100 protein-coding genes and 1 other annotated feature (2 of these 101 cut by a window edge) are annotated in these 115,343 nt (G+C 27.4%); of the genes, 83 read left to right on the top strand and 17 right to left on the bottom strand.

From position 1 onward, the window contains the following. Nucleotides 1-595, bottom strand: the 5' portion of a protein-coding gene (locus LW893_RS00700; protein WP_233055318.1) for an aminoglycoside 6-adenylyltransferase. 236 nt of this gene lie to the left of the window's left edge; only the first 595 of its 831 coding nucleotides appear in the window; the start codon lies at nt 593-595; its stop codon lies beyond the left edge, outside the window. A 12-nt stretch (nt 596-607) separates the two neighbouring features. Next, nucleotides 608-1,474: a YitT family protein gene (locus tag LW893_RS00705; protein WP_233055319.1), complete on the bottom strand. Its 867-nt coding sequence runs from the start codon at nt 1,472-1,474 to the stop codon at nt 608-610. 150 nt (nt 1,475-1,624) lie between these two features. Here LW893_RS00705 and LW893_RS00710 point away from each other — a divergent pair, with 150 nt between their 5' ends. The 5 genes from LW893_RS00710 to LW893_RS00730 all read left to right on the top strand — a co-directional run bounded on the left by LW893_RS00710 (nt 1,625) and on the right by LW893_RS00730 (nt 5,886). Further along, entirely contained in the window at nt 1,625-2,521 is an 897-nt protein-coding gene (locus tag LW893_RS00710; protein ID WP_233055320.1) for a glycerophosphodiester phosphodiesterase, read from the top strand. Between the two features lie 292 nt (nt 2,522-2,813). Then, the gene (gene cysS / locus LW893_RS00715; protein WP_233055321.1) at nt 2,814-4,199 is read left to right on the top strand and encodes a cysteine--tRNA ligase; all 1,386 of its coding nucleotides are present in this window, start codon (nt 2,814-2,816) and stop codon (nt 4,197-4,199) included. A gap of 1 nt (nt 4,200) precedes the next feature. Next, a complete protein-coding gene (rlmB, locus tag LW893_RS00720; RefSeq protein ID WP_233055322.1) occupies nt 4,201-4,938 on the top strand; it encodes a 23S rRNA (guanosine(2251)-2'-O)-methyltransferase RlmB in 738 nt (245 codons plus the stop codon). Beyond that, complete coding sequence (locus LW893_RS00725; protein WP_233055323.1) at nt 4,928-5,449, top strand: NYN domain-containing protein; 522 nt, start codon at nt 4,928-4,930, stop codon at nt 5,447-5,449. Before rlmB ends, LW893_RS00725 begins: the two co-directional genes overlap by 11 nt. Before the next feature lie 8 nt (nt 5,450-5,457). After that, nucleotides 5,458-5,886: a deoxycytidylate deaminase gene (locus tag LW893_RS00730; RefSeq protein WP_233055324.1), complete on the top strand. Its 429-nt coding sequence runs from the start codon at nt 5,458-5,460 to the stop codon at nt 5,884-5,886. Nucleotides 5,887-5,912: 26 nt separating this feature from the next. On the opposite strand, the gene asnA is transcribed toward LW893_RS00730, so the two are convergent. The 4 genes from asnA to LW893_RS00750 all read right to left on the bottom strand — a co-directional run bounded on the left by asnA (nt 5,913) and on the right by LW893_RS00750 (nt 11,112). Then, nucleotides 5,913-6,926, bottom strand: a complete 1,014-nt coding sequence (gene asnA, locus LW893_RS00735; protein WP_233055325.1) for an aspartate--ammonia ligase — start codon at nt 6,924-6,926, stop codon at nt 5,913-5,915. Between the two features lie 131 nt (nt 6,927-7,057). Then, nucleotides 7,058-7,939, bottom strand: coding sequence for a PSP1 domain-containing protein (locus tag LW893_RS00740; protein WP_233055326.1), 882 nt, complete (start codon nt 7,937-7,939; stop codon nt 7,058-7,060). Nucleotides 7,940-8,102: 163 nt separating this feature from the next. Then, complete coding sequence (locus tag LW893_RS00745) at nt 8,103-10,412, bottom strand: FtsX-like permease family protein (protein ID WP_233055327.1); 2,310 nt, start codon at nt 10,410-10,412, stop codon at nt 8,103-8,105. Between the two features lies 1 nt (nt 10,413). Continuing rightward, nucleotides 10,414-11,112 (bottom strand): ABC transporter ATP-binding protein, encoded by a 699-nt coding sequence (locus LW893_RS00750; protein ID WP_233055328.1) that lies wholly within the window; start codon nt 11,110-11,112, stop codon nt 10,414-10,416. Nucleotides 11,113-11,320: 208 nt separating this feature from the next. On the opposite strand from LW893_RS00750, the gene uvrB reads away from it, so the two are divergent. The 35 genes from uvrB (at nt 11,321) to LW893_RS00925 (ending at nt 47,206) form a co-directional block, all read left to right on the top strand. Beyond that, the gene (gene uvrB, locus LW893_RS00755) at nt 11,321-13,294 is read left to right on the top strand and encodes an excinuclease ABC subunit UvrB (protein ID WP_233055329.1); all 1,974 of its coding nucleotides are present in this window, start codon (nt 11,321-11,323) and stop codon (nt 13,292-13,294) included. Then, nucleotides 13,287-16,115 (top strand): excinuclease ABC subunit UvrA, encoded by a 2,829-nt coding sequence (gene uvrA, locus LW893_RS00760; protein WP_233055330.1) that lies wholly within the window; start codon nt 13,287-13,289, stop codon nt 16,113-16,115. Before uvrB ends, uvrA begins: the two co-directional genes overlap by 8 nt. A gap of 1 nt (nt 16,116) precedes the next feature. Beyond that, nucleotides 16,117-16,707, top strand: coding sequence for a DJ-1 family glyoxalase III (locus LW893_RS00765; protein ID WP_233055331.1), 591 nt, complete (start codon nt 16,117-16,119; stop codon nt 16,705-16,707). Beyond that, complete coding sequence (rlmN, locus tag LW893_RS00770) at nt 16,697-17,743, top strand: 23S rRNA (adenine(2503)-C(2))-methyltransferase RlmN (protein ID WP_233055332.1); 1,047 nt, start codon at nt 16,697-16,699, stop codon at nt 17,741-17,743. The genes LW893_RS00765 and rlmN overlap by 11 nt, the downstream gene beginning before the upstream one ends. Nucleotides 17,744-18,124: 381 nt before the next feature. Next, nucleotides 18,125-19,252, top strand: a complete 1,128-nt coding sequence (locus LW893_RS00775; protein ID WP_233055333.1) for an acyl-CoA dehydrogenase family protein — start codon at nt 18,125-18,127, stop codon at nt 19,250-19,252. 55 nt (nt 19,253-19,307) lie between these two features. After that, entirely contained in the window at nt 19,308-20,129 is an 822-nt protein-coding gene (locus LW893_RS00780; RefSeq protein WP_233055334.1) for a phosphate/phosphite/phosphonate ABC transporter substrate-binding protein, read from the top strand. Nucleotides 20,130-20,136: 7 nt separating this feature from the next. Next, the gene (locus tag LW893_RS00785; RefSeq protein WP_233055335.1) at nt 20,137-21,318 is read left to right on the top strand and encodes a cobalamin-independent methionine synthase II family protein; all 1,182 of its coding nucleotides are present in this window, start codon (nt 20,137-20,139) and stop codon (nt 21,316-21,318) included. Further along, on the top strand, nt 21,311-21,778 hold the full coding sequence (locus LW893_RS00790) for an OsmC family protein (RefSeq protein ID WP_233055336.1): 468 nt from the start codon (nt 21,311-21,313) through the stop codon (nt 21,776-21,778). The genes LW893_RS00785 and LW893_RS00790 overlap by 8 nt, the downstream gene beginning before the upstream one ends. 306 nt (nt 21,779-22,084) lie before the next feature. Continuing rightward, entirely contained in the window at nt 22,085-22,345 is a 261-nt protein-coding gene (locus tag LW893_RS00795; RefSeq protein WP_233055337.1) for an HPr family phosphocarrier protein, read from the top strand. Nucleotides 22,346-22,391: 46 nt separating this feature from the next. Next, nucleotides 22,392-24,056, top strand: coding sequence for a phosphoenolpyruvate--protein phosphotransferase (gene ptsP, locus LW893_RS00800; protein ID WP_233055338.1), 1,665 nt, complete (start codon nt 22,392-22,394; stop codon nt 24,054-24,056). 136 nt (nt 24,057-24,192) lie between these two features. Further along, nucleotides 24,193-24,882 (top strand): cell division ATP-binding protein FtsE, encoded by a 690-nt coding sequence (ftsE, locus tag LW893_RS00805; protein ID WP_233055339.1) that lies wholly within the window; start codon nt 24,193-24,195, stop codon nt 24,880-24,882. After that, nucleotides 24,869-25,765: a permease-like cell division protein FtsX gene (gene ftsX, locus LW893_RS00810; RefSeq protein WP_233055340.1), complete on the top strand. Its 897-nt coding sequence runs from the start codon at nt 24,869-24,871 to the stop codon at nt 25,763-25,765. The genes ftsE and ftsX overlap by 14 nt, the downstream gene beginning before the upstream one ends. 10 nt (nt 25,766-25,775) lie before the next feature. Beyond that, on the top strand, nt 25,776-26,972 hold the full coding sequence (locus tag LW893_RS00815; RefSeq protein ID WP_233055341.1) for a murein hydrolase activator EnvC family protein: 1,197 nt from the start codon (nt 25,776-25,778) through the stop codon (nt 26,970-26,972). Nucleotides 26,973-26,984: 12 nt separating this feature from the next. Next, a complete protein-coding gene (locus LW893_RS00820; RefSeq protein WP_233055342.1) occupies nt 26,985-28,193 on the top strand; it encodes a S41 family peptidase in 1,209 nt (402 codons plus the stop codon). Between the two features lie 229 nt (nt 28,194-28,422). Beyond that, nucleotides 28,423-29,175 (top strand): PP2C family protein-serine/threonine phosphatase, encoded by a 753-nt coding sequence (locus tag LW893_RS00825; protein WP_233055343.1) that lies wholly within the window; start codon nt 28,423-28,425, stop codon nt 29,173-29,175. Further along, nucleotides 29,169-31,109 carry a Stk1 family PASTA domain-containing Ser/Thr kinase gene (gene pknB / locus LW893_RS00830; protein WP_233055344.1) on the top strand — a complete coding sequence of 647 codons (1,941 nt, stop codon included), beginning with the start codon at nt 29,169-29,171 and terminating at the stop codon, nt 31,107-31,109. Before LW893_RS00825 ends, pknB begins: the two co-directional genes overlap by 7 nt. Before the next feature lies 1 nt (nt 31,110). Next, nucleotides 31,111-31,986, top strand: coding sequence for a ribosome small subunit-dependent GTPase A (rsgA, locus tag LW893_RS00835; RefSeq protein WP_233055345.1), 876 nt, complete (start codon nt 31,111-31,113; stop codon nt 31,984-31,986). After that, nucleotides 31,987-32,646, top strand: coding sequence for a ribulose-phosphate 3-epimerase (rpe, locus tag LW893_RS00840; RefSeq protein WP_233055346.1), 660 nt, complete (start codon nt 31,987-31,989; stop codon nt 32,644-32,646). Between the two features lie 73 nt (nt 32,647-32,719). Then, entirely contained in the window at nt 32,720-33,985 is a 1,266-nt protein-coding gene (gene obgE / locus LW893_RS00845) for a GTPase ObgE (protein ID WP_233055347.1), read from the top strand. A gap of 12 nt (nt 33,986-33,997) precedes the next feature. Further along, nucleotides 33,998-34,291 (top strand): ribosome assembly RNA-binding protein YhbY, encoded by a 294-nt coding sequence (gene yhbY, locus LW893_RS00850; protein WP_233055348.1) that lies wholly within the window; start codon nt 33,998-34,000, stop codon nt 34,289-34,291. 2 nt (nt 34,292-34,293) lie between these two features. After that, nucleotides 34,294-35,439: a nicotinate-nucleotide adenylyltransferase gene (gene nadD, locus LW893_RS00855; RefSeq protein WP_233055349.1), complete on the top strand. Its 1,146-nt coding sequence runs from the start codon at nt 34,294-34,296 to the stop codon at nt 35,437-35,439. 4 nt (nt 35,440-35,443) lie between these two features. Next, nucleotides 35,444-35,752, top strand: coding sequence for a ribosome silencing factor (gene rsfS / locus LW893_RS00860; protein WP_233055350.1), 309 nt, complete (start codon nt 35,444-35,446; stop codon nt 35,750-35,752). Nucleotides 35,753-35,769: 17 nt separating this feature from the next. Then, a complete protein-coding gene (locus LW893_RS00865; protein WP_233055351.1) occupies nt 35,770-36,141 on the top strand; it encodes a RidA family protein in 372 nt (123 codons plus the stop codon). A 326-nt stretch (nt 36,142-36,467) separates the two neighbouring features. Beyond that, complete coding sequence (gene dltA, locus LW893_RS00870) at nt 36,468-37,982, top strand: D-alanine--poly(phosphoribitol) ligase subunit DltA (RefSeq protein WP_233055352.1); 1,515 nt, start codon at nt 36,468-36,470, stop codon at nt 37,980-37,982. 9 nt (nt 37,983-37,991) lie between these two features. Next, on the top strand, nt 37,992-38,219 hold the full coding sequence (gene dltC / locus LW893_RS00875) for a D-alanine--poly(phosphoribitol) ligase subunit DltC (RefSeq protein WP_233055353.1): 228 nt from the start codon (nt 37,992-37,994) through the stop codon (nt 38,217-38,219). A gap of 2 nt (nt 38,220-38,221) precedes the next feature. Further along, the gene (dltB, locus tag LW893_RS00880; protein ID WP_233055354.1) at nt 38,222-39,394 is read left to right on the top strand and encodes a D-alanyl-lipoteichoic acid biosynthesis protein DltB; all 1,173 of its coding nucleotides are present in this window, start codon (nt 38,222-38,224) and stop codon (nt 39,392-39,394) included. A 133-nt stretch (nt 39,395-39,527) separates the two neighbouring features. Beyond that, on the top strand, nt 39,528-40,682 hold the full coding sequence (gene dltD / locus LW893_RS00885) for a D-alanyl-lipoteichoic acid biosynthesis protein DltD (RefSeq protein WP_233055355.1): 1,155 nt from the start codon (nt 39,528-39,530) through the stop codon (nt 40,680-40,682). 77 nt (nt 40,683-40,759) lie between these two features. Further along, nucleotides 40,760-41,278: an adenine phosphoribosyltransferase gene (locus LW893_RS00890; protein ID WP_233055356.1), complete on the top strand. Its 519-nt coding sequence runs from the start codon at nt 40,760-40,762 to the stop codon at nt 41,276-41,278. After that, nucleotides 41,278-41,517, top strand: a complete 240-nt coding sequence (locus tag LW893_RS00895; protein WP_233055357.1) for an RNA-binding S4 domain-containing protein — start codon at nt 41,278-41,280, stop codon at nt 41,515-41,517. Before LW893_RS00890 ends, LW893_RS00895 begins: the two co-directional genes overlap by 1 nt. Before the next feature lie 59 nt (nt 41,518-41,576). Continuing rightward, on the top strand, nt 41,577-41,864 hold the full coding sequence (locus tag LW893_RS00900; RefSeq protein ID WP_233055358.1) for an FtsB family cell division protein: 288 nt from the start codon (nt 41,577-41,579) through the stop codon (nt 41,862-41,864). A 50-nt stretch (nt 41,865-41,914) separates the two neighbouring features. Then, a complete protein-coding gene (gene tilS, locus LW893_RS00905) occupies nt 41,915-43,288 on the top strand; it encodes a tRNA lysidine(34) synthetase TilS (RefSeq protein WP_233055359.1) in 1,374 nt (457 codons plus the stop codon). Further along, nucleotides 43,276-43,836, top strand: coding sequence for a hypoxanthine phosphoribosyltransferase (gene hpt / locus LW893_RS00910; RefSeq protein WP_233055360.1), 561 nt, complete (start codon nt 43,276-43,278; stop codon nt 43,834-43,836). Before tilS ends, hpt begins: the two co-directional genes overlap by 13 nt. Before the next feature lie 18 nt (nt 43,837-43,854). Beyond that, complete coding sequence (gene ftsH / locus LW893_RS00915) at nt 43,855-45,810, top strand: ATP-dependent zinc metalloprotease FtsH (RefSeq protein WP_233055361.1); 1,956 nt, start codon at nt 43,855-43,857, stop codon at nt 45,808-45,810. Nucleotides 45,811-45,854: 44 nt separating this feature from the next. Next, entirely contained in the window at nt 45,855-46,331 is a 477-nt protein-coding gene (locus LW893_RS00920; protein WP_233055362.1) for a hypothetical protein, read from the top strand. Further along, nucleotides 46,331-47,206, top strand: coding sequence for a DNA-3-methyladenine glycosylase family protein (locus tag LW893_RS00925; RefSeq protein ID WP_233055363.1), 876 nt, complete (start codon nt 46,331-46,333; stop codon nt 47,204-47,206). Before LW893_RS00920 ends, LW893_RS00925 begins: the two co-directional genes overlap by 1 nt. 62 nt (nt 47,207-47,268) lie before the next feature. On the opposite strand, the gene LW893_RS00930 is transcribed toward LW893_RS00925, so the two are convergent. Next, nucleotides 47,269-53,475: a S8 family serine peptidase gene (locus LW893_RS00930; RefSeq protein ID WP_233055364.1), complete on the bottom strand. Its 6,207-nt coding sequence runs from the start codon at nt 53,473-53,475 to the stop codon at nt 47,269-47,271. 361 nt (nt 53,476-53,836) lie between these two features. Between LW893_RS00930 and LW893_RS00935 the strand changes: the two genes are divergently transcribed. The 5 genes from LW893_RS00935 to LW893_RS00955 are packed head-to-tail and all read left to right on the top strand — an operon-like array spanning nt 53,837 to nt 58,059. Further along, complete coding sequence (locus LW893_RS00935; RefSeq protein WP_233055365.1) at nt 53,837-54,379, top strand: helix-turn-helix domain-containing protein; 543 nt, start codon at nt 53,837-53,839, stop codon at nt 54,377-54,379. A gap of 9 nt (nt 54,380-54,388) precedes the next feature. Further along, complete coding sequence (potA, locus tag LW893_RS00940) at nt 54,389-55,438, top strand: spermidine/putrescine ABC transporter ATP-binding protein (protein ID WP_233055366.1); 1,050 nt, start codon at nt 54,389-54,391, stop codon at nt 55,436-55,438. Further along, nucleotides 55,439-56,266, top strand: coding sequence for an ABC transporter permease (locus tag LW893_RS00945; protein WP_233055367.1), 828 nt, complete (start codon nt 55,439-55,441; stop codon nt 56,264-56,266). Continuing rightward, nucleotides 56,256-57,032, top strand: coding sequence for an ABC transporter permease (locus LW893_RS00950; RefSeq protein ID WP_233055368.1), 777 nt, complete (start codon nt 56,256-56,258; stop codon nt 57,030-57,032). The genes LW893_RS00945 and LW893_RS00950 overlap by 11 nt, the downstream gene beginning before the upstream one ends. Then, a complete protein-coding gene (locus LW893_RS00955) occupies nt 57,025-58,059 on the top strand; it encodes an ABC transporter substrate-binding protein (RefSeq protein ID WP_233055369.1) in 1,035 nt (344 codons plus the stop codon). Before LW893_RS00950 ends, LW893_RS00955 begins: the two co-directional genes overlap by 8 nt. A gap of 42 nt (nt 58,060-58,101) precedes the next feature. Here the strand turns inward: LW893_RS00955 and LW893_RS00960 are convergent, their stop codons facing one another. Continuing rightward, nucleotides 58,102-59,127: a M42 family metallopeptidase gene (locus tag LW893_RS00960; RefSeq protein WP_233055370.1), complete on the bottom strand. Its 1,026-nt coding sequence runs from the start codon at nt 59,125-59,127 to the stop codon at nt 58,102-58,104. A gap of 129 nt (nt 59,128-59,256) precedes the next feature. Here LW893_RS00960 and LW893_RS00965 point away from each other — a divergent pair, with 129 nt between their 5' ends. Beyond that, nucleotides 59,257-59,484, top strand: coding sequence for a hypothetical protein (locus tag LW893_RS00965; protein WP_233055371.1), 228 nt, complete (start codon nt 59,257-59,259; stop codon nt 59,482-59,484). A gap of 23 nt (nt 59,485-59,507) precedes the next feature. Here LW893_RS00965 and LW893_RS00970 read toward each other — a convergent pair whose 3' ends face one another. Both LW893_RS00970 and LW893_RS00975 read right to left on the bottom strand, forming a co-directional pair. Beyond that, the gene (locus tag LW893_RS00970; protein ID WP_233055372.1) at nt 59,508-61,007 is read right to left on the bottom strand and encodes a C69 family dipeptidase; all 1,500 of its coding nucleotides are present in this window, start codon (nt 61,005-61,007) and stop codon (nt 59,508-59,510) included. 119 nt (nt 61,008-61,126) lie between these two features. Beyond that, on the bottom strand, nt 61,127-61,756 hold the full coding sequence (locus LW893_RS00975; protein WP_233055373.1) for a thiamine diphosphokinase: 630 nt from the start codon (nt 61,754-61,756) through the stop codon (nt 61,127-61,129). A 153-nt stretch (nt 61,757-61,909) separates the two neighbouring features. Between LW893_RS00975 and LW893_RS00980 the strand changes: the two genes are divergently transcribed. Further along, entirely contained in the window at nt 61,910-63,664 is a 1,755-nt protein-coding gene (locus LW893_RS00980; protein WP_233055374.1) for a 1-deoxy-D-xylulose-5-phosphate synthase, read from the top strand. A 19-nt stretch (nt 63,665-63,683) separates the two neighbouring features. Continuing rightward, complete coding sequence (locus LW893_RS00985; protein ID WP_233055375.1) at nt 63,684-64,157, top strand: flavodoxin; 474 nt, start codon at nt 63,684-63,686, stop codon at nt 64,155-64,157. Between the two features lie 77 nt (nt 64,158-64,234). Here the strand turns inward: LW893_RS00985 and LW893_RS00990 are convergent, their stop codons facing one another. Beyond that, nucleotides 64,235-64,879: a superoxide dismutase gene (locus LW893_RS00990; RefSeq protein ID WP_233055376.1), complete on the bottom strand. Its 645-nt coding sequence runs from the start codon at nt 64,877-64,879 to the stop codon at nt 64,235-64,237. A 181-nt stretch (nt 64,880-65,060) separates the two neighbouring features. Here LW893_RS00990 and trkA point away from each other — a divergent pair, with 181 nt between their 5' ends. The 8 genes from trkA to LW893_RS01030 all read left to right on the top strand — a co-directional run bounded on the left by trkA (nt 65,061) and on the right by LW893_RS01030 (nt 75,870). Further along, nucleotides 65,061-66,416, top strand: coding sequence for a Trk system potassium transporter TrkA (gene trkA, locus LW893_RS00995; RefSeq protein WP_233055377.1), 1,356 nt, complete (start codon nt 65,061-65,063; stop codon nt 66,414-66,416). 7 nt (nt 66,417-66,423) lie between these two features. After that, a complete protein-coding gene (locus LW893_RS01000; protein ID WP_233055378.1) occupies nt 66,424-67,869 on the top strand; it encodes a TrkH family potassium uptake protein in 1,446 nt (481 codons plus the stop codon). Nucleotides 67,870-67,881: 12 nt separating this feature from the next. Continuing rightward, nucleotides 67,882-68,502 (top strand): viroplasmin family protein, encoded by a 621-nt coding sequence (locus tag LW893_RS01005; RefSeq protein WP_233055379.1) that lies wholly within the window; start codon nt 67,882-67,884, stop codon nt 68,500-68,502. 3 nt (nt 68,503-68,505) lie between these two features. Beyond that, nucleotides 68,506-69,531 carry an L-threonylcarbamoyladenylate synthase gene (locus LW893_RS01010; protein WP_233055380.1) on the top strand — a complete coding sequence of 342 codons (1,026 nt, stop codon included), beginning with the start codon at nt 68,506-68,508 and terminating at the stop codon, nt 69,529-69,531. Between the two features lie 26 nt (nt 69,532-69,557). Next, nucleotides 69,558-70,031 carry a GNAT family N-acetyltransferase gene (locus LW893_RS01015; RefSeq protein WP_233055381.1) on the top strand — a complete coding sequence of 158 codons (474 nt, stop codon included), beginning with the start codon at nt 69,558-69,560 and terminating at the stop codon, nt 70,029-70,031. 103 nt (nt 70,032-70,134) lie between these two features. Next, complete coding sequence (locus tag LW893_RS01020; RefSeq protein ID WP_233055382.1) at nt 70,135-72,510, top strand: DNA internalization-related competence protein ComEC/Rec2; 2,376 nt, start codon at nt 70,135-70,137, stop codon at nt 72,508-72,510. Beyond that, complete coding sequence (holA, locus tag LW893_RS01025; RefSeq protein ID WP_233055383.1) at nt 72,507-73,562, top strand: DNA polymerase III subunit delta; 1,056 nt, start codon at nt 72,507-72,509, stop codon at nt 73,560-73,562. Before LW893_RS01020 ends, holA begins: the two co-directional genes overlap by 4 nt. Next, complete coding sequence (locus tag LW893_RS01030; RefSeq protein WP_233055384.1) at nt 73,546-75,870, top strand: heavy metal translocating P-type ATPase; 2,325 nt, start codon at nt 73,546-73,548, stop codon at nt 75,868-75,870. The genes holA and LW893_RS01030 overlap by 17 nt, the downstream gene beginning before the upstream one ends. Nucleotides 75,871-75,914: 44 nt before the next feature. Here the strand turns inward: LW893_RS01030 and LW893_RS01035 are convergent, their stop codons facing one another. Together LW893_RS01035 and LW893_RS01040 are read right to left on the bottom strand one after the other, a co-directional pair. Then, nucleotides 75,915-77,357: a leucyl aminopeptidase gene (locus tag LW893_RS01035; RefSeq protein WP_233055385.1), complete on the bottom strand. Its 1,443-nt coding sequence runs from the start codon at nt 77,355-77,357 to the stop codon at nt 75,915-75,917. Nucleotides 77,358-77,456: 99 nt separating this feature from the next. After that, nucleotides 77,457-77,912 (bottom strand): COG2426 family protein, encoded by a 456-nt coding sequence (locus tag LW893_RS01040; protein WP_233055386.1) that lies wholly within the window; start codon nt 77,910-77,912, stop codon nt 77,457-77,459. A 119-nt stretch (nt 77,913-78,031) separates the two neighbouring features. Continuing rightward, nucleotides 78,032-78,150, top strand: a sequence feature (ribosomal protein L10 leader region). A 20-nt stretch (nt 78,151-78,170) separates the two neighbouring features. Between LW893_RS01040 and rplJ the strand changes: the two genes are divergently transcribed. The 6 genes from rplJ (at nt 78,171) to LW893_RS01070 (ending at nt 85,728) form a co-directional block, all read left to right on the top strand. After that, nucleotides 78,171-78,671: a 50S ribosomal protein L10 gene (gene rplJ / locus LW893_RS01045; RefSeq protein WP_233055387.1), complete on the top strand. Its 501-nt coding sequence runs from the start codon at nt 78,171-78,173 to the stop codon at nt 78,669-78,671. A gap of 29 nt (nt 78,672-78,700) precedes the next feature. Beyond that, nucleotides 78,701-79,072, top strand: coding sequence for a 50S ribosomal protein L7/L12 (rplL, locus tag LW893_RS01050; RefSeq protein ID WP_269836873.1), 372 nt, complete (start codon nt 78,701-78,703; stop codon nt 79,070-79,072). Nucleotides 79,073-79,303: 231 nt separating this feature from the next. Further along, nucleotides 79,304-79,642: a type II toxin-antitoxin system PemK/MazF family toxin gene (locus LW893_RS01055; RefSeq protein WP_233055388.1), complete on the top strand. Its 339-nt coding sequence runs from the start codon at nt 79,304-79,306 to the stop codon at nt 79,640-79,642. Nucleotides 79,643-79,658: 16 nt separating this feature from the next. Then, the gene (locus tag LW893_RS01060) at nt 79,659-80,531 is read left to right on the top strand and encodes a hypothetical protein (RefSeq protein ID WP_233055389.1); all 873 of its coding nucleotides are present in this window, start codon (nt 79,659-79,661) and stop codon (nt 80,529-80,531) included. Nucleotides 80,532-80,555: 24 nt separating this feature from the next. Further along, a complete protein-coding gene (locus tag LW893_RS01065) occupies nt 80,556-81,665 on the top strand; it encodes an FAD:protein FMN transferase (protein ID WP_233055390.1) in 1,110 nt (369 codons plus the stop codon). 262 nt (nt 81,666-81,927) lie between these two features. Further along, a complete protein-coding gene (locus LW893_RS01070; protein ID WP_233055391.1) occupies nt 81,928-85,728 on the top strand; it encodes a leucine-rich repeat domain-containing protein in 3,801 nt (1,266 codons plus the stop codon). A gap of 52 nt (nt 85,729-85,780) precedes the next feature. On the opposite strand, the gene LW893_RS01075 is transcribed toward LW893_RS01070, so the two are convergent. After that, entirely contained in the window at nt 85,781-86,170 is a 390-nt protein-coding gene (locus LW893_RS01075; RefSeq protein ID WP_233055392.1) for a hypothetical protein, read from the bottom strand. Nucleotides 86,171-86,308: 138 nt separating this feature from the next. On the opposite strand from LW893_RS01075, the gene LW893_RS01080 reads away from it, so the two are divergent. From LW893_RS01080 to LW893_RS01105, 6 genes are all read left to right on the top strand, one after another. After that, on the top strand, nt 86,309-87,526 hold the full coding sequence (locus LW893_RS01080) for a hypothetical protein (protein WP_233055393.1): 1,218 nt from the start codon (nt 86,309-86,311) through the stop codon (nt 87,524-87,526). 14 nt (nt 87,527-87,540) lie between these two features. Next, nucleotides 87,541-88,182, top strand: coding sequence for a GntR family transcriptional regulator (locus tag LW893_RS01085; protein WP_233055394.1), 642 nt, complete (start codon nt 87,541-87,543; stop codon nt 88,180-88,182). 405 nt (nt 88,183-88,587) lie between these two features. Beyond that, nucleotides 88,588-88,974: a GrdX family protein gene (locus LW893_RS01090; RefSeq protein ID WP_233055395.1), complete on the top strand. Its 387-nt coding sequence runs from the start codon at nt 88,588-88,590 to the stop codon at nt 88,972-88,974. 14 nt (nt 88,975-88,988) lie between these two features. Beyond that, on the top strand, nt 88,989-90,275 hold the full coding sequence (locus LW893_RS01095; protein WP_233055396.1) for a glycine/sarcosine/betaine reductase component B subunit: 1,287 nt from the start codon (nt 88,989-88,991) through the stop codon (nt 90,273-90,275). 14 nt (nt 90,276-90,289) lie between these two features. Then, nucleotides 90,290-91,585, top strand: coding sequence for a glycine/betaine/sarcosine/D-proline family reductase selenoprotein B (locus LW893_RS01100; RefSeq protein WP_269836875.1), 1,296 nt, complete (start codon nt 90,290-90,292; stop codon nt 91,583-91,585). 85 nt (nt 91,586-91,670) lie between these two features. Continuing rightward, the gene (locus LW893_RS01105) at nt 91,671-93,014 is read left to right on the top strand and encodes a sodium-dependent transporter (RefSeq protein ID WP_233055397.1); all 1,344 of its coding nucleotides are present in this window, start codon (nt 91,671-91,673) and stop codon (nt 93,012-93,014) included. A 108-nt stretch (nt 93,015-93,122) separates the two neighbouring features. Here LW893_RS01105 and LW893_RS01110 read toward each other — a convergent pair whose 3' ends face one another. Continuing rightward, nucleotides 93,123-94,124 carry an asparaginase gene (locus tag LW893_RS01110; protein WP_233055398.1) on the bottom strand — a complete coding sequence of 334 codons (1,002 nt, stop codon included), beginning with the start codon at nt 94,122-94,124 and terminating at the stop codon, nt 93,123-93,125. A 63-nt stretch (nt 94,125-94,187) separates the two neighbouring features. Then, the gene (locus LW893_RS01115) at nt 94,188-95,630 is read right to left on the bottom strand and encodes a peptide ABC transporter substrate-binding protein (RefSeq protein ID WP_233055399.1); all 1,443 of its coding nucleotides are present in this window, start codon (nt 95,628-95,630) and stop codon (nt 94,188-94,190) included. Nucleotides 95,631-95,866: 236 nt separating this feature from the next. Here LW893_RS01115 and LW893_RS01120 point away from each other — a divergent pair, with 236 nt between their 5' ends. The 14 genes from LW893_RS01120 to LW893_RS01185 all read left to right on the top strand — a co-directional run bounded on the left by LW893_RS01120 (nt 95,867) and on the right by LW893_RS01185 (nt 113,164). After that, on the top strand, nt 95,867-96,841 hold the full coding sequence (locus LW893_RS01120) for a thiamine pyrophosphate-dependent dehydrogenase E1 component subunit alpha (protein ID WP_233055400.1): 975 nt from the start codon (nt 95,867-95,869) through the stop codon (nt 96,839-96,841). Nucleotides 96,842-96,863: 22 nt separating this feature from the next. Then, nucleotides 96,864-97,853: an alpha-ketoacid dehydrogenase subunit beta gene (locus LW893_RS01125; protein WP_233055401.1), complete on the top strand. Its 990-nt coding sequence runs from the start codon at nt 96,864-96,866 to the stop codon at nt 97,851-97,853. A 9-nt stretch (nt 97,854-97,862) separates the two neighbouring features. Continuing rightward, nucleotides 97,863-98,900, top strand: a complete 1,038-nt coding sequence (locus LW893_RS01130) for a dihydrolipoamide acetyltransferase (protein WP_233055402.1) — start codon at nt 97,863-97,865, stop codon at nt 98,898-98,900. Between the two features lie 15 nt (nt 98,901-98,915). Next, entirely contained in the window at nt 98,916-100,643 is a 1,728-nt protein-coding gene (lpdA, locus tag LW893_RS01135; protein ID WP_233055403.1) for a dihydrolipoyl dehydrogenase, read from the top strand. A 96-nt stretch (nt 100,644-100,739) separates the two neighbouring features. Beyond that, nucleotides 100,740-101,666 carry a lipoate--protein ligase family protein gene (locus tag LW893_RS01140; protein WP_233055404.1) on the top strand — a complete coding sequence of 309 codons (927 nt, stop codon included), beginning with the start codon at nt 100,740-100,742 and terminating at the stop codon, nt 101,664-101,666. Nucleotides 101,667-101,837: 171 nt separating this feature from the next. Beyond that, a complete protein-coding gene (gene typA, locus LW893_RS01145; protein ID WP_233055405.1) occupies nt 101,838-103,667 on the top strand; it encodes a translational GTPase TypA in 1,830 nt (609 codons plus the stop codon). Between the two features lie 131 nt (nt 103,668-103,798). Continuing rightward, nucleotides 103,799-105,061: a UDP-N-acetylglucosamine 1-carboxyvinyltransferase gene (murA, locus tag LW893_RS01150; protein ID WP_233055406.1), complete on the top strand. Its 1,263-nt coding sequence runs from the start codon at nt 103,799-103,801 to the stop codon at nt 105,059-105,061. 51 nt (nt 105,062-105,112) lie between these two features. Continuing rightward, nucleotides 105,113-107,332: an ATP-dependent RecD-like DNA helicase gene (locus LW893_RS01155; protein ID WP_233055407.1), complete on the top strand. Its 2,220-nt coding sequence runs from the start codon at nt 105,113-105,115 to the stop codon at nt 107,330-107,332. Next, a complete protein-coding gene (locus LW893_RS01160; RefSeq protein ID WP_233055408.1) occupies nt 107,332-107,973 on the top strand; it encodes a ComF family protein in 642 nt (213 codons plus the stop codon). The genes LW893_RS01155 and LW893_RS01160 overlap by 1 nt, the downstream gene beginning before the upstream one ends. Before the next feature lie 158 nt (nt 107,974-108,131). Further along, complete coding sequence (locus tag LW893_RS01165) at nt 108,132-109,184, top strand: phosphate/phosphite/phosphonate ABC transporter substrate-binding protein (protein WP_233055409.1); 1,053 nt, start codon at nt 108,132-108,134, stop codon at nt 109,182-109,184. A gap of 78 nt (nt 109,185-109,262) precedes the next feature. Further along, nucleotides 109,263-110,018: a phosphonate ABC transporter ATP-binding protein gene (gene phnC / locus LW893_RS01170; RefSeq protein ID WP_233055410.1), complete on the top strand. Its 756-nt coding sequence runs from the start codon at nt 109,263-109,265 to the stop codon at nt 110,016-110,018. A gap of 1 nt (nt 110,019) precedes the next feature. Beyond that, nucleotides 110,020-110,841, top strand: coding sequence for a phosphonate ABC transporter, permease protein PhnE (gene phnE / locus LW893_RS01175; RefSeq protein WP_233055411.1), 822 nt, complete (start codon nt 110,020-110,022; stop codon nt 110,839-110,841). A gap of 5 nt (nt 110,842-110,846) precedes the next feature. Further along, on the top strand, nt 110,847-111,662 hold the full coding sequence (phnE, locus tag LW893_RS01180) for a phosphonate ABC transporter, permease protein PhnE (RefSeq protein ID WP_233055412.1): 816 nt from the start codon (nt 110,847-110,849) through the stop codon (nt 111,660-111,662). Next, on the top strand, nt 111,662-113,164 hold the full coding sequence (locus LW893_RS01185) for a bifunctional metallophosphatase/5'-nucleotidase (RefSeq protein WP_233055413.1): 1,503 nt from the start codon (nt 111,662-111,664) through the stop codon (nt 113,162-113,164). The genes phnE (LW893_RS01180) and LW893_RS01185 overlap by 1 nt, the downstream gene beginning before the upstream one ends. A 46-nt stretch (nt 113,165-113,210) precedes the next feature. Here the strand turns inward: LW893_RS01185 and LW893_RS01190 are convergent, their stop codons facing one another. Then, nucleotides 113,211-113,963: an exodeoxyribonuclease III gene (locus LW893_RS01190; protein WP_233055414.1), complete on the bottom strand. Its 753-nt coding sequence runs from the start codon at nt 113,961-113,963 to the stop codon at nt 113,211-113,213. A 157-nt stretch (nt 113,964-114,120) separates the two neighbouring features. On the opposite strand from LW893_RS01190, the gene LW893_RS01195 reads away from it, so the two are divergent. Continuing rightward, nucleotides 114,121-115,343, top strand: partial view of a phospho-sugar mutase gene (locus LW893_RS01195; RefSeq protein ID WP_233055795.1) — the 5' portion only. Its footprint extends 472 nt past the window's final position; only the first 1,223 of its 1,695 coding nucleotides appear in the window; it begins with the start codon at nt 114,121-114,123; its stop codon lies off the right edge, out of view.

Genomic DNA, 115,343 nt, shown 5'->3' on the forward strand with positions numbered 1-115,343 from the left:
TTCCTAACTCTAATAGGTATTTATTTTCAGATAAAACATAGTGTTTTAAATGTTCATCTAAAAGTTCTAAAACTTTTCTATATTCTTCAGATATATTTAAGAATTCTTTAGTATATAGTTTGTTTCCAAATTTTAAGATATACCAGAAGAAGTTACAAGTATTTACTAAGAATTCATCTTCAGTAAGTTTATGAACTTTTCTTTCAATATAAACTCCACCTTTTTTTTCTTCTTCTTTATTAAGTACACAAATGTATTTTTCTTGAAGTTCTTCTAAAACTTCAATAGATTTTTTTGAAACAATTCTAAAAATACCTTGTGTAAAATTTTCGTAAATTATTCTATATTCTATTATGTTTTCATTTTCAGTATTTTCATACATAGTTAGTATATCGCCAAAATGTTCAATAAATTCAAAAGAAGTATCATCAAAAGATAAATCTTTTACTAAATATAGAACATTAAAAAAGTTAACATCACTGGACATGCTTTGAGTTTCAAGTTGTTCGATATACAGTTTTTCAACTCTATCATCATCCATTGCAATTTTTTTAGCTATTTCTTTAAGTTCATTGAAAGTTAAAATATTATTCATAACAAACCCCTCCTAAATTTCTTGTACCTTAAAGCCACGACCTTTAACTTCATAAGCCTCAGATATGATTAAAAATGCCGCTGGATCAACTTCATCCAGTATTCTCTTTATGTTTACTACTTCTCTTGTTCTTACAATACAGAATATAACATTTTGTGCTTTATGTGTATAAGCTCCTTCTCCATGAAGAAGAGTGACACCTCTATTAAGATCAGATAAAATTCTATCAGTAACTTCTCTTTGATTTGAAGTTACAATCATAATTTTCTTCGTATCTCCAAATCCCATTTGGATTTTATCTAGCATTCTGTATGCGACATACATTGAAACGATTGTTAAAAGTCCTCTTTCAAGACTAAAAATATAAGAAGCAACTCCAATTATCATTGCGTTTATCATCATAAGAGATGAACCGATATTCATATTTAATTTGGTTTTAAATATAGTTGCTATTATATCAAGTCCTCCTTGACAAGCTCCATGTCTAAATAGAACACCCATTCCAACTCCATTTATAAAACCACCAAAAATAGCAAATAGCATATTATTATCAAGTTTAAAATCAATTGGAATTTTACGCATTGCTATCAAGATGAATGAATAGATAAATGTTGATAAAAATGCATAAGTCATGAATTTCTTATTCAAGAAAAATGCTCCAATTAGCATCATAGGTAAATTTAATACAAATACTGAAACTCCTGTTGGAATACCAGATAAATATTCAATCATAAGTCCAATACCTCCAAGACCACCTGATAATAGTCCTGCTGGTACTAAAAATTTAACTACTGCAAATGAGCATATTAAATCACCAAGTATTATATAAAATAATGTTCTAAAAAAATAACTTTTATCCCCAAAAAAAGATTCTAACATAAACACCAACCTCTTCAATTTTATTTAACAATATATAATCAGTATAATTATATCATAATTTTTATTTATATGATATAATTATACTGTTATTATCGTATTTTTCTTTAAAAAAATTCGATTTTTTTAATAAAAATTCAAGGAGTCGTATTAATGAGGTTATTTTTATTCGTTTTAATTGTAGTAATTTATGTTTTATTCCAATTTTCATGTTTTAAAAAAGAGAAAAAAGCAAGAAAGATTTATAGGAATGGAGATTTTCCATTAGTTTTTGCACATAGAGGATCAAGTCATTTATATCCAGAAAACACAGAGTTAGCTTTTATAAAGTCTTTTGAAATGGGTGTTGATGCTTTTGAAACTGATATCAGACTAACTAAAGACGGAAAAATCATCACTCAACATAATGAAGATATCGATGAAACTACTAATGGAACAGGGAAAGTTATTGATTATACTTTTGATGAAATTAAAGAATTTAATTTTGGATACAGATTTAAAGACTTAAATGGTAATTTACCATATGCAGATAATAGAGTAAGTGGTTTATATCCAATGGAAGTTTCTTCACTTTTTGAAAAATTTGGAGATTCTGTTATATATAGTATTGATGTTAAAGATAATGGAGAAAATGGTTTAAAGTCAGCTGAACTTTTATATAATTGTGTAAAAGAATATAGATTAGAAAAAAATGTTATTTTTTCAAGTTTTAATGAGGATAATCTGAAGTTTTTAAGAAAGATAAGTAAGGGTGAAATAATTATTTCTGGCTCATTGAAAAAAACTACAGAAGTTGTATTATCTTCATATTTAGGATTTGATAGTTTTAAAAAATATAATACTAATGCAATGATGATTCCAAGATTTGAAAAATTACCATTAGATACAAAATATTTAATTTACAAATTCCATAAACATAATATGGCAGTTTGTTATTGGACTATAAATACGGAAAAAGAAATGAAAAAACTAATTGGTAAAAAGGTAGATGGAATAATAACTGATAGGGTTGATTTGCTTTTAAAGTTAAAAAAAGAATTGAATAAATAGATTAGGTTTTTAAGGGTAAATTATTGACTTTTTCTTAATAATTTAGTATCCTATTATAAATGAATATTTACGTTGAAAAGGAAAAGAAACAACGAATTTTAGAGAGATGTTGTGTGGTGAAAAACATCAATGTTGAAGGTGCGTCCTTGGAGTATTGTTTGCTACTTTATAGCAATTTAAGTGGAGTTTTCAATTAGAGTGGAACCGCGGAATTTTTTCGTCTCTTGTTTTTTTTTCAAGAGGCGTTTTGTTTTATATAAAAATAAAATATTTCAAAATAGAGAGGTGTATTATGAAGATTTATAACACATTAACAAGAAAGAAAGAAGAATTTATACCTATACAACCGGGTAAGGCATTAATTTATGTTTGTGGACCAACTGTATATAATTATATTCATATTGGTAATTCAAGACCTATGATTGTATATGATACATTGAGAAGATATCTTTTATACATAGGATATGATGTAAAATTTGTAAGTAATTTTACTGATATTGATGATAAGATTATAAATAGAGCTAAAGAAGAAAATGTACCTTTTACAGATATTACTAAAAAATATATTGAAGCATATTTAGAAGATAGTTATGCATTAAATCTTTTTGAAAGTCATACAATTCATCCAAAAGCTACTGAATGTATTGATGAGATGATTGAATTTGTAAAGATTTTAGAAGAAAAGGGCATTGCTTACAATGTTGATGGTAATGTTTATTTTGATATTACTAAAGCAAAAGATTATGGTAAATTATCAAGAAAAAATATTGAGGATTTAAGAGCTGGAGCAAGAATTGATATTTCTGACGAAAAGAAAAATCCTCTTGATTTTGCTCTTTGGAAAAAAAGAAAAGATGAAACTGAACCTGCTTGGGAAAGTCCATGGGGAATGGGTAGACCAGGTTGGCATTTGGAATGTTCAGTAATGGCTAAAAAACTTTTAGGAGAGACAATTGATATTCATGCTGGTGGAGAAGATTTACAATTCCCACACCATGAAAATGAAATTGCTCAATCCGAATGTTGTAATGACAAAATTTTTGCTAACTACTGGATGCATAATGGAATGATTAATGTTGATAACGAAAAAATGAGTAAGTCAAAAGGTAATTTCTTTACAGTTAAAGATATTCAAAAAGAATATGACTTAGAAGTTGTTAGACTTTGGATTTTATCTACTCATTATAGAAATCCATTAAATTTCAGTAGAGAAGTTATGGAACAAACAAAAAATGGTCTTGAAAGAATGTATAATGGCAAAGAACATTTAGAAAGACTTTTAGAAATTTGTGAAGAAAAAGAAGATGGAGATATTTCTAAATTAGTTGAGCTTAAAAAAGAATTCTTAGAATCTATGGATGATGACTTAAATACTGCAGATGCAATTTCTAAGATTTATGAGCTTATTCGTTATACTAATTCATTTGATGAAAATACTGATTTAAAAGTTGTTAAAGGAGCAGTTAAATTATTGGATGACTTTGCTTCTGTTTTAGGTCTTCTTTACAAAGAAGAAGATGATAATTTGGACGAAAAAGTTGAAAAATTAATTGAAGAAAGAGAAGAAGCTAGAAAGAATAAAGATTTCAAGAGAGCAGATGAAATTCGTGATATCTTAAAAGAAATGAATATAGAATTGAAAGACACTAGAAATGGTGTTATTTGGAAAAGGGTGTAATATGAGCGACTATATATTTGGTAGAAATGCTGTTTTAGAGGCTTTAGAAAGTGATAGAAAAGTAGAAAAAATCTACATTTTAAAAGGTGATTTAAAAGGCTCAATAAATAAAATAATTGGAAAGGCTAAAGCTAATGGTATTTTAATTTCTGAAATTGATAAACATAAATTAGAAAATATGGCAGAAGGTGTTGTACATCAAGGTGTTTGTGCTTTGGTTTCTAGTTTTGACTATTCAACAGTTGAGGAAATTATTAATAGTGCAAAATTAAAAAATGAAGATTTGTTTTTAGTTATTTTAGATGAAATTGAAGATCCACATAATTTCGGAGCTATCATTCGTACTTGTGAAGCTGTTGGTGTTCATGGAATAATTGTTTCAAAAAGAAATCAAGCACCAGTAACATCAATTGTTCAAAAGTCTTCAGCTGGAGCAGTAAATCATATTAAAATAGCAAAAGTTGCTAATATTGCAGATACTATTTTGAAATTACAAAAAGAAAATGTATGGGTTTATGGAGCATGTGGAGAGGCAGAAAAAATTTATACGGATATGGATTTTAAAGGGAATATTGCAATAGTAATTGGAAACGAAGGAAAAGGAATAGGTCAACTTATTAGAAAGAGATGCGACTTCTTAACTAAACTTCCAATGAAAGGTAAAGTTTCAAGTCTTAACGCATCAAATGCCTGTGCTATTTTAGTTTATGAGGCATTAAGACAAAGAGATGAAAACTAAAAAATTAATAATTATAGATGGATACAATATTTTAAATGCTTGGGAAAAATACAAACCATTTTTAAAGTTGAGTTTTGAAAATGCTAGACAAGAGTTGATTTACGATATGGGAGAGTATTCAAAACTTGTAGGAATAGATTTGCTATTAGTTTTTGATGCTTACAAGATTAATTTTAAAGGAAGCTCTGAGATTATAAAAGGTATAGAGGTTGTATATACGAAACAAAATGAAACTGCTGACCAATACATCGAAAAAAAATTAGATGAAATGGGAAGAAAAATCTTAGTTTCAGTAGGAACTGATGATAATCTAATTCAAAAACTTGTTACGCAAAGAGGTGGAAATGTCTTAACTGCAAAAGAATTATTGTATCGTTACGAGAATTTAAAAAATAAAAGTAACCGTTATGAAATAAAAAATAGAATTTCTAACAAAAGCTATTTCAACACACTAGATGAAAAAACATTAAATCAACTAGATGAAATAGAAGAAAAATTATTTGGAAAGTAGGGGGAATTATGAGAAAACCTTGGGAAGAATATTTTATGGATTTAGCTAAAATGGTTGCAACTAGAGGTACTTGCGATAGAGCTTATGTTGGTTGTGTTTTAGTTAATAAAGATAATAGAATTGTTTCAACTGGATATAATGGTTCAATTTCAGGAAATCCTCAATGTGATGAAATAGGTCATACAATGAGAGATGGTCATTGTATCGCAACAATTCATGCTGAACAAAATGCACTTTTATATTGTGCAAGAGAAGGAATAAAAGTAAAGGGATGCACTTGTTATGTAACTCATTTTCCATGTTTGAATTGTACTAAGGCGTTAATTCAAGCTGGAATTTCAAAAATATACTATGATAATAGTTATAGAATGGATGAGTATGCAATTGAGTTGCTCGAGAAAAATAATATCGAGTTTATAAAACTGGGAGATAATTAAAAAGGATATGATAATCATATCCTTTTTTATAGTAAATTTATTTTGTTTTCTTTGCAAATTTTCAACATTTCATCTGGCCAAAAACTTGATTGAACTTCTCCAATATGTGCTTTTTGAAGGAAAAACATACAAATTCTAGATTGTCCAATTCCACCACCAATAGTAAATGGTAATTCATCATTAAGTAACATTTTGTGGTAGTTTAATGTTTTTCTATCTTCGTTACCACTTAATTTTAATTGATTTAATAGTATTTCTTTATTAACTCTAATTCCCATTGATGAGAGTTCTAATGATGAATTTAGAATAGGATTCCAGAAAATTAAGTCTCCATTTAAATTCCAGTCATCATAGTCCGGACTTCTTGTATCATGTTTATTTCCACTATTTAAAACATTTCCTATTTTTGTTATAAATACTGCTTTTTTTGCTCTTGCTATCTTATGTTCTCTTTCTTTTGGAGTATCGTTAGGGAACATATCTTCAAGTTCTTGAGTAGATATAAAAAATACTTTTTCTGGTAAAGATTTTTTATAGTTTAAAAATCGTCTAGATAGGTATTCATCAGTTCTTTTAAATACATTAAAGATTTTCTTAACTATATCTGTCAAAAATTTCTCATTTCTATCTTCGTTCTTTATAACTCTTTCCCAATCCCATTGATCAACATAGATAGAGTGAATATTATCCAATGTTTCACAAGGTCTTATGGCATTCATATCTGTGTATATTCCTTCTCCAACTGAGATTCCATAATTTTTTAGAGCAATTCTCTTCCATTTTGCTAGAGATTGAACTATTTCTAGTTGTTCAAAATTTTCTGTTTCACTTAAAGAAAAGCTAACAGGGGATTCAGTTCCACTTAGATTATCATTTATTCCAGTGTTCTTTTTAACAAATAAAGGCGCAGAAACTCTTGTTAGATTTAGTTCATTTGCTAAATTTGTTTCAAAAAAATCCTTAATTTCTTTAATTGCTTTTTGTGTTTCTATTATGTTTAAATCTGAAGAATATCCTTCGGGAATAACAATATTATTCATAAGATCACTCCTTAACAATTTACTAAAATATAGAATTAATGATACTATATTCTTCAAATATTGTCAATAGTTTAGAGAGATAAAATATTAGATTAAAAAATAGAGTTGTCACCAACTCTATTTAATATATACTACAATAATTGCTCGATGTATTCAAATTGAATATCTTCATCTTTTTTAGCATAAGCCATATCTCTTTCTTTTGTAATAGCAATATTATCTACAAAAAATGGTTTAATAGTCTCTGTGTTATTGTCCTCATTAACTAATTTTACCTTTACTATTTCAGATAGAGTATAGCTATCAACTACTACACCTTTTCCTTCATCAGTAATAACAAATGTTCCACAAGGTGGTATTTTTTTTAACTTTTCTTCGTAGACATTTTGTTCGTATTTTAAACAACACATAAGTCTACCACATGTTCCTGAAATTTTATTTTGATTTAAAGATAGAGACTGATCTCTTGCCATTTTAATAGTTACAGGAGCAAATTCTCCTAAAAATCTTTTACAACAGCATTCTTGACCACATGAGCCAATTGCACCAACTATTTTAGCATGATCTCTAACTCCGATTTGTCTTAGTTCTATTCTATTTTTAAATATATATGCAAGATCTTTAACTAATTCTCTAAAATCAATTCTATTATCAGAAACAAAGTAAAAAATTACTTTTTGATTATCGAATGTATATTCGCAATCAACTAATTTCATATCTAAGCCGTGTTCTTGTGCTTTTACTTTACAAATTTCTATAGCATCTTTAGCTTTTTTCTTATTTTCTTCATGGATATATTTATCCATGTTGTCTGCAATTCTCAAAACTGGTTTTAATGAAGAAACAAGTTTTGACTCTTCAACCTCTCTTGGTTCAATGGCTACAACTCCATATTCAATTCCACGAGAAGTTTCAACAATTACATGGTCATTTTTATTTATACTAAAGTTGCAGGGATCAAAGTAATAAATTTTTCCGGCTTCTTTGAATCTTATCCCAACTACTTTTTTCATAGTTCCTCCTAAAATTTATACACACATATTATACCATAATTTTCTGTTGAATACTAGATATATTAATTTAATGGGATTATAGTTGTTATAAAAAACAACGGAATTTTTTCCCGTTGTTTATAAGATTATACTCTTGATTATGACAGAATTAAGTGATAGTAAATTATTCTCTGTTTTTTAGAACTTCGCTGAAATTCATCTTTGATATTCTATAAAATTGTAATATACTTACAAATAGATAAGTAGCAATAGTTATCACAATTGACATTATTACAATTTTTAGCGAAATATCAAGCTCTAAATATCCTGAAAATTTTAGCATTGAATAATACATTATTTGTTTTACTGTATATATTTCAAGTGGTATTAAAGCTATTAAACTTAATAATACTGTTAGAGTTACTGGTCGAATATAGATTTTTGAAATTTCTCTATTTGTGTAACCGAAAATTTTTAAATATGCAATTTGGATAGTATTTTTATCTGTTATTATTTTCATTAGACTGTAAGTAAAGCCTGCTAAGAATATTGTAGATACAGCTATAAATGCAGATAGCATTGGTCCCATGAGTTTAGACATCTGTTTAGAAACGTCTGTCATTGAATTTTCATCTATTGTTGTTGAAACATACTTTTCATCAATATCCAATTTTTCATTACTAAAATATCCATTAAAGAATTCTTTATTTTGCTCTAATTCTTCATTCAAATATTCTTGCTTTATAAAGGCTGAAAGATTAGCAGACTTTTTGTGTATACCAACTATTTTATAAGTCTTTTCTTTATCTGATAATTTCCCTTTAACTGTTATTTCATCTCCAACATATTTTCTAAGTTTCTTTGAAAGATTTTCACTAATAACTATCTCATTTTTGTTTTCGGGTAGTTTTGTGTTTTCAAAGTATTTTGAATTTTCAGTAATTCCTAAAAGAAGTATGTCTTCATCTGATTTTTTGATACTATGATAAACACTTGCTGGTGTAGTCGTATATTTTTCTGCTGTTTTATTGCTAATTTCAATAGGAGCCTTTAGCACATATTGATATTTACTAATCAAATTTTCTTTTATATTATTTCCGTAGTTGTCGAATGTAGGTTTTGCAGAAATTCCAAAGATGAATAATATTGAAGTAAAAAATATTCCTAGTACTATCGCTACATAATCACCTTTGTTGGATTTTATAATTGATTTTCTAAATGAACCTAAAAAGTTTTTGTTGACTTTTAATTCATTATCATGCTTTGAATTTCTTTTATTTTTATAATGTTTTAAATTTTTTCTTAAAAAATCTAAAGGTGTGAAGTTTAATTTTCTATAAATATAGATATAATTAAAAATTAAAATTATTGAAATAGGGATTATAGTTGTAATTATTAATGCTTCAAAGTTGAAACTAGGAGTGAAGTTCTGCATATTAAATGATTTGTAGTAAACAGATTTAAAAGAATTTGTAAAAACTGTGTACCCAAAAATATTTCCTAAAACAGCGGCTAAAAATGTAATTATAAGAGAGTTTGCTATATAATTTATAACAAGCTCTGATTTCTTATATCCATTCGCAAGAAGTATTCCGATTATTTCAGATTCTTCTTGTATTTTACTCACAATAGAAAGTGCAAATATGAATCCTATTAGCGTTACCATTAAGCAAAGCAAAACAATAACCATAGGCCTATCTCCACCCATATCGTCAATTAAATAACTTATTGCATTATTATCTTTTTTTGGAAGTTGTTCTAAAACTGTTTTTGATATATTCGCAGAATTTACAACTTCTTTATTTTTTTCTTTCGTTTCTTTTTCGCTTAAATTTCTATCATTAAATCTATAAGAAACTTGATATTTTAGCTTACTTTCATTAAAAATATCTTTATCCTCGTCAGATACCAATCCAACTCCAAAATCTATTGCATTAAATATTAAATCTGTAGATTTTTGAAATGACGAATTATAATCCGGAGTTACTATAAATCCAACTATTTTAAAAATTTTTTCTTTATTATCTTTAAAAAATTCTTTTTTAAAAGTGATAGTGTCACCTACTTTTAAATCATTATTTTCAGCAAATAATTTATTTATAGCTATTTCATTTTTGTTTTTTGCAAGATTACCTTCATTTATAACAGGGAGATTTATATTTTTTCTATTTGTATAAAGCCTAATTGTTTTTTCGTCTTTATCATCTTTAATTTTATTAATTTTTGCATCAACATAAGGAGCTTTTTCGACTTTAACATTAGTTTTTTCAATGGATCTTAATATTTCATCTGTAGGGTCAAATGCGAATAAAATTTTTCCATCTTCAACAACTCCAGTTGACATAAGTTCATAATATAAAGTCTTGATACTTCCTGATGAAACTAACATGCCTGAAGTTGTGGAAATCATAAAAAACAGAAGTATAAAGAGAAATAAATTTTTTGACCATTGAGCTTTTAATCCTCTAAGAATTCTTTTGTTTAAATTTCTCATGTTACCACTCCAATTCTTGTGCATCCATTATTTTGTAATTTTCAATTTCTTGACATATAACTCCATCTTTAAGTCTTATTGTAATATTAGACATCTTAGTTATTTCTTCATTATGAGTTGCAAGAATAATTGTAGTTTCGTACTCTTTATTTATTCTTTGAAGAAGAGATAAAATATCTTTTGAAGTTTTATAATCCAAAGCACCCGTAGGCTCATCACAAAGTAATATTTCAGGTTTTTTTATTAAAGCACGACCTATTGCACATCTTTGTTGTTGTCCACCTGATAATTGTCTTGGATATTTATTTTTATGCTCCCATAAACCTAAATCTTTTATCAATTTTTCAATATCTAAAGGATCATTATGTATAAAAGAACCAACCTGAATATTTTCTGTTACGGTTAAGTCCGGAATTAAATTGTAAAATTGAAAAATAAAGCCTAAATATTTTCTTCTAAAATTTGAAAGGGCATTTTGTTTTAAACTTAAAATTTCATATTCATTTATCACTATAGAACCACTATCGATTTTTTCAAGTCCGCCAATGGCATTAAGTAATGTTGATTTTCCTGAACCAGATGGTCCTAATAGAGTACAAAGTACACCTTTTTCTAAAGAAAAATTTATATCTTTTAAAACGGAAATTTTATTTTCATTTGTTCCATAAGATTTGTTTAAATTTTTTACAACTAAAAACATAAATACCTCCATAAAAATTATTTAACTATAAACCAATTATAGCACTTTTGATATTTATTATCAACAATAAAATTTTATAATAGATAGTACTTTTTAATTTGATTATAAAATTAATTTTTGCGGTATATTATTTTTGTTATTGACTATTTTATAGTATAATATAAAGATAAGATTTAATATGTTATATTTTGATATTTAGGAGTGGATTATGGAGTTTGTTTTAAATTCTAAATTTAAGCCTACTGGAGATCAACCAGAGGCTATTGAAAAAATTGCGGATTCAATTAAAAAAGGAAATAAAGAGATAATTTTAAAAGGAGTTACAGGAAGCGGAAAAACTTTTACAATGGCAAATATAATTGAAAAAGTACAAAAACCAACACTTGTAATTGCACATAATAAAACTTTGGCTTATCAGCTTGCGAGTGAATTTAAAGAGTTTTTTCCAAACAATGCTGTTGAGTTTTTTGTGTCCTATTATGATTACTATCAACCAGAAGCATATGTTCCACAATCTGATACATATATTGAAAAAGATAGCTCTATCAATGATGAGATAGATAAACTTAGACACTCCGCTACAATGTCATTATTTGAAAGAAGAGATGTAATTATTGTGGCATCTGTTTCTTGTATTTATGGTTTAGGTGATCCAATTGACTATGAAGAACTAGTTGTTTCGCTAAGACCTGGAATGATTAAGGATAGAGATGAAGTAATAAGAAAACTTGTTGATATACAATATGTGAGAAATGATATTAACTTTATTCGTGGTACTTTTCGTGTAAGAGGAGATAGTTTAGAGATATTTCCAGTTTCTTCTTCCGAAAATAGTATTAGAGTAGAGTTTTTTGGAGATGAAATAGACAAAATTTCAGAAATTGATGCTTTAACAGGTAATGTCATAGGAACTCGTGAGCATGTTGCTATTTATCCGGCATCTCACTTTGCTACAAGTTCTGAAAAAATTGAAAGAGCTATAGGAACAATTTCACAAGAATTAGAAGAAAGACTTGAAGTTTTAAATAAAGAAAATAAATTAGTTGAGGCACAAAGACTTGAACAAAGAACAAAATATGATTTGGAAATGTTGCAAGAAATTGGTTTTTGTAGTGGTATAGAAAACTACTCTGCTCATTTAAGTGGTAGAGAAAGAGGCTCTAGACCTTATACTTTGATTGATTATTTTCCAGATGATTTTTTAATTATTGTAGATGAAAGTCATGTTACTATTCCTCAAATAGGTGCAATGTATGAAGGGGATAGAAGTAGAAAACAAAATCTTGTAGATTACGGTTTTAGATTACCATCTGCTTTAGATAACAGACCTTTAAAGTTCACAGAATTTGAAAATATGGTTAATCAAATTTTATATGTTTCTGCTACTCCAGGTAAGTACGAAAAGGGCCATAATTTAGAAGAAGTTGAACAAATAATAAGACCTACGGGTCTTTTAGATCCATTAATTGAAGTTAGAAAAACTGAAGGTCAAATTGATGATATAATTGGAGAAGTAAATTCAGTTATTAAAAAAGGAGAACGTGTTTTAATTACAACTTTGACTAAAAAAATGGCTGAAAACTTAACGGATTATTTAAAAAATGTTGGAATTAAAACTACTTATTTGCATAGTGATATTGATACTATTGAACGTATGGAAATAATTAGAGATTTGCGTATTGGTAAATATGATGTACTTGTAGGAATAAATCTTCTTAGAGAAGGACTTGACTTGCCAGAGGTAAGCATGGTTATTATTATGGATGCAGATAAGGAAGGATTTTTGCGTTCTGAAACATCTATGATTCAAACTATTGGACGTGCTGCGAGAAATGCAAACGGAAGAGTTATTATGTATGCAGATAGAATTACGAAGTCAATGGATGTTGCGATTAAAGAAACAAATAGAAGACGTGAAATTCAAGATAAATATAATATTGAACACAATATTACACCTAAGAGTGTTAAGAAAGATATTAGAGAGATTATTCAAGCGACTAAAGTTGCAGAGGATGCTGTTGATTATAAGAATGAAGATGTTGAAATTAAAGATTATGAAAGTTTCATTGAAGATTTGAAAAATGAAATGTTATCTGCAGCTGACTCTTTAGACTTCGAAAGAGCAGCATCAATTAGAGATGAAATTAAGAGATTAAAGGAAATGTGGGGATTAGATGTCTAAAAATACAATTAGAATTAAAGGGGCAAAAGTAAATAATTTAAAGAATATAGATTTAGAAATTCCAAGAGATAAAATGGTTGTTTTTACAGGACTTAGTGGAAGTGGAAAATCTTCTTTAGCTTTTGATACTATTTATGCTGAAGGGCAAAGAAGATATGTTGAAAGTTTATCTAGTTATGCAAGACAATTTTTAGGTCAAATGGATAAACCTGATGTTGAATATATTGACGGGCTTAGTCCGTCAATTTCTATTGATCAAAAAACTACAAATAGAAATCCAAGATCTACAGTGGGCACTGTTACAGAAATTTACGATTATTTGAGATTGCTTTTTGCAAAAATTGGAATTCCAAAGTGTCCAGTATGTGGAACTGAAATAAAAAGTCAAAGCATTGACCAAATGGTTGATAGAGTTATGAAGTTAGAAGAGCGAAGTAAAATTTTCGTGTTAGCTCCTGTAATTCGTGGAAAAAAGGGTGAACATAAAAAACTTTTAGAAAACATAAAAATCCAAGGCTTTGTTCGTGCTATTATAGATGATAAGGAATATGAACTTACAGATGAAATTGAACTTGATAAGAATAAAAAACATAATATTGATATTGTTGTAGATAGACTTGTAGTAAAGGAAGGAATTGAATCAAGACTTACTGAAAGTTTAGAAACAGCATTCAAATTTAGTGAAAGTGTAGTAAAAGTTAAAGTTGTTGATGGAGAGGAAATTATGTTCTCTGAAAAAATGTCTTGTCCAAATGGACATATTTCTTTTGATGAAATAGAACCTAGAACTTTTTCTTTTAACAGTCCCTTTGGTATGTGTCATGATTGTAATGGACTTGGAAGTCATAAAATTATAGATCCTGATTTAGTAATTCCTGATAGAACTAAATCGCTTTTAGAAGGAGCTATTGAATGTTACAATATGACTACTGGAGAAGATGGATACTATTATAAAATATTCAACGAAATAATAAAGTATAATGGTTTTGATGAAAATACTCCTTTTAAAGATTTGAGTAAAGAAACTATAGATGAACTATTTTATGGAACAGGCTCAAGAGAAGTAAAGTTCAAGTTTGAGAGTAAATTTACAAATGAGAATAAAACTTTTAATAAACCTTTTGAAGGGATTATTAAGAATTTGGAAAGAAGATATGCTTCTTCTCCAATGTCTTCTATGAGAGAAAAAATAGAAACAGTTATGTCTGAAATGGAATGTGAAACTTGTAAGGGAAAAAGACTTAATGAAAAAGCTCTTTCTGTATTTATAAGAGATAAGAATATTTCAGATGTTACTGCAATGTCAGTTCAAAAATTAAATGAATGGTTTAATAATTTAGAATTAACAGAAACTGAAAGTATAATTGGAGAAAGAATTTTAAAGGAAATTCGAGAAAGACTTAAATTTTTAAAAGATGTTGGTCTTGAATATTTAACCTTAGCAAGAAGTGCTGGAACTCTTTCTGGTGGAGAAAGCCAAAGAATTAGACTTGCTACTCAAATAGGATCAGGTTTAGTGGGAGTTGTATATGTATTAGATGAGCCAAGTATTGGTTTACATCAAAGAGATAATGAAAAACTTTTAAATGCTTTAAGAAATTTAACAAATCTTGGAAATACCTTAATTGTAGTTGAACATGATGAAGATACTATTCGTTGTGCAGATTATATTGTAGATATTGGCCCAAGAGCAGGTATTCATGGTGGTGAAGTTGTTGCTCAAGGAACTCTTAAAGATATTATGAAGAGTAAAAAGTCCATAACTGGAGCTTATCTTTCAGGTAAAAGTAAAATAGAAGTTCCAAAAGAAAGAAGAAAATACACAGATACAATTAAAGTGTTTGGAGCAAAGGAAAATAATCTTAAAAATATTGACGTTGAATTTCCTATAGGTGTATTTACTTGTGTAACAGGTGTTTCAGGAAGTGGTAAAAGTAGCTTGGTAAATTCTATTTTAAACAAAGAATTATCAAATAAATTAAATAGAAGTAAACAAAAAACAGGAAAGTTTGATAGAATAGAGGGTTATGAAAAACTTGATAAAGTTATTGAAATTGACCAAAGCCCGATAGGAAGAACTCCTCGCTCAAATCCTGCAACTTATACTAAAGTTTTTGATAATATTAGAGATGTTTTTGCAATGACCACAAAGGCAAAAATGAAAGGATATAGCAAAGGTAGATTTAGTTTTAATGTTCATGGTGGACGTTGTGAAGCCTGTAAAGGTGATGGAACTATTAAGGTTGAAATGCACTTTTTACCTGATGTATATGTTCCTTGCGAAGTTTGTGGTGGAAAAAGATATAATAGAGAAACTTTAGAAGTAACATACAATGGGAAAAATATCTCTGAAGTGTTGGAAATGACAGTTGAAGACGGACTTGAATTTTTTGAAAACCATCCTTCAATAAAAAGAAAATTACAAACACTTTATGATGTAGGATTGGATTATATAAAGATTGGGCAAAGTTCAACGGAACTTTCAGGTGGAGAGGCTCAAAGAGTTAAGCTTGCATCTGAACTTGCAAAACGTGGTACTGGTCAAACTGTTTATATTTTAGATGAACCAACAACTGGACTACACATTGATGATATTAAAAAATTAATTGAAGTTTTAAATACATTAGCTGAACAGGGAAATACTGTTATTGTTATTGAACACAATTTAGATATGATAAAAATTGCAGATCATATTATTGATTTAGGAGTTGAAGGTGGCGATGGCGGTGGAACTATTGTCGTTACTGGAACGCCAGAGGAAGTCGCTAAGTGTGAAAAATCATATACTGGACAATTTTTAAAGAGAATATTAGGAGAATAAAATGGATAGATATATTTTAATTTTAACAGATACTTTTGAAGAAGTTGAGGCACTTACTCAAGTAGACTATTTAAGAAGAGCTGATATTAAAGTGGATATGATTTCAATTACAGGAAAACTTCAAGTTACAAGTAATAGAGGAATAACTGTTCTAGCAGATGATTTGATAGAAAATATAAGTCTAAAAGAGTATGCTGGGATAATTATTCCTGGCGGACTTCCTGCTGCTTTTGATATTAGAGATGATAAGAGAGTTTTAGATATAATTAAGAAATTTGATGAAGACCATAAATTAATTTCTGCGATTTGTGCAGGACCTTCTGTGCTTGCAAAGGCAGGGGTTTTATCTGGAAGAAATGCAGTAATTTATCCAGGAATGGAAGAAGAATTATTAGATGCAAATATAAAAGAAGATGCAATTTGCATTGATAATAATATAATTACAGCTAGGGGGGCAGGGCTTGCAGGTGAGCTTGCTTATACACTTATTCGTACAATTAAAGGCAAAGTACAAGAAAAACAAGTTCGTTTTATGTCTGTAGATAATTTATTAAGAGATTTTATTCTAAAGGAAGAAAATAATGGAAAATAAAAAAATAGAATTCAATTCTTTGAAACTTGAGGAATTAGAAGACTTATTTTTAAGTTTGGGAGAGAAAAAGTTTAGGGCTGAACAATTTTTTAGATTTATGCATCAAAAGAAAAACTATGATATAGAAAATTGTAAACAATTACCTAAGGTTTTAATTGAAAAGCTTAAAGATATTGGCTTTATAAATGCTTCAACAATTTATACAAAGTACGAATCAAAGATAGATAATACGAAAAAATATTTAATAAAATTATACGACAATAGAATAATTGAAACTGTATTTATGGATTATGGTAGTTATTGTACAGTTTGTATTTCAAGCCAAGTAGGATGTAGAATGGGTTGTACTTTTTGTGCTTCTACAAAGGAAAATTTTAAAAGAAATTTAACTTCTGCTGAAATGCTAAATCAAATTTATTTGATAGAAAATGATTTGAATTTAACTATAAATAATATAGTTATTATGGGAATAGGCGAGCCACTAGACAATTACAAAAATATTATAGGATTTTTAAAACTTATAAATTCTGAAAAAGGTAAAAATTTAAGTCTTAGAAATATTACTATTTCAACTTGTGGAATTGTCCATAATATATATAAATTAGCTGATGAAAAATTACCAGTAACACTTACAATTTCTCTTCACAATCCATTCCAAAAAGAAAGAAGAGAGATTATGCCTATTTCAGATAGTTTTTCAATTGATGAAATATTAAAAGCATGTAAATATTACTTTGATAAGACATCAAGAAGAGTTAGTTTTGAATATACTATAATAAAAGGACAAAATGATTCAAGAGAACATGCATTAGAATTGAAAAATATTCTAAAAGGCTTAAACTGCCATATAAATATTATTCCTTTAAATTCAATTAAAGAGTTTGACGGAGTAGCACCGAGTACAAAATATATTTATGCATTTAAGTCCATGCTTGAAAATTATGGAATAAATGCAACAATAAGAAAGAAACAAGGTGACGATATAAATGGAGCTTGTGGACAGCTTAGACAGGGCGTATTACAGGAAGAAAATTAACTGACTAAAAAGTCAGTTTTTTAATGTCTAAAATAAATACATTTATTATTATAATATCAAAGTATGACTAAACCGTAATATAAAGATTTATATTTTTTATTAAAATTTTTTATGATTTTAAATTTTTATAATTGTAAATTTCAACATTTATAAAATTAATAATTAATAAAACTTATAATAATACATTTTTCCATAAAAAATATTTATGGAAAAATGCTTATAAATATTGAAAAATCACTAAACTCTAAAAATAACCAAAAAATTATTTATACTATCAAACTGAATTTTTAAAAATGATTATTAATATGTTATAATGGGCAAACAATAAGTAATCTTCATAGATTATGACGATTATTTATATTTCAAAAATTGGAGGTTAACATGAGTAATTTTTACGAAGAAGCATTAAAATTTGCTAATGAACATATTTTGCCTTATGCAAAAGAAATTGATGAGAAGATGGAGTTTCCTGTTGAATCTTTTAAGGAAATGGGAAAAGCTGGATATTTTAAATTAATGGTTCCAACAGAACTAGGCGGATTAGGAAAAGGAATGACAGAACATTCTGAAGCTTGTAGAGCTTTTGCAAAAAGTAGTGCAACAGCAGGACTTTGCTATATGATGCATAATGTTTGTTTAAGCATTGTTTTAAAATATGCTAGCGAAGAATTAAAAAATAAAATAGTTAAAGATGTAGTAGAAAATAATAAATTTTTAGGATTTGCTTATTCAGAATTTGGATCAGGAACAAACTTCTATCTTCCAGATATTAAAGCAGAATTTACAGATAAAGAAGTAATATTAAATGGTTCAAAGAGTATGGTTACTTCTGCTGGACAAGCATCATATTATTTATTACTATCTTCTTCAGAATCTGGAGAAGGAATTGATAACTGGATAGTTCCTATTGAAACTGCTGGTGTTGAATTTAAACAAAGTGAATGGAATGGTTTAGGTATGAGAGGAAATGTTTCATGTCCTATGGAATTTAAAGATGTTCATTTACCAAAATCATATAGAATTGGAGAAATCGGAGATGCTATGACTCATATTTTTGAAGTTGTTGCACCATTCTTCATTACTGGTTTAGCTTCAGTTTATACTGGTGTATGTGAAGCTGTTCTTCAAGAAGCTTTAAATCATGCTACAAACAGACAACATACTTTTGGACCAAAACTTGCAGAATATGAAACTATACAAACACATATTTCAAGAATTTATTCTCAAACAAATGCTGCAATATTAGGAACAAAAGAAGCTGCTAGAGCTGCTGATGCTGGTGAAAGTGATGCTGTTTTAAAAATTATATCAGCTAGAATTTTCGCATCTGAAGCTGCAATAGAAGTTGCAAGATTAGGTATGAGAGTAGGCGGAGGAAAAGCTTATAATAAGATGGGAATAATGGAAAGATTATTAAGAGATTCTTATGCTGGACAAATAATGGCTCCAGGAGTTGATGTTCTAATTCTATGGTTAGGAAGAGCTCTTATGGGATTACCATTAATCTAAATTCTATCTTATGTATTGATAATAATTAGTAAATTTAGAAATAGGAGATTACTATATGGATAAATTAAAAGTTGGTGCAGTAGTATATGCGCCTAGAGTTACTGTAATCTGGGGAATAATAGCTGATTTCTTTAAAGAAGAAGGTTTTGAAATCGAACCAGTTTATTATAAAGACTATAGATCTCAAGTAGATGGTCTTATGAAAGGTGAAATTGATGTAGCTTGGAATTCACCACTTGCTTGGTTAGATGCTTATTTAAGAACAAATGGAAAATCTTTAAATGGATCTATGAGAGATACTGATAATGACCGTTCAACTTATTTGGTTGTAAAAAAATCTTCAAATATAAAATCAATTGAAGATTTAAAAGGAAAAACAATTGGTTTTGGAGCTATAGATTCTCCTCAAGCTAGACTTATCCCAATATATAATTTACATCAACATGGACTTGAATTTGGAAAAGACTATGTTGAAAAAAGATTTGATATAGGTATTGGTCTACACGGAGATCATGTTGGTGGAGAATTGGATTCTGCAAAAGCAATGATTAATGGCGAAGTTGACGCAACTTGGATGTTAGATTTAAATTATGAAGCATGGATACTTGATGGAACTCTTGATGAAAATCAAGTTGAGATTGTTTATAAAACTCCAAATTTTGATCATTGTATATTTTCAGGAAGACCAGATCTTGAAGTTGAAAGATTTGAATTATTTGGTAAAATATTACACAAAATGGATTATAATAATCCTGACCACAAAGAAATGATGGATATGGAAGGTCTAAAAAAATGGGTTGTTGGTAGAACATCAGGATTTGAACAAATAAAAAATGCCAATGAGTATATAAATTTTTTAGAAACTTTTTATAAGTAGGTACGTAATGAAAAAAATTTTTAAACCATTTTCAACTTCTCTAATTGGAAGTATGCCTAGAAGTAAAAAAATAATGGCTTTGAATAGAAGATTAAAAATGGATTTGGATTATGAAAAAGAATATGAAGATTTAATTAAGACTGAAACTGAAAACTTAGTTAAGCTTCAAGAAAAGTATTCTATAGATTTAATAACTAATGGTGAATTGGCAAGAGATAATTATGTTTCTTTCGTTGCAGATAGAATTGATGGTGTTGTAATGATGAATATGGGAGATATGCTTGAGTATATAGAAGATAAACAAGCATTTGAACAAATTCTAGAAACATTAGATGTTCCATCTGTTAGTATAAAAAATGCAATTTGTAATGGTGTTTTAAAATATAATAAGAGTTTAGTTTCTGACGAAATTAAATTTTTAAAGAAAATTACAAACTCACCAGTAAAAGCAACACTTCCAGGGCCTTATTTAATGACTAGATCTATGTGGCTTCCTGCCCTTAGTAAGAAATTCTATAATAGCAAGGAAGAATTAGGTGAAGATGTAATTAAAATTTTAAAACAAGAAATAGATAATTTAGTACAAGCAGGTGTTGATGTAATTCAATTTGATGAACCTGTATTAACAGAAGTTGTTTTTTCAGAGGGAAAAACAAGATCCTTTATGTGTGCTGCTCTTTCCGAAAGAAAGGACCCAACTGAAGAATTAAAATTTGCTACTAATTTGATAAAAAGTGTTATGGATTACATTAAAGAAAAGGATGTATTAAGTTCACTTCATGTTTGTAGAGGAAATTGGAGTAAAGATGAAAGTATTCTTCTTAGTGGCCCATATACACCACTTGTTCCACTTTTTGAAGAAACTTCACCAGATATTTTAGCATTAGAATTTTCAACTCCTCGTGCTGGAGAACTAGATTCTTTGTTGTCTAGTGAAAAAATAAAAGAAAATTCGATTCTTGCTCTTGGAGTTATAAATCCAAGAACTGATATTATTGAGTCTTCTCAGTCAATAATAGAAAAAACAGAAGAAGCTTTAAAATTTATACCGAAAGAAAAAATTTGGTTAAATCCTGATTGTGGTTTTGCAACTTTTTCAAATAGACCAGTAAGTACATTTGAAATAATCGAAAAGAAATTAGAACAATTACAAATAGCTAAGAATGCTTTAAGGGAAAAATATGAGTAGTTTATATGAATCATATAATTATGATGTTTCTTATAGAGCTATTGTAAATTCAAATAATGTTGTAAAAGTTTTTACAGAAAGGGATTATATTGAAGTAAATTCTCAGATAAGTTTTGATATAGAGGATAGTAGTAATACATCTTTTAATTATTTTACAAGTTCTATTATTTCGGGAATAATTCATAATCTAATATTTGTTTCAAAAAAATCTAATATAAAATTAGAGGATATTGAAGGGAAGATTAAAATTAAATTAAAAAATCCCCTTACAGTTTTAGCCGTTAATGGATATACTGAAGAAGCTAAAATTGATAGTTGTGAAATAACTATATATTTATTTTCAGATCTTGAAGATGATGAATTAGTGGATTTTTGTAAGAAATCTTTGAATAGTTGTTTTATTTATAATACACTCAAAGATGTAATGGATATAAATATAAAGTTTATTCCAATTTTATAAAGTATTATTAGACTTCAAATTATTAATGAATAAATTAATAATTTGAAGTCTTTTTTACGTTTATAAATGTTTATAACACTATTATATAGTCAAAAAATTATAAAAAAAAATGTATTAAATATAAACTTAGTAATATAGATTTTTTATGAGTTTTTTTATTATATTTTACACAAAAAAGCATATATCAAATTAATTTAATATTTATGAAAAACGTTTTTAAAAAATTTCGTTAAAAGTATTGAATTGTTTAAACAATAGTGGTAAAATATATGTGTATTCAAATATAAAAAACTTAGGAGGCTAATTATGTTAGAAAAAAACGTTATAATAAAGAACGAGACAGGGTTACATGCAAGACCTGCTGCATCTTTGGTTCAATTTGTAAAAAAATATGATGAAAGTATTGAAATTATTTTAGATAACAAAGTGGCAGATGCAAAGAGTATTTTTAATGTTATGAGTTTAGGTATTTCTAAAGGAACAGAAATAACATTAAGAGTAGATGGAGAAAATGAAGAAAAGACTTTAGGGGAAGTTGTTAACTTCATAGAAAATTTAGCTGATTAATAATAAATATAGCTTCTCGTAAGAGAAGCTTTTTTGGTGGAGTATTATGAAAATTTATAATGGTTTTTCCGTTTCCAACGGAGTTGCATATGGTAATGCTGTCACGATATTTTATGATAAAAATATCATTAGAGAAAAAATTTCTGACAGTGAAAAAGAAAAAGAAATAATTAGATTTGAAGATTTATTTTCTAGTTACTTAGAACAAGATAGAATAAAGTCCAATGACAAAAAATTAGAAAATTTATTAAATGTACATGTTGAGTTAATTGATGACCCGTTTTTAAAGGAAAGTATTAAAAATAAAATATTAAATGAAAATAAATCATTGGAAAAAGCTATAGAAGAAACTTTTTCTCATATTTGTTATGAGTTAAATAATCTAGATTCTGATTATATGAGAGATAGGATTTATGATTATATTTCAATTCAAGAAGAATTTATTAGAACTTTAACTTCTGTAGAGGAGGTTAAAATATATGAAAATAAATTTGTATTATTTACAGAAAATCTATCTCCTAAGATAATTGATAAATATAAGGAACAACTTATTGGAATAGTTTCAAAAAATGGTGGAAAAACATCACATGCATCTTTGTATGCAAAAAATTTACAAATTCCATATATTATTTGTGATACTTTAGATTTTCAAGAATTAAAGGATAAAAAATTTGACTGTATTTTAGATTGTAATCAAGAAAAATTATATTTAAGTCCTAATAAGGAAATAATTGAATCTTATAAGAAAATATTAAAATCTTCTCAAAAAGAATTTTTAGATGAGAATATAGTAAGGACAAAAAATAATAGATTTATAAGAGTTTGTAGTAATATTTCAAGTGTTGAAGAGTATGAAATTTCTCTTAGTAATGGAACTGATGGATGTGGCTTATTTAGGACTGAATTTTTGTATATGTCATCTGAAGCACCAACTGAAGAATATCAGTTTAATTCATTTAAAAAAATAGCAGAAGTATCTGATAAGCCTATAATAGTAAGAACTTTTGATATTGGTGCGGATAAAAAATCAATGTTCTTTAAGCTTGATGAAGAAAAGAATCCGTTTTTAGGACTTCGAGGATTTAGAATTTATAAAGAATTTCATAAGGAACTTAGAAAACATCTAAGGGCAATTCTTAGAGCGTCAGCATTTGGTAATATAAAAATTATGATCCCAATGATTACTACATTAGAAGAGCTTTTATGGATTAAAAATGAGATATCTAAGATAAAAGACGAATTAAGAGAAGATAGAATAGATTTTGATGAAAATATTGAATTTGGAATTATGATTGAAACACCAGCATCAGTTCTTCTTTTTGACATTTTAGTTAAAGAGGTTGATTTTGTAAGTATTGGAACTAATGACTTAGTGCAATATACACTTGCTTGTGATAGAGAAAATTCGAAGATGCAACTTCTTTACGATTGTTATAATCCAGCTGTTATTCGTTCAATTCATCGTGTTGTTGATATTGCTCATAGAAATGGAAAAATCGTATCAATGTGTGGTAATTTTGCCAGTGAGTTAGACGCCGTTGAGCTTTTAATATTATTAGGAATTGATGAATTTAGTGTTACAAATGATGTTTTACAAAAGATAAAGAAAAGGATAAAATTATTTGATCAAAATAATTATCTAGACTTTTTTGATAATATAAATAAGTTTAAAACGGGTCGTTCAGTGATTAATTATTTTGATAATAAATAAAAAAATCACCAAATGTTAACTTTTTGTAATATTATTGTAATTATTTTGTAACTTTTTTTGCTTTTTTAACTACATTTTATAAATTTTGTGTTATAATATTACTGATCATTATTAAAAAATTAAATGAGGTGATATTTTGTTAGAATTTATAGAAGTAAATAAAATATATAATAATGACGTTTGCGCTTTGAAGGATCTTAGCTTCAGAGTTGAAGACGGAGAGTTTATTTTTTTAATAGGAGCTAGTGGTGCTGGGAAGACAAGTATTATAAAGATGCTCTTAAGAGAAATTAAACCATCATCAGGGGAAATAATAGTTGATAATGTTAATATAGTTAAGTTAAGAAATAGAAAAATACCTGAGTTAAGAAAGACAATGGGAGTTGTTTTTCAAGATTTTAGGTTATTAGAAGGAAAGACTGTTTTTGATAATATAAAATATCCACTTCAAATTTTAGGAGTTTCAAAAAAAGAAATAACTAGAAGAGTTAATGAGATTTTAGAATTGGTTGGCTTGTCAGATAGAGCAAGTTCTTTTCCAAATCAATTGTCAGGTGGAGAACAACAAAGGATTTGTATTGCAAGAGCTTTAGTAAATAGACCAAAATATTTAATAGCTGATGAACCTACAGGTAACTTAGATCCGAATACTTCAGAAGATATTATGAAGCTACTATTGGATGTTAATGCTAAAGGTACTACAGTTATTGTTTCAACTCATGATAAGGATATAGTTAATAAACTTAAAAAGAGAGTAATTTGTATGGATCATGGGGAAATGATTAATGATGAAGAACGTGGAGGTTATTTCGATGAGTTCAATTAGAAGATTTTTTTCTGCAATAGGAGAAGGCTTAGTTGGTCTATGGAGAAATATATCCATGGGTATTGCATCAATAGTATCTATTTGCTCAATGCTTTTAATTCTAGGTGGAATTACTTTTGGTGTTTTTGTTGCTAATAATATTGTAGAAGACATGAAAACAAAAGTTGACCAAATAGATGTTATTTTAGAGCCTGAAGTAAGTACAGATAGAGTTGCAAAGATTAAAGAAGAATTATTAAAAATAGAAAATGTAAAAGAAGTACATTACGTTTCAAAAGAACAAGCTCTTTCAAAGATGAAAGAACAATGGAAAGAAAATTCATTCTTATTAGATGGAATGGAATCAGCTCTTCCAGAAAGTTTTGAATTAAAAGTTGAAAATATTGAAAATTCAAATACTGTAGCATCAAATATTAATAATATTAAAGATGTTGAAAAAGTTGTATACTATAAAGATATAGTTGATAAGATAACAAAAATGTCTCAAATTGTTAAATATGTAGGTATTTCATTGGTAGGCGTATTGTTGCTAGTAAGTTTCTTTATAATGTCAATAACAATAAAACTTACAGTTATTGCCAGAAGAAAAGAAATAAGTATAAAGAAGTATATTGGAGCAACGAATATGAGTATAACGGGTCCGTTTATTGTAGAAGGTATGTTGCTTGGGATAATAGGTGCTGGAATATCTTTTACAATGATATTCTTTGCATATAGTTATGTTTATGATAGTTTTGCTTGGGGAGTAAATAATTTAGTTTCTAATTATTTATTACCAGTTAATGTTTTTGGCACATATGTAGCAATTGCATATTTTGGAATAGGTATAGGAATTGGAGTTTTAGCATCAATATTCTCAAGTAGAAAGTATATGAAGGTTTAGGTGGTTGTTTATGAAAAAAAGAAGATTTTTAGCATTTGTATTGCTATTTTCTATGTTTGGTTCAGGTGTAATTTCTTATGCCGATAAAGTTGATGATCTAAAGAAAGAAAAACAAAATCAAGAACAAAATCTAGAAAACAAAAAGAAATCAATCAATGATATGACAACTCAAAAAGATGCTGCATTTAAGGAGATTGTTGAAAAACAAAAAATTATTGATCAATTAGATAAAGATCTTACAGTATTAGAGGACGCAATTAATAAACTATCTGAAGAAATTCAAGCTTCTAAAGAAAAAATTACAATTTTAGAAGAAAGAATTAAAGAAAAACAAGAACTTTTTAAGAAAAGAGTTCGTGTTATGTATGGAAATAAAGATTTAAATTCAATTGAAGTATTATTTTCTTCATCAAATATTAGAGATTTCATTTCAAGATATTTTATGATGCAATCAATTGCTGATTATGATAAAAAACTAATTACTAGTTTAAAAAATGATAAAATTGCTTTAGAAAAAGAAAAAGCACAACTTGAAGCTAGAAAAGAAGAAAAAGTAGCTAAGAAAAAAGAAATGGAAGTTAAGTACCAAGCTTATTCTGAAGAAGTTGAAAAGAATAAACAACGTATTGCAAAATTGGAAGAAAGTATTGAATATACTAAATCTGAAATTGACCAATTACAAAGTAAAGTTAAGAGCTTAGACGCGAATATTAGTTTTGAAGAAAAAGTTAAAGCTGATATTTTAAGAAGTATGAATGAAAAGAAAATCCAAAAAGAAATAGACGAAGGTAAGATAACTTCTCGTCCTTCAAACGGAGAAATGGCTTGGCCATTAAGTGGATACTATAGAATTTCAAGTCCATTTGGATGGAGAAATGCACCGATAGGAAGCGGTGGAGAAAGACATAGAGGAATTGATATTCCAGCACCACCAGGAACACCTGTTTATTCAGCTACAGACGGAGAAGTAATATCTTCAGGTTGGAATGGAAGTTATGGGAATGCTGTTATGATTAAATATACAAATAATATAGTAATTGTATATGGTCATAATTCTAGCTTAGTTGTTAGAGCTGGGCAAAAAGTAAGTAAGGGACAAGTTATCTCTTTAGTTGGTTCTACAGGAAATTCAACAGGACCACATTTACATTTTGAAGTTAGATATAATGGCTCACCAGTAGATCCTCTAAAATATTTGAATCACTAGGAGTAATAATATATGATAAAAAACAAAAAAATAACTGCTTTTCTAGTCTTAATGATATTCTTGTGCTCATTTGTATCATATAAGGCTGGAAAAAATTCTGCGGGAATAGTTCCGCAAAGTAATAGTTCAGGAAAAAAAGATGAAAATTCTACAGATTATGGTAGTTTTAAACCATTTGTAGATGCGATAAAAGATAAATACTATTTCGATATAGATTATGATAAAATGAATACTGAAATTAAGAAGGCAATATTTTCTTCATTAGGAGATCCTTACACTCAATATATGACTGAAAAAGATATGAAAGAACTTCAAAAGACAAGTACAGGAAAGTTTGTTGGGATTGGTGTTCAAGTAAGTGTTAATGATAAAGGAGAAATAGTAGTTGTTGCTCCAATCAAAGGGGGTCCAAGCCAAAAGGCTGGAATACAAGCAGAAGATATCATTATTAAAGTTGATGATCAAGAACTTGCAAAAAATGATTTAGAATCTGCTGTAAAACTTATGAGGGGAGAAGAAAAAGCAGGTACTGAAGTTAAGGTAACTATTAAGAGAGTTGTAGATTCTGAAGAAAAGATTCTAGATTTTACACTAAAAAGAGAAGAAATTACTACTGAATCAGTTTCTTCTAAGCTTTTAGATAATGGAATATTATATATTCAAATTACAAACTTCGCAGAAAAAACTGGAGAAGATTTCGAAAAAGCTGTTGATGAAGGGCTAAAGAAAGGTGCAAAATCTCTAATTATTGACCTTAGAAATAATCCAGGTGGCCTTGTAACGGCTGTTAAGCAAGTTGCAGATAAGATTTTACCAGATGCTACTATAATGAAGGTTGTGGATAGTAAAGGTCATGAAACGATTGAAAAAGCAAGCGGAAGTGGTCTTGATATGCCAATAATAGTATTAATAAATAAAGGTTCAGCTTCTGCATCTGAAGTCCTAAGTGTTGCACTTCATGATAATAAAAAAGCTCAATTGCTAGGAGAAAAATCTTTTGGTAAAGGTATTATCCAATCAATTTTCCCAATTAATAATGAAGGTAAAGCTGAAGGAATTAAGATTACTATTGCAGAATATTTTGGACCGAATGGAACTAAAATAAATAAAGTTGGGTTAGAACCTGATCACAAAGTTGAGCAAAAAAATTATTCAAAGATTGGTATCGAACATTTAGATATCGATCCACAATTACAAAAGGCTATAGAATTGTTGAAGTAATATTTTGGATTAAAAAAAGCAACTAGTTTAAATAGTTGCTTTTTTAGTTATATTTTTTAAATTAATTTTAAGGAATATTTGATATAATAATAAAAAAATTTTTATTTTTAGTGTCAAGAACGTGTAAAATACCGATGTTTTCAAAACAAAACTTGACTTATTGAAGTATTTAGAATATAATATTTTAAGAAAACATAGGTTTTCGTAAAGCTTTTTAAAGGGGTGTAGTATGTCTTTTTATATGAATTCAGATAAAGGAAATGTTAGGAAGAATAACGAGGACAATTTTCTTTATGAAAGATTTGAAAAATTAAATATATTAATTTTAGCTGACGGTATAGGAGGACATGATAGTGGGGAGATTGCATCTGATTATGCAGTAAATATAGTTATGAAGTATATTAAGGATAATTATAAGCTGTATTCGGATTATTCTCACTTGTTAGTTGATGCTTTTTGTGAAGCTAATAAAATTATATATGAAATTAATTTAGAAAAAAATTCAGGGGATGAAGGAGTTTCCAAGAGATTAATGGGAACTACTTTAGAAGTACTATTAATTGATGGAGATATTTTATATTTCGGACATGTAGGGGATAGTAGAATATATATAAAAAATGATGATTTTAAAATGTTAACTAAAGATCATTCTTTAGTTCAATATTTATATTCAAGCGGAGCATTAACAGAAGAAGAAGTTAAAAATTATGGCGATAAAAATTCAATCTTAAGAGCTATAGGGATTGAAAAATATGTAGAAGTTGATGTCGATTCTATTAGAATTAAACCTAAAGATATTTTGCTTGTATGTTCTGATGGACTTACAAATGAATTAAGCGATGAAGAAATTTCAGAAATGTTAGACTTTAAGTATAGTGCCAAAGAAATGGTTGATAATATTATATCTACTGTTACAAATGGTGAAGCTAAGGATAATGTTACTGTTGGAATTTTTAAGAATGATGAGGAGACTTTATGTTAGGATCAATTTTAAATGGCAGATATGAGATAATTGAAAAAGTTGGAATTGGCGGAATGGCCATAGTATATAAAGCTAAAGATATCTATTTAAAGAGAATAGTTGCTGTAAAAGTTTTGAAAGAACAATATCTTGATGATAAAGAATTCATTAAAAAATTTGTTATTGAAGCTCAATCTGTTGCTAATTTAAATAATCAAAATATAGTTAAAATCTATGATGTTGGTCAACATATAGAAGATGGAAAAATCTTTAACTATATTGTTATGGAATATATTAATGGTAAGACTTTAAATGAATTAATTAAAGATAAGGGAAGATTAAATTCAACTGCAGTAGTTTCTATTTCAAAACAAATAGCTAATGCGTTGGATTGTGCACATAAACATCATATAATACATAGGGATATAAAACCTCATAATATTATTATTGATGAAAATTTGAATGTTAAGGTTACGGATTTTGGTATAGCTAGAATTGCTACTAGTTCAACTATAACTTATACTTCATCAGTTCTTGGAACTGTGCATTATATTTCTCCAGAACAAGCAAAGGGAAAATTTATTGATGAAAAATCAGATATTTACTCTTTAGGTGTTGTAATGTATGAAATGGTAACTGGTAGGGTACCTTTTGATACGGATAATGCAGTTGGAATAGCTATGCAACATATTAATGAACCTTTAGTTGAACCGATAAAGCTTGTACCAAATTTAGAACCATGGTTAAATTCTATTATTGTTAAATGTATGGAAAAAACACCAGAAAATAGATTTGATAGTGCTAGTAGTTTGATTAAAGCATTAGATGATAAACATATTGATAATAATCAAAAAGTTACTTTTAATGATAATTCTGATAGAGCTATTTATAGAGAATCAGTTTATAAGACAAGTAAAGCAAAAGATTCTAATAAGCCAATTATTAGAAATAGTAATAAAAATAGAGAACAATTAAATAAGAAAAAAGGTATTTTTGATTATAGTATAACTTATGTAATTCTAGCATTACTAATTATTGCTTCTGTATTTTTCATTTATAGATTAGCTGTTTCAAATAAGGCTACAGACAATGTTAAAGTACCTGCGGTTACTGGGTTAGATAAAGATGAAGCAATAAAATTACTAAAAGAAAAGAAATTAAATGGTCTTATAGTGAAGACGGTTAATGATGATTCTGTTGAAGCTGGAAAAATTGTTGAACAATCACCAGCTGCAAATTCCGAAGTAAAAGAAGGAACAAATGTTGAGTTGACTGTTAGTGTTGGTAAGAATAAAACTATAGTTCCTAATTTATCAAATATTGATTTAGATAAAGTAGAAGATATTTTATCAAAGAGTAATTTATCTCTTGGAAAAGTCGAAAGAAAATATGATGATAAAGTTGATGAAAACAAAATAATCAGTCAAAGTGTAAATTTTGGGGAAGAAGTTGAAAAGGGAACTAAGATTGATATTGTTGTCAGCAGAGGAAAAGAAGATAAAAAAGTTGAAGTTCCTGATTTGATGGGTAAGACAGAAGCTGAAGCTATTAAGATTCTTTATGATAGTGGACTTGCTGTTGGTAAAACTGAAAAGAAAGCGGACAACCAAAAGGCTGGAACGGTTATTTGGCAATCTTATGGTAAGGGAGTAAAAGTTGACGCTGAAACTAAGATAGATATTGTTATTAGTTCTGGTAAGTCTAATTCAGATAGTGTTCTAAACTTAAATTATTATACTGAAGCTGGTGCTGTTACTAAGAAATATACTGTAAATGAACCAGATAAAAATTACCAATTAGTAATTACTAAGAATTCTGACGCAGGTGAAACAAAGATTTATGAAAAAACAATAGTAACTGGCGGAGGAAAATTAACAATTAATATAAAAGCTAAGTCTTCTGATAGATTCAATATTTATATAAATGGAGAACTAATTTTATCAGGTGAGAATTAATATGTTTGAAATAGGCGTTATTTATGATATTTCAAAGGATTTATATTATGTAAAAACTGAAACTGGAAGATATATGTCAAAGGCTAGGGGAGTTTTTAGAAAACATAAATTTTCTCCAATGGTTGGTGATAATGTAAAAATTGAAATTTTTGAAGATTCTACTGCATATATAGTAGAAGTTTTTGAAAGAAAAAATGAAATTTTAAGACCACCGGTTGTAAATGTTGATCAGGCTATAATAGTTTTTTCTTTAAAAGAACCGGAAATTTCATATAAAATTATTGACAGATATATAATGTATTATGAAATAATGAAAGTTCCAGTAGTTTTATGTTTGAATAAATGTGATTTGATTGATAAAGAAATAGAAGAAGATTTTAAAAATACTTATGAAAGATTAGGATATAAAGTAATTTTTAATAGTATTAGTTTGGATAATAGAAATTTGTTTGAAGAAATTTGTAGAGATAAAATTTCTGTAATTACAGGACCTTCAGGTGTTGGGAAAAGTACAATTTTAAATTTTCTTAATCCAGAATATAATATTTGGGTTGGAGAAATAAGCAACAAGACAAAAAGAGGTAGACATACTACTAGAGCGGCAACTTTATATGAATTTTTTGATAATTCATTTATTATTGATACTGCTGGATTTACTTCGCTAGATCTTACAAAATTTATAGACAATGAAACTCAAATTAGAGATGCTTTTGTTGAATTTGAATTTGGGACAAAATGTAAATTTTCAGATTGTAAACATATTAATGAACCTGATTGTTATGTAAAGGATAAATTAGAAAGTGGAGACATTAGTAAGAGTAGATACGATAGTTATATATTTTACTTAAATGAGTATCTAAAAAATAGGAGGTATTAAATGTTAGAATTATCACCATCATTGTTATCAGCTGATTTTACAAATTTGAAATCAGATATTGAAATTTTGGATAAAAGCGGAGTTAAGTATTTACATTTAGACGTAATGGATGGGATGTTTGTTCCAAATATTTCATTTGGTCCAATGATAATTAAACAATTGAGACCTTTAACAAATATGGTTTTTGATGTGCATTTAATGATAGAAGATCCTGATAGATATGTTCAAAGTTTTAAAGATGCTGGAGCTGATATTTTAACTGTTCATTATGAAGCATGTAAACATCTTCATAGAACTATTTCTTATATAAAATCTTTAGGTATGAAGGCTGGAGTTTCTTTAAACCCCGCAACTAATATTGATGTTTTAGATTATGTATTAGAGGATTTAGATTTAGTTTTAGTCATGAGTGTAAATCCAGGTTTTGGTGGTCAAAGCTTTATACCTTCAGCTTTAGATAAAATTAAAAACTTAAAAGAAAAGATAAAAGAAAGAAATTTAAATGTTATAGTAGAAGTTGATGGCGGTGTTAAAACTACTAATGTTAAAGATGTTGTAGAAGCTGGAGCGGATTTGATAGTTTCAGGTTCAGATGTTTTTGCGGATAAAGAAAATAGAATTAAGGCTTATAATGATATTTTTAATAATTACAAAAAATAATTATGAGCTACAATATATAAAAAGATTGAGTTCTCAATCTTTTTTATAATGTATGAAAGAAAAAGAGGTAAATATGTTTATAGATATTGCAAAAATCGAGTTAAGAGCCGGAAAAGGTGGAGATGGTTGTGTTTCTTTTAGAAGAGAAAAATATGAACCAGATGGTGGCCCATACGGTGGAGACGGCGGAGATGGTGGAAGTGTAATTTTTATATCCGATGAAGGAGTAAGAACTCTTATGGACTTTAGATATAAGAAACACTATTTCGCGCAAAATGGAGAAAATGGAAGAACTAAAAAACAATATGGAAAAAAAGGTGAAGACCTAATTGTAAAAGTTCCAGTTGGTACTTTAATAAAAGATTTTGAAACAAATAGAGTAATTCATGATTTTAAAGTTAAAGATGATAAATTTATTGTTGCAAAAGGTGGAAGAGGTGGAAAGGGAAATGCTAGATTTGCTACAAGTACAAGACAAGCACCTCGTTTTGCACAACCTGGAACAAAGGGAGAAGAAAGAACAATAAAATTAGAATTAAAATTAATTGCTGATGTAGGACTTGTAGGACTCCCAAATGTTGGTAAATCTTCTTTGCTTTCTGTTTTAAGTGATGCAAAGCCTAAGATTGCAAATTATCATTTTACAACTTTAGAACCAAATTTAGGAGTTTGTAGAGTTGAAGAGAATAAATCATTTGTAATTGCAGATATTCCTGGGCTTATTGAAGGTGCTAGTGAAGGAATTGGACTTGGTTTTGAATTTTTAAAGCATGTTGAAAGAACAAGACTATTAGTTCATGTGTTAGATGTTTCAGGCATTGAAGGTAGAGATCCTATTGAAGATTACAATACAATTTATAAAGAGTTAGAACTTTATAATGAAAATATAAAAAATAAAAGAGAAATTATTGTTGCTAATAAAATAGATTTACTTACTTCAGATGACAACTTAAATAGAGTAAAAGAATATTTTAAAGATAGAACTGTATTAGAAATTTCTGCTGTTACTCAAATGGGAGTAGGAGAATTAAAATACAAAATTTTTGAAGAATTATCAAAAATTGAAATAGATTATGAAACTTTTGATGAAGAATATGAATATGTAGAAGAACTTGAAAAAGAAGCTTATGAAATCTACAGTGAAGATGGTACATTCTATGTTGAAGGACCTCTTATTGAATACTTAGTTTATATAACTAATTTTGAAGATTATGATTCATTGAAATATTTCCAAAAGGTATTAACTGATAAAGGTGTTATCGAAGAGTTAAAACAAAAAGGTGTAGAAGAAGGCCAAACTATTGTTATAGGAGAAATGGAATTCGAATTTTTTGAGTAGTAAGGAGAATATATGATAAATCCAAAGCAAAGAGCATATTTAAAGTCTTTAGCTCATTCTATAGAGCCTGTTATGAATATAGGTAAATATGGAGTTAATGATGAGACTATAAGACAATTAGATTTAGCTTTAGAAAAGAGAGAACTAATAAAAATTAAGATATTAAATAACAATTTAGATGATAATAAAGAGCTAGTAGAACTTGTTTTACAAAAAACAAGAGCAGAATTTGTTCAACATATCGGAAATAAATTTGTTATTTATAGAAGAAAACGAAAAGACGAAAATAGAATAGAGTTACCATAATAATGAAAAGAATAGGAATATTAGGTGGAAGTTTCTCACCTATTCATAATGGACATTTGCAAATTGCACAGGATTGTTTGATAGAAATGGGACTTGATAAAATACTGTTTCTACCAAACTCAAATCCTCCTCATAAAGCAAATGATAAATATCCTTTTGATATAAGGGTTGCTATGTTAAAATTAGCAATTGAAGATAATGATAAATTTGATATTTCTTTCGTTGAGGAAGACTCTACAAAAATTCATTTTTCTTATAATACAATTAGAGATAATTTTTATAATACTGAAGATAAATATTATTTTATTATGGGAGATGATGAATTTTTAAATATTAAGTCTTGGAAAGAATATGAAAAATTTTTAGAAATTACTTCAATAATTGTTTTTTTAAGGAAGTATGATTACAATTATATTTTTGAGAAAAATAGAGAAATTATAGAAAAATATGATGTAAATATTATTAATAACTCAGTAATATCAATATCATCAACTGATATTAGAAATAGAATGTATGAAAAAAAATCTATAAGATATCTTGTTCCTGAAAAAGTGAGTAGATATATTTATGAGGAACTTAATTATTTTGATATTGAAAAAATAAAAAAAGATTTAAAAGAAAAGCTTTCAGAAAATAGATATGAACATTCTTTAAGAGTTGCTGATTATTGTAAGAGGCTTGCAAAAATATATAATGCAGATGAGAATAAAGCATATTTATCTGGGCTTGTTCATGATTGTGCTAAAAATTTGGAAGAATACTATATGTTGAATAATAAGGTGAATTCTGATATAATATTTGATACTGAAGAAAAAAATAATCCAAAAATTCAACATGGTCCAATAGGTTCTGTTGTTTGTAAAAATATCTATGGTATAGTTGATGACGAAATACTTTCAGGTGTCCGTTATCATACAACGGCTAAAGAAAATATGTCTATGATTGAAAAGATTTTATTTATATCAGATAAAATTGAGCCTAATAGAAAGTATGATACTGTTGAGGAATTAAGAAAACTTGCAGATTACAATATTGATAAGGCTATTATTAAATTTTTAAATGATAGTTTTGATTATTTAGAGAAAAAATCAGAAAGAATACATCCGCTATCTATTAGAGCAAGGGATTATTTAGTAAATATGAGGTGATTTAATGGAAAAACTTGATATTATCTTGAAAGCATTAGATGATAAAATAGCAGAAAATATTGTAAGCATTGATTTAAGAGGAAAATCTTCAATTGCTGAATATTTTGTTATTGCAACTGGAAGTGTAACTAATCATAATCAAGCTATTTGTGATGAAGTTGAATTCCAATTAAAAAATAATAATATGGACTGTTTAAGTACAGAAGGATATAAAGATGGAAATTGGATTTTGTTAGACTGTGGAGAAGTTATAGTCCATATTATGACAGAAGATTATAGAAGCTATTACAATCTTGAAAGATTGTGGGCATAGATTTAGGAGGTAGTAAAATGAGCGTAGAATTTTTAAAAACTGATAAGGCTCCAGCAGCAATTGGACCTTATTCACAAGCTGGAAAAGTTGGTAACTTAATTTTTGTTTCTGGACAATTACCAATTACTAATGGAGAATTACAAACTGAAATAAAAGCTGCAACACTTGCAAGTTTAACTAATGTTTTAGAAATCATTAAAGCAGGTGGTGGATGTTTAGAAAGTATTGTTAAAGTTAATGTTTTTGTAAAAGACATGAATGACTTTGAAGCAATCAATGGAGTTTATGCAGAATTCTTTGGTGATCATAAACCAGCTAGAGCTTTAGTTCAAGTTGCTAAATTACCAAAAGATGCTTTAATTGAAATTGAAGCAGTGGCTGCTGTTTAAAAATAATTTTTAATACTGATGTTTTAACATCAGTTTTTTTTTGTAAAATTTAGAGGAGTTTTTATAAATTGTAGATTTTATTTATTAGAATTAAAAATTTTTTTAATTTACATATTTAATTTTATAAATTATTTTGCTATAATATAAATTGTAAAGTTCTGACTTATAATTGAAAAACAAGAATACTTATTTTAGTTTTATTTAAAGTATATATTATAGAATATGTTAGAATTATTAATTAATTTAAATAATATATGTTTTAAATAATTATAAAAAATATGATAATTTAAGTATAAGAAAATATCAATTTTTGGGAGGATTTTTTTGTGAAGTATTTAGAAACTTTAAACAGTTACAAATATTCAGAAAAAATTGCTTATATTTGTAATGAAAGCTCTATTACATACAAGGAGCTTATGCTATTTTCAGACAGATTAGCAAAATATATTTTAAAAAATTTTGGTGTTAAGAATAAAGAGGCAATTCCTGTTTTTGGTCATAAAGATTATTTAATGTTAGTAAGTTTTTTAGCTTGTACAAAATCGGGACATCCTTACTGTCCAATGGATATTACTTTTACAAGGAATAGAGTTGAGGATGTGCTAAATATTACAGAGTCTAAATTTTCGCTATTTACAGAAGATTTGGTTGTAGATGAAAAGTTTAATACATTGACTAAAAAAGATATATTAGAAATAATTAATGATAAAAAATACGATGAAATTCCTAATGAAGGTCTGTATGAAATCGAACCAGAAGATATTGTTTATATAATATTTACTTCAGGTAGTACAGGAAAACCTAAGGGAGTTCAAATAACTTATGATAATTTGAATAATTATATTGAGTGGATGCATAATGTAGTGGAGAATAAAAAGAATAAAGTATATTTAAATCAAGCGCCTTTTTCTTTTGATTTATCTGTAATGGATCTTTATTTGTCGTTATATTCAGAATCTACATTATATGCTATTACTAAAGAAGATCAACAAGATTTTGCTAGATTATATGAGCATCTAGAAAAATCTGGTATTACAAATTGGGTTTCAACACCTTCATTTGCGGATATGTGTTTATCTATGACAGAATTTTCTTATGAGAATGTAAAAAACATTGAATATTTTCTTTTTTGTGGAGAGGTGTTAACTAAGAAAACAGCTCAAAGATTAAATAATAGATTTCCTAATGCAAAAGTAATTAATACTTATGGTCCAACAGAATCAACTGTTTGTGTTACAGATATTTTAATAACTGATGAAGTTATTGAAAATTATGAAACTCTTCCATTGGGTGATGTTAAAAAAGGAAGTAGAATTGAAATAAGAGATGAAGATAAAATATTAGGTGATGGAGAAATAGGTGAAATTGTTATAATAGGAAATACAGTAAGTAGTGGATATTATAAAAACCCAATTCAAACTAAAAAGTCATTTTTTATTACCGAAAATAATGAAAGAGCATATAAAACAGGAGACTTAGGTTTTTATAAAAATGGACAATTATTCTTTTCAAATAGAAAAGATTTTCAAGTTAAATTAAATGGATATAGAATTGAATTAGGAGATATTGAAAGTAATCTTTTAAATGTTGATGGAGTAATTTCTTGTTGTGCATTACCTAATTATGATTCAGATAATAAAGTTAAGAGTATTACAGCATTTGTTGTAAGTAATGATATAAAAGATGAAAAAGAATATACAAAATTTTTAAAAGAAGAATTGAAAAAGTATATTCCAGTTTATATGATACCAAAGAAAATTAAATTCTTAGAGAAATTGCCAATGAATAATAATGGTAAGGTAGATAGAAAAGAATTAAAGAGGATATTAGAAAATAAATAGGAGAAAGTTATGGAAGAAAAAGTATTTGAGATTTTAGAAGATATTTGTGAAGAAGATTTAAGAGAAACTCCTGATGTTAATATATTTGAAGAAGGTTTGATGGATTCCCTTGGACTTGTTAGATTTATTGTTGAAGTTGAAGAACAATTAGGAATTACTTTAGGAATAATGGAATTAGATAAGGAAGTAGTAAATACTCCAAATAAAATTATTGAATTTTTAAAAAGTAGTGATTAGTAATGGAATTTTTTAGTGGTTTAAATTTTTGGTCATTACTCATTATTTTGAGTATTCCTGCAATATTCCTAGGCATTAAAGAGAGAAAAAATAAATATTATATTCTTTTTTCTTCATTGGTTTTCTGCTTTTTAGTTTATTCAAAAAATATAAATTCACTAATATATTTAGTTATATTTTTAATATGTGAGTATATGTTAATAAAAGTGTATTTGAGATTAAAAATAGAAAAAAATTGTGATAGAGTTTCTATATTTGTAATTTTAAGTTTAGTACCACTTTTTATTTCTCGTATATTACCGATTTTAGAAATAGATTATAAATTTGGATTTTTAGGAATATCATACATAACTTTTAAAGTAATGCAAATTCTTGTAGAAATAAAAGATAATATGATAAAAGATGTTAATTTTATAGATTATTTATCATTTATGATATTTTTTCCAACTTTATCATCTGGTCCTATTGATAGAAGCAGACGATTTATAAAAGATATAGAAAAAACAATTAGTAAGACTGAATATTTAGATAATTTAGGAAAAGGGATTGAATATATTTTACAAGGATTAGTGTATAAAATAATTCTATCACAACTAATTTTTGATAAGATAAATATTATTTCAGAAGCAACTTATACAACAAAAAATCTTACAATATATATGTATTTATATGGATTTTACTTGTTTTTCGACTTTGCTGGGTATAGTTTAATGGCAGTTGGTGTTAGTAAGATATTTGGAATAGATACGCCAATGAATTTTAATAAACCTTTTTTAGCAAAAGATATGAAAGATTTTTGGAATAGATGGCATATGAGTTTGTCTCATTGGTTTAGAGATTTTGTTTTTAGTAGATTAGTTTTTGCTATGTTTAAGAAAAAAATTTTTAAAAGCTCATTAACTACAGCGATGGTTGCTTATATTGTAAATATGACGCTTATGGGAGTATGGCATGGTATAAATTTCAGTTATCTTTTATATGGTTTATATCACGGTATTATTCTAGCAATTACAGAATATTTTCAAAAAACAAAATTCTATAAGAATAATAAAAATAAAAAATGGTTTGAATATTCATCAATATTTATTACATTTAATTTAGTAATGTTCGGATTTTTCATTTTTTCTGAAAAATTTGTTTACGTTTTACAGGTAATAGGAGGTAGATTATGGTAAAAAAAGAAACGAAAGAATTTATATTTAGAGTTTTTTTCTATACAATAATGATTACCTCACTAATTATATTTAGTGTATTATATGATTTTAATGTCGTAAAAGATTTTATATATAGTAATTTTTAGGAGTAAATATGAAAAGATTAAAAGCATTAGCGGTATCAATAGTTTTATCTTTAATTATTTCTTTTACATTCTTAAATTTTTATATTAATAAAGAGAAAAAATCATTTGATTTATTTTCGGTTAAGAACAATTCCATTAGATATAGTGATATTACAGAAAAATATAAATCACATGATGTCTTAACTAAAAATATAGGAAAAGGAACTATAACACTTTTTGGTTCATCTGAACTTATTGTTACTAATGATTGGAAAGAACATCCTTTCAGAGTTTTAGACTATTCTGATTTGAATATTATGCAAATTGGTGAAGGTTTTTATCAATCTATAATACATGCGATAACATTGGGGTCAATTGGAGAAGATAGTCCTATAACAACGGTAAATTTAATCTTATCTATGCAATGGTTTGAAGGTATTGGAATGAAACCTGAAGCTTTTCAACCAAGATTTTCAGTGGATCATTTGTATAATTTATATAGAAGTGAAAAAGTATCGCAAGAAACAAAAACAAAGATATATAATAGGATTCTTGAACTTTCTAAAAGTAATGGTGTAGTAACTAGAATAGTAGAAGGAATAAAAAGAAATACTAGATTTGATCAATTTGTTAATAATCTTATGTATAAAAAATATAAGTTGATAGCAAATAGTAAATTTATGAAACATTATAAAGTAGATTATAGTGTTAATGAAAAAAAAGCTCCTGAAAAAATTGATTGGGATACTTTGAGAAAAGAGGCAATTTCAGAATGTGATGTTGACTCTTCATCTAATGAGTTCTTTATGTTTAATAAATACTTTGATAAAAATTTCAAGATGAAACTTGCAAAATTAAAAGATTCTGCAAAGAATACAAAGTATAGAAGTGAAGAAGAATATGGTGATTTACAACTATTTTTGGATGTTGCAAAAGATTTAGGTTTAAAAGTTAATTTGATTTTAGTACCACTTCAAGGATATTGGGCTGATTATACTGGTGTTCCTAAAGAAGAGATAGAATACTATTATAGTAGAATTAGAGAAATTTCTGATAAGAATAATGTTAATTTGATAGATTATAGTAAATATTCTTATACTAAATATTTTTTTAGAGATGCAACTCATTTAGGAAGACTTGGTCTTTTACAATTACAAGAAGATTTAATAAAATATAATGATTAAAAAACTTGTATTAAATGATTGAAAATGAACTTAAAATGGTATATAATTAGTTGCTGATGAAAATTTAGGAGGAAGTTATGGACTTAAAATCAAAAATAAGAGTTATTGAAGGATTCCCAAAAGAAGGAATTAGCTTTAAAGATATAACTACATTAATTAGTGATGGTGAAGCTTTTAGAGAAGCTGTAAATTTAATGAAGAAAAATTTAGAAAATAAAAATATAGACTATATTGTAGGGCCAGAAGCGAGGGGGTTTGTATTTGGATCAGCAGTTGCTTATGCTTTAAATGTAGGGTTTATACCAGTTAGAAAACCTGGAAAATTACCTGGAGAAACTGCTTCTTTTGAATATTCTCTTGAATATGGAACGGATAAGTTAGAAATTTGTAAAAATATATTAAAAAGTGGAGATAGAGTTGCTATAGTTGACGATTTACTTGCCACAGGTGGAACGATTAATGCTTGTGCAAAATTAATTGAGTCACAAGGAGCTGAAGTTGTTTCAATACAATTTTTAATTGAATTAACTGACTTAAATGGTAGAGAAAAAAACAAGGAATATCAAGTAGATTCTATTTTGGAGTATAATATTTAATGAGAATAGATAAATTTTTAAAAAATTCAAGACTTATAAAAAGAAGAACTGTTGCAAAAGAAGCCTGCGAAAAAGAAAGAATTTTTAGAAATGGAAAAGCTATGAAACCTTCTGATGAAGTAAAAGTTGGAGATATCATAGAATTAAAGTTTGGAAATTCTGATGTTAAAATTAGAGTGTTAGATATAACTGATAGTCAGAAAAAAGAAGATGCTCAAAAAATGTACGAAAATCTGTAAAAGTATTGAAAAAAATAATTTTTTAGTATATAATTTATAAGAGATAGGGAGGTGGCTTGATGAATAAGAGAAATAAAGCTCGAATTCGATTTTATGCGTTAGTATTTTTTGCTCTATGTATTGTTTTTGGAAAAGCTATTGTTTATCAAGCTAAGGAAAAAAGCAGATTAAGTAAAAAAATTCAAACTTTAGTAGATAGAAAAGATAAACTAAATGCTGAAATCTCAGAAGCAAAAGAAAGTCTTCAAAATGTAGATAATGAAGAATTTATTAAAAAAGTAGCTAGAGAAAAACTTAAAATGGTAGAAAAAGACGAAGTAATTGTAAAGTATAAGGATGTCGATTAGTTTAATTTAGTAGAGAAAGGAGCCGGGTTTATACTCGGTTTTTTATTTTTATGAAAAATGAATTTTTAAAAACTTTAAAAAATTATGATTTATATGGTTCTGGAATTTTATTAGCTGTTTCAGGTGGTAAAGATTCTATGACTATGTTAGATTTATTTAATTATTATAAAAATGATTTTAAATTAAATATTATTGTTTGTCATTTTAATCATTCTTTAAGGGATGATGCTGATAGAGATGAAAATTTTGTAAAAACACAATGCGAAAAATATGGCTTAAAATTTTATTCAAAAAAAGAAAATGTTAGACTTTTTTCTAGTGATAATAAGATGTCTATAGAAGAGGGTGCAAGAACATTAAGATATAAGTTTTTCTATGAGATTAAAAGTGTTGAAAAATTAGATTACATAGCTACTGCTCATAATAAGAATGATTTAGCTGAAACTGTTATTATGAGAATACTAAGAGGGACTGGTATTAATGGATTAATTGGCATTCAGTCTGAAAGAGGAGATTTAATTAGACCTATATTGAATTTTTCAAGATATGATATTGAACAATATATTGAAGAAAATCAAATTCCTTTTGTTGAAGATGATACTAATTTTGAAGAATTATATTTAAGAAATAAAATTAGATTAAATTTAATGCCTATTCTAGAAAATGACTATAATCCAAGAATATTAGATGCTTTGTCCAGATTATCAAATATTGCAAATGATTATAATAGTATTTCTAGAGAATATATATTTTCAAAAGAAGGATTATTATGGGAATTTAATAAAGAACAAATTGTTGTTTATATTAAAAAATTAAAAAAACAATCCAAATCTTTTAGAAATATAATGTATAGAGAATTTTTTGAATTTATAAGTAAAGATCCTGATAGAATTAATTATAAGATAATTGAAGAAATAGACAATTTGATTTTTACAAAAACGGGTAAATATATAGAAATAAAAGATGTAATTTTTAAAATAGAATATGATAAACTTCTTATTTATGATAAAAATAATTTTAAAAATTCAAAAATAGATTTTTATTTTGAAAATTTAGATTTTTCTTTGTATTCTACTAAGTTTTTTGATATAATTATAGAACAGTCTAATATAGAAGAATTTAATAATTTGAAACAAAAAAAAGATATGCTTTTTATAAATAAAAAGTATTTAAAATTGTTGAAGATTAGAAATAGAAAAAATGGGGATTTTCTAGAGTTTAATTTTGGAAAGAAAAAGCTAAAGGATCTATTTATTGATGAAAAAATAAATCTTGAAATGAGGGATAATATACCTATTTTTGAAATTAATTCAGATATCATTTGGGTTGCTAATATGAGGAGATCAAATAGATATCTAGTAGACAGTAATGAGGATATAATAAAAATTAAGGTTTTATCAAAGGAGATTTTATGGAGAGATTAGAATCTATAGTTAAATCAGATATGAAAGAATTATTATTTGATGAAAAAACTATAAAAGATAGAGTTAAGGAACTTGGACAAGAAATAACTAATCATTACCAAAATGATGATGCTGAACTTGTTGTAGTTGGAATTTTAAGAGGTTCTACATTATTTTTTGCAGACTTAATTAGAGCGATTAATCTTCCAATATTAATAGATTTTATGGCAATTTCATCTTATGGAAACTCATCTGAAAGTGGAATTGTAAAAATAGTTAAAGATTTAGAAGCTGATGTTTCAGGTAAGAACATTTTAATTGTTGAAGATATTATTGATACTGGAAAAACATTAAAATATCTTTTTAACTATTTTAAAGATAGAGGTGCAAAAACTGTTAAAGTTTCAAGTATGCTAGACAAACCAGAAAGAAGACTTGTAGAAATTTCTGGAGATTTTGTAGGATTTGAGGTTCCAAATGACTTTATTGTAGGTTATGGACTAGATTATAATCAATCTTATAGAAATTTACCATATATTATTTCTCTTAAGGAAGAGGTATATAAATAGAATATTAGGAGGGAAAGCGTGAATAAAAAAACTAAAGCGTATCTTGTTTATTTGATACCGATTTTGTTTTTAACTGCATATTTTTTTGTAATAAAGACTTCAACACCAGTGGTTAAAGAATACACAGTTACAGAAATTGTATCAAAAATAAAAAATGATGAAGTTACTGAAGTAACTACACAAGGTTCATATATAACTGGAAAATTAAATGATAAAGATAAAACAGAATTTAAGGCATATTTACCTTCAGAATTTAGAATTAATTTTTATGATAATTATCTAAAAGCAAAGGTAGATAACAATACTATAAAATATAATGGTAAGGCTGAGCCTACAAAGCCATTCTATTTAGAAATTTTGCCTACACTTATAGTTTTAATAGGTCTTGGAGTACTTTGGTTCCTATTTATGAGACAAGCTCAAGGTGGAGGCAAAGTAATGAATTTTGGAAAGAGTAAAGCAAGACTTCATAAAGATAAGAAAAATGAAGTAACATTTACAGATGTTGCTGGACTTGAAGAAGAAAAAGAAGAATTACAAGAAATTGTTGATTTCTTGAGATCTCCTAAAAAATATAGTGACATTGGTGCTAGAATTCCAAAAGGTGTTTTACTTGTAGGTCCTCCGGGAACTGGTAAGACATATCTTTCAAGAGCTGTTGCCGGAGAAGCAAAAGTTCCTTTCTTCAGTATAAGTGGTTCTGACTTTGTTGAAATGTTTGTAGGTGTTGGGGCATCAAGAGTAAGAGATTTATTTGAAGAAGCTAAGAAAAATGCACCATGTATAATTTTTATAGATGAAATTGATGCTGTTGGTAGAAGAAGAGGCGCTGGCCTTGGTGGTGGACATGATGAAAGAGAACAAACATTAAACCAATTACTTGTTGAAATGGACGGTTTTGGTGTTAATGAAGGAATAATTGTTATGGCTGCAACAAATAGACCTGACATTCTAGACCCAGCGATTTTAAGACCTGGTAGATTTGATAGACAAATTTACGTTGGTATACCAAATGTAAAAGAAAGAGAAGCAATATTAATGGTTCATACAAGAAATAAGAGATTAGATCCTGATGTAGACCTTAAAGTTATTGCTAAACATACTACTGGATTTACTCCAGCTGATCTTGAAAACTTATGTAATGAAGCTGCATTATTATCGGCTAGATATAATTTAAAGACTATTCCTATGAAGGTTTTTGAAGAAGCTGCAATAAAAGTTGTAGCTGGTCCTGAAAAGAAATCTGCTGTTGTTACAGATAGGGATAGAAAGATTACTGCTTATCATGAAGCAGGTCATGCTATTGTTTCAAGATTTGTTCCATTGTCAGATCCTGTTCAAATGATTACAATAGTTCCAAGAGGAAGAGCTGGTGGATTTACTGCATATTCTCAAGATGAAGATAGTCAATATATGACTGTAAAAGCAATGAAGTCTAGACTTGCAATGATGCTTGGTGGACGTTCAGCAGAGCTTATAATCTTTGAAGATGTAACAACTGGAGCATCTAATGATATTGAAAGAGCAACTAAACTTGCGAGAAGTATGGTAACTACTTATGGAATGAGTACTAAAATTGGACCTATAAATTATGATATGGGTGAAGAAGAAACTTTCTTAGGAAGAGATTTTGGAAAGGGAAGAACTTATTCTGAAGATGTTGCAAGACTTATTGATGGTGAAGTTAAAAATCTTCTTGATGAAGCATATAATACTGCTCAAAATGTATTAAATGAAAATATAGAATTCTTACACTTAATAGCTAACAAACTTTTAGAAGTTGAAACTATAAGTGGAAAAGAATTTGAAACTATGTATAATAAGTACATGGGTATTGAAGAAGAAGTAGTTGAAGAATCAGTAGAAAAGGTAGAAGAAGTTTTTGGTGATGAAGTTGTTGAAGAACCAACTGAGAAAGAAGAAAATACTACTGAAGAAACTGTAGAAGAAAAAATAGAAAATGATGAAAATTAAAATTAAGTAGAAGCTTGCTTCTACTTAATTTATATGGAGGATTTATGGGAAGTAGTGATTTATTATTAATAGTATTTGGATTAATTTTAATATTTGTAATTAAGAAAATAGTAGCAATTTTTCAAACTAGAAAAAAATTAACTGGAGAATTAACTACTATGCCTCTTAGAGGTAGAAAAGTATTGTTTGGGTTATCTATTGCATTAGTTGCATTTGGTGTTGTATACGCTGTTCAAATTCAAGATATTTATAGTATCGTATATGTTTTAATTGGTATTACTTATTCAATAGTATCTCTTGATAGGTTATATATTGGAGATAATGGATTTTGCTTTGATGGAAAACTTGGAGAGTATAAGAAAATTAAAAAATGGGGTGCTCTAAATAGTAAGTTTTTTGAAGTTGTAGTTACTGGTGATTTAAAAGATGAAATTTTAACTATTCCTCTTGAAAAGGAAAATGCAGAAAAACTTTCAATTCTTATAAAACAAAATAAAGCAAGACCAAAGGCAAAAAAATAATGAAACTTTACGAAAAAGATAATTTAGTAATATTAGAAGATGTAGAAAATTTTGATGCTAAGGCTATTTTTACTTGTGGACAGGCTTTTAGATGGTATGAAGAAAAAAATGGTAGTTTTACAACAGTACATTTAGGAAGAGTTTTAAATGTATTAAATGAAGATGACAAAGTTATATTTAAAGGAACAAATTTGGAAGAATTTAACGAAATTTGGATAGATTATTTTGACTTGAACACAAACTATCAATCTATAAGAAAAAGCTTAGCAAATAATGAAATTTTAGCAAATGCAATGGAATATGGAAAAGGTATTAGAATATTAAATCAAAATCATTTTGAAATGTTAATAAGTTTTATAATATCAGCTAATAATATGATTCCTAGAATTAGAAAATCCATTGAAGTAATTTCTATGAGATATGGAAAATTTATTTGTCAAGATGAAAATAGAAAATATTATTCATTTCCAACTGTTGATGAATTAAGTAAGGCCACAGTAGAAGAATTAAGAGAATTCGCTAAGGTAGGTTTTAGAGATAAGAGAATTTTTGATACCGTTAATATGATAAAAAATGAAAATATTGATTTGGATAGTTTTGAAAATTTAGAAACAGATAATCTTAGAGAAGAGCTATTAAGGTTTTCGGGAGTTGGAAATAAAGTTGCAGATTGTATCATGCTATTTTCATATAAAAGAGGGGAAGTTTTTCCAGTAGATGTCTGGATTAAGAGAGTTATGGAAGAACTTTTCATAAAAGAAGAAACTCCAGTTAAGAAAATTTCAAAAGAAGCAGATAGAATATTTGGAAAATATGCTGGTTATGCTCAACAGTATCTTTTCTATTATGGTAGAGAAGAAAAAATTGGAAAATAAATGTAGAGGTGACTCTACATTTTTTAATAAAAAAGGAAGTGATTTTAACACTTCCTTTTTTGCTATTTATTTACTCTTTTACGAATAAATAATGAACTTAATATTATAGCAGTAATTGCCAATAGTAGGATATTATAGTTATTAGAAATTCCAGTCTTAACTAGTTTGTTATTTCTTGTCTTAGTTGTAGTATTAGTATTATTGTTATCGCTATTATTACTATTACTACTACTATTATTATTATTACTGTTGTTACTATTACTACTATTATTGTTGTTGTTTGAATTATTATTTGAATTGTTATTATCAGAACTATCTCTGTTAGCAATAGTTAGAGTAGTTTCTATTTTACCAGTTGTAAATTCAAATACAAGTGTGTGAGTTCCAATAGCTAATGTATCTGTAAAAGCTTCTTTGAATTTTACTATTGTACTTCCTTGAACTAATGAATAAAAATCTTTACTAACTTCATTACCGTCAACTAAAAGTCTAACAAATTTTGAAATGTCTTCACTAATTTTGATATCGGAAATTTTTTCTCCAAGTTTAACAGTTTGGTTATCTCCATAATGGAAAGTTATTGGAGTTTGACTATCATCATTTTGTATTTTAGAAATTACTACAGCATCTTCGGCCTTTTTGTCCTTTGTAAGTTCAACTTCAAAATTGTTCTTGTCAATTTTGTATTTTTCATCTAATTCAACGATTATCTTATATTTGCCTAATACTACAGATTTTTCAAAAGATTTGCCTTTATTTTCAAGTTCAATTTCTTCGCCTGTAACTTCATTAATAGCTTTTACTTTTAAGTTGTTAGGGATATTTTCTCCTGAAATATTAATTTTAATTATATATCCCATAACTGATTTTGCATCTTCAATATCTTTAATTGCAGATTCAAGTTCTTTTAGCTTGAAATTAACATTTAGTAGTTGTTTAGCATTTTCAATTGCATCTAAATAAGCTTCATTTTCTTCTTCATCTGAATTAATATAAAGATTACCATCAGATAAAATATCTTTTTCATTGATTAAATCTTTTAATTTCTTTACAAGTTTTGCATGTGCTTTATCTCCATCTAAAGAATCTTTTGCAAGTTTTAGATCTTCAACAGCTTTTTTTACATTAAATTCAGTTCTTGTAGATTCATTGTCTAATAAGTCTTTAGCAACTTTTATTGAATTATTATAAAGTTCTTTTAATTCATCAATAGCATTTAGATACTTTTCTGATTGTTTTATTTCTTTGCTTTCTTCAACTAATTTTGTTAATTCAGAGATATCAATACTACTTGGTTTTCTCTTTATCTTGAAATTATATACTTGATCAGGATTTTCAAAGTTTAAATTGAAATTATTAACAGCGTTAGGGGAGATTTCATAATTTGAAATATTGCCATCAACATCTGTTATTTCAAGTTTATGATTTCCTATTGAAACAGGAATTTTATTACCAGTTAAGGATATCACTTTTCCGTCAAGTTCAATTTTACTTAATTTGTCTGTTGTATCAATATATTCTAGTCCAATTTTTATTGTTCCAGTAGTTATTTTTTCAAGGTTAATAGAAATTTCATTGGTATCTTTTGTAATTTCAATTTCTTTATCTATATTCTTTCCTTTATAGCTTTCTGGACTTAATATTTCAACCTTATATTTTCCTAATTCTAATTTGTTATTTCCTGATTTGAAATCTAAATCATTTAATTTAAATTTTACATTAGGAATTTCAGTATCTCCAACTTTAAATTTGAAATTAACATCTTTACCATCAACAACATTTTTTGTAATGTTAAGAGATATTGGGTGACCATCTGCTCCGAATACCCAAGCTTCTCCATTAGGACAAGAATATCCATTGGCAATATTTGTAGCTACAACATCATAACCAGATCCACTAGGAATAATAACTGAATGAGTATTTTCGTCAGATTGTTTGTAAGTGTGTTTTACAACAACTTCACCAGAATCTTTCTTTCTTATTTCTAGGTTAATTTCATCATTAGGGTAGTTTTCAGGAATATTTGCAATTATTTTTCTTGAGTATTTTTCAACAAAATTTTCTTCATTATTTTTTCCCCAAGTAAATCCAACTGTAACATTTTTTTCACCCTTTTTAACTTCTATTACTTTTTCTTTTAAGTTGTAAGTTGGAGTAGGCTCATTAGCTTGTGCTTTGTATTCTCCATAATCTTCTTCTTGAGCTTCGATACAATACCAACCTGGGTTAAGTTTCATACCAGGAGTATAGTCTAAACTGATTTTTCCTTTTTCAAAATTAAATCTTTCATTGTAGTTATAGATTTTATACTTAGTTTCAATACCTTTTTCTTTAGCATTATCTTGAATTAATAAAGAGAATTTATCATCTTCATTTTCTTTATAGTATTCAAAAACAACTTCTTGTACTGGATTTTCATCAGTTAATTTCACAGTTTGCATTCCAGGAACAACATAATATCCTTCAGGAATTTCTTTAGGAACAATTTCTGAACGACCTCTACCAATACTTCTAATATCTACTGGTTGTCCAACTGAAAGGTTCATTCCCATATAATCTATATGTCCATCATATCCTTTTGTAATTGGAACTACTTTAAATAAATTTTCAGAGAAAAGTAAATCTACTCTCTTGTTAATTGAATTTTCATCAATTGTTACTTCGGAAATTTCTTTTTGGTCATCAGTACTAAGTACATAATTGTATTTTAATGCTTTATTTGGGTTAGTAATTTCTACAACTATCTTATATTTTCCAAATGGGGCAGAGAAGAAAAATTGTGGAGTTTCTTCAACTTCTTGTCTTAATCTAAATTTTTGTTTTGGATTATCAACATTTACAGCAGTAATTTTAAAATCCTTAAAACTAAGATCTCCTGTGCCTCTAACTAATACCATTTTTTGTCCGATATTTTGTTTAGAAAATTTCAGCTCTATTTTATGGTTTAAGTTTTCTTCAGTAATTTCAAATTCTTGTTCTAAATTTTCACTAATTAATTTGTATTCGATAGGGCAGAATTTATATACAAAAGTATATTTTCCAGGTCTAAGCTTTTGGGTATTCTTTACAATTCTATTTGATTCATCATATACATCATATTTTATTGGAACATGTTCACCATTTTCTGAATTGGAAATTACTTCAAGCTTTCCTAATGCTTTATCTGTTGTCATCATATCACAGTCTTCTGTATTTTCATTATATGCAATATCAGTTGCTGTAATATTGACATCTTTTAAATCTGTATCATCTTTTAATTGGATTTCGTATTGATTATTACTAATATTATTAACTTCAAGTTTAACTTCTTTTGCTATCTTATAGTCAGGATAATCAGGGTAAGGTATTTGATATTCTATTCCAGTAGCTTTTACAGATTTAATTTCATTAGCATCATCTACTGTGAAAGTAAATTTTTTAGTTTCAGTATCTAGTTTTGCGTTTTTAAATTTAGGAGCTTCATTATCTATTGTAAATTTAATAGAATGTTTTTGCTCTTTAGCACCTTCTACAGTTGGTTTTGCTAATATATTAAGAGTGTATTCGCCATCTTTTTGATCTTTAAGATTTGAAATATCAATATTAGTATATCCTAAGAATTCTGGATTTAAATCTTCTTTATCCGCCCAATCTGAAATGTTTTTAAGTATAAGCTTAGTATTTTTTTGTTCAGTAACAACTTTGTCTTCTGAATTTCTTATTTCATATCTTGCATCTGCATTTCTAGTAAATACAGAGTATAGGGTAATATCGTCTAATTTCCCATCACCATTAGGGCTAATAACTAATTTTTTACTAAATACTGGTTTAATGTCTGTATCTTTTTGTAATTTTTTAACATCATTAATTTCATCGAAATTTTTCATACCTAACACAACTGGATAATCATCAATTTTACTTTCAATATGAGTAAAAAATCTATGCCAAGCATTTGCAGAAGGTTTCAAATTCCAGTACATTGGACTTTCTTTATCAAAATCAAATTCATACACTGGTTTTTCTATTACAGAAAGATTATTAAAATCTCCTTTAAAAGTAACGAATGGGAAGTTTGCTTTTTTGCCATCATTAGCTGATAAAGTTAAAAATCCTTCAATAAAAGCGCCTTTGTCAAAATCTTTAATTTTATCTAAATTTTCTAATGGAATATTAATTTCTTTAACAATTTCTTGATTAGCGCCAATAGTAAATTTGTCAGAATTTAAAGTTTTTGTAAATAATTCTGTTGGTTTTAATAGATTTTTCTTACCAGAATGTGCATCTATAGTTACTATTACAGATGGAGTAATTTCCTTAGTATGGTTAGAATAATTCTTAATTCTTAATTTTAGAGTAATAGTATCTTTTATATTTTTTATAAAAGTTGATGCAATATTTGTATCCTTATCAACAACTGTAAAATCTAATTCTACAGCAGATTTCATATCAACAATACCAGCTCCTTGTTGTCTAGGAGAAACAGGTACATTATTTTCTTTATCATTTAGTGGTTTTGCTGAATTCATAAGTATTGTCTTAACTAATTTTCCTCTATTAGCAACACTTAAATTTTTGAATTCTTCTCTTTCTTTTAAACTTTGTGAGACAATTGCAACTGCACCAGATACATGAGGCGTTGCCATTGATGTTCCACTCATTTCTACAAATCCTGCTCCGTTTTTTGCAGAATATATATGTCCACCTGGAGCTGTTAAATCAGGTTTTAAAATTCCATCAGATGTAAGTCCCCAGTTTGAGAAACTACTCATTCTTCCTTCTAGTGGGTTTTTAACAAAATCTTGTTCATTAGTTATAGTTATTTTTACTGGTAATTTTGAAATAAGTTTTTCTCCATCTTCCATAGAAATACCAATTACAGGAATTGTAGAAGTATTATCTAGACTCATTGAAAATGATCCTAGTACATTATTATAGATAATAACACCTATTGCACCAGCATCTTCAACTCTTTTAACTTTATTTTTGAAAGTATCTCCACCACGCTTAATAAGAGCAACTTTACCATTAACATTTGGTAATTTATCATCTTCTAATGCTTCACCACAATTAACTATATCAAAAGTATTATTTTCAAAAATTCTTTCTTTAACTTCATAATATGGAATTTTTTCATTACCTACGATTAAAAATTTTGCCATATATGAATTATTTTCTACAGATGCTACAGTTATAGCACTTTGTTGAATTCCTGGAGATGCAACAGTCCCGAAATCAGGATGATCAATAGATATATCTCCTTGGTATTCACCTTCATTACCACCTGCTATTACAACATTTGTACCAACGGAGGCAGCTCTATCAATTATCTCAGAAACACTCTTATCTACTGAACTATAATTTCTTACTGTTCCTTTTGGTTTACCAAGACTCATATTTATAGCTGTTGCTCTTAAGTAAACAGCATCACTGATAGCTTTTATATAGTATGTAGAGGATGTACCTTCATTTGCAAAGCAATTCATCATTAGGAGTTGTGTATTAGGTGCAACACCTCTCCAGTCATATTTATTATTTATTTTAGTTTTGTTTCCTCCGATAACTGCAGCAACATGTTGACCATGACCTTCTTCAGTTTTTTCGGGATTTAAATTTGTATCTTCATTTACATAATGGTATCCTAGAGGTACTTTTGAACTAAAATATAATTTATCTTCAGTGAAATTCTTTAGAGCACCATTTTTATGCTTAACTAATTTTTGTATATCTTCTTTAGTTATTGAAGGAGTTACATTATTGTCTAATTTAAAAACTTCATGATTTGGATCGAAGTTTGTATCAATAACACCAACAACTTCACCACGTCCATCATATTTTTTTAATAATTCATCATCAATGCCAATTATTTTTGTTGCATCAGCAGAACTACGAGGGGTAGGTCTAACAATATTTGGTTTTAGAGTTTCTTCATACTCAATATCAAATTCTATATTCTTAACAAAATCTAAGGTTTTTAGTTTTGATATTTGAGCATTTGTAGCCTCAAAAGAAATAAATGGCAAAAGAAAATCATCTCTAGATAGTTCTTTGAAGTCACCTATAAGCTCATTAATTTTTTCTTTGGCAATATTTAAAGAACTTGAGTTAATTTCTTTTACTTTATCATATTCTCCTTTTTTTAAATATGTATCGACATTTTCATTTGAAATTTTTGAAGTGTCGACTTTTAAGATTATTTTTTTTGCATTATCTTCAGCTTTTGTTATGAAATTTGTACTAAAAATCGAAAAAACTAAACAAAATGCTAAAAATCCAGAAAAGATTTTTTTCATTTTCAATCCTCCTATAAATAAATTTATAAAGTATTTTTATATTTAATAAAAAATAAAAGAACAAAAATACAATTCTATTATAAACTATAAATACTGTATTTTCAATATTTATACCATTAATATTTCTTATGGTAATATAATAAAATATTAAAATTTCTTATAAGTTTATTTTTAAAAAATAAAAAAAGTGATGTGATATGGTAATAAATCATTTTTGTTTAATATTTTAAAATTTTTATAAAAAATTTTAAATTTTTGTATAAAAACTATTGATAAATGATTTATTTGTGATATAATATGTAGTGTTTAGTATAGAGATATTATTTGTTTAATATAATGTTATATTGGGAGAAAGAAAAAAATGGATATCGGAGAAAAAATAAAAAATTTAAGAACCATTTTAGGACTTACTCAAGAAGAGCTTGCTGATAGAGCAGAACTTACAAAAGGTTTTATTTCTCAGCTAGAGAGGGGACTTACATCTCCATCGATTAGTTCTTTGGAGGATGTTTTAGAGGCTCTTGGAACAAATATTTCAGATTTTTTTAAAGAAGAGAAAGAAGAGAGATTTGTTTTTAAAAAAATTGATGCATTTGAAACGATTTTTGAAAATGGAAATAGTAAATTAGAGTGGATAGTTCCAAATGCACAGAAGAATTCAATGGAACCAATAATTGTGACTTTAAATGAGAATAAAAGCTACTCAAGAACTTATGAACCATTTGAAGGAGAAGAATTTGGTTATGTGTTAAAAGGTAAAGTAGAACTTCATCTTGGAACAAATACATATGTTTTAAATGAAGGAGAGTGCTTTTATACAAGTGGTCAATTTGAAAGAAGTATAATTAATTTATCTAAAAAAGAATCAAAAGTTTTGTGGATTACAAATCCACCAAGTTTTTAGGAGGAATATATGAGCAATCATGCTGTTGAGTTAGTTAATGTAAATAAAAAATTTGGAGATAATGTTGTTCTAGATGATATAAATCTATATATTAGAGATAAGGAGTTTTTAACACTTTTAGGTCCATCTGGTTGTGGGAAAACAACTACTTTAAGACTTATTGGAGGATTTGAAACTCCTACAAGCGGAAAAATTTTATTTGAAGGAAAAGATATTTCAAATGTTCCAGCATATGAAAGAAATATAAATACAGTTTTTCAAAAGTATGCACTTTTTCCAAATATGAATGTTTATGAGAATATAGCATTTGGACTAAGAATAAAGAAAATGTCTGAAAGTGTAATCAATGAAAAAGTTAAAGAAATGTTAAGACTTGTTAACTTAAAAGGATTTGAAAAAAGATCAATTTTATCTTTAAGTGGTGGGCAACAACAAAGAATTGCTATAGCTAGAGCTTTAGTAAATGAGCCAAAGGTTCTACTTTTAGATGAGCCACTAGGAGCTTTGGATTTACAACTTAGAAAAGACATGCAAGTTGAACTTAAAAATATTCAAAAAAGAGTAGGTATCACTTTTGTATATGTAACTCATGATCAAGAAGAAGCTCTTACAATGAGTGATACAATTGTAGTTATGAATGATGGAAAGATTCAACAAATTGGAACACCTATTGATATTTATAACGAACCTAAAAATGCTTTTATTGCATCATTTATTGGTGAAAGTAATATTTTAGATGGTATTATGAATGAAGATTTTCTTGTAAGTTTTTCAGGTAGAAAATTCAAATGTGTGGATAAAGGATTCGCACTTAATGAAGAAATTGATGTAGTAATTCGTCCAGAAGATTTAGAGCTTGTTGACGAAGAAGATGGTATGTTAGTTGGTATAGTAAAATCTGAAATTTTTAAGGGTGTTCATTATGAATTACTTGTTAAAGTAGGAGATTTTGATTATATGGTACACTCTACAATTACAAAACCAATTGGTTCAAAAGTTGGACTAAAAGTAACACCAGATAATATTCATATTATGAAAAAAGGAGCTAAAGAAGTATAGATGAAATTTAAGAGGTTTGCATATCCATATGTTGTATGGTTAGTAATTTTTATCGTTGTTCCTCTAATTTTCATAGCAAAATATTCTATTGACTATGGTGGAGAAAATTTTACTTTCTCTATGGAACATTATCAAAGATTTTTCAATCCTATTTATATGAAAGTTTTGTTTAGATCTTTAAAAATGGCAGTATTTTCTACTATTTTATGCTTAGTGATTGGATACCCTTTCTCATATTTTATTACAAAATTTAAGCTTAAAACTAGAAATATGATGATTTTATTAGTTGTTATTCCGATGTGGATGAACTTTTTACTTAGAACTTATTCATGGATAAGTATTTTAAGCAAAAATGGACTTTTAAATTCTATTTTGAATTTCTTTGGTTTACCTTCTGTAAATCTTATGTATTCAAATACGTCTATTTTAATAGGGATGGTATATAACTTTTTACCGTTTATGATTTTACCTATTTATACAACATTGATTAAGATTGATAAAGAATATATTGAAGCATCTCATGATTTAGGTGCAAATAGAATTAAAACATTTACTAGATTAGTATTTCCTATGAGTTTACCTGGAGTTATAACTGGTATTACAATGGTGTTTATCCCTGCGATATCAACATTTGAAATATCTGCTCTTTTAGGTGGAAATAAAGAAAATTTAATCGGAAATGTAATAGAACAACAATTTAGAGTAACTGGAAATTGGAATTTTGGATCTTCTATGAGCATGGTACTTTTAGTTATGATTCTTGTTTCGCTTTTTGTTATGAATAAATTTGATCCTGAATATTCAAAAGAGGTGGAAAATGGAAAATAAGTTTAGAAAATTATATATTTCACTTGTATTTATATTTATTTATGCACCGATTTTTGTTCTAATACTATATTCATTTAATGATTCAAAACTTCGTGGATCATTTTCTGGCATTACTTTTAAGTGGTATATTGAGTTATTTAAGGATAAGGAAGTTTTAACTTCACTTTATTATACAATTGTAATTGCAGTTTTAACTACTATAATTTCTACTTTTATAGGAACCGTAGCTGCGATTGGTATATATTATATGAAAAAAAGTGAAAGGTTTTTAGTGCTGAATTTAAATTATATTCCTGTTCTAAATCCAGATATAGTAATTGCTATTTCATTAATGGTACTTTATAAGGCATTTAATATAGATTATGGTTTTTTAACGTTACTTGCTTCACATATTGTTTTAGCGACTCCTTATGTTATTCTTTCCGTATATCCAAAGATGAAACAGATGAATAAGTTTCTACCTGAAGCTGCAATGGATTTAGGTGCAACGCCTTTTTATGCACTTAGAAAAGTTATATTGCCTGAAATCAAACAAGGAGTATTTGCTGGTTCATTATTAGCATTTACACTTTCATTAGATGATTTCGTTATAGCATATTTTAATAGTGGTAATGGTGTTGTAAATTTAAGTACACAAATTTACTCTATGGCTAGAAAGGGAATAAATCCTTCAATTAATGCACTTTCAACATTGATGTTTATAGCTATGATAGTTTTATTACTTATTATAAATAAGAAAAGTGAGGAGGGTATTTTGTATGACTAAAAAGAAAATATTTTTAAATTTACTTTTTTCACTTTGTTTAATGTTTTTGCTTTCATCTTGTAATAAAAGAGAAGGTGATGTTGTAAACATGTATAACTGGGGAGAGTATATAGATAAAGAAGTTTTAGATGAGTTTACTGAAGAAACTGGAATTAAAGTTAATTATGAAACTTTTGTTACGAATGAAGATATGTATTTGAAGATAAAACAAGGTGGAAGTAATTATGATATAGTTGTACCTTCAGATTATATGATTGAAAAAATGATAAAAGAAGATATGCTTGAAAAAATTGATAAAAGTAAATTATCAAACTATGATAATATAGATAAGAAATTTTTAAATAAAGACTATGATCCCGAATCAAATTATTCTATTCCATTGTATTGGGGAACATTAGGTATTGTATATAATAAAAATTTAGTTGACGGAGAAATTACTTCTTGGGCTGATTTATGGGATTTAAAATATAAGGATAAAATTGTTATGTTAGATAGTTCAAGAGATAGTTTAGCAGCTGCTCTTTTAAAAAATGGATTTTCAATGAATACAAGAAATATAGAAGAACTTGAAATTGCAAAAAAAGATTTAATTAAGCAAAAGAAATCAATTCTTGCTTATCTTGTAGATGAGACAAAAGATAATATGTTAGCTGAAAATGCTGCAATAGCAGTAATGTATTCTGGGGATGCTACTGAGCTTATGGATGAGGATGAAAAATTTGTATATGTAAAACCAAAAGAGGGAACAAATCTTTGGTTTGATTCAATGGTAATTTTAAAAGATGCAAAAAATAAGGAAAATGCATATAAATTGATAGATTTCTTAATTAGAAAAGATATTTTGTCAAAAAATATGGATTATACTTATTATGCAGTTCCAAACCAAGAAGTTATAGATGAAAATGAATTAGTAAAATCAGTTACAGAAATTGATGATGAATATTTTGAAAAATTAGAAGTTTTTAGAGATCCTTCTGATTTTATAAAAGAATATGATAATATTTGGACAGATGTTAAAGCTGATTAAAAAAGGCATAGATTTTAAATCTATGCCTTTAATTTTTTTAAATTATTTATCTAAAAGATATTCTAACATTAATTTATATGTGTTTTCAATTCCTAAAATATGAGTTCTTTCATAGCTGTGACTTGCATCAACTCCTGGACCAATTAATGCACAACGTATATCATATCCTGAACTAAGAGCAGCAGATGCATCTGATCCGTAATGTGGATAAATATCAATTCTATAGTCAATATTTTTTTCTTCAGCAATTTTTCTTAATTTATTTCTCATTCCTAAATCGTAAGGTGTTGAAGAATCCATTGCACAAATTGTTACAGCTCTTTCATCAGATTCTTGACCAACTCCTGGAGCAGCCATATCTACAGCGAAGAATTCAACAGTATTTTCAGGGATATAACTTGAACCATGTCCAATTTCTTCATAATTACTTATAAAGAAATTGATTGTATTCTTTGGCTTTATATTATTTTCAACTAAATATTTTGCAAGTCCCATCATAGCAGCTATACAAGCTTTATCGTCTAAATGTCTTGATTTAATAAATCCTGAATCATAAATTCTGCATCTTGGATCTAAGTAGATGAAATCTCCAACTGAAATTCCAAGTTTTTTTACATCTTCAGCATTTTCAACAACTTCGTCAATTCTTACTTCCATATTTTTAATTGAACGTTGAGCAGAAGTAGTTGTATCATAAACGTGAACTGAGGCTTCATTATATAAAACAGTTCCTGGAATTAATTTTCCATCATAAGTTTTAATAAATACATTTTCTGTTTCAACACTTGTTGGAGAAAAACCACCAACTAATGAGAAAGCTAAACGTCCATTTGATTTTATTTCTTTTACCATCAATCCTAATGTATCAACATGACCTGAAAAAGTTATAGCTTCTTTTTCTTGACCTTCTATTGTTGCGATAAGAGCATTTTTATTTGTTCTTCTTGAAGGAATATTTAATTCTTTAAATTTTTCTTCCATAAAAAGAATCGCATTTTCAGTATCTCCAGTAGGGCTGTAGATATTTAATAATTCTTCAAGTAAATTTTTAACATAATTTCTATCCATAACAACCTCCAAATTAATTTTATATATTTATTATACACGATTATAAATGTATTGTAAATTAATATTAAATTGACAATTAAAAAAATTAATGATATACTTTCCTTGATTTCTGATGAATGAGGGGATATTATGAATTTATTTGTTTATAGAAAATTAAATGTAGTAATTAATGTATTAATCGTTGTTATTTGTATTTTAATGTTAATATTTTTAAATTTAGATCTTTTTAAAAAGATTATAATTGTAACTATTTTAATTCTAAAATCACTTAGTGTTTTAGATCATTTTAAAAAATTGAAAAGTGATGATAATAAAGAGAAAAAAGTAAGTAATAAAAAGAAAAAAGGAGCAAAATAAAGCTCCTTTTTTATTTGTAATTATTAAGCATCTGATCTTGAAAAACCATTTTTCATTTCACAACTTGCTGTATAAAGTACTTTACTTAGTAAATCAATTGTTTGTTTTCTAAGTTCAGTTGCAATTTCTTCATTAGCTTTTTCACAAAATTCAACAACTTTATCTTTTTGAACTTTTCCACTTAAGAATTCATTGTCGTATTTGTTTAAAATTTCTGTAGATTTTGATTGAATTGCCAATTGATAACGTTCAATATGAGAACTACATGATGCGTAATGAGCATCTGCTAGAGCAGCTACTAAACGGTTTGTCCAATAGAAGTCATCAGTTGTTGGAACACCTGTTGTATTTGCTAAATATTCTGGTGTTTTATCTATATTCACATAGAAAGGAATCATAGCATTAAATACATTTGAACCAAGAGCAAGCCATTCTATACTTCTAATTTCTTCTGGCATATCCGGTCTAATTTGAACAAGTCCTAAGAAGTTATTTCTGTTAATACCGATAGGTCTGAATTTACCTTTTTCATCTGAGAACTTTCCGTATGGATCATATGGAGTTCCTTGGAAATGATTAGAAAGTGCATATTTAATATCTTCAACTGTTATTTTCTTTTCAGGAACTCTACACCATTGAATATCATCTGATTCAGGAAGATAGTCTGCATCAGGTCCATCCCAATAGTTTGTAAGAGGATTGAAATATCTTTGTAATACCCAAGCACGAGGAGTATTATAAGTATGATCTGCATCTGAATGACTACCAAAAGCATCTCTAGGATTTAAAACACCATCTAGAGAAAGATCTAAATGATATCTATTTATAAATTCTTTTAAATCAGAGGAACATAAATATTCTTTTTGTCCTCCAAAGGCATCTTCTAAATCAAAAAAGTCAAGACCAAGTTGATTTGGCATAATTACATAACAGTCATCAGGAACACGTCTTGCTATCCAATGGTGACCACCAATAGTTTCTAACCACCAAATTTCATTAACATCTTGGAAAGCAATACCATTCATTTCATAAGTTCCATATTTTTCTAATAATTCACCAAGTCTTAAAACACCTTCACGAGCAGATTTAATATATGGTAAAACTAAAGTAACCATATCTTCTTCACCAATTCCGCCAACTTTTTCAGGAATATAATCTGCATCTCCTTCTTTTCCAACAGCTGGAACATATTCTACAAGAGGATCTGCTCCTAATACTCTTTCATTTGATGTTAAAGTTTCAGTTGCAGACATTGAAATATTTAACTCATTAACACCACATGCACCCCAAATTCCTTCGTTATCAACTGCATTTGGCATACAAGTATAACGCATTGGGTTAGTAGGTAAATCAATTTCAACATGAGATAAAACTGATTTATATTTAACAGGTTGTTCATTAGGATGAACAACTATAAATTTCTTTTCACAAAATTGACCTGATGGAGAATCCTCATTACGAGCAACCATTGTTGATCCATCAAATGTGGCATTTTTGCCAACTAAAATTGTAGTACAAGCCATAATAATCTCCTTTCAAAAGATAATGTTTAACATAAATTGTGTAACATTTTTTATAAAAGCTACAAGTATATTATACTCCTAAAAAATTTAAAAGTAAACACAATAATAATAAATATCAATTAAGATTTTATAACACATAGAATAATTCCAGAGTCAAAACTTATTTTTGCTAAATCGGAAATAATCACATTGCTCATGCAAAGGGAATCTCCTTTTTTTAGATTAACATTTTCAACATTATATTTAAAACCTTGCAATTTAAGATTAATAATTTCTTTTGAAAATGGAATAAATGAAATTTTAGTATTTTTAGAATTTTTAAATTCTAAATCTTTTTCTATTTTAAAAAGCATTTCATTTTCTTTTATAAAATATAAATTCTCATATTTGTATATTAGATTTATATTTGTAAGTTCATGATCTATATCACCACCAAAAGCACCAACACAATAAATTTTATTATAGTTTTTATCTTTTAAATAGTTTATTATTAATTCTGAATCTGTAAAATCTTTATCCTTATTGAATTTTTTTATAATTACACTTTTTTCTGTATAATATTCTAATATATCTTTATTTATTGAATCTAAATCTCCCCAAATTTCTAAGGGGATTAAATTTAATTCATAACATAGATTAGCACCTCCGTCAGCGCAGAATATATCACCTTTATTTTCCGTATAAAATTTTCTATAATAATTAGTATCTCCTAATAGCTTTCCATTAAAAAATATATAAGCAATTTTCATTATTTCACCTCAAATTAAATTATATTTATATTTTAACACAAATTAAAAATTTTTAAACAATAGATTTTAATTTATCTTGATTATTTAGGGTATAAATGAAAATAAGGTTTGATAAAAACTTAAATAAAAAATACATATTAGGAGGAGATTTTTATGTACTTAGAAAAAATAAATTCACCAGCAGATATAAAAAAATTATCTATTGATGAATTAAAAGAATTTGTTGTTGAACTAAGAACTCATTTATTAGAAAGACTTAGTAAAAAGGGAGGACATATTGGACCAAATCTTGGATCATTAGAATTTACAGTAGCACTTCATTATGTTTTTGATTCTCCAAAAGATAAGATAGTTTTTGATGTTTCACATCAAACTTATGTTCACAAAATGTTAACTGGAAGAAAAGAAGCTTTTATGGAAGCTGATAAATACGGTTCAGTTAGTGGTTTTACTTCTCCTAAAGAAAGTGAACATGATTTCTTTACAATAGGACATACTTCCACATCAATAAGTCTTGCTTGTGGTCTTGCAAAAGCAAGAGATTTAAAAGGTGAGAATGAAAATATTATTGCAGTAATAGGCGATGGATCATTAAGTGGTGGAGAAGCGTTAGAAGGACTTAATAATGTTTTTGAACTTAATAGCAATATGATAGTAGTTATAAATGATAATGATCAATCTATTGCTGAAAATCATGGTGGACTTTATAAAAATCTTCGTGATTTAAGAGAGTCTAAAGGAAAAACTGAAGCTAATCTTTTCAAGTCAATGGGACTAAATTATATTTATGTTGATGAAGGAAATGATATAGAAGCATTAATTTCAGCATTTAAATCAGTTAAAGATATTAATAAGCCAATAGTAATACATCTTTCAACAATAAAAGGTAGTGGTTTTAAACCAGCAGAAATTAACAGAGAGAGATATCATTATGGTTCTCCTTTTGATATAGAAACTGGAGAATTTAAAATTTTTGGAAATGGTCAAGTTGTAGATACATACAAGACTTTGACAGTTGATTATTTACTAAATGCAATTAAAAAAGATAAAACTGTTGCTGTTATAAATGCTGGTACTCCAGGCGCTTTTAGATTTTCTCCAAGTGTTAGAGAACAAATGGGCAAACAATATATAGATGTTGGTATTGCAGAGGAACATGCAGTTGCAATGTCATCAGGACTTGCAAAGAATGGTGGGAAACCAGTTTTTTGTGTATATAGTACATTTATGCAAAGAACATATGATCAACTTTCTCATGATTTATGTTTAAATAATAATCCAGCACTAATATTGGTTTATGGGGCATCTGTATATGAGGAAAGTGATGCAACACATTTAGGTATTTTTGATATACCGATGATTTCAAATATTCCAAATTTAGTATATCTTGCACCTACAAACAAAGAAGAATATTTTAGGATGTTAGATTGGGGTTTGAATCAAACAGAACATCCTGTGGCAATAAGAGTTCCAGTAGTTGATGTTGTAACTACTGGTGGAGAAGATTTAACAGATTACTCAATTTTAAACAAATCTAAAGTAATAAAAAAAGGTAAAGATGTTGCTATTATAGCTCTAAGTAATTTCTATAATTTAGGAAAAGAAATAGCTGATGATTTAGGAGATGTAACTTTAATTAATCCAGTATATATTACTGGTTTAGATGAAGAATTACTTGAAAAATTAAAAGAAGACCATAAATTAGTTATAACTCTGGAAGATAGTGTTTTAGATGGTGGTTTTGGAGAAAAAGTTTCAAGATTCTATGGAACATCTGATATTAAAGTTAAAAATTATGGAATTAAAAAGAGTTTTCCAGATAGATTTGTTGCTAAAAAATTCCTTATAGAAAATGGAATTTCAAAGAAACAAATTGTAAAAGATATAAAAGAATTATTAGAAAAATAGAATATCGGAGGTACATGTTATGGATAAAAAATTAGTTGCGTATTTCAGTGCGAGTGGAGTAACAAAGAAACTTGCTGAGAGAATCTCAAAAGTTGTTGGTGCTGATTTATATGAAATACAACCTAAAGATGTTTATACAGAAGAAGATTTAAACTGGATGAATGAAAATAGTCGTAGCAGTATCGAAATGAAGAACAAATCTTTTAGGCCTAAAATAGCTAATAAGGTTGTTAATATGGGAGAATATGATACTATATATGTTGGATTTCCAATTTGGTGGTATGTTGCTCCTACTATTATAAATACATTTTTAGAAAGCTATGATTTAAAAGGTAAAACTATTATCCCTTTTGCAACTTCTGGACAAAGCTTAATGGGAAATACAAACGAAGAATTAAAATTTTCTTGTAAGGATTCTATCCTAAAAGAGGGTAAAAGATTTGACTTAAAAGATAGTGATGATGTAATTAAAAATTGGATAGAAAATTTGTAAAATTTAACCGACTTAGAAATAAGTCGGTTTTTGCATAAAAAAAAGAGATTTCGTTTGAAATCTCTTAATATTTTTAATTAGCATCCACATCCGCAGCCACAGCCACAAGATTCAGGATTTCTTTTTTGGTATCTTGCTTCAACTACATCCCAGTTAACAACTTTCCACCATTCTTTTAGGTAATCAGCTCTTCTATTTTGATATTTTAAATAGTAAGCGTGTTCCCAAACGTCATTTCCTAATAAAACAACTTTACCACATGAGATAGGACAGTTTTGGTTAGGAGTTGCAACTACATCAATATTTCCTTCTTTATCAGAAACAAGCCATACCCAACCTGAACCAAATTGTCCAGCACCTTTTTTGTTGAATTCTTCTTTGAAAGTTTCGAAATCTCCATATTTTTCAGCGATTTTCTTAGCAACTTCACCAACTGGTTCTTTTGCTCCACCTGGAGTCATGCTTTCCCAGAATAAGTTATGATTGTAAACTCCACCTACATTATTTGTAATTCCAGCTTTCTTATCTTCTGGAGCATGATCTAGATGAGTTAAGATTTCTTCTAGAGAAGCTTCTTCAAAAATTGTATCTTTAATTAAGTTGTTTAAATTGTTTACATAAGCTTGATGATGTTTGCTATGGTGAATTTCCATAGTTTCCTTATCAATTACAGGTTCTAATGCATCATATGCATAGTTTAATTTTACTAATTCAAATGCCATTTTAATTCCTCCTAAAATTTTCAATTTTATAAAAACGAAATTGTTTTTCATTTATAATTTACCCACAGGAATTTTATTAAAACTTTAATAATGAATATCAATAAAATGATGATTTTCTTTAATTATTATTTTCTATTGAAGTTTTCTAAAAATATGATATACTATGAAATGGAGGTTTTTTATGAAAATTATAATTGTTGGAGCCGGTAAGGTTGGAGAGTATTTATTTACAGATTTGAATACAGAAGATAATGATATTATTTTAATAGAAAAAAAACAAGATATATTAAACGAAATGTTATCTAAATATGATATTATGGGGATTTCTGGTAGTGGAACTAACTATGATGTATTAGAAGAGGCAGGAGTAAATGAATGTGAGGTATTTATTTCTGTAACAGAAAGCGACGAAGTTAATATTATATCTTGTATTTTTGCAAAAAATATGGGAGCAAAATATACTATTGCACGTGTTAGAAATCCTGAATATTATGCAAAATATGATTTCGTTAAGGATGCTTTGGGCATTGACTTAGTTATCAATCCTGAATTTGTTGCTGCTAGAGAAATTTCAAGAGGATTAAAGTATCCATCAGCACATTCAGTTGAAACTTTTGTTGATGGTAGAGTAAAACTTATTGGAATCACTGTTGGAGAAAATAATCCTTTAAAAGATGTTAAAATAAAGGAACTACAACAAAAATTTAATATAAAAGTATTAATAGGAATCGTAGAAAGACATGGTGAAATTTTTATTCCATCTGGAGAGTTTGTAATCAGAGAAGGAGATAGAGTTCATTTCACAGGGATAGATGAGTACGTTTATAAATTCTATAATTTATTAAAAGTTGGAGATAAAAAAATAGAATCTGTCTTTATTATAGGAGGTAGTAGAATTTCTTATTACTTAATTTCCAATTTAATTAAGGAAAATATAAAAGTTAAGTTAGTAGAAGTTAATAGAGATATAGCTACTTCATTTAGTGAAAAATTCCCTTCAAAAGTTAAAGTTATATGTGCAGATGGTTCTGATTCAGATGTCATAGATGAAGAAGGATTAAAGAACTATGATGCTTGTGTTGCATTAACTGGTATTGATGAAGAAAATATTATGTTAGGAATGTTTGCTGAAAAATTAAATGTAAAAAAATCAATAGCAAAAGTTAGTAGAATTTCACTTTTAAATATAATTCCTCCAAAAGAAAATTTCACATTTGTTACACCTAAAAGATTGGTTTCAGACATTATTATTAGTGTTGTAAGATCAATTATAAATAGTGAAGGTTCTAATATAGAAACTTTACACAGATTATCAAACAATGTTGAAGCAGTAGAAATAAAAGTAAATAAAACATCAAAGGCAATAGGAACACCTTTAAAAGATTTAGATATAAAAGAAAATGTACTTGTTGCTTATATAATTAGAGATAATAGTTTAATTTTCCCAACTGGAGAAGATTCTATATTAGTTGGAGATACTGTAATAGTTATTTCAAAGGCTAGTGTGATACAAAATATAGATAGTATCTTAGTATAGGTGGATTATGAATAATAAAATTATAAGATATATTTTAAGTAAAATTTTATATATCGAGGCAGGTTTTTTACTTTTACCTATAATAGTTTCTCTGATATATAAAGAAGATTCGATAAATATTTTAAGCTTTTTAGCAACAATATTTTTGCTACTATTAAGTGGATTTGTTTTAGGATATAAATCTGATTCAAATGGAGAGTTTTACGAAAAAGAAGGCTTTATAATAGTTTCTATTTCTTGGATATTATTATCAGCTTTTGGAGCCTTGCCTTTCGTATTTTCAGGTTCAATTCCAAGCTTTATAGATGCATTTTTTGAAACTTCAAGTGGATTTACAACTACTGGAGCAAGTATAATACCAGATGTTGAGGCACTTACTCATTCAATGCTTTTCTGGAGAAGTTTTACACATTTAATTGGTGGTATGGGAATTTTAGTTTTTGCACTTGCAATTTTACCGCGTTCAAATAGAAATTCACATATAATGAAAGCAGAAGTACCAGGACCAATTTTTGGTAAGATAGTTGCTAAAATGAGTTATACAGCAAGACTTTTATATAAAATTTATTTTGCAATGACTGCAATTTTAATAATAGTATTGATATTAGTAGGACATCCTATCTTTGATTCATTTGTTCATGCTTTTGGAGCGGCTGGAACAGGTGGTTTTGGAATTAAAGCTAATTCAATAGCGTATTATAATAGTCCTACAGTTGAGATGATTTTAGCAATAGCTATGATTATTTTTGGGATAAATTTCAACTTGTTCTATGTAATACTAATAGGAAAAGCTAGAGAAGGTCTAAAGAGTGAAGAATTAAGATGGTATTTATTAATAGTATTTGGAAGTGTTGTACTAATATTCTTTAACATAAGAGAAAATTACACTTCTTATTTAACAGCTGTTAAGGATATATTCTTTACTGTTTCTTCAATAATTTCTACTACCGGTTACGCAACGGTGGACTTTGGAAAATGGCCAACTTTTTCTCATGCAATATTACTATTTTTGATGTTTACAGGTGCTTGTGCAGGTTCAACTGCTGGGGGCTTGAAAATTTCAAGATTTATAATTTTGGTTAAGTCTTCAATTTTACAATTTAGAAAGGCTATTAATCCAAAAAGAATTTCAAGTGTTAAGATTGATAATAAACTAGTAGGAAATGATGTTTTAGAAGAGGTAAAGAGTTATTTTGTAATTTATATGTTCTTAATAATCATTTTTACAATTCTAATATCATTTACTGCTCCAGACTTTTTAACTGCTTTTTCAGCGGTAATGGCAACATTTAATAATATAGGTCCAGGACTGGGAGTTGTTGGACCAACTGGAAGCTTTGCAAGTCTTACTGATTTTAATAAAATTGTCTTATCTTTTGCAATGCTTGCGGGAAGACTTGAAATATTCCCAATTTTAGTGTTGTTTTCATCAACAACTTGGAAAAAGAAATAGGGGGATTTGTTTTTGGCTAAAAAGTATTATGCAGTCAAGGTTGGTAAATCTGTAGGTATATTTAATAACTGGGATGACTGCAAGAAACAAGTTGCTGGCTTTTCAGGAGCTATTTACAAATCATTTCCATCATTTGAAGAAGCTAAAGAGTTTTTGGAAAATGGAAATGAAAAAAATGAAACAAAAATTTTAGATATTGATGAAATAGAAGAGGATGAAATCATAGCCTATGTTGACGGTTCTTATAAAAAAGATTCTTTAGAATATGGCTATGGTGTTGTTCTTATATTAAAAGATGAAGTTATAGAGCTTTTTGGAAAAGGAGAAGATCCTGAGGTTGCGAAAAGTAGGAATGTAACAGGGGAGCTCTTTGGAGCAATTAGAGCTATAAGTGAGGCTATTAAACTTAAAAAGAAAAGAATAACTATTTTTTATGATTATCAAGGTATTTCATCTTGGGCAAATGGTGAGTGGAAGTGTAATTTGCCTCTAACAATAGGATATAGAGATAAGATAAAAGAGTTTAGAAAGGAAATAGAGATTTTATTTGTAAAGGTTAAGGCTCATTCAAATGAAAAATACAATGACCTTGCTGACCATTTAGCAAAAAAATCTTTGGGAATTGAAAAATAATTTATGACTGAAATATTAAAACCGACAAAAGAAAATATTGAAAAATCTGCAAAATTAATATTAAATGATGAAATTGTTGCAATCCCAACTGAAACTGTATATGGTTTGGGTGCAAATGGACTATCAGATATTGCAGTTTCAAAAATATTTAAGGCAAAGAACAGGCCTCAAGACAATCCATTAATTTTACATATTTCAGATTATGAAATGATGAATGAATTGGTTTGTGAATTAAATGATGATATAAAAGAATTTTTAAATTATTTTTGGCCAGGACCATTAACAGTTGTTATGAAAAAGAAAGATATTATTCCTGAAGCTGTTAGTTGTGGTCTTGATACAGTTGCAATAAGAATGCCTAAGCATGAGATTGCTATAGACTTTATAAAAGAGTGTGGAGTTCCAATAGCTGCGCCGTCTGCAAATATTTCAGGTAAGCCATCACCAACAACTGCGGAAGATGTTTTTACTGATATGAATGGGAAAATTTCTGTAATTTTAGATGGTGGGCTTTGTAATATTGGAATAGAATCTACAGTATTAGACTTGACTAAAAAACCGTATACAATTTTAAGGCCAGGATTATATACAAGAGAAGATTTTCTAAAATATGAGGATGAAATCTTAATTGATGATGCAATTGTTTCAGAAAATACAATTCCAAAATCACCAGGACAAAAGTATAAACATTATGCACCTAAAGCAAAGGTAATTGTAATTTCAACTATAGATAGAATAAAATCATCAAAAGAAATTGAAAAAATATTAAGAGAAAATAAAGACTTAAAAATTGGAATATTTAAGTTTGACGAAACTAGTTTAGATATAGAAAATGAAAATATATTATCACTAGGTTCAGTTTCTGATTTAAAAGAGATGTCAAAAATATTATTTAAAGGTCTTAGAATATTTGATAGTAAAAATGTTGATTTGATAATTGTAGAGGGTTGTAATGAAGATGGACTCGGATTTTCAATAATGAATAGACTTAAAAAATCAGCAAGTGGGAATATAAAATATATTGATTAAACAATAGATTTATTGGAGATTATAATTTGAAAGAATTTATTATTAAAGAAATATTTGATACCATTTTGAAGGAAAGTATATCAAGAGACATACTAAATGATCTTCCTGAATGGTTTGGAATGCCAGAGAGTACAGAAGAATATATTAGAGATTCAAAAGATAAACCATTTATCGCATGTTTTCTGGATAATGATGCAGTAGGTTTTGTGGTGTTGAATTCTACAAGTAGAGATTGTGCAGATATTTTTGTTATGGGAATCAAGAAAAACTATCATAGAATGGGAATAGGAACAAAGCTAAATGATGCTTATGAAGAATTGGCAAAAAAACTTGGTTATACTTATACTCAGGTCAAAACAGTTCAGAGTGGACATTATAAGGAATATGATATAACAAATAATTTCTATAAATCTGTTGGATATAAGGAATTGGAGTGTTTTCCAACTCTATGGGATGAATGGAATCCTTGTCAAGTTTATATTAAATACATTGGAGACTAATAAAAAATCAAAAAAGTAGTAATTATATATTACTGCTTTTTTTATTTGAAATATGATATAATATTTTTATAAATAGTTTAATGCCTTTGTATTTGGAGGAAGTATGAAAAGAAATATAATTTTTTATCTAATTTCCTTAATATGTGGAATTTTATTTTGTTATTTTTTAAAAATTGAACATTTTACAAAAATATATATTTTTTTGATTGTTGTTTTTATTGGAATAATTTTGCATATTTTTAAATTCAACAGATTAAAATTATTTTTTTTGATGTTTTCGATAGGATTTTTAGTTAGTTTTCGTTCTGAAAAAAATAGTGATTTAAGTGAGTTTTTTGACAAAAAAATTACTTTAACAGGAGAAGTACTAAGTTCTACAATTCGTTCTGATGGCGATGGATACAAATATGAAGTCAAATTAAAAACTATAGATAAAATTGAAAAAAATGAGAAAATTTTACTTTTTACAAGTAATATAGAACTCAAAATTGGAGATATAATAAGAGTAAATGGAAAACTTAAAGAAATAAGATCTAATGGGAATCCAAGACTTTTTAATTATAAAAGATATAATTTAAAGAAAAATATCTTTTCAGATATTTTTTCTGATGAAGTAAAAGTTATTGGAGAACATAAAAGTCTAAAAAGCTATTTTAATTTGTATGTAGAGAATATATTTGATAAAACTTTATCTTCCGAAAATTCTAATATAATGAAGAGGATTTTTCTAGCTAATAGTTATGATACAGATTTTGAAAATGATATTAGAGAGGTAGGACTTTCTCATATTTTAGCCGTAAGTGGTTTACATATTGGGATTATTTATTTAATATTGACTAGAATTTTAGTTATTTTACCAATAAGAAGAATTTTTAGAGAAATAGTAGCATTACTTTTTATATTTTTATATGCCTGTTTAATAGGTAATCCCGCAAGTGTTTTAAGGGCTGAAATATTTTTATTTATATCTATTTTTTCATCTCTTTGTGGTAAAGTTAAAGATAAATTAAATGATTTATTATTGACTATTTTTGTTATTTTATTGATAAATCCATATATGATTTTTGATATAGGTTTATATTTAAGTGCATTTTCAGTTTTTGGAATTATAAAAATTTTACCTTATTTTTCAAAAAATAGAGATGGATTGGTTAGTAAGTCTTTTAAACTTACCATATCAGTATTAATTGCAATTTTACCGATTATACTTTATGTTTTTGGTAAAATCTCATTAATGTTATTTATTAGTAATTTAGTACTAACACCAATTTTTGTGATATGCATAGTAATATCTTTTTTTATATTAATTTTTGGGATTATAAGTCTAAAACTTTCATTATTACTTGGATTTTTTGTAAATAATTTTTTAAATTTAATAAGATTAAATGTTGGATTTTTAAAAGAAATTAGTGTCAATTTTACTTTTTATAATTATAATTTTGTATTTTTGGTTTTTACATATTTGTTAATACTAATTTATTTTAAAAGACGAGATATAAAGTATCTAACAATAGACGGATTTAAATTTTTTATTATATCAATTATGCTAGTTTTTACTTTTACGAATATTTATTATATTTATAAAAATGAAGTAGTGATAAATTTTATAGATATCGGTCAAGGTGATGCTTGCTTAATAAGAGGAAATCAAAGCTCTGTTCTTATAGATACAGGAGGAATTACTTTTGGTAAAGTGGATAATGACAAATCTGTATTGATTCCATATTTACAAAAAAGTGGAGTGAAGAAACTTGATTTTGTATTTATTTCACATTTAGATGCAGACCATTGTAAAAATTTAAGTAATTTATCTAAAGAAGTGGAGATTAAAAACTTATTTTTTAGAAAAAACGGATATGAAGATTTCTTAAAAAAATATGGAGAAGTTAAAGCTAAAAATATTTATAATGTAGAAACTAATTTAATTATAAATTCAAAAGATATAGATTTGGAAATAATTAAAGGTAAGGATGCTCTGGAGGAAAATGAAAGATGTATATTAGTTAGAGTAACTACAAATGGTAAGAAAATTCTTTTTACTGGAGATATTGGATCATTTACTGAAAATCAACTTGTAAAAAATGATATAGATTGTGATTATTTAAAGGTAGCACATCATGGTAGTAAAAATTCTAGTACGAAGGATTTTTTATTAGCTTCAAGTCCAAAAACTTCTATTATTTCCTGTGGTTATAAAAATAGATATAATCATCCGCATAAAGATGCGCTTGAGAGAATAAAATCTGTAGGAAGTACTGTTTATAGAACAGACTTACAGGGAAATATAATATTGAGAATAAATAGGTTTGAAGAAAAAATTATTGGATTTAGAGATATTGATGATAATTTATTAGTATTTTTAGATTTCTATTTTATGGATATTTTTAATTGTATTATTTACTTATTAGCATTTGTTGTTTTATTTATAACAAGAAATGATTTATTAATAGATTTATGTTTTATTAAGGAGGAACTATGAATTACATACAAGCTATGAAATTGCTTGAAAATGGAGAGCTTAATGGTATATATGTATTAAGTGGTGAAGAAATATTTTTAATAGATAGATTTGTAGATTTGTTTAAAGAGAAAGTAGTATCAAAAGATTTTTTTGATATGAATTATATTGAGTACGATTTTTCTAAAGTTGATTTACAAAAACTAAAAATGGATTGTGAAACAGCTCCTTTTTTTAGCAATAAAAGACTTATAATAGTAAATGATGTGAATCTATCGAAAAATGGAATTTCTACATACAAAAACTTTTTTGAAGAGATGTATGATTATATTGATAAGATACCAAATACTACAGTTCTTCTATTTGTAATGAAGGGAAGCTTGGCTTTTCGTGGTAAATTTTACAAACAAATTTCTATTTTAGGACATAATATTGAGCTTATTAGATTTAATGAAAATGAACTTTTTAAATTTATTAAAAAGAGATTTGTTCAAAAAAATATTGAAATAAAAAATAATGTTTTGATGTATATAATTGATAGAATTGGGTATTTGGATAGTAGTAGAGAAAAGAATCTCTATGATGTAGAAAATGAAGTTAATAAACTTCTTAACTCTTTTTCTAAAGATATTCTAGATTTTAAAGATGTTGATGAAATTTTAGTAGATAAATTTGAAAATAGCATTTTTAAATTATTAGACACAGTTTCTAAAAAAGATTATAAAAATTCAATTAAAGTTTTAGTTGAATTAAAGAAGTCTGGAGAGGACTCCTTTTCTACATTTTATATGATTGTTAGATACATAAGAAATCTTTTGGGAGTGAAAGTTTTGAAACAAAAACAAAAGCATATTGATTTTATCTCAAAAGAATTAAAAATTTCAAATTATGAATGTAAAAAATTATATTCTGTTTGTGATAATTTTTCTTTGAAATCTCTATGCTATTTTATAGATCTTGCTTATTCAGTAGAAGCAGATTTAAAAAGTAAAAATAGAGATATTGATTTGTTATTAGAACTTTTAATTTCAAAAATGTCGTTAGGGGGCGATTTGAATGAGCAAAAAAATTAATATTTTTGTAGATGGAATGTCTTGTCAAGCGTGTGCAATGAAAGTTGAAAAAGGTCTTGCAAAGTTAAATGTTGTAGAAGATGTATCAGTAAATCTTATGAGTAAAACTGTTACAATTTCAGTTGCAGATGATGCAAAGGTTGAGGGTCTAATTGGGGTTATAAAAAGACTTGGATATAAGCCGAAAAGAGATGAACTAATTATAGAAAAGAGCAGTATTAAAGCAGAAGATATAGAGAAAATAGTTTCTGAACTTAAAGAAAAAGATACAGTTCTTGTTAAAGATGAAGATAATATTTTAAAAATTGAATATTTAAAAGATGTAGTTTCAGTTGAAGAAATAAATTCTGTTTTAGAAAAATATAAAATTTCTGTTAAAAAAGAAAAAGCAGAAAAACAAAATATTTATGAAGATGAAATTAAAAATTTAAGAAAAGATTTAATTATATCTTTAGTATTTAGTGTTCCGCTTATGGTTTCAATGTTTTTCCATATGTTTCATATGCATAAGTTTATGCTTAATGGTTATATTCAATGGGCATTTGCAAGTGTTGTTCAATTTTATGTAGGGAAAAGATATTATATAAGTGCTTACAAAAATTTAAAAAACAAAAGTACTAATATGGATGTATTAATTGCTTTTGGTACTTCAATGGCTTATTTTTATTCAGTATATAAAGTTTTAATCGGTAGTGTTGATGTTTATTTCGATAGTTCAGCAATGATTATAACTTTAATTTTACTAGGTAAATATTTTGAAACAAATGCAAAGTCAAATACTTTTGGAGCCATTATGAAATTGATGGATTTAAAAGCTGATTATGCAATTGTTATTGAAGGAGATAAAGAAGTAAAAAAGAATATTGAAGATGTAAAAATTGGAGATATTGTTCTAGTTAAACCTTATGAAAAAATTCCAGTAGATGGGCTAATTATTTCAGGTAACAGTTCTGTAAATCAAGCTATGATTACAGGAGAATCTGTTCCAGTTGAGAAGAGTATTGGTGATTCTGTAATAGGAGCAACAAATAATATTGAAGGTATTTTAAAAATCGAAGTAAAGAGTACTGTTGAAAATTCAGTGCTATCTAAGATTCTTGATTTAGTACAAAATGCTCAAACAAAAAAAGCTCCAGTACAAAGACTTGCAGATAAAATTTCAAGTTATTTTGTGCCTGGGGTAATCTTATCTTCATTCGCCACACTTGTAATAACATATATTATTACAAAAGATTTTACTACAAGTTTATTAAATAGTTGTGCGGTAATGGTTATAGCTTGTCCATGTTCACTTGGTTTAGCAACACCAACTGCAATCATGGCAGGAACAGGGGTTGCGGCACAAAATGGTATTTTAATAAAGAGTGGAGAAGTTTTAGAAAAAATTCATAAAATGGATAGTATTATTTTTGATAAGACCGGAACACTAACTACTGGAAAGTTAAAAGTTGTTGAAATAAAAAATAATACTAATTTATCAGAAGATGAATTTCTAAGTGTAATATGTTCTCTAGAAAAAAATACTGATCATCCAATAGCAAAATCAATAGTAAGTTATTGTAACGAAAAAAATGTTAAAGAATTAGATGTTTCAGATTTAAAAGTTATTGCAGGAATGGGTATTCAAGCTACTTATAATGGTGAAGAAGTATTTATAGGTAAGAGAAAATACATTGAAGAAAAAATAGGACAATTAGAAATAAATATAGAAAATGAATTGTTGACTATCTTTATTTCAATAGGAAATAAATTTGCTGGTTATGTAGTATTAGAAGATGAAATTTCACATAATGCTTATGAAATAATCAACAAATTAAAAGAAAAGAATATTGATGTATTTATGATTACTGGTGATAGTGAAGTTGTAGCTAGAAAAGTTGCTAATAAACTAGGTATCAATAATGTTCTATATGAAGTAATGCCGAATGAAAAATCACAAAAAGTTGTTGAATTGCAAAAACAAGGAAAAGTTGTTGCAATGGTAGGAGATGGAATTAATGATGCACCTGCTCTTGCAAGTGCAGATATTAGTTTTGCAATGGGAACTGGAACTGATATAGCTATGGAAACTTCAGATATTACTTTGATGAATGGAAATCTAAGTACACTTTTAAATTCAATTAATATTAGTGAACAAACTTTAAAAGTTATAAAGCAAAATTTATTCTGGGCATTTTTCTATAATGTTATTGCAATTCCATTTGCAGCATTTGGCTATTTAAATCCAATGTTAGCTGGATTTACTATGAGTTTTAGCTCAGTAAGTGTTGTTTTAAACAGTTTAAGATTAAAAAGATATAAATTTTAAAAAATGGTATGCCTTAATTGGCATACCATTTTTAATTATTACAATTATTTTTTATTATATTTTTTTACAAAATTGTAAAGTGTTTTTACTGGAGTTCCACTTGCACCTTCAGGATTTGTTCCCCAAGCTGAACTAGAATATGAAGGACCTGCTATATCTAGATGAACCCATGGAGTATTTTCAACAAAGTGTTCTAAGAATATACCAGCAGTTATTGCTCCACCTGATCCTGGACCAGTAGAATTTAATAAGTCTGCAATTTTTCCTTTAACACTTTCTCTATGTTCTTCAAAAACAGGGAATCTCCATAAGTATTCTCCCATGAAATCTGCTGATTCTTGAATTTTTGCATATACTTCATCGTTATTACTTACAGCACCAATTACTCTTGAACCTAATGCATAAATACAAGCGCCTGTTAAAGTTGCTACATCAACTATACATTCAGGATTTAATTTTGATGCTCCATAATAAAGAGCATCTGCTAATGTTAATCTTCCTTCAGCATCAGTATTTATTACTTCAATAGTTGAACCTTTCATAGAAGAAATTATATCTCCATTTCTATACGCGCTACCATTTATCATGTTTTCGCAAGATGCTACAAGAGCAATTACATTTCTTTGAACATTCATTTTACCAACTGCATACATTGTTGAAATAACTGCTGCACTACCGCCCATATCAGTTTTCATATCAACCATTCCAGTTGCAGGTTTTATTGCATAACCACCAGAATCATAAGTTAGACCTTTGCCAACTAATACAATTGGTTTTTCATCTTTGTTTGGTAAGTGTTTCATAATAATAAATTTAGGTGGTAAATCACTACCTCTAGCAACAGAAAGGAAAGCTTCCATTTTTAAAGATTCAATTTGTTTCTTTTCTAAAACTTCAACTTCAACTCCAACTTTTTCAAGTTCTTCTTTAGCAAAGTTTGCTAATGTTTCTGGATAAATATCATTTGCAGGTCTGTTTACAAGATCTCTACACATAAATACAGCTTCCATTAGTGCGTTGATTTCTCTGATTCCATCTTCAACATGATCTAATTTGTTTTCTAGAACTTCAAAGAATACTTCGCAGTCATAAGCGTCTTTTTTATCTTTTAAGAAATTGTCAAAATTGTAAGTAACATTTATAATACCTTCGATTATTGCTTCAGCAGTTAACTTGTAACAAAGTCCATCAAAATTTTTGATTTCTATATTGCAAGATTTTACCTTATTAGCTTTTAAACATTTACCTAGTGAAAGGAAAGCTCTTCTAATATTTTCAAGAGAAACTTCAGATTCTTTTCCTAATCCTAATAAAATTATATTTTCAGTATTTGGTCCTAGATTAGAAAAAATTTCTCCTCTTTTACCATTGAATAATTTGTTTTCATTAACATATTCTTTTAACTCTTTACTAATTCCTAAAATGTCATTTCCTTCAAAAAAATAAAGTACTTTAACTAATCCAGAATTACCAATTTTAAATTCCATATATTACCTCCATAGTTAAATTAGATATAAATATCTTACTTATATAATAACCAAAAATTGAATTTTTTGCAATAGAAAAGGACAACGTTGTTGTCCTTTTTAAAAAACATGAAAACTAATAGTTGCCATAATTATTCCTGAAAGAATTAATCCTAAAATTGCAGAAAAAATACTTGTTTTAAAATCTATATCTAAAATACTTGCAGCTAACATACCGGTATATGCACCAGTTCCAGGAAATGGGATTCCAATAAAAATTGCAAGAGCAATTAAAATTCCACTTTTTCCAGATTTTTTTAAGATTTTTTCTCCTGCTTTATGTCCTTTTAATAAGATTTTTTTACAAAATTTTCCAATAAATCTTTTATCTTCTCCCCAGTGGAGAAACTTCTTTGCAAGAAAGTAAACAAATGGCACAGGAATTAAATTCCCTAAAATAGCAACTATGTATGAATTTAGAATTGGAAGTCCCATTGCTTGAGAATATGGAATTGCACCTCTAAGTTCAATAATAGGTACCATTGAAATTAATAACACATAAATATATTTTAACATAACTCACCTTAAACTAATTAATAATGTATATATTCTACCATAAAAATAAGATAAAAGATATATTAAAAATTTTTTTAAAAAAAGTATTGCATTATTTTTGAAATATGATATAATATATATGTTAATTTTATAGGCTACCCAAGACCGTAGGGACTATTGTTTAAAAATCCTACATAGGTGGAAATACTTTATTATGTATTTTTTTCTCTACTCTTGGTAGAGATTTTTTTATATGTAGCCTTTAATGGAGGTGAAACGATGAAAGATTTTGTTTTAGAACAAAAACAAGCTGTTGTATCAGAAATTAGAGAAAAAATTGAAAATTCAGGTTCTTTAGTTTTAGTTGATTACAGAGGTTTAACTGTTGAACAAGTTACTAACTTAAGAAATAAGTATAGAGAAGCTGGAGTTCAATACAAGGTTTATAAAAATACTATGATGAAATTAGCTTTTAAAGAATTAGGTTTAGAAGATTTCAATCAATATTTAGAAGGACCTAGCGCAGTTGCATTCTCAGGAGAAGACTTAACAGCAGCAGCAAGAATTACTAATGAATTTGCAAAGTCAAATGAAAAATTAGTTATAAAAGCAGGTATTTTAGAAGGTAAAATTTTAGATAACAATGGTGTTAAAGCTATTGCAAACATTCCTTCAAGAGAAGTACTTATTGCGAAATTACTTGGCAGCCTAAAGGCACCAGTATCAAATTTTGTGTATATGTTAGATGCACTAAGAAAAAAGAAAGAAGAAGCAGCTTAATGGTTGCGTAAAATTTTAGGAGGTATATTATGGATTTCGAACAAATATTAGAAGCAATTGAAAAATTATCAGTTCTTGAATTAAATGAATTAGTTAAAGCAGCAGAAGAAAAATTTGGAGTTTCTGCATCTGCACCTGTAGTAGTTGGAGCAGTAGCTGGTGGAGAAGCAGCTGCAGCTGTTGAAGAAAAATCAGAATTTGATGTTATTTTAGCATCAGTTGGAGCAGAAAAAATGAAAGTTGTTAAAGCAGTTAAAGATTTAAGCGGATTAGGCTTAAAAGAAGCTAAAGACATCGTTGATAACGCTCCAAAAGCTATCAAAGAAGGAGTTTCTAAAGAAGAAGCTGAACAAATGAAAGCTAAATTAGAAGAAGTAGGAGCTACTATTGAATTAAAGTAGGAATTACTTCAAATTAAATTTGAAATTAAAGTGGATTTATATCCACTTTTTTTATTGTAAAAAAAATAACTTAATATAATAAATATGTATAATTTAATAAAATTATTCTGTATTTCTAAAAATATTTCGATAACAATTATTAAGTATTGATTTATTTTCCTTAAAAATATATAATAATAAAATAAGACTAATTAAGAGGGAGTACTTTTAGTTTACTAAAAGAAATAAGATATGAAGGTAAAAAGAGGAGATATTTTTTATGCTGATTTAAGCCCAGTTGTCGGCTCTGAACAAGGTGGAGTGAGGCCGGTCCTAGTTGTTCAAAATGATGTAGGAAATAAATATAGCCCAACAGTTATTATTGCTGCCATTACTTCTCAGATGAACAAAGTTAAGCTTCCAACTCACGTTGAAGTTTCAGCAGAATTTGGTCTTCCGAAAAATTCTGTTGTATTGTTAGAACAAATAAGAACAATAGATAAAAAGAGGCTGAGAGAAAAGGTTGGATATACAGATGAGTTCTTTATGAAAAAAGTTAATGAAGCACTTTTAAGATCTGTTGGAGTTTAGTACATAGAGGGAAAATATGCTTGAATTGGTAAAAAACATAGAATTTGTGAAGAATAAAAAATTAAAAATAAATAAAATAAGTGAAAAACAGTTTATTTTAGAAAATGATGATGAAAAGTTTATTTTGAGTTTATTTCCATATGGTAAATTTTCAAAGATAAGTAAAATTTTTGAGTGTTTAAATGATTTTTCTAATGAATTCTCTAATATTACTTATTCGGATATTGGGGTTTTAAATGATAAGTTTTGTTATAGAATTATTCCATATATTGTTGATAAAAAACATAATTTATCTGATGAAGAAGCATATTCTATGGGATTTAAAATTGGGAAATTTATTTTTGAATACCATAAAAGATTTCAAGGTTGCGATTGTGGAAGATGGAATAAACATTATAATTATAGAATAAATAAATTTCTTCATAGATATGGACTTGGTAAATATAGAGGAAATTTAGACTATGTTCTTTTTGATTTTTTAGAGAGAAATAGATATTGTTTAAATGATAGAATTTGTACTACTATTATAGGTATTAATGGACTAGATGATATTAGAGTTTCTAAAGATGGTAAATTTCAAATAATAGAAGAATATAAAATTTTAAGGTCAGATGCTTATTTTGAGTTTAGAAATTTAAATTTAGATTATGATAATAATGCTAGTTTATTGACCGGAATAGTTGATGGCTACTTTAACAATAATGTACCAAGAATATTTTTTAAACTATTGGGAGTATATACTATAATTGAAAATTTATATGAATTTTTTGTTGAAAACAAAGATTTAGATGATGAAGTCATTAATGATAAGATAGAAAAAATTAACTATGTTTATGATGGATTTTCAAGTATTTATCCTATTTGGTATTTAAGTCATAAAAGAAATTAGTAGAGGGCGGAGAAATATATAAATATGAAGAAATTTAATAGAAGTATTATTTTATTGTTATTATCTTGTTTAATTTTTGTTGCTTGTTCAAAGAAAGAAGAAAATGTTGAAACAAAAAAAGAGAATAAAAATAAGGAAAGTGCAAGCTTTAAGAAATTCTCAAAATCTTTTTTTGGAGTTTTTGATACAGATGTAGTTTTTACTGCTTATTGTGAAAATGAAGATGAGTTTAATAAGTATTTTAAAGTTCTAGAAGATGATTTAAACAGATATCACAATCTTTACAATTCTTTTGAAAATGCTAATGAAAATAATATAAAAACTATAAATGATAATGCGGGAAAAGAACCTGTTAAGGTTGATAAAGAAATTATAGAACTTTTGGAATTTTCTATTGAGAGTTATAAAAAACTCTCTGATAAAAATAATATTGCAATAGGAAGCGTAACTTCTCTTTGGAAGGCTGAAAAGGATGCAGCTGTTGATCTTAAGGGAAAACTTCCAGATGATAATAGAATAAAAGAGGGATTAAAACATACTAATATTGACAATATTGTAATTGATAAGAAAAATAGTACGGTTTTTCTTAAGGATAAGGATATGAAACTTGATGTTGGAGCTATTGCAAAAGGCTATTCAGTAGAAAAAGTTATGAATAAGTTAAAGTCAATGGGTTTAAAATCTGCAATAATTTCAGCAGGTGGAAATGTAAAAGCTATAGGAAGTCCTTTAGAAAAAGATAAAAATAAATGGGGAATAGGAATTCAAGATCCTAAGTTTGATTCAGAAAAAGTTGATATAAAAGAAGTCATTTATACAGATGAAACTAGTGCTGTAACTAGTGGAGATTATCAAAGATTTTATTATGTTGGTGACAAAGCGTATAATCATATAATAGATCCTGAAACAGGTTATCCTAAGGATAAAATAAAAAGTGTAACTGTATTATGTAAAGATTCGGGACTTGCAGATTTTCTTTCAACAAGTCTATTTTTAATGGATGTAGAAGAAGGAAAAGAGCTTCTAAAAAAAGTAGATGGTGCAGATGCATATTGGATACTTTCTGATGGAAGTGTTCATTATACAGAAAATATGGAAAAACTTATAAAAAGTAAAGGTGCTACAAATAAATAATATATAACTAAAAGCTAGGTTTATATCCTAGCTTTTTTATATATAAACTATTAATAAAATTTTTTTATAATATTATTTTAAATCTAGTATTATTATATAATCATTTAATATGAAATAATACAAATATTAATTTATATTGTGATAGTTAAATTTTAGTTTTAATAGTATTTTTATAAGATGACTTATAATATTATTCAAGTTATATAATAAATTGACAAAGAATATTTACTATGATAAAATTCAATTTAAGGAGGATTTTAAAATGAAAATCAAGAAAATTTTATCTTATGTAACATTGCTTTCTATTTTATTTACTGCAATGCCTATTAGTAGTTTTGCTAATGAACGGGTTTCATTTGTAATCAATCATACAGATGAGTCTAAATTTGTATTTGATGAAAAAACTAATACAATAACAAAATATACTGGGAATGAAATAGAAGTAACTATTCCAGAAAAAATAAAAGGTGTAGATGTTAAAGTAATTGGAAAATCTGCTTTTAAAGGAACAAAAGTAAAGTCTATTGTTTTAAGTGAAGGTATTGAAATTATTGGTAATGGTGCTTTTGCAGGAGTTACAACTTTAGAAAAAATAACTTTTCCTTCAACTCTAAAGAAAATAGAAGATATGGCTTTTGTAAAAACAGCACTAAAAGAATTAAATTTTAATGATGGTTTAGAAGTAATAGGTAAAAGAGCATTTTCAAGTTGCTCTTCTTTGCAAAAAATAAACTTACCTAATACTCTTACTAAAATATCAGATAATGCTTTTGAAAAATGTAAGATATCTAATAATATTTTATTTGGTGAAAACTTAGGACATGTAGGGCATAAAATATTTTCTGGTAATGGGAATGATTTAACTCTTAATATTTCAGAAAAAGGTAATAAATTATTTTTACATGATGAAGTGTTTTTAAGTAATCAAGAAGAATTGAATATTCCTCAAGATAGAGAAGTTATGCTTTTTGTAAGAGCTTTTTGTGATGGTTCATGCAGTAGTACTAAAAAAATCACTTTGGATTGTGGAGAAATCGAAGTTAATAAAGATGAGTCAAAAGATGAAGTGATCAAAAAGTTAAACGATAAAATTAGATTAACTTCAGGGTTTGTAAAGGTTGGAAGTGCAAATGATGGCTCTTTAGATGAATATTTTGAAACAGGAATTGACTATTCTATAGAAAATAATTTGACTGATGGTTCTGTTATTTTAGGAAAGTTTAAAAATTTTAAAGACGAAGATTATAAAAAAGCAAATCAAAATAAAAATTTATTAGAAACTGTACTAAATAGATATGAAATCAAGGTAAAAGTTAAAGTAATTACAACTAACAAAGAATTTAATTCTGAAGATTTTAAATATGAAGAAGTTAAAAGTAAAATTATTTCTAAGAGAAGTTACTTTGGAATTTCTGGATTTTCAGAAAAAGGGGTTGAAAAACTAAAGACAAATAAGGATTTAGTAATTCCTAAAACAGTAACTATTACTGAAAATGGTGCTAATGTTGAAAAAAGGATAGAAGGAATTTGTCCTAAGGCTTTTGAAAATAAAGAGCTTAATTCAGTTAAAATTAATATAGCTGATGGATATAATGAGTATATAATTGATACTGGGGCTTTTCAAAAGAATAATTTAAAAGAATTTGAAATCCCTATGGGTGTAAAATTTATTGAATCCTATGCATTTAAGAATAATAAAATAAAAAAACTTAATATTCCTCAAACTGTTATTAAAACTGGTAATGAAAGCTTTGCGTATAACGAGATAGAAGAATTAATAGTTTCAGATAGTGTTTCTTTATTCCAATTTGATTCTTTCAGTTTTGCACATAATAAAATCAAAGAAGTAGATTTACCTTTTAGTATATTTAAACTTCTACAAAATGTATTTTTTGAAAATGAAGGTAATACTGATGAGAAAGTAGTTTTATATACTAGAAATAAAAAACATCTAGAAACATCTACTTACATAAATCCACATAGTGTTCATCACAGTTTTATATTAGTAGGAGAAGATGTTAATCGTAATAAACTACAAAAAGTACTTGAAGTAGTTAAAGAACTAGATAAATCTGATTATGAAAGTAAAAGCTTTGATAATTTGCAACAGATTTACAAAAAAGCTAAAGCTATTATGTTAAATCATAAGTCAACTCAAAAAGAGATAGATGATATTACAAATAGTTTAAGTAAAGCAATTGAAAATTTAGTTCCTAATGGAGCTAATAAAAAAGCCTTAATTAAAAATATATCAAGATTAAGTAATATAAATAAAGATTTATATACTGAAGATTCTTATAATAATTTTTTAGAAGAACTAGAAAAGGCTAAGTCTGTAGTAAAAGATACTTCTGTTAAACAAGATGATATAGATAGAGTTTTATTAGATTTGTTAAAAGCAGAAGGAAAACTAATTTTAAGTGAAGAGGCTAAGTATAATATAAATGATTTTATTTTCGATGGAACAAAAATTTTAGGTTTTTCAGAACTTGGCAAAGAAAAATCGCAGTATAATAAAAATCTAATTATTCCAAGTAAAAACAATAATGGAGAAGATATTACTGAAATTTCTGATAATGCATTTGAATACACTGGTGAGTATGAATATACAACAGATACAGGAGAGTCATTAAATGGACTTTTGAGTGTTGAAATACCAAATACGGTTAAGAAGATTGGAAAGAGTGCATTCCAAAAAAATAAGTTAAAGGAAGTATCCTTGCCAGAGAAATTAGAAGAAATAGGAACACTTGCTTTTAATGGAAATGAATTAATAAGTGTTGATATACCAGATTCTGTTGTTAAAATGGGAGAAGGAGTTTTTTCTTTAAATAATATTACTCATGCAAAACTATCTAAAAATATGAAAATAGTACCTAATGGTATCTTTTCAAGAAATCTAAAATTAAAAAATATCGAAATTCCAGAAGGTGTAGAAGTTATTGGACAATCAGCTTTTTCAGGATGTCCGTTAGAAAGTATAAAAATACCAAATACTGTTAAAAGAATAGAAAGATATGCTTTCTTATCTCACAGAATTTCAACACTTGAAATCCCTTCATCCGTTGAAACAATTGAAGATCAAGCATTTGCATCAAATAAAAAATTTAGATATTTAAAAAATTTGATCTTAAATGAAGGTCTAAAAAGCATAGGAAAAGATGCTTTTAAAAGTGGAATAATCGAGGAAGTAACTATTCCATCTAGTTTAACAAGTTTAGATAAAAATGCCTTTAATGATAATATGGATAGTGATAAACATGTAATAAAAGTAAAAGTTTTCACATACAATAAGTATCATTTAAAATTTGAGCAAAGTAAGCATCATGAAATAATTCTAAAAGATGTAGAACTTGAAAATTTAAAAACAGAAATAGAAAAAGCTAGAGCAATTCAAGAAACTGATAAATACACTTATTCAGATGAAAAGAAAAAATCAGATTTTGATAATCTACTTAAATATTCTGTTGAGGCTTTAGAAAATCCAATTAGTCAAATTTACGTTGATAATTTGGTTAAGTCATTAGAAGATAGTATATCTAAGTTAGATGGAATTAAACCAAATAATCCTAGTGAAAATCTAGAAGAAATATTAGTTACAACATTAACAGAAGCAAAAACAAAAATTTCTGTTTCAGGAAAAAATTTAAAAGACTTGGTACTTGTTGTAGAAAAAGTAGAGGTTATGACATTAAAATATAAAGATGTTACTGCTTTTGATATTTATTTTATAGATAAGAAGACAAATAAAAAAGTTGAAATTAAACAAGGAGATTATACTGTTTTTATTCCTAAGGAAAATGGTAAAATCGCAAATATGGTTTACTATATTGATGATAATGGAAATCTTGAGGAAAAGACTTTTTCTCAAAACAGTAAATTTGTAATTTTTAAGACAAATCATTTTTCTAAATATGCAGTAGAGTATAGAGACTCAAATATTGAAAAAGATACAAATAAGAATCAAAAACTTCCAAAAACAAATGTTTCAAATAATTCTGTATATATTCCTGCTATATTAGCAATTACAAGTATAGTTTTAAAAAAGAAAAAATATAAATAGTAAGAAAAACCTAATCCGTATAATATGGATTAGGTTTTTTATATAATATAGTTTAGCTTTTTTTGATTTCTTCATGTTTACAATTTGGACAAATAACCTTTATTTTTCCTTTACCTTTTGGAATTCTTAGTTCTTGTTTGCAATTTTTACATTTAAAGTATATGTAATTTTTTCTATCTTTTGATGAAAATTTTAATAGTTTTGAATAAAATGGAGAAATAAAATTAAAAAATTTTAATTGTTCCATTGCTCTTTTTCTTTTATTTTTAGATAACATTCTAAAGATTGCAATAGAAAATAAAACTAATGAAGTTATCGTTAAAACATTACTGTTTTTAAACAGATTTATTATAGCAAATCCCATTGAAAAGTATAAAATAATAGTGTTCAAGATATCTCCGCCATATCTATCTTTCATAAAATTTAATATTTTTTCTTTCATATTTATCTCCCCTTTTAAATAGTAATTTTTAACTATTTTTTATATACCCATAAAAAATAGTATATTAATCTGTTTGATATTGTTTAAAATTTGTGATAGAATAAAATTAATATGATGTATTAAATACAGAGGTGGTTTATGAAAAATTTTGGAATAAGTGTTAAATTTCAATATGATATAGATGGTTTTTTAGAAAAAATTGATGAATTTTCTGAAAATGATAATTATGGTTTTTCTCTTGAAGAGATAGATGGGAATATAGTTTTAAATTTTGAAATGATTCCTTATCTTTCATTAAATTTTAATATTGATGAAGAAATAGAAATGAGAGCAGAAACTTGTTATTATGGAGCTGGCTATCATATTATGGTAGTTGATTTTCTTAATGAGTTGTTTTCCTTCTTAGGATGCAAGTTTGAAATTAAAGATGATACAGGATATTATATAGATAATAATTTAGAAAAATTAGAAAAACTTTATTTTGATTGGATTAAAGATAGAGCTGAGTTAATTTTAAATAATAAAAATGATGTTAGAATTAGATCAACTTTAATGGATAATCAAAAAACTTTTCCAATTACTACAGAAGATTATGTCTGTACTTATTTAGGAATAATATCTTTGACTGAATTTGAAGATTTATTTAAAAATGATTTTGAAACTTTTTGTAAGAGAGTATTTTTATTCAACGAAAAAGTAGTAGATCCTTTTTCTGATGAGAATTACTTGTTATACCATATTTGGAATAGTTTAAAAGATTTAACATTGGTTGATGATTTTGATGAAAGATTATCTATGGTAATGTTTATGTTTGAAAATCTTATTGAAAAAAATATAAAGATACACTTGCCTCAAAAGTATGCTAGAGAAATTTATAAGTACTTAGGCGTTGAAAAATTCTCTTCATCAAATTTTGCGTATAGAAAAGTTAGATATGAAGTAGGATACCATTTTTATGATAAATTTATTAGAAATATAGATTTCTCATTAAGAATACCTAGCTGGTTTCAATATAACGAAAAAATTAAAGGTTATTTAACAACAGATAATGCAATATTTTTAAATGAGTATGTAAGCCGTGAAGGATTTGAGTTTGATGAAAAATTCTTATCTGAAAACAGTTCAGATGATTATAAAATTTTAATTTTTGATACAATAAATAAAAATAAATACTTCCTTGGATTTGAAAATACTGACGATGAGTATGGATATGTTTCTACACAAAACAATGTTGATATGAATTGCGAAGAAACAAATTGTCAGATTATTGATGTAAAAAGAAATAAAATGTATGAAATTTGTGTTTTAGGAACTGAATCAATGGATATAATAAAACATATGACGGAATTAATATAGGAGATAGATGTTTTATGGATACGCATGGGAGAACTAAAGAGGAGATTTTTAATATTTTAAAAGAAAGAATTGTAACTTTACAATATGAGCCCGGAAAGATTTTAAATGAAATTGAACTGTCAGAGGAATTTGAAGTTAGTAGAACTCCTATTAGAACAGTTTTTCAACAGTTGGAAGCGGTTAAATTAGTTTCTATTGTGCCAAGATATGGTGTTCAGGTTGCTACTTTGGATTTTTTAAATATAAAAAAATTATTTGAAGTTACTAAGGTGTTAGATCCACTTGCAACAAAACTTGCGGTTACAAGATTAACTGATGATGATAGAAAGAGACTTAGAGAAATAGTTTTAACTTTAGAAACTTATGATACAACTAATAATTATCAAGAGGCTATTTTACTTGATGAGAAGTTTCATAAAATAGTAACAAAATCTTGTGGAAATCCTTGGCTAATAGATATTTTAACAGATTTACATTGTCAAACAGAAAGATTGTGGCATTATTGTGATTTGTATTTCAGTGATATGGAAATTTTTACAAGAACATTTAAAAAAATTGTAGAAGCTTTTGATAAGAAAGATGAACAGATGGCAGAACAATATGCGAAAGAACATATTGAAGACTTTGTAGAAAAAATAAAATCAGCATTATTATAAAAGTGATTAGTTTACTAATCACTTTTTCTTATGGATAAAATTAGATAAAATTGGATAAAAAAGTCATTATTGTAAAAAATATGCAAATTGAAGATAAAATTTGCATATTTTTTTATAAAAAAATACATATATAAAATACTGAAATTTCAATATTAATAAATTTACTTGTTAAAATTATCAACAAGAAATTTAGCATTACAGAAAAAACACTAATTATTACATTTTCGAAACTTTTATCATTGTAAAAAATGATTTTCATAAAAAAAATTTATGAAATAAAAAATATCTAATAATAGCTACTTAAAGAATAAGATATAACAAATAAACATTTTCCACAATAAAAAAACATATAAAATACAATTGAAAAACCTAAAAATATATATTATAATACATTTAACAAAGGAAGTGATTTATTTGAGTTTAAAAATTGTATCGAATAATTCTTTGGTAAAAGAAAAATTTGATAGTGTTGAATTTATTGATGGAAGTTATATTGATGTTTTAATAGCTACAAGAGATTTAATACATAAAGGATGCTCTTTAGTAAGTCATCCTTTGCCAGCTAGTATCAGAATGGTTTTCTCTTCAATTAGAAGTATTGTTATTGATGATGAAAAAACTTTTGATGAAGATAGCATATTAATAATTGAAGAAGCAATTGACAAGTATAACTTAACAATGAAAAATAGGAACATTGATTTTAAAAATGTTAAGGATTATGAAGTTGTTGATTTAATGCTAGTTGAAAGTGCAATAGAAGAGTATAAAGCACTTAGTAAGCTAGAAAAATAAGTGGAGGTGGTATTTTGAAACTTCAAATGAACAGAATCTTCATTAAAGATTTGGCGTTTGGTGAAGAAACTAAAGTTGAAAATCATACTTTATTTATTAACAAAGAAGCAATTGTTAATGAATTAAAGAAAGAACCAGGGGTTAAAGATATTGATATTGACTTTGCAAAACCTGGTGAAAAAGCAAGAATTATTCCGGTAAAGGACGTAATTGAGCCAAGAGTTAAAATCCAAGGAGCTAAAGGTTTTGCGGGAGTTACTACTGATGTAGCACAATTAGGAGAAGGAATTGTTAATGTACTTTATGGAGCAGCAGTAGTTACAATTGGAGACATTGTTGGTTTCCAAGAAGGTGTTATAGATATGTGGGGAGAAGGAGCTAAATGGACTCCATTTTCTAAGACATATAATATAGTTGTAGATATTAAAGTTGTTGATGGATTACATCCACATGAACATGAAGAAGTTGTTAGACTTGTTGGACTTAAAGCAAGTGAGTTGATTGGAGAAGCTGGAAGAAATGCTGCAATTGATGAAACTGTTGAATACAATATAGGAGATAATGACGAAGAAACTAAAAAATATCCTAATTTACCTAAAGTAGTTTATGTTGAAATGTTAATTTCCCAAGGATTACTACATGATGGATATATTTATGGAACATGTACAAGACAAACATTACCTACATTAATTCATCCAAATGAAGAATTAGATGGTGCAGTAATAAGCGGAAACTGTGTTGCTGCATGTGATAAGATTACTACTTACCAACATCAAAATAATGCATGTATCTTAGATCTATATAGTAGACATGGAAAAGATATCAATTTTGTTGGAGTTGTATTAACACCAGAACTTACTACATTAGCTGGAAAATATAGGTGTTGTGATTATACAGCAAAACTTTGTAAATTATTAGGTGCTGATGGTGTAATAGTAAGTGAAGAAGGATATGGTAATCCAGACTCAGATTTAGTAATGATTTGTACTAGACTTGAAAAACAAGGTATTAAAACTGTTCTTGTAACAGATGAATGTTCAGGTTGGGATGGTATGAGCCAACCATTAACTGATACATCTAAAGAATCAGTAGCTGTTATTTCTACAGGAAATGTTAGCCATGTTGTTCATTTAGAAAAAGCTGATAGAGTATTAGGAGATTCAGAAGCAATTGCTAATTTAGCAGGTGGTTGGGATGGAGCAAATAATCCAGAAACTGGAACTCTTGATTGTGAATTAAATGCTGTTATAGGAGCAACTTCAGAAATAGGTTATCATAACGCAACTGTTGAATTATACTAGAAGGGGTGAGAGTAATGAGTAAAAAAGTATTATATTATATAAACCAATTCTTTGGACAAATTGGTGGAGAAGAAATGGCTCATGTAGCTCCAACTTTTAATGAAAAAGCAGTTGGACCTGCAATGGGATTTGCAAATAATTTAGGTCAAGAAGCAAGTGTTGTTGGAACTATTATTTGTGGTGATAACTACTTTAATGAAAATTTAGAAGCTTCATTAGAATTTATAAAAGATGTAATGGATAAGGTTAATCCAGACATCGTAGTAGCTGGACCTGCATTTAATGCTGGTAGATATGGTATGGCTTGTGCTGGAGTTGCAAAATTTGTAACAGAAAAATATAATATTCCAGTTGTTACAGGAATGTATGAAGAAAATCCAGGACTTGATGCTTGTAAATCAATAGCGTATGTTGTACCTACTAGTAATGTTGCTAGTGCAATGGGTAAAGCTCTTCCAGTTATGGCAAAATTAACTTTAAAACTATTAAATGGAGAAGTTGTTAAACCTTTAGTTGATGGATATTTTGCTCAAGGTAAAAGACTTACTGTTATATCAGATAAAATTGGAGCTGTTAGAGCAACAGATATGTTAATGAAGAGATTAAAAGGTGAAGAATTTGAAACAGAACTTCCAATGCCAGTTTTCGATAAAGTGGAACCTGCAAAAGCTATTGTAGATTTATCAAAGGCAACAATTGCTGTTGTTACAAGTGGTGGTATTGTTCCATTAGGAAATCCTGACAAAATTCAATCAGCATCTGCACAAAAGTGGGGTAAATATGATATTTCTGCTTTAAGTGAATTAGGCAAAGATTATTGTACAATTCATGGCGGTTATGACCCTGTTTATGCAAATGAAATGCCAGATAGAGTAGCTCCAGTAGATATTCTTAAAGAAATGGAAAAAGAAGGAAAAATTGGAAAAGTTTATAAGTATTTCTATACTACTACAGGAACAGGTACTGCAGTAGGAAATTCTATAAAATTTGGTGTTGAAATTGGTAAAGAATTAAAAGAAGCTGGAGTTGACGGTGTTATACTTACTTCTACTTGAGGTACTTGTACACGTTGCGGTGCAACGATCGTTAAAGAAATTGAAAGATATGGTATTCCAATCGTTCATATGGCTACAATTGTAACAATTTCTAAATCAGTAGGAGCAAATAGAATCGTACCTACTGTTGCAATTCCATATCCAGTAGGGGATGCAAGTTTAGAAAAAGAAAAAGAATATGCTGTAAGAAGAGATTTAGTTGAAAGAGCAGTTGACTCTTTAGCAACATCTATTGAAGAAGCAACATTTTTCTAAAGAAAGATTTGTTTAAGTTATAATATTCCACTTACATTAATTTGTAAGTGGAATGTTAACATAAAATTTATAGGAGGATAAATTTATGGAAGAAAATAGAAGTAATTGGAACAGCCGATTCGGTTATATAATGGCAGCAGCAGGTTTTTCAATAGGATTAGGAAATGTATGGAGATTTCCTTACTTAGTTGGAACAAATGGTGGTGGAGCATTTGTATTAATTTACTTAGCTATTTGTGTATTAATTGGTGTTCCTCTATTTTATATGGAAGTTGCTTTAGGTAGAAAAGCAATGTCAAGTCCAATCGTTGGTATGAGAAAACTAACTAAAAAAGGTAGCCCTTGGGTAAGTTTTGGTTGGCTTGGAGTTTTAAGTGCATTTTTTATTTTAACTTATTACATAAATATTATGGGTTGGATAATGGCTTATATTGTTAAGATGATTACAGGATCCATGAAAGGATTTACTGCAGAACAATATACAGCTAGTTTCAATGATTTGATGGCTAGCCCAACTCAATTATTATTCTGGACATTTGTTTGTACAGTAATAATAGGTGTAATAGCTGCTAAAAACTTAAATTCAGGTCTTGAAAAAGCTTGTAAATTTATGATGCCAGCATTATTCATAATGTTGATTACAGTAGTTATTAGATCCGTTACATTACCAGGAGCAGCAGAAGGTATTAAATGGTATTTAAATGTTGACTTCTCTAAAGTAACACCTCAAACATTCCTTACTGCATTAGGACAATGTTTCTTCTCAGTTGGTATAGCAAGTGGTGGAGCATTTGTATATGGTTCATATTTAAAGAAAGATTCTAACATTCCTGAAGACGGATTAATGGTAGTTGGATTTGATACATTAGCAGCTTTAATTGCTGGTTTTGCAACATTCCCTGCAGTATTTGCATTAGGATTAAAACCAGATTCCGGTTCTAACTTATTATTTGTAACAATGTCAAATGTATTTATGAATATGCCTTTTGGACAAGTATTCGGATTTATGTTCTTCTTATTAATGTTCTTTGCAGCATTATCAAGTGCATTAGGATATTTAGAACCAATTAGTGCATCATTCTCAGATATGATGAAATTATCAAGAGCAAAAGGTACAATCTACGCTTTAGTATCAATCTTCGTTGTTGGACTTTCAACAATATTTGGATTAAATATAATGAGTGGAGTTAAAGTTTTAGGAAAGAATTTATTTGACTTTGCAGATTATCTATCAGGAAATATTATGATGCCTCTTGGTGCAATAGCATTAATTCTTTATGTATTATTTGTTTGGAAATTTGATAACTTTAAAGAAGAAGTTAACGTTGGAGCAAAAGGCTTAAGAGTTCCATCATTCTTTAAACCAATAGCTTATCTATTACCAATAGTATTAATAATTATATTTGTTACAGGATTAGGAATATTTTAATTGAGTACACAGCTCACCTATAAAATTTATAAAAAGACTCAGGCATACAGCCTGAGTTTTTTATCGCAAAATAAAAAAGTTTGTTCAATTTGAACAAACTTTTTTTCTTTAAATTTCGTTGAAAATCATATCATTATTTATTCTAGTATAGAATAATTTTTTTACTGTTTCAAAGTCATTGTCAAAATTTCCTAAAATCCACATAATCTTTGTAACTGTGGCTTCAGTTGTCATATTTTGAGATTCTAAATATAAGATTGAACTAATTCTTTTACCAACTTCATAAACACTTACATCTGATCCTTCTTGTGGAACTTGAGTTGTCATTATTATTGTTTTTTGATTATTATATTCTTCAACTAATTTTTTTAATTCAGTTTCTATTGCCTTAGGAATTCCACCAACACCAAAACTTTCGATTATTATTGCATCATAGTTTTTAAAGATTTCTGGTAGAATTTTCGCAGTCATTGAAGGTATTAATTTTAATACAAATACATTTGTATTTAATGAATCGTAAAATTTTACTTCTTCATTAGTATCTTCACTGTTTATATATCTAAATATTTTTTCGTCATGCATAATTGCAAGGAAAGGGAAGTTTACAGATGAAAAAGCATCAAAACTTTTTGTTCTTTCTTTCCTAGCTCTTGTTCCAGAAATTACTTTACCATCAAATACTATGCTAACACCTTTTGATGTGCTTTTAGATGCATACACTAAGCTATTTAACAAATTGTTCTTAGCATCAGTTATGTGCATATCTATTGATTTTTGTGAACCTGTTAATACAATAGGTTTTTGACTGTTTTGTATTAAATAAGATAATGCAGAAGCAGTGTATGCCATTGTATCGGTTCCATGTGTAATAACAAAACCATCATATTTATCATAATTATTTTTGATTTCGTCTTTTATTTTTAACCAATGTTCAGGTTGCATATCTGTTGAATCTACATTTAGTAGGTTCACAGTTTCTATTTCAAAATCAAGTTTTGTAAAGTTTAGGTATTCAAGTAATTTACTTGAATTGATCTGAGGTGTTAATCCTCCATCTGTTGGCTTTGAAGCTATTGTTCCACCAGTAGAAATTAATAAAATTTTTTTCATAAGTTAAGCTCCTATATTATATTTTCAATCAGTTATATTATATCACAACTGATAAAATAATAATTATTTTTTAATTATATTTTTAATTAATAATAATCCATTTGGACTTACATGTACGCCTTGAACATTTTTGTGAACGAGAACTGAAAATGAACGTTTATATAATGGAAAAATCAGATTGTCTCTAGAAATATAATAAATGGAAGTATATATCTTTGAAAAATCATCATTTTGTAAAAAATGATTTATATAGTATTTTATATCTAAATCATCAGTTGTACCCATATTAAATGTCGAATGAATTATTTCGGATTCGCCTTCGTTTTTTATACTAACTTTAATTTTGTATTTATCAATCCATTCTTTAGATAGTGAAGCTATAATTTTTTCGGATAATTTAGTACCGTTATTGCTTAATGTTAGAACTTCATTTTCTAAATTTGATTTTTTTATTATCGCTTCGACTTCGTTTGTTAATTTTGAAATTTTTTCTGAATTGAGTTCTTCTTTTTGAATAAATGGTGTTGAACTATTATATAATATAAATTCTGCTAAAAACTTAGAATCTATTAATTCATTTAAATTCTTTCTTAAAGTTTGATTATTTAAAAATTTATTATCTGTATTTAACTTTAAAAATTCAAAGATATTTGTATTGAAGTTTAATAGTTCAGGTTTCTTACTTGAATCAAGTCGTCTTTCATATGGGATTTCATAAAATGGTAGCCCAAAGAAGTCGACTTGTTCTAAGTCAAATAGTTGATAGGCTAAAATTTCATTTCCTACTAATTTTAGAGTTATTTTTTTTATTTTTGTATTTATATTATCCCAGTAATTTTCGTTTTGCTCCAAAACTATCTCTTCATCACCATAATTTTTAATTTTAAAAGCACTATTTGTTATAAGATTATTTACATCAATAACACTGTCTTTTTTAATAGGGAACATAAAAACATTTGAAAGTATTTCATCAAAGTTTCTAACGGGATATTCCATATTTACTTCAATAGTATGTTTATCCAATATTTTTAATCCTGAAAAATCTCTAAGCTTTAGTTTTAAGTCGTTTAGTTTTTTAGCATCTTTTATGAAAAATAGCTTATATGCATTTGGATTTTTATTTTCATAATTTAAGATACTCATCCAAGACTCAACATAATCTTCTGCGGTTATATCCGAACCATCTGACCATTTTAGATTATCTCTAATCGTTATTGTCCACTTCATAAAATCTTCGCTTTTCTCAATTTTTTCTGCTTGGTTTAATGCTATTTTACCATGGGCAGAATATTCAGTTAGCCCTTCAAAAAGTTGTGATATTAAGGCATTAGTATTAATATCGTTTGAAAATCTTGGATCTAAATTATATTCTTGTTTTTTTATTGCCGTTACTATTTCTGTGTTTGGGGTTTTTATATTATCAATATCTTTTTCTTTTTTGCTAGTTGAACAAGAAACTAATAAAAAAGTGAAAAAAATAAAAAATACTCTTGAAAATTTTCTCATGATTTTCTCCTTAATAAAATTTATATACAAATATATTTTATCATAATTGTATAAAAAATTAAATAATTACAAAAAAGTAATAAAAAAATCGAAAGTTATCGTGATTTAAATCACAAATATTACATTTCTAAAAAAATTTGTTAAAAAAATTAATAAGTTTTGATATTTAATATTAAGAGGGAGGTAAATAGTAAGTACAAAATAATAATTTTGAGATTAAATTATGGAGGTTTGTAGTGAGTAATTCAAAAAAATTAACAAAAAAAGAACTTTTGGAAATGTATGATAAAATGTTACTTATAAGACATTTTGATATGGAACTTAGTAAATTATATTCAAGAGGATTTATCCACGGAATGACACATTATTCTGTAGGAGAAGAAGCAGCCAATGTTGGTGCAATATACCCAATGAGAAAAGAAGATTTAATGTATTCAAATCATAGAGGACATGGTCAAACAATTGCAAAAGGTATAGATATAAATAAAATGATGGCCGAAATCTTAGGGAAAGCAACTGGACAATGTAAAGGTCGTGGAGGTAGTATGCACCTTTACAACTTAGAAGTAAACAATATGGGATGTAATGGTATTGTTGGTGGTGGACACGGTTTAAGTACAGGTGCAGCTCTTGCTCAAAAAATGAAGAAAACAGGAAATGTTGTAGTTTGTTGTATGGGAGAAAGTGCAACAAATGAAGGAAGTTTTCATGAATGTTTAAATATGGCGTCAATTTGGAAATTACCATTAGTATTTTATGTAATTAATAATAATTATGGTATTTCAATGTCTCAACAAAGATCAATGACTGTTGATAAAGTTGTTGAAAGAGCAGATGCTTACAAAATTAAATCAATCTATGTTGAAGATGGAAATAATGTATTAGATGTATACGATGCAATGAGTGAGGCAATTGAATATGCCAGAGAAGGTAATGGACCTGTTTTAGTAGAAGCTAAAAGTTATAGATGGTTTGGGCACTCTGCTTCAGATGCTGGAAAATATAGAGATAAAGCTGAAGTTGATGCATGGAAAGAAAAAGATCCAAATGTTGCATTTAAAAAATATTTAATTGAAAATAAAGTTGCGACTGAAAAAGAACTTGATGATATGGAAGAAAGTGTAAAGAAAGTAATCGCTGATGCAATAACTTTTGCTAAGGAATCACCTTTAGCAGATGAAAAAGATGCTTGCACAGACAATTATGCTTAATATTAATTGATAGGAGAAGATTATGGCTAGTGAAATAAAGATTATGACTTTGCGTGAAGCAATAAAGGAAGCAATGTCCGAAGAAATGCGTAGAGATGAAAATGTATTTTTAATGGGAGAAGATGTTGGTATTTTCGGAGGAGATTTCGGAACTACTGTCGGAATGCTTGAAGAATTTGGAGAAGAAAGAGTTAGAGATTGTCCTATAAGTGAAGCTGCTATAGCAGGAGCTGCTGCAGGAGCTGCATCAGTAGGAATGCGTCCTATTGTTGATTTAACTTTTATGGATTTTGTTACAATAGCAATGGATGCTATAGTAAATGAAGCTGCTCCAATGAGATATATGTTAGGTGGAGAAGTTAGTGTACCTGTTGTTTATCGTTGTGCATCAGGTTCAGGTACAGGAGCTGCAGCTCAACACTGTAAAGCTCTTGAAGCATGGTTCTGCCATATTCCTGGACTAAAAGTAGTTGCACCTGGAACAGTAAATGACGCTTATGGAATTTTAAAAGCTTCTGTAAGAGATAATAACCCAGTTGTTTTCATCGAATCTAAAGCTCTTTTTGGTAGAAAGGGAGAAGTTAAGATTGGAGAAATAGTTGAAATCGGAAAAGGTGAAGTTAAAGTTGAAGGAAAAGATGTAACTTTAGTTTCTTGGGGAAGAATGTTAGAAAGAGCTTTACAAGCTGCTGAAGAATTAAAAGCTGAAGGAATTAGTGTAGAAGTTGTTGATCCAATAACATTAGTACCTTTAGATGAAGAATTAATTGTTGAATCTGTTAAGAAAACGGGAAGACTTGTTCTTTGTCATGATTCATTTAAAACAGGTGGATTTGGTGGAGAAATTGCAGCAAGAATTGCTGAAAGTGATGCTTTTGATTATTTAGATGCACCAATCTACAGAGTGGCAGGAGCTGATACAAATATACCTTCTGCTAAAAACTTAGAAGCGGTAATCGTACCAAGTGTTGAAGATATTAAAAATACTTTAAGAAAAGCAGTTAATAGATAGGAGGAAATTATGTCTGATATAAAATTTAGAGCAACACCAGTTGCAAGATTTTTATCTAAGCAAAATAATATCGACTTATCATTGCTAAAAGGAACAGGTCCAAAGGGAAGAATTCAAAAAGAAGATGTTCTAAACTTTAAAAATTTTGGAATAATAAAAGTTTCATCTCTTGCAAAGAAGATTGCGGAAGTTGAAGGTGTTGATTTGACTAATGTAACTGGAACAGGAGTTAACGGAAAAATACTAAAAGATGATATTTTAGAATTCTTAGCAAATAAAGATGTAATTTCTACAGAAAATGCGGTTGAAGAACAAGTTGTTGAAACTCAAGAAATTAAAAAATCATATGGTGAAGTTGAAGAAGTTCCAATGTCAATGATGAGAAGAACTGTTGCTAAGAGAATGAGTGAAAGCTATTTTACAGCACCTGTTTTTGTAGCGAATATTGAAGTTGATATGACTGAAGTTAAAAACTTAAGAGCAAATATTATGCAACAACTTATTGATGAAACAGGATACAAACTTACAATTACAGATATAATTTCATTAGCAACAGTTAAGAGTTTGGTAAAACATCCATATGTAAATTGTAGCTTATCCGCTGATGGAACAAAGATTTTACTTCATAAGTATGTAAATCTTGCTATGGCTGTTGGCCTTGAAAATGGACTTTTAACACCGGTTGTTAAAAATGCTGAAAAAATGAGTTTAAGAGAACTTATGATTTCATTAAAAGACTTAACTAAGAAAGCTGTTGAAATGAAATTAGAGTCAGAAGAATTAGAAGATAGTACATTTACTATCAGTAACTTAGGTATGTTTGGTATAGATTCTTTTGCTCCAATTATAAATCAACCTAATAGTGCTATATTAGGTGTTAGTGCGACTGTTGATAAACCAGTTGTAGTAAATGGAGAAATAACTGTAAGACCTATTATGAAATTATCAATTACAGTAGATCATAGAGTCGTTGATGGAATGGAAGCTGCGAAGTTTTTAAATACATTGAAAAATTATTTAGAAAATCCTATTTCAATTTTAGTTTAGTGTGAGGAGAAAATTATGTTAACAGAAATAATAATGCCAAAAGCTGGTAGTGAAATGGAAGAAGGCCAAATTGTAAAATGGCTTAAAAAAGAGGGAGACAAAGTTGAAGCCGGAGAAATAATTTTAGAAATTATGACTGATAAGGTTAATATGGAAATTGAAGCCGAAGCTTCAGGAACTTTGCTTAAAATTTTAAAACATGATGGAGAAATTGTTCCAGTTATAACAACTATTGCCTATATTGGAGATGAAGGAGATGTTATTCCTGAAACTGCTTCAGCACCTGTTAAAGAAGAAGTTAAAGAAGTTGCTAAGGAAGAAGTTAAAGCACAACCAGAAGAAAAAACAACTGAAGCTAAAGCAGAAGCAAAAAAAGAATTAAAAGATGGTGAATATGATGTTGTTGTAATCGGCGCAGGTCCTGCTGGATATTATTCAGCTATTAAAGCTGCCCAAAAAGGAGCAAAAGTTGCAATAGCAGAAAATAACAAATTTGGTGGTACTTGCTTAAATAGAGGATGTATACCAACTAAAACTTATCTACAAAATGTTGAAGATATAGAAAGAATTAAAGCGTCAAGCAAGAGAGGAATCATTTTAGAAAATGATAATGCTACTATTGACGTTGCAAAGGCTTTAAAATTCAAAAATTCTATAGTTAAGAAACTTACTGCAGGAGTAGAATTTTTATTAAAGAGTAATTCAGTTGAAATGTTTAAAGAAACTGCTTATATTAATTCAAATGGAAATGTTACTTTAGAAAGTGGAAAAGAACTTGTATGTGGTTCAATAATTTTTGCTGGTGGTTCTAAATGCGTTAATAATATTAAAGGATCAGATAATTCAAATGTTATAGATACTGATGAAGCATTAGATTTAAAAGAAGCACCGGAATCATTAGTAATAATTGGAGCAAATTATATTGGAGTTGAAATGGCTCAAATATTTAGTTCATTTGGAAGTAAGGTAACTGTTGTTGAAAGAAAAGAATCAGCAATTGATGTTGTAGATTCAGAAGTTTCTTCAATATTAATTAAATCATTAGAAAAATCAGGAATTAAATTTATCTTTGGTAAAGAAATTACTGAAATTTCTGGAGAAAAAGTATTAGCTGGTTCAGAAGAAGTTGCAAGTGCAAAAGTAATTCTAGTTACAACTAGAGAAGCTGATTTAACAGCATTAAAAGATGTAAATCTTGAAGTTTCTGATGGAAATGTAGTTGCTAATGAAAAAATGCAATCAAGTTTAAAGAATGTATATGTTCCTGGAGATGTTAATGGTAAAAATCTTCTAGCACATGCTGCATTTAAAATGGGATATATTGCTGCTTCAGAAATTGTTGAAGGTAAATCAGATAAATATAATAATAATATCATACCTAGAGCTATTTATACTTATCCAGAAATTGGTAGTGTAGGTTTAACTGAAGAAGAAGCGAAGAAATCTTATGATGTAAAAGTTGGAAAATTCAATTATGGAGCGAATGGTAGAGCTTTAGCTCACGGAGATTCATCAGGAATGGTTAAGATTATTTCTGATGCAAGATATGGCGAAATTTTAGGAGCTCATATTGTTGGACCAAGAGCATCAGAATTAATTAATGAAGTTTCAATTTTAATGCAATCAGAAGTTATTGTTGAAGAAGCTATTAAAATGGTATTTGGACATCCAACTTTCTCAGAAGCAATTTATGAAGCAATTGCAGATATTGAAGGAGTTAGTGTACATTTACCTAAAAAGTAAAAATAATAAATTTATTTAAAAAAGGATAGAAATTCTATCCTTTTTTTAATGAATATGATAAAATATTTTTAATACTTTTGGAATTGAGGAGAAATTATGATTTTTATTAAAAATAAAATTACAGATGTATATTTTAATTTAGCTTTAGAAGAGTATATCTTTGAAAAATTTAAAGAAGATGAAGTCTTTATGTTATGGATAAATGAACCATCTGTAGTTATAGGAAAACATCAAAATTTAATTGAAGAATTAAATATGAAATACTGTTTTGAAAATAAAATAAAGATTGCTAGAAGACTCTCCGGTGGTGGAACAGTTGTACATGATTTTGGAAATCTTAATTATACTTACATAACGAATACAACTGGAAATACTGCACTTGATTTTAAGGAATTTTTAAAACCTATGTATAATGCTCTCTTAAATTTGAATATTGATGTTCATGTTTCTCCGAGAAATGACTTTAGAGTACAGGATAAGAAAATTTGTGGACATTCGGAATTTATGAGAAAGAAAAGAGTTTTACATCATGGTTGTATTTTGTTTGATAGTAATTTAGATAAACTAAGAAATGCATTGAATGTAAATAATAAAAAAGTTATTTCAAAATCTGCAAAATCTGTTAAGAGCAGTGTTGCAAATTTAAAAGAAATTTCAAAATTAGATTATGAAATTTCAGATTTTCTAGAAAAATTAAAAAATGAAATTTTACAAACTCAAGAGAATTTTGAAATTTACGAATTAACAAAAGAAGATTTTTTAAATGTAGATAAAATAAAATCTGAAAAATATGCCACAAAAGATTGGATATATGGACAATCTCCTAAATGTACTTTTTTCTTAGATGAAGAAAGAGATTATACTGTTGAAATTGATGGTGGAAAAATAGAAAAAATCAATATGGGAGATGATAATAAATTTGACAGTTTAATAGGAATATATTTTGAGTATGAAGAAATAAAGAATAAATTAGATTTATTAGATATAAATGATATTTATTCTAAGATGCTTTGTGACATATAAACAAGTAAATTATAAGTACTAAAATATATAATTGAGCAATTCTAGTAGAATTGCTTTTTATTTAAAAATATATAAAAAAGTGCATAAAATCAACTGTTTTATTTACTTTTTTAAGAATATATGCTATAATAAATCGTTATGCGTTGGATTTAAATATAGAAAGGAAAGTATATGAAAAATATTGAAAACATAAGAAACGTAGCGATTATTGCTCACGTTGACCATGGAAAGACTACTTTAGTAGATTGTTTATTAAAAAGTAGTGGTGTTTTTAGAGAAAACCAAGATGTAAAAGAAAGAGTAATGGACTCAAATGATATAGAAAGAGAAAGAGGAATCACAATTCTTTCGAAAAATACTGCTATTGATTATAAAGGAGTTAAAATTAATGTAATTGACACTCCGGGACATGCCGATTTTGGTGGAGAAGTTGAACGTGTTTTAAAGATGGCAAATGGTGTTATTTTAGTAGTAGATGCGTTTGAAGGGCCTATGCCTCAAACAAAATTTGTATTAAGAAAAGCATTTGAACTTAAATTACCTACAATAATTTGTATAAATAAAATCGATAGACCAGAAGCTAGATGTGAAGAAGTTGTAGATGAAGTTTTAGATTTATTCATACAACTAGATGCTTCAGAAGATTATTTAGAAAGTCCTTTTGTTTTTGCGTCTGCAAGAGCAGGATATGCAACTATGGATTTTAACAATAAAACAGAAGATATGAAAACTCTTTTAGATGTTATTGTTGATTATATTCCAGCACCAGTTGGAGATGAAAATGCTCCTTTTAAATTACTTATCTCTACAACTGATTATAATGAGTATGTAGGAAGAATAGGTATTGGTAAAATAGAAAGCGGTAGTGTTAAGCTTGGAGATGATGCTGTAATTGTAAACTATAATGATAGCAGTATAAACAAAAAAATAAAAATAACAAAAATATATGAGTTTGAAAATTTATCTAGAAAAGAAGTTGAAAGCTCATCTGTAGGTAATATAATTGCAGTAACAGGTGTAGAAGGAATTAGTATTGGGGATACACTATGTTCAACAGAAGATCCAACACCACTTCCTTTTGTCAAAATTTCAGAACCGACACTTGCAATGAATTTTATAGTAAATAATTCTCCTTTTGCAGGAAAAGAAGGAAAGTTTGTTACAAGTAGGCAAATAAGAGCAAGACTTTATAAAGAGTTAGAAACAGATGTAAGCTTAAGAGTTGAAGATACAGATTCAACTGATAGTTTTAGAGTTTCAGGAAGAGGAGAACTTCATCTTTCAGTTTTAATTGAAAATATGAGAAGAGAAGGATATGAATTCCAAGTTTCAAAACCTGAAGTTCTTTACAAAAAAGATGAAAATGGTAAATTGCTAGAACCTATAGAAACAGTAACTATTGATGTTGATCAAGAATTCGTTGGATCAGTTATTGAGAAATTAGGACAAAGAAAAGCTGATTTGATAAATATGAATCCTTCACAAGCTGGATATACTAGACTTATTTTTAATATACCTGCTAGAGGCCTTATTGGATATCGTTCAGAATTTTTGACTGATACTAGAGGTAGTGGAACATTAAATACAGAATTTAAAGCATATGAGCCATTTAAGGGAGAAATTCCAACAAGAAATGTTGGTTCATTGATTTGTTTTGAAACTGGAGTAGCAACTGCTTACGGATTAAATTCAGCTCAAGAAAGAGGAACCTTATTTATTTCTCCTCAAGCTGAAGTTTATGAAGGAATGGTTGTAGGGTCAAATGCTAAAGGATTAGATATTGAAGTTAATGTTTGTAAAAAGAAACAACAAACAAATATTAGATCCTCTGCTTCTGATGATGCATTAAAACTAAGCCCTCCAAAGATTATGAGTTTAGAAGAAATGTTAGAATTTATTGAAAGTGATGAATATATTGAAGTAACACCTCAAAGTTTAAGAATGAGAAAAAAAATATTAGATTCACAATTAAGATATAAATCTAAGAAAAATAATAAGTAGCTTATAAATATTGTGTAAATGTGGTATAATAAATATAAGTAAATATGTGACAAAATATATTGTTATAAAAGATTGATTTAGTTGTTGGAAATAAAAATATTATAAATTATAGATATTTAGGAGGGATTTGTTTGCCTAAGATATTAGTAAGAAAAAGTGGCCCTTTAGAGGGAACTGTAAAAATAGATGGAGCAAAGAATGCGGCACTTCCAATTATTGCTGCCTCACTTTTAGGAACAGAACCAATTGTTCTTGAAGATGTTCCTAATCTAGTAGATGTTAAAATTATTTTAAAAGTATTAGAAAGTTTAGGGGCAAAAGTTGAATTTTTATCTGAAAATAGAGTTTCTATTGATTCAAGTAAGATAAATTCTTTTGAGACTGATAGAAGTTTAATGGAAAAGATGAGAGCTTCATTTTTAGTAATGGGTCCATTATTAGCAAGATTTGGAAGAGCAGATGCATTCTTGCCAGGTGGATGTGCAATAGGTTCTCGTCCTATTGACTTGCATTTAAAAGGATTTAAAATTTTAGGTGCATTAATTGAAGAAGAGCCAGATAAGATTTCTGCTAGATGTGAAAAATTATATGGAGATACTATATATTTAGATTTCCCTTCTGTAGGTGCAACTCAAAACATTATGATGGCAGCAACTTTAGCAAAAGGTGAAACTATAATTGAAAACGCAGCAAAAGAACCTGAAATTGTTGATTTAGGAAACTTTTTAAATAAAATGGGTGCTAAAATTTCAGGAGCTGGAACTTCTACTATAAGAATTATAGGGGTAGAAAAATTAGGTGGTACAGTTCATACAATTATTCCTGATAGAATTGAAGCTGCTACATTTATGATAGCTGCAGCTATTACAGGGGGAAAAGTTGTAGTTCAAAATTGTATTTCAAATCATATTAAACCTGTTATTGCTAAATTAAAAGAAACAGGTGCCTATGTTGTTGTAAATGAGGATGAAGATTCGATTTTTGTAAAAGGCGGAGAAAAGATTAAAGGTACAGACATTAAGACATTACCTTATCCTGGTTTCCCAACAGATGTTCAAGCTCAATTTATGGCTTATTTATGTGTATGTGAAGATCAATCAAAAGTTACTGAAACTGTATTTGAAAATAGATTTATGCATGTTGACGAACTTAATAAAATGGGTGCCATAATAGCAACTAGCGGTAAAGAAGCTAGAATAGCTGGTGTAAGAAAACTTGTTGGAGCTGAAGTTAATGCTACTGATTTAAGAGCGGGAGCAGCTTTAGTTTTAGCTGGACTTGTAGCTGAAGGCACTACAACAATTGGAAATATATATCATATTGATAGAGGATATAATGATTTTGTAGGAAAGATGAAATCATTAGGAGCAAATATCGAAAGAATAGAAGATTAATTATTTTAGGAAACTAGTTTTAGTTTCCTAAATTTGTATATAGGAGCAGTTATGAAGTTAACAGGAGAGATTATAAAAGTTAGATATATAAATGAAGATAATGGCTACTCAGTTTTTGACTTAAATACAAGTGATGGAGAAATAAAAATTGTTGGAATTTTTGATTCTGTTAACATCGGAGAAAGTTTAGAGGTAGAGGGCGAATTTACATATGATAACAAATATGGTGAACAACTTAATGTAACTTCCTATAAAAAAATGCTTCCAAGTTCTGTAGTTGAAATCGAAAGATATTTATCTAGTGGAATTATTGCTACAATAGGACCTAAAAACGCTGGATATATTGTTGAAAAATTTGGAAAGAAAAGTTTAGATATAGTATTTGATGAAACTGATAGACTAATTGAAGTAAGAGGTATTGGAAAGAAAAGTATTGAAAAAATAAAAAAATCTGTTGAAGAATTAAGATTTAGTAAGAATATTTTATTTTATTTAAGTGGATTAGGTATTAGTTTAAGTTTATCAAAAAAAATCTATAGTATTTTTAGGGAAGATACTTTAGAAATTATAAATGAAAATCCATATAAACTAATAAAAAATGTAAAAGGTATAGGTTTTTTAAAAGCTGATGAAATAGCTTTAAAAAACAATTTAGATAAAACTAGTCCTTATAGAATAGAATCAGCAATTATTTATATTCTAACTCAAAAAGCAATAAATTTTGGACATGTATTCTATCCTAAAGAAAAACTTACAGAAGAAGTTTCATCATTAATAGGAATAGAAAAAAATTTAATTGAACCGATATACATGAATTTATTATTGTCTTCGGATATAGTTGTAGATAATTCTTTTGATGAGCCAAATATATATTTAGATTATCTATATATTTCTGAGAGCTATATAGCTAGCAAACTTGCTAAAATGGCTTTAAATGAGGATTTTAAAATTTTATTTAATATAGATAAAGAAGTAAAAAAATCTATAGAAAACCAGTCAATTAAATTATCAGAAATTCAAATAGATGCTATAAAATCTTGTTTTGAAGAGAATATTTCAATTATAACTGGTGGACCTGGAACAGGAAAAACTACAATTATTAATACTATTTCTAAAATATTTATAGAAAATGGTTATAATATATCACTTTGTGCTCCAACAGGTAGAGCAGCAAAAAGAATAGAAGAAACTACTGGAATAGAAGCAAAAACAATACATAGAATGTTAGGATATATTCCAAGCAGTTATGATGATATTGGGCATTTTGAATATAATGAGGATAACCCATTAGATACTGATGTGATAATCATTGATGAGATGAGTATGGTAGATTTAGTTCTTTTTGAAAAATTATTAAGAGGAATAAAAGATAATACAAAGTTAATTATTGTTGGAGATGTTGATCAGCTTCCTAGTGTTGGAGCTGGAAATGTATTAAAAGATTTAATTAATTCTAACAAGATAAAATATACAAAGCTTATTGATATTTTTAGACAATCAGAAAATAGTAATATAATAGTTAATGCTCATAAAATTAATAATGGTCAAGAACCGATTTTAAATGAAAAAAATAGTGATTTTTTCTTTTTAAATACGGATGCACCTTCAATTACTAGAAATGTTGTTGTAGATTTAATAAGTAGAAGACTTCCAAAGGCTTATGGTTATGATTATTCTAAAGATATTCAAATTCTTACGCAAAGTAGAAAAGGTATTTGTGGTGTATTTGAACTCAATAAGTTATTACAAGATATATTAAATCCAAAAACAGAAACAAGTGATGAAATTTTGGTTGGAAATAAATTATTTAGAGTTAATGATAAAGTTATGCAAACTAAAAATAATTATAATTTATCTTTCATTGATGATGAAGGAGAAGAAAATTTTGGTGTTTATAATGGAGATATGGGACATATAATTTTCATAGATAAATCAAGCAATAAATTGACGGTTGAAATGGATGATAAAAGATTAATTGAGTATAGTTTAGAGGATTTAGATAATTTAGAATTAGCTTATGCAATAACAATACATAAGTCACAAGGATCGGAGTTTAAATCTGTAATAATTCCAATGTTTGATGGTTATAAACTACTTCAAACTAGAAATTTATTATATACTGCTATAACAAGGGCAAAGGAAAATATTGTTTTAGTGGGTGATAAAAATGTTATGAATAATATGATTAGAAATAATACTATCAATAGTAGATATTCAAACTTAGAAAAAAGAATTCAACATTTTTATGGGCTTGTAGAGGATTTGTTATAATGATTAAAAATTTTTTAAAAAGTTTCTTTTTTAATGAAGATTATTGTTTTTTTTGCAAAGAAAATCTAATTAAAACTTCTTTTTTGTGTGATGATTGTATATCTAAGATTAGAAGATATGATAAAGAAATATTTAATGATTTTGGAGAGGATTGTTTTAAAAAAGATATTTTATTCTATTATTCTGGAATTTTAAAGATTAAAATTAAGGAATTTAAATTTGAAAATGGAGTGTATTTGAAAAATCCTTTTGGAAAGTTGATATATGAAAATTTGGAAAAATCTTTGCTTGAAAAGATGGATTATATTGCCTATGTTCCTTCAAGTAAAAAGAAAATTAGACAAAGAGGGTATAATCATTCAAAACTTCTTGCAGAAGAAATTTCAAAATATTCTAATATAGAGTTGTTTGATAAGCTATACAAAATTAAAAATACTAAATCACAACATTTTTTATCTCTTGAAGAAAGGAGTATAAATTTAAAAGATTCTTTTAGTGTAGATGGAGATTTAAGCGGAAAGAGTGTTTTATTGATTGATGATATACATACAAGCGGTGCAACAGTAGAAGAATGTTATAAAGAATTAAGAAAATCTAATTGTAAATTTGTTTGGATTGTATGTCTTTGTGGAGTATTTTAATTTTTAGCATTAAGTAACTAATTATTAATTGCTGATTTATTTTTAAAAACATCAAAAAAATTGAATTGAAGTCATAATTTAATTGTCAACAATTATTATAAATGATATAATATAATGGAAATCATACAATTTATGTTTAACTAATATACGGGGGAATTATGAAAATATTTAAAAGAATTTTAATTTCATCTTTAGCACTTGTTTTAAGTGCAGGACTTCTAGTGGGCTGTGGCTCTAAAAAAGAAGCTAATAAAACTGCTGATGGAAAAACTTCAATTGAAAAATTAACAATTGGTTTTGTACCTTCAAGAGAACCATCAGAAATAGTTACTGCTACTGAACCTTTAAAACAATTATTAAAGGAACAATTAGCAAAAGAAGGATTTGACGTTAAAAATGTAGAAATTACAGTTGGAACAAGCTTTGAAGCTGTAGGTGAAGGACTTAATGCTGGAACATTAGATGTTGGATTTATACCAGCTGGAACTTATGTACTATATAGAGATGGAGCAGAAGTTCTATTAACAGCAACTAGAAAAGGACTTTCTGTAAATGATGATTCTGCTAAAGTTTGGAATGATCAAAAACCTACAAAGAAAACAGAAGATCAGGTTACTTCATATAGAGCTTTAATAATTGCTGGACCATCAGAAAAAGGTCAAGCAATTGCTAAAAAAGTAAATGCAGGAGAAAAATTAACATGGGATGATGTTAAAGACTTAAAATGGAGTGTAATGAATCCAACTTCACCTGCTGGATATATTTATCCAACTTTATGGTTAAATGAAAATTTTGGAAAAACAATAAAAGATTTAGGTAATAATGCAATTTTAAGTGATTCATATGGTTCTGCTTTTGCAAGACTTGCTTCAGGACAAGTAGATATACTTTGCACATATGCTGATGCTAGACTTGATCAAGAAAAGAAATGGAATGAAAATTATGGTAGAACAGCATCAATTTGGGAAGAAACAAATTTAATAGGTGTTACAACTCCTATTTATAATGATACTGTTAGTGTTTCTAAGAAATCTAAAAATATAACACCTGAATTCAAAAAAGCTTTAGAAAAAGCATTGATTGAAATTGCTAAAACTCCAGAAGGAAAGAAAGTTATAGCGGTTTATAGTCATGAAGGTTATCAACCTGCAAAAGATGCTGATTATGATAATGAAGCTAAAGCTCAAGAAATAGTAAAAAAATTGAAATAGTGTTTAAATAATTAAATTGTGTGAGAAATAGGGAGAGAGAAATCTCTCCTTTTTTAAACATATTAAATGGAGAAAAAAATGATAGAATTTAAAAATGTTAGTAAAGTATATCCAAATGGTACTAAAGGATTAATTGATGTTGATTTAAAAATTGAACAAGGAGAATTTGTTGCTATAATAGGACTTTCAGGTTCAGGAAAATCAACATTAATAAGATGTGTCAATAAGATGCATGAAATTACATCGGGAGAGTTAATTGTAAATGACGTTGACGTTAAGAAATTAAGTGGTTCTGAAATTAGAAAATTTAGAAGAAAAATAGGTATGATTTTTCAATCTTTTAACTTAGTTACAAGAGCTACAGTTATTAAAAATGTTTTAACAGCATTTGTTCCTGATTTAACAGGTTTTAGAAAATTCTTTGGAATATTTCCAAAGGAATGTAAGATAAAATCATTAGAAGCTCTTGATAAAGTAGATATGCTAGAGAAAGCATATGTAAGAGTTGACCAACTTTCTGGTGGACAACAACAAAGAGTTGCATTAGCTAGAGCATTAGGACAAAGTCCTCAAATTATATTGGCTGATGAACCTGTTGCAGCACTTGATCCTGTTACATCAAATCAAGTTATGGAAGACTTTAGAAAAATTAATAAAGAAAATAAAATTACGATTTTAATTAATATTCATGATGTTGATTTAGCTTTAAAATATTGTGAAAGAGTAGTTGGAATAAACAAAGGTAGAATTGTTTATGATGGAAAATCAAGTGATATTACAAAGGAAATTTTAGACAAAATTTACCAAAAAGATTTATTTGTAACTGGAGAATAATATGAAAAATATATTTGATACTATATTTCCAAAAGAAAAAATAACTTTAGATAATGGTAAAGTAGTTTTTAGACCGAGATCAAAAACTCCTTTAATCACAATAATCGTAATTGTATTGATGTATATATCAATAAAAGTAACAGATTTTAATTTTGAAGTTTTTAGCAATTTTGGAAACTTTTTTAATATTTTAAAAGGAATGATTCCACCGGATTTTAGTTATACTAAAGAGGTTTTGACTCCTCTTTTTGATACTATTAAAATGTCATTGATGGGTTCTTTTTTAGGGGCATTGGTTTCTTTGCCAATTGCAATTTTAGCTTCTAACAATATAACAAAAAATAAATTTGTAAATGGATTTTTTAAATTGTTTTTAAGTATTTTAAGAACATTACCATCTCTTGTTTGTGCTTTAATTGCAACTTATATATGGGGACTTGGAACTTTTGCAGGAACTGTTGCAATATTCATTTTCTCATTATCTTATGTTGGAAAATTATTATACGAACAAATTGAAACTGTTGATATGGGAGCATTTGAATGTATGGAGTCAATGGGTTTTACTAAATTCTATGCTTTTAGATATGCAATATTACCAGTTGTACTGCCATCATATATATCAACTTCGTTATTTAACTTTGAAGGAAATGTAAGATATGCTGCAATACTAGGTTATGTTGGTGCCGGTGGTATTGGTATGATATTAAATGAAAAATTAGGATGGAGAGAATACTCCAAAGTTGGTACTATTGTATTTTTATTACTTTTAACTGTGTTTGTAATAGAAATTATAAGTGAACATTTTAGAGAAAGGTTGGAGTAATGGAAATGAATAATACAAGAGTAGAAGAAAAATTAAAAAAAGAGCCAAAATCATACACATATATTATTGCAGTTGTAGTGATTGTTTTAGGACTATTAGTATGGTCAGCAATGTCAATAAAAAAAGGTGAAGATGTTAAAGACTCAATGACTATTGCTAAAAATATTATAGGCGGAATATTACATCCAGATTTAGAATTTCTTTTTAGACTAGACAATAAAGGTGTTATATACTTATTGTTTGAAACAATGTGTATTGCATTTTTAGGAACAATAATCGGGGCAATTATATCAATTCCTTTTGCATTTATTTCTGCAAAGAAAATTGTTTCAAAATATGTAGCTGTTATTGGAAGGTTCTTTACAATGTGTGTTAGAACTGTTCCTGCTTTCATCTATGGACTTATGTTTATAGGTGTTACTGGTCCTGGTGCTTTGGCAGGGGTATTTACTATGTCAGTTGTTTCAATTGGAATGGTAACTAAGTTATATATAGATGTTATTGAGGACTTGGATTTTGGTATAATAGAATCTCTATCAGCAATTGGATGTACTAAAATTGAACAAATTAGATATGGTATTTTACCACAAATATATTCAAAGCTAATTTCAATTGTTATTTATAGATTTGATATGAATTTAAGAGATGCTTCAGTTCTTGGGCTTGTAGGCGCTGGCGGTATTGGTGCACCATTAATATTTGCAATGAACAATTATCGTTGGAATGAAGTCGGATCAATTTTAGTTGGAATAATAGTTTTAGTTCTAATAATAGAAGTATTTTCAAATAATGTAAGAAGAAAATTGGCGAGGGGATATTAATGGCTTTTAAAATTTTATCAACAACTGATGTTCACGGAAATTTATTAGCTTATAATTTCGTGAATTCATCTGTTGCAAACAAAGGACTTTCTAGATTTTCAACTTTTTTAAAAGAAGAAAGATTAAAAGGAAAAGTAATTTATGTTGATAATGGAGATATAAACCAAGGAACACCATTGGTAACCTATGCTAATGCAAATTTAAAAGAGAATTTAGTTGCAAAAGCACTTAATTATCTTAATTGTGATTTTATAAATATTGGAAATCATGATTTTAACTATGGAAATGAATTTTTATATAATTATGTTAAAGAAAACAATGCAAAATGTATTACAAATAATGTAAAGTATAAAAATGAAAAACTAGGTAATACAAATATTGTTGAAATTGACAATAAAAAAATTGCACTAATTGGAGTTGTAACTGATTATATTGAACATTGGGAAAATCCTAATAATCTTCAAAATCTTGAAATTTTAAATGTTTTTGAGACAGTTAAAAATTCAGTTGAAAATGTTAGGAATAAAGTTGATTATGTTATTGTATTCTATCATGGTGGTTTTGAGAGAGACTTGGAAAGTGGGGAACCAACTGAAAACTTAACAGGTGAAAATGTCGGATACGAAATTTGTGATAAAATTTCTGGAATAGATGTTTTGGTAACTGGACATCAACATAGAACTTTAACAGGAAAAATAAAAGATACACTTGTAATACAATGTGGTGATGGATGCTCAACTTGTATGGAGATTGTATTTGATGAGAATATATCAGTTAATCTAAAAGATATTTCAAATTTTGAAATTGATTTAGATATGGAAGAAAAGTTTAAAAAAGCTTTAAATGAAACTGAAAAATGGTTAGATATTGAAATTGGTAGTTGTAATAAAGAAATGTATATTTCAAATACTAAAGCTGCTCAATTAGAAAAGCATTCAATTACAAGTTTTATAAATAAAATTCAAAAGGAAACAATGGATGCTGATATTTCTGCTTGTTGTCTTTTCGAAGTAATGCCTGGTTTTGGTAAAAAATTAAGATATAGAGATATTATTTTAAATTACCCTTTTCCAAATACTCTAGTTTTAAAAGAGATGAGTGGACAAAATATTTTAGATTATCTAACACAACTTTCAACATATTGGATTGTTAAAGATGATGAGATTGATATAAATCCGAAATTCTTATATCCAAAAAGAGAGATGTATAATTATGATTTACTTGATGGGATAGAATATACAATGAATATTTCAAAGAGTGGAAAAAATTTTATATCCGATGTAAAAGTTGAAGGGGAAGATATAAATTTAGAAAAGAAATATAAACTTGTATTAAATAATTATAGGGCAACTGGAGGAGGTAATTTTTCACTTTTTCCACAATTAAAGACTCTTAAAGAAGATACAAGAGATATAGCTGAAGTTTTAATTGATTATGTAAAAGAAAATAATTATGTTGAAATTGAGGATAAAAATAATATAAAATTAAAAATCGTTGAATAGACAAAAGACTATTACATCTTGTAATAGTCTTTTTTATTTATTTCATTTATTTAATTTCTAGATATACAGGACAATGATCACTACCTAAAATGCTTTGATGAATTTGAGCATCAACAAGTCTATCATCCATATCTTTTGAAGTTAAGAAATAATCAATTCTCCAACCTGTATTTTTTTCTCTTGATTTTCCGAAATAACTCCACCAACTATATTCATTTTCTTTATCAGGATAGAAGAATCTAAAAGTATCAGTAAATCCACTATCTAAAAGAATTGACATTTTTTCTCTTTCTTGATCAGTAAATCCAGCATTTTTTCTATTTGTCTTAGGATTTTTTAGGTCTATTTCTTTATGAGCAACATTTAAGTCACCACAAACTATTACTGATTTTGTTTTATTTAATTCAAGTAAGTAATTTCTAAATGCATCTTCCCAAACCATTCTATAATCAAGTCTTAAAAGTTCTTGTTTTGAATTTGGAGTATAGCAAGTTACTAGAAAGAAATCGTCATATTCTAAAGTTATAAGTCTTCCTTCATTATCATGTTCTTCTATTCCCATACCATATTTTACACTCAAAGGTTTATGTTTAGTAAAAATTGCAGTTCCACTATATCCCTTTCTTTGAGCATAATTATAGTAAGTTTCATATCCTTCAAGTTCAAGGTCAAGTTGACCTTCACTCATTTTAATTTCCTGTAAACAGAAAAAATCTGCATCAATATCATTAAAATAATCTAAAAATCCTTTTTTAATGCAGGCTCTAAGTCCGTTTACATTCCAAGAAACAAATCTCATTTAATCACCTCATTACTAATATTTAATTATACTAATTAATTATACCATAAATTTATAAATACAAACAAATAATTTAAAATCTATTTTAATGTACTGTTGAAAAAAAATACCTTTTGCTGTAAAATATAATGTAATATATATTTAGGAGGACTTTATGATAGATTATAGAAAAGTTTATGAAGAATGGTTAAATAATGACTTTTTTGATGAAAATACAAAAAAAGATTTAGTTTCTATAAAAGATGATGAAGAAGAAATTAAAGATAGATTTTATAAAGTTTTAGAATTTGGAACTGCTGGACTTCGTGGAAAGCTAGGCGCTGGAACAAATAGAATGAATAAATATATGGTTTCAAAAGCGGCTCAGGCTCTAGCAAATACAATAATTGATCATGGCAAAGAAGCTATTGAAAGAGGTGTAGCATTAAGTTATGATGTAAGATATGGTTCTAAAGAATTTGCTGAACTTACATGCTCTATAATGGCTGGAAATGGAATTAAATCATATATCTATAAAGGAATAAGACCTACTCCAATGTGTTCCTATGCTATAAGAAAATTAAATTGTATTGCTGGAGTAATGGTTACTGCAAGTCATAATCCTCAAGCATATAATGGATATAAAGCATATTGGAAAGAAGGCTCTCAAATTCTTGATGATATAGCAAATCAAATTTCTGATCATATGGAAAAAATTGAAAAATTTGAAGAAGTTAAACAAATTCCATTTGAGGAAGCATTAAAAAGTGGAATTACAAAATATATTGATGATTCAGTAGATGAAGATTATAAAAATGAAGTTTTAAATTTAACTATAAATGATAATAATATAGACAAAGATATTAAGGTTGTATACACTCCATTAAATGGTGTTGGGAATCTACCTGTAAGAGAAGTCTTAAAGAGAAGAGGATTTAAAAATATATTTGTTGTTAAAGAACAAGAACTACCAGATCCTGAATTTACAACTGTTGGATATCCAAATCCAGAAGTACCTAAAGCTTTTCTATATTCTGAAAAATTAGGTAAAGAAGTTGACGCTGATATTTTAATTGCAACTGATCCAGATTGTGACAGAGTTGCTCTAGAAGTAAAAGATAAAAATGGGGAGTATGTATTTTTAAATGGTAATAGAATAGGAGCACTATTATCATATTATATTTTCTCACAAAGATATGCTCTTAATAATTTACCTGAAAATCCAGTGTTAGTTAAGTCAATTGTAACAGGAGATTTATCTAAGACTATTGCCAAAAAATATGGAATTGAAACAGTTGAAACTTTAACAGGTTTTAAAAATATCTGTGGAAAGACAAATGAATATGATGTTACAAAAGAAAAAAATTATGTTTTTGGATATGAAGAAAGCATAGGTTTCTG

The sequence above is a fragment of the Parvimonas micra genome (assembly GCF_021300775.1).
Classification (GTDB): Bacteria; Bacillota; Clostridia; order Tissierellales; family Peptoniphilaceae; genus Parvimonas.

Bases quoted from the DNA above. Each gene is read 5' to 3' on its own strand.
- LW893_RS00705 (WP_233055319.1), bottom strand. From the start codon at position 1,474: ATGTTAGAATCTTTTTTTGGGGATAAAAGTTATTTTTTTAGAACATTA.
- LW893_RS00710 (WP_233055320.1), top strand. From the start codon at position 1,625: ATGAGGTTATTTTTATTCGTTTTAATTGTAGTAATTTATGTTTTATTC.
- cysS (WP_233055321.1), top strand. From the start codon at position 2,814: ATGAAGATTTATAACACATTAACAAGAAAGAAAGAAGAATTTATACCT.
- rlmB (WP_233055322.1), top strand. From the start codon at position 4,201: ATGAGCGACTATATATTTGGTAGAAATGCTGTTTTAGAGGCTTTAGAA.
- LW893_RS00725 (WP_233055323.1), top strand. From the start codon at position 4,928: ATGAAAACTAAAAAATTAATAATTATAGATGGATACAATATTTTAAAT.
- LW893_RS00730 (WP_233055324.1), top strand. From the start codon at position 5,458: ATGAGAAAACCTTGGGAAGAATATTTTATGGATTTAGCTAAAATGGTT.
- asnA (WP_233055325.1), bottom strand. From the start codon at position 6,926: ATGAATAATATTGTTATTCCCGAAGGATATTCTTCAGATTTAAACATA.
- LW893_RS00740 (WP_233055326.1), bottom strand. From the start codon at position 7,939: ATGAAAAAAGTAGTTGGGATAAGATTCAAAGAAGCCGGAAAAATTTAT.
- LW893_RS00745 (WP_233055327.1), bottom strand. From the start codon at position 10,412: ATGAGAAATTTAAACAAAAGAATTCTTAGAGGATTAAAAGCTCAATGG.
- LW893_RS00750 (WP_233055328.1), bottom strand. From the start codon at position 11,112: ATGTTTTTAGTTGTAAAAAATTTAAACAAATCTTATGGAACAAATGAA.
- uvrB (WP_233055329.1), top strand. From the start codon at position 11,321: ATGGAGTTTGTTTTAAATTCTAAATTTAAGCCTACTGGAGATCAACCA.
- uvrA (WP_233055330.1), top strand. From the start codon at position 13,287: ATGTCTAAAAATACAATTAGAATTAAAGGGGCAAAAGTAAATAATTTA.
- LW893_RS00765 (WP_233055331.1), top strand. From the start codon at position 16,117: ATGGATAGATATATTTTAATTTTAACAGATACTTTTGAAGAAGTTGAG.
- rlmN (WP_233055332.1), top strand. From the start codon at position 16,697: ATGGAAAATAAAAAAATAGAATTCAATTCTTTGAAACTTGAGGAATTA.
- LW893_RS00775 (WP_233055333.1), top strand. From the start codon at position 18,125: ATGAGTAATTTTTACGAAGAAGCATTAAAATTTGCTAATGAACATATT.
- LW893_RS00780 (WP_233055334.1), top strand. From the start codon at position 19,308: ATGGATAAATTAAAAGTTGGTGCAGTAGTATATGCGCCTAGAGTTACT.
- LW893_RS00785 (WP_233055335.1), top strand. From the start codon at position 20,137: ATGAAAAAAATTTTTAAACCATTTTCAACTTCTCTAATTGGAAGTATG.
- LW893_RS00790 (WP_233055336.1), top strand. From the start codon at position 21,311: ATGAGTAGTTTATATGAATCATATAATTATGATGTTTCTTATAGAGCT.
- LW893_RS00795 (WP_233055337.1), top strand. From the start codon at position 22,085: ATGTTAGAAAAAAACGTTATAATAAAGAACGAGACAGGGTTACATGCA.
- ptsP (WP_233055338.1), top strand. From the start codon at position 22,392: ATGAAAATTTATAATGGTTTTTCCGTTTCCAACGGAGTTGCATATGGT.
- ftsX (WP_233055340.1), top strand. From the start codon at position 24,869: ATGAGTTCAATTAGAAGATTTTTTTCTGCAATAGGAGAAGGCTTAGTT.
- LW893_RS00815 (WP_233055341.1), top strand. From the start codon at position 25,776: ATGAAAAAAAGAAGATTTTTAGCATTTGTATTGCTATTTTCTATGTTT.
- LW893_RS00820 (WP_233055342.1), top strand. From the start codon at position 26,985: ATGATAAAAAACAAAAAAATAACTGCTTTTCTAGTCTTAATGATATTC.
- LW893_RS00825 (WP_233055343.1), top strand. From the start codon at position 28,423: ATGTCTTTTTATATGAATTCAGATAAAGGAAATGTTAGGAAGAATAAC.
- pknB (WP_233055344.1), top strand. From the start codon at position 29,169: ATGTTAGGATCAATTTTAAATGGCAGATATGAGATAATTGAAAAAGTT.
- rsgA (WP_233055345.1), top strand. From the start codon at position 31,111: ATGTTTGAAATAGGCGTTATTTATGATATTTCAAAGGATTTATATTAT.
- rpe (WP_233055346.1), top strand. From the start codon at position 31,987: ATGTTAGAATTATCACCATCATTGTTATCAGCTGATTTTACAAATTTG.
- obgE (WP_233055347.1), top strand. From the start codon at position 32,720: ATGTTTATAGATATTGCAAAAATCGAGTTAAGAGCCGGAAAAGGTGGA.
- yhbY (WP_233055348.1), top strand. From the start codon at position 33,998: ATGATAAATCCAAAGCAAAGAGCATATTTAAAGTCTTTAGCTCATTCT.
- nadD (WP_233055349.1), top strand. From the start codon at position 34,294: ATGAAAAGAATAGGAATATTAGGTGGAAGTTTCTCACCTATTCATAAT.
- rsfS (WP_233055350.1), top strand. From the start codon at position 35,444: ATGGAAAAACTTGATATTATCTTGAAAGCATTAGATGATAAAATAGCA.
- LW893_RS00865 (WP_233055351.1), top strand. From the start codon at position 35,770: ATGAGCGTAGAATTTTTAAAAACTGATAAGGCTCCAGCAGCAATTGGA.
- dltC (WP_233055353.1), top strand. From the start codon at position 37,992: ATGGAAGAAAAAGTATTTGAGATTTTAGAAGATATTTGTGAAGAAGAT.
- dltB (WP_233055354.1), top strand. From the start codon at position 38,222: ATGGAATTTTTTAGTGGTTTAAATTTTTGGTCATTACTCATTATTTTG.
- dltD (WP_233055355.1), top strand. From the start codon at position 39,528: ATGAAAAGATTAAAAGCATTAGCGGTATCAATAGTTTTATCTTTAATT.
- LW893_RS00890 (WP_233055356.1), top strand. From the start codon at position 40,760: ATGGACTTAAAATCAAAAATAAGAGTTATTGAAGGATTCCCAAAAGAA.
- LW893_RS00895 (WP_233055357.1), top strand. From the start codon at position 41,278: ATGAGAATAGATAAATTTTTAAAAAATTCAAGACTTATAAAAAGAAGA.
- LW893_RS00900 (WP_233055358.1), top strand. From the start codon at position 41,577: ATGAATAAGAGAAATAAAGCTCGAATTCGATTTTATGCGTTAGTATTT.
- tilS (WP_233055359.1), top strand. From the start codon at position 41,915: ATGAAAAATGAATTTTTAAAAACTTTAAAAAATTATGATTTATATGGT.
- hpt (WP_233055360.1), top strand. From the start codon at position 43,276: ATGGAGAGATTAGAATCTATAGTTAAATCAGATATGAAAGAATTATTA.
- LW893_RS00920 (WP_233055362.1), top strand. From the start codon at position 45,855: ATGGGAAGTAGTGATTTATTATTAATAGTATTTGGATTAATTTTAATA.
- LW893_RS00925 (WP_233055363.1), top strand. From the start codon at position 46,331: ATGAAACTTTACGAAAAAGATAATTTAGTAATATTAGAAGATGTAGAA.
- LW893_RS00930 (WP_233055364.1), bottom strand. From the start codon at position 53,475: ATGAAAAAAATCTTTTCTGGATTTTTAGCATTTTGTTTAGTTTTTTCG.
- LW893_RS00935 (WP_233055365.1), top strand. From the start codon at position 53,837: ATGGATATCGGAGAAAAAATAAAAAATTTAAGAACCATTTTAGGACTT.
- potA (WP_233055366.1), top strand. From the start codon at position 54,389: ATGAGCAATCATGCTGTTGAGTTAGTTAATGTAAATAAAAAATTTGGA.
- LW893_RS00945 (WP_233055367.1), top strand. From the start codon at position 55,439: ATGAAATTTAAGAGGTTTGCATATCCATATGTTGTATGGTTAGTAATT.
- LW893_RS00950 (WP_233055368.1), top strand. From the start codon at position 56,256: ATGGAAAATAAGTTTAGAAAATTATATATTTCACTTGTATTTATATTT.
- LW893_RS00955 (WP_233055369.1), top strand. From the start codon at position 57,025: ATGACTAAAAAGAAAATATTTTTAAATTTACTTTTTTCACTTTGTTTA.
- LW893_RS00960 (WP_233055370.1), bottom strand. From the start codon at position 59,127: ATGGATAGAAATTATGTTAAAAATTTACTTGAAGAATTATTAAATATC.
- LW893_RS00965 (WP_233055371.1), top strand. From the start codon at position 59,257: ATGAATTTATTTGTTTATAGAAAATTAAATGTAGTAATTAATGTATTA.
- LW893_RS00970 (WP_233055372.1), bottom strand. From the start codon at position 61,007: ATGGCTTGTACTACAATTTTAGTTGGCAAAAATGCCACATTTGATGGA.
- LW893_RS00975 (WP_233055373.1), bottom strand. From the start codon at position 61,756: ATGAAAATTGCTTATATATTTTTTAATGGAAAGCTATTAGGAGATACT.
- LW893_RS00980 (WP_233055374.1), top strand. From the start codon at position 61,910: ATGTACTTAGAAAAAATAAATTCACCAGCAGATATAAAAAAATTATCT.
- LW893_RS00985 (WP_233055375.1), top strand. From the start codon at position 63,684: ATGGATAAAAAATTAGTTGCGTATTTCAGTGCGAGTGGAGTAACAAAG.
- LW893_RS00990 (WP_233055376.1), bottom strand. From the start codon at position 64,879: ATGGCATTTGAATTAGTAAAATTAAACTATGCATATGATGCATTAGAA.
- trkA (WP_233055377.1), top strand. From the start codon at position 65,061: ATGAAAATTATAATTGTTGGAGCCGGTAAGGTTGGAGAGTATTTATTT.
- LW893_RS01000 (WP_233055378.1), top strand. From the start codon at position 66,424: ATGAATAATAAAATTATAAGATATATTTTAAGTAAAATTTTATATATC.
- LW893_RS01010 (WP_233055380.1), top strand. From the start codon at position 68,506: ATGACTGAAATATTAAAACCGACAAAAGAAAATATTGAAAAATCTGCA.
- LW893_RS01020 (WP_233055382.1), top strand. From the start codon at position 70,135: ATGAAAAGAAATATAATTTTTTATCTAATTTCCTTAATATGTGGAATT.
- holA (WP_233055383.1), top strand. From the start codon at position 72,507: ATGAATTACATACAAGCTATGAAATTGCTTGAAAATGGAGAGCTTAAT.
- LW893_RS01030 (WP_233055384.1), top strand. From the start codon at position 73,546: ATGAGCAAAAAAATTAATATTTTTGTAGATGGAATGTCTTGTCAAGCG.
- LW893_RS01035 (WP_233055385.1), bottom strand. From the start codon at position 77,357: ATGGAATTTAAAATTGGTAATTCTGGATTAGTTAAAGTACTTTATTTT.
- LW893_RS01040 (WP_233055386.1), bottom strand. From the start codon at position 77,912: ATGTTAAAATATATTTATGTGTTATTAATTTCAATGGTACCTATTATT.
- rplJ (WP_233055387.1), top strand. From the start codon at position 78,171: ATGAAAGATTTTGTTTTAGAACAAAAACAAGCTGTTGTATCAGAAATT.
- rplL (WP_269836873.1), top strand. From the start codon at position 78,701: ATGGATTTCGAACAAATATTAGAAGCAATTGAAAAATTATCAGTTCTT.
- LW893_RS01055 (WP_233055388.1), top strand. From the start codon at position 79,304: ATGAAGGTAAAAAGAGGAGATATTTTTTATGCTGATTTAAGCCCAGTT.
- LW893_RS01060 (WP_233055389.1), top strand. From the start codon at position 79,659: ATGCTTGAATTGGTAAAAAACATAGAATTTGTGAAGAATAAAAAATTA.
- LW893_RS01065 (WP_233055390.1), top strand. From the start codon at position 80,556: ATGAAGAAATTTAATAGAAGTATTATTTTATTGTTATTATCTTGTTTA.
- LW893_RS01070 (WP_233055391.1), top strand. From the start codon at position 81,928: ATGAAAATCAAGAAAATTTTATCTTATGTAACATTGCTTTCTATTTTA.
- LW893_RS01075 (WP_233055392.1), bottom strand. From the start codon at position 86,170: ATGAAAGAAAAAATATTAAATTTTATGAAAGATAGATATGGCGGAGAT.
- LW893_RS01080 (WP_233055393.1), top strand. From the start codon at position 86,309: ATGAAAAATTTTGGAATAAGTGTTAAATTTCAATATGATATAGATGGT.
- LW893_RS01085 (WP_233055394.1), top strand. From the start codon at position 87,541: ATGGATACGCATGGGAGAACTAAAGAGGAGATTTTTAATATTTTAAAA.
- LW893_RS01105 (WP_233055397.1), top strand. From the start codon at position 91,671: ATGGAAGAAAATAGAAGTAATTGGAACAGCCGATTCGGTTATATAATG.
- LW893_RS01110 (WP_233055398.1), bottom strand. From the start codon at position 94,124: ATGAAAAAAATTTTATTAATTTCTACTGGTGGAACAATAGCTTCAAAG.
- LW893_RS01115 (WP_233055399.1), bottom strand. From the start codon at position 95,630: ATGAGAAAATTTTCAAGAGTATTTTTTATTTTTTTCACTTTTTTATTA.
- LW893_RS01125 (WP_233055401.1), top strand. From the start codon at position 96,864: ATGGCTAGTGAAATAAAGATTATGACTTTGCGTGAAGCAATAAAGGAA.
- LW893_RS01130 (WP_233055402.1), top strand. From the start codon at position 97,863: ATGTCTGATATAAAATTTAGAGCAACACCAGTTGCAAGATTTTTATCT.
- lpdA (WP_233055403.1), top strand. From the start codon at position 98,916: ATGTTAACAGAAATAATAATGCCAAAAGCTGGTAGTGAAATGGAAGAA.
- LW893_RS01140 (WP_233055404.1), top strand. From the start codon at position 100,740: ATGATTTTTATTAAAAATAAAATTACAGATGTATATTTTAATTTAGCT.
- typA (WP_233055405.1), top strand. From the start codon at position 101,838: ATGAAAAATATTGAAAACATAAGAAACGTAGCGATTATTGCTCACGTT.
- LW893_RS01155 (WP_233055407.1), top strand. From the start codon at position 105,113: ATGAAGTTAACAGGAGAGATTATAAAAGTTAGATATATAAATGAAGAT.
- LW893_RS01160 (WP_233055408.1), top strand. From the start codon at position 107,332: ATGATTAAAAATTTTTTAAAAAGTTTCTTTTTTAATGAAGATTATTGT.
- LW893_RS01165 (WP_233055409.1), top strand. From the start codon at position 108,132: ATGAAAATATTTAAAAGAATTTTAATTTCATCTTTAGCACTTGTTTTA.
- phnC (WP_233055410.1), top strand. From the start codon at position 109,263: ATGATAGAATTTAAAAATGTTAGTAAAGTATATCCAAATGGTACTAAA.
- phnE (WP_233055411.1), top strand. From the start codon at position 110,020: ATGAAAAATATATTTGATACTATATTTCCAAAAGAAAAAATAACTTTA.
- phnE (WP_233055412.1), top strand. From the start codon at position 110,847: ATGAATAATACAAGAGTAGAAGAAAAATTAAAAAAAGAGCCAAAATCA.
- LW893_RS01185 (WP_233055413.1), top strand. From the start codon at position 111,662: ATGGCTTTTAAAATTTTATCAACAACTGATGTTCACGGAAATTTATTA.
- LW893_RS01190 (WP_233055414.1), bottom strand. From the start codon at position 113,963: ATGAGATTTGTTTCTTGGAATGTAAACGGACTTAGAGCCTGCATTAAA.